The 115,049-nt window shown below is 46.3% G+C and carries 113 protein-coding genes and 2 tRNA genes (2 of these 115 only partly in view); 52 read left to right on the top strand and 63 right to left on the bottom strand.

Annotation, left to right across the window (positions count from 1 at the left end; translation table 11 throughout):
• Position 1: a 1-nt sliver of an O-antigen ligase family protein gene (locus LFX25_RS08875; RefSeq protein ID WP_238729922.1), read on the top strand. It extends 1,322 nt beyond the left edge of the window; only 1 of the gene's 1,323 nt is visible here; its start codon lies off the left edge, out of view; the stop codon is cut by the window's left edge — 1 of its three bases falls inside, at position 1.
• Here the strand turns inward: LFX25_RS08875 and LFX25_RS08870 are convergent.
• The 8 genes in view from LFX25_RS08870 to rpmB are tightly spaced (at most 60 nt apart) and all read right to left on the bottom strand, a layout consistent with a single transcriptional unit that may run on beyond the window.
• Positions 1-1,818, bottom strand: the 5' portion of a protein-coding gene (locus LFX25_RS08870) for a phospholipase D-like domain-containing protein (protein ID WP_238729921.1). The gene continues 3 nt to the left of window position 1, outside the view; the window shows 1,818 of its 1,821 coding nt (coding positions 1-1,818); the start codon lies at positions 1,816-1,818; its stop codon lies off the left edge, out of view. The two genes, LFX25_RS08875 and LFX25_RS08870, sit on opposite strands and share 4 nt — an antisense overlap.
• A complete protein-coding gene (locus LFX25_RS08865; RefSeq protein WP_238729920.1) occupies positions 1,815-3,314 on the bottom strand; it encodes an LA_2168 family protein in 1,500 nt (499 codons plus the stop codon). The genes LFX25_RS08870 and LFX25_RS08865 overlap by 4 nt, the downstream gene beginning before the upstream one ends.
• Complete coding sequence (locus LFX25_RS08860) at positions 3,311-6,343, bottom strand: lamin tail domain-containing protein (protein WP_238729919.1); 3,033 nt, start codon at positions 6,341-6,343, stop codon at positions 3,311-3,313. Before LFX25_RS08860 ends, LFX25_RS08865 begins: the two co-directional genes overlap by 4 nt.
• 60 nt (positions 6,344-6,403) lie before the next feature.
• On the bottom strand, positions 6,404-8,233 hold the full coding sequence (gene uvrC / locus LFX25_RS08855; protein ID WP_238731559.1) for an excinuclease ABC subunit UvrC: 1,830 nt from the start codon (positions 8,231-8,233) through the stop codon (positions 6,404-6,406).
• Positions 8,234-8,274: 41 nt separating this feature from the next.
• The gene (locus LFX25_RS08850) at positions 8,275-8,736 is read right to left on the bottom strand and encodes a peptide chain release factor family protein (RefSeq protein WP_238729918.1); all 462 of its coding nucleotides are present in this window, start codon (positions 8,734-8,736) and stop codon (positions 8,275-8,277) included.
• Positions 8,737-8,743: 7 nt separating this feature from the next.
• Positions 8,744-9,166, bottom strand: a complete 423-nt coding sequence (locus LFX25_RS08845; protein ID WP_010574870.1) for an acyl-CoA thioesterase — start codon at positions 9,164-9,166, stop codon at positions 8,744-8,746.
• Between the two features lie 7 nt (positions 9,167-9,173).
• Positions 9,174-9,872 (bottom strand): endonuclease III, encoded by a 699-nt coding sequence (gene nth / locus LFX25_RS08840; protein WP_238729917.1) that lies wholly within the window; start codon positions 9,870-9,872, stop codon positions 9,174-9,176.
• Positions 9,820-10,104 (bottom strand): 50S ribosomal protein L28, encoded by a 285-nt coding sequence (gene rpmB, locus LFX25_RS08835; protein ID WP_238729916.1) that lies wholly within the window; start codon positions 10,102-10,104, stop codon positions 9,820-9,822. The genes nth and rpmB overlap by 53 nt, the downstream gene beginning before the upstream one ends.
• Before the next feature lie 143 nt (positions 10,105-10,247).
• Between rpmB and LFX25_RS08830 the strand changes: the two genes are divergently transcribed.
• Positions 10,248-11,291, top strand: coding sequence for a hypothetical protein (locus LFX25_RS08830; protein ID WP_238729915.1), 1,044 nt, complete (start codon positions 10,248-10,250; stop codon positions 11,289-11,291).
• Between the two features lie 252 nt (positions 11,292-11,543).
• On the opposite strand, the gene LFX25_RS08825 is transcribed toward LFX25_RS08830, so the two are convergent.
• Positions 11,544-12,659, bottom strand: a complete 1,116-nt coding sequence (locus LFX25_RS08825; RefSeq protein WP_238729914.1) for a pyridoxal phosphate-dependent aminotransferase — start codon at positions 12,657-12,659, stop codon at positions 11,544-11,546.
• The gene (locus tag LFX25_RS08820; RefSeq protein ID WP_118956642.1) at positions 12,659-13,024 is read right to left on the bottom strand and encodes a hypothetical protein; all 366 of its coding nucleotides are present in this window, start codon (positions 13,022-13,024) and stop codon (positions 12,659-12,661) included. Before LFX25_RS08820 ends, LFX25_RS08825 begins: the two co-directional genes overlap by 1 nt.
• A 97-nt stretch (positions 13,025-13,121) precedes the next feature.
• Between LFX25_RS08820 and LFX25_RS08815 the strand changes: the two genes are divergently transcribed.
• From LFX25_RS08815 to LFX25_RS08800, 4 genes are read left to right on the top strand one after another with little or no spacing between them, the layout of a single operon-like run.
• Positions 13,122-14,885 (top strand): phospho-sugar mutase, encoded by a 1,764-nt coding sequence (locus tag LFX25_RS08815; RefSeq protein WP_238729913.1) that lies wholly within the window; start codon positions 13,122-13,124, stop codon positions 14,883-14,885.
• Positions 14,882-16,102: an aspartate aminotransferase family protein gene (locus LFX25_RS08810; RefSeq protein WP_238729912.1), complete on the top strand. Its 1,221-nt coding sequence runs from the start codon at positions 14,882-14,884 to the stop codon at positions 16,100-16,102. The genes LFX25_RS08815 and LFX25_RS08810 overlap by 4 nt, the downstream gene beginning before the upstream one ends.
• An 18-nt stretch (positions 16,103-16,120) precedes the next feature.
• Complete coding sequence (gene leuB / locus LFX25_RS08805) at positions 16,121-17,197, top strand: 3-isopropylmalate dehydrogenase (RefSeq protein ID WP_238729911.1); 1,077 nt, start codon at positions 16,121-16,123, stop codon at positions 17,195-17,197.
• Between the two features lie 13 nt (positions 17,198-17,210).
• A complete protein-coding gene (locus LFX25_RS08800) occupies positions 17,211-17,618 on the top strand; it encodes a response regulator (RefSeq protein ID WP_238729910.1) in 408 nt (135 codons plus the stop codon).
• On the opposite strand, the gene LFX25_RS08795 is transcribed toward LFX25_RS08800, so the two are convergent.
• Positions 17,615-18,316 carry a polyphenol oxidase family protein gene (locus LFX25_RS08795; protein WP_238729909.1) on the bottom strand — a complete coding sequence of 234 codons (702 nt, stop codon included), beginning with the start codon at positions 18,314-18,316 and terminating at the stop codon, positions 17,615-17,617. The genes LFX25_RS08800 and LFX25_RS08795 overlap by 4 nt on opposite strands.
• A 93-nt stretch (positions 18,317-18,409) precedes the next feature.
• Here LFX25_RS08795 and LFX25_RS08790 point away from each other — a divergent pair, with 93 nt between their 5' ends.
• Positions 18,410-19,063, top strand: a complete 654-nt coding sequence (locus tag LFX25_RS08790; protein WP_238729908.1) for a phosphoribosylanthranilate isomerase — start codon at positions 18,410-18,412, stop codon at positions 19,061-19,063.
• Positions 19,060-21,606: a DNA mismatch repair protein MutS gene (gene mutS, locus LFX25_RS08785; RefSeq protein WP_238729907.1), complete on the top strand. Its 2,547-nt coding sequence runs from the start codon at positions 19,060-19,062 to the stop codon at positions 21,604-21,606. The genes LFX25_RS08790 and mutS overlap by 4 nt, the downstream gene beginning before the upstream one ends.
• Here the strand turns inward: mutS and serB are convergent.
• The 9 genes from serB to LFX25_RS08740 all read right to left on the bottom strand — a co-directional run bounded on the left by serB (position 21,589) and on the right by LFX25_RS08740 (position 30,080).
• Positions 21,589-22,470, bottom strand: a complete 882-nt coding sequence (gene serB, locus LFX25_RS08780; protein ID WP_238729906.1) for a phosphoserine phosphatase SerB — start codon at positions 22,468-22,470, stop codon at positions 21,589-21,591. The two genes, mutS and serB, sit on opposite strands and share 18 nt — an antisense overlap.
• Before the next feature lie 34 nt (positions 22,471-22,504).
• A complete protein-coding gene (locus LFX25_RS08775; RefSeq protein WP_238729905.1) occupies positions 22,505-23,248 on the bottom strand; it encodes a GDSL-type esterase/lipase family protein in 744 nt (247 codons plus the stop codon).
• A 7-nt stretch (positions 23,249-23,255) separates the two neighbouring features.
• Positions 23,256-23,432 (bottom strand): hypothetical protein, encoded by a 177-nt coding sequence (locus tag LFX25_RS08770; protein ID WP_000875511.1) that lies wholly within the window; start codon positions 23,430-23,432, stop codon positions 23,256-23,258.
• A gap of 380 nt (positions 23,433-23,812) precedes the next feature.
• Entirely contained in the window at positions 23,813-24,877 is a 1,065-nt protein-coding gene (gene bioB / locus LFX25_RS08765; RefSeq protein ID WP_135569867.1) for a biotin synthase BioB, read from the bottom strand.
• Between the two features lie 40 nt (positions 24,878-24,917).
• On the bottom strand, positions 24,918-26,219 hold the full coding sequence (gene bioA, locus LFX25_RS08760; RefSeq protein WP_238729904.1) for an adenosylmethionine--8-amino-7-oxononanoate transaminase: 1,302 nt from the start codon (positions 26,217-26,219) through the stop codon (positions 24,918-24,920).
• Complete coding sequence (gene bioD / locus LFX25_RS08755) at positions 26,216-26,881, bottom strand: dethiobiotin synthase (RefSeq protein ID WP_238729903.1); 666 nt, start codon at positions 26,879-26,881, stop codon at positions 26,216-26,218. Before bioD ends, bioA begins: the two co-directional genes overlap by 4 nt.
• Entirely contained in the window at positions 26,881-28,011 is a 1,131-nt protein-coding gene (locus tag LFX25_RS08750) for an aminotransferase class I/II-fold pyridoxal phosphate-dependent enzyme (RefSeq protein ID WP_238729902.1), read from the bottom strand. Before LFX25_RS08750 ends, bioD begins: the two co-directional genes overlap by 1 nt.
• An 18-nt stretch (positions 28,012-28,029) precedes the next feature.
• Complete coding sequence (locus LFX25_RS08745) at positions 28,030-29,010, bottom strand: malate dehydrogenase (protein ID WP_238729901.1); 981 nt, start codon at positions 29,008-29,010, stop codon at positions 28,030-28,032.
• Between the two features lie 26 nt (positions 29,011-29,036).
• Positions 29,037-30,080, bottom strand: a complete 1,044-nt coding sequence (locus LFX25_RS08740; protein WP_238729900.1) for a DsbA family protein — start codon at positions 30,078-30,080, stop codon at positions 29,037-29,039.
• Between the two features lie 283 nt (positions 30,081-30,363).
• Here LFX25_RS08740 and LFX25_RS08735 point away from each other — a divergent pair, with 283 nt between their 5' ends.
• On the top strand, positions 30,364-30,741 hold the full coding sequence (locus LFX25_RS08735; RefSeq protein ID WP_238729899.1) for a hypothetical protein: 378 nt from the start codon (positions 30,364-30,366) through the stop codon (positions 30,739-30,741).
• Positions 30,742-30,760: 19 nt separating this feature from the next.
• Positions 30,761-31,402 carry a hypothetical protein gene (locus LFX25_RS08730; RefSeq protein ID WP_238729898.1) on the top strand — a complete coding sequence of 214 codons (642 nt, stop codon included), beginning with the start codon at positions 30,761-30,763 and terminating at the stop codon, positions 31,400-31,402.
• Between the two features lie 62 nt (positions 31,403-31,464).
• Here the strand turns inward: LFX25_RS08730 and thrB are convergent, their stop codons facing one another.
• Positions 31,465-32,430: a homoserine kinase gene (thrB, locus tag LFX25_RS08725; RefSeq protein WP_238729897.1), complete on the bottom strand. Its 966-nt coding sequence runs from the start codon at positions 32,428-32,430 to the stop codon at positions 31,465-31,467.
• Positions 32,431-32,636: 206 nt separating this feature from the next.
• On the opposite strand from thrB, the gene LFX25_RS08720 reads away from it, so the two are divergent.
• Positions 32,637-34,112: a sodium:solute symporter family transporter gene (locus tag LFX25_RS08720; RefSeq protein ID WP_238731558.1), complete on the top strand. Its 1,476-nt coding sequence runs from the start codon at positions 32,637-32,639 to the stop codon at positions 34,110-34,112.
• On the opposite strand, the gene LFX25_RS08715 is transcribed toward LFX25_RS08720, so the two are convergent.
• The 5 genes from LFX25_RS08715 to LFX25_RS08695 form a co-directional block, all read right to left on the bottom strand.
• On the bottom strand, positions 34,069-34,899 hold the full coding sequence (locus tag LFX25_RS08715) for an alpha/beta fold hydrolase (protein ID WP_238729896.1): 831 nt from the start codon (positions 34,897-34,899) through the stop codon (positions 34,069-34,071). The genes LFX25_RS08720 and LFX25_RS08715 overlap by 44 nt on opposite strands.
• On the bottom strand, positions 34,887-35,834 hold the full coding sequence (locus LFX25_RS08710; RefSeq protein ID WP_238729895.1) for a hypothetical protein: 948 nt from the start codon (positions 35,832-35,834) through the stop codon (positions 34,887-34,889). Before LFX25_RS08710 ends, LFX25_RS08715 begins: the two co-directional genes overlap by 13 nt.
• A 3-nt stretch (positions 35,835-35,837) precedes the next feature.
• A complete protein-coding gene (locus LFX25_RS08705; protein WP_238729894.1) occupies positions 35,838-37,055 on the bottom strand; it encodes a pyridoxal phosphate-dependent aminotransferase in 1,218 nt (405 codons plus the stop codon).
• A 67-nt stretch (positions 37,056-37,122) separates the two neighbouring features.
• Complete coding sequence (locus LFX25_RS08700) at positions 37,123-38,832, bottom strand: DNA repair helicase XPB (protein ID WP_118956662.1); 1,710 nt, start codon at positions 38,830-38,832, stop codon at positions 37,123-37,125.
• A 152-nt stretch (positions 38,833-38,984) separates the two neighbouring features.
• On the bottom strand, positions 38,985-39,890 hold the full coding sequence (locus LFX25_RS08695; RefSeq protein WP_238729893.1) for an aldose 1-epimerase: 906 nt from the start codon (positions 39,888-39,890) through the stop codon (positions 38,985-38,987).
• A gap of 132 nt (positions 39,891-40,022) precedes the next feature.
• On the opposite strand from LFX25_RS08695, the gene sppA reads away from it, so the two are divergent.
• The 6 genes from sppA to LFX25_RS08665 are packed head-to-tail and all read left to right on the top strand — an operon-like array spanning position 40,023 to position 45,727.
• On the top strand, positions 40,023-41,012 hold the full coding sequence (gene sppA, locus LFX25_RS08690; RefSeq protein WP_238729892.1) for a signal peptide peptidase SppA: 990 nt from the start codon (positions 40,023-40,025) through the stop codon (positions 41,010-41,012).
• Positions 41,013-41,051: 39 nt separating this feature from the next.
• Positions 41,052-42,476, top strand: coding sequence for an MBOAT family O-acyltransferase (locus LFX25_RS08685; RefSeq protein ID WP_238729891.1), 1,425 nt, complete (start codon positions 41,052-41,054; stop codon positions 42,474-42,476).
• Between the two features lie 47 nt (positions 42,477-42,523).
• The gene (locus LFX25_RS08680; protein ID WP_238729890.1) at positions 42,524-43,156 is read left to right on the top strand and encodes a hypothetical protein; all 633 of its coding nucleotides are present in this window, start codon (positions 42,524-42,526) and stop codon (positions 43,154-43,156) included.
• On the top strand, positions 43,153-44,133 hold the full coding sequence (locus LFX25_RS08675; protein ID WP_238729889.1) for a PP2C family protein-serine/threonine phosphatase: 981 nt from the start codon (positions 43,153-43,155) through the stop codon (positions 44,131-44,133). Before LFX25_RS08680 ends, LFX25_RS08675 begins: the two co-directional genes overlap by 4 nt.
• Before the next feature lies 1 nt (position 44,134).
• Complete coding sequence (locus LFX25_RS08670; protein ID WP_238729888.1) at positions 44,135-44,428, top strand: hypothetical protein; 294 nt, start codon at positions 44,135-44,137, stop codon at positions 44,426-44,428.
• A 3-nt stretch (positions 44,429-44,431) separates the two neighbouring features.
• Positions 44,432-45,727: a hypothetical protein gene (locus LFX25_RS08665; protein WP_238729887.1), complete on the top strand. Its 1,296-nt coding sequence runs from the start codon at positions 44,432-44,434 to the stop codon at positions 45,725-45,727.
• On the opposite strand, the gene glpK is transcribed toward LFX25_RS08665, so the two are convergent.
• Both glpK and LFX25_RS08655 read right to left on the bottom strand, forming a co-directional pair.
• Complete coding sequence (gene glpK / locus LFX25_RS08660; RefSeq protein ID WP_238729886.1) at positions 45,721-47,211, bottom strand: glycerol kinase GlpK; 1,491 nt, start codon at positions 47,209-47,211, stop codon at positions 45,721-45,723. The genes LFX25_RS08665 and glpK overlap by 7 nt on opposite strands.
• 67 nt (positions 47,212-47,278) lie before the next feature.
• A complete protein-coding gene (locus tag LFX25_RS08655; protein WP_238729885.1) occupies positions 47,279-48,235 on the bottom strand; it encodes an MBL fold metallo-hydrolase in 957 nt (318 codons plus the stop codon).
• A gap of 200 nt (positions 48,236-48,435) precedes the next feature.
• Here LFX25_RS08655 and LFX25_RS08650 point away from each other — a divergent pair, with 200 nt between their 5' ends.
• From LFX25_RS08650 to LFX25_RS08610, 9 genes are all read left to right on the top strand, one after another.
• Complete coding sequence (locus tag LFX25_RS08650; protein ID WP_010574904.1) at positions 48,436-48,750, top strand: STAS domain-containing protein; 315 nt, start codon at positions 48,436-48,438, stop codon at positions 48,748-48,750.
• Positions 48,751-48,758: 8 nt separating this feature from the next.
• Positions 48,759-49,565, top strand: coding sequence for a hydroxyacylglutathione hydrolase (locus LFX25_RS08645; RefSeq protein WP_240009044.1), 807 nt, complete (start codon positions 48,759-48,761; stop codon positions 49,563-49,565).
• Between the two features lie 66 nt (positions 49,566-49,631).
• Positions 49,632-51,008, top strand: coding sequence for a dihydrolipoyl dehydrogenase (locus LFX25_RS08640; protein ID WP_238729884.1), 1,377 nt, complete (start codon positions 49,632-49,634; stop codon positions 51,006-51,008).
• 24 nt (positions 51,009-51,032) lie between these two features.
• On the top strand, positions 51,033-51,950 hold the full coding sequence (locus LFX25_RS08635) for an ABC transporter ATP-binding protein (protein WP_238729883.1): 918 nt from the start codon (positions 51,033-51,035) through the stop codon (positions 51,948-51,950).
• The gene (locus tag LFX25_RS08630) at positions 51,947-52,720 is read left to right on the top strand and encodes an ABC transporter permease (RefSeq protein WP_238729882.1); all 774 of its coding nucleotides are present in this window, start codon (positions 51,947-51,949) and stop codon (positions 52,718-52,720) included. The genes LFX25_RS08635 and LFX25_RS08630 overlap by 4 nt, the downstream gene beginning before the upstream one ends.
• 13 nt (positions 52,721-52,733) lie before the next feature.
• Positions 52,734-53,003 carry a BolA family protein gene (locus tag LFX25_RS08625; RefSeq protein WP_238729881.1) on the top strand — a complete coding sequence of 90 codons (270 nt, stop codon included), beginning with the start codon at positions 52,734-52,736 and terminating at the stop codon, positions 53,001-53,003.
• A 93-nt stretch (positions 53,004-53,096) separates the two neighbouring features.
• The gene (locus LFX25_RS08620; RefSeq protein WP_002178416.1) at positions 53,097-53,324 is read left to right on the top strand and encodes a BolA/IbaG family iron-sulfur metabolism protein; all 228 of its coding nucleotides are present in this window, start codon (positions 53,097-53,099) and stop codon (positions 53,322-53,324) included.
• Positions 53,321-53,641, top strand: a complete 321-nt coding sequence (grxD, locus tag LFX25_RS08615) for a Grx4 family monothiol glutaredoxin (protein WP_118956676.1) — start codon at positions 53,321-53,323, stop codon at positions 53,639-53,641. Before LFX25_RS08620 ends, grxD begins: the two co-directional genes overlap by 4 nt.
• Positions 53,641-53,883 carry a glutathione S-transferase N-terminal domain-containing protein gene (locus LFX25_RS08610; RefSeq protein WP_238731556.1) on the top strand — a complete coding sequence of 81 codons (243 nt, stop codon included), beginning with the start codon at positions 53,641-53,643 and terminating at the stop codon, positions 53,881-53,883. Before grxD ends, LFX25_RS08610 begins: the two co-directional genes overlap by 1 nt.
• Here the strand turns inward: LFX25_RS08610 and gshAB are convergent.
• From gshAB to LFX25_RS08575, 7 genes are read right to left on the bottom strand one after another with little or no spacing between them, the layout of a single operon-like run.
• The gene (gene gshAB, locus LFX25_RS08605; RefSeq protein ID WP_238729880.1) at positions 53,880-54,911 is read right to left on the bottom strand and encodes a bifunctional glutamate--cysteine ligase GshA/glutathione synthetase GshB; all 1,032 of its coding nucleotides are present in this window, start codon (positions 54,909-54,911) and stop codon (positions 53,880-53,882) included. The genes LFX25_RS08610 and gshAB overlap by 4 nt on opposite strands.
• A complete protein-coding gene (gene gshA, locus LFX25_RS08600) occupies positions 54,899-56,461 on the bottom strand; it encodes a glutamate--cysteine ligase (RefSeq protein ID WP_238729879.1) in 1,563 nt (520 codons plus the stop codon). Before gshA ends, gshAB begins: the two co-directional genes overlap by 13 nt.
• Positions 56,458-58,191, bottom strand: coding sequence for a gamma-glutamyltransferase (gene ggt / locus LFX25_RS08595; protein WP_238729878.1), 1,734 nt, complete (start codon positions 58,189-58,191; stop codon positions 56,458-56,460). The genes gshA and ggt overlap by 4 nt, the downstream gene beginning before the upstream one ends.
• Positions 58,192-58,217: 26 nt before the next feature.
• On the bottom strand, positions 58,218-60,455 hold the full coding sequence (gene clpA, locus LFX25_RS08590) for an ATP-dependent Clp protease ATP-binding subunit ClpA (protein WP_238729877.1): 2,238 nt from the start codon (positions 60,453-60,455) through the stop codon (positions 58,218-58,220).
• Positions 60,452-60,787 carry an ATP-dependent Clp protease adapter ClpS gene (gene clpS / locus LFX25_RS08585; protein ID WP_238729876.1) on the bottom strand — a complete coding sequence of 112 codons (336 nt, stop codon included), beginning with the start codon at positions 60,785-60,787 and terminating at the stop codon, positions 60,452-60,454. Before clpS ends, clpA begins: the two co-directional genes overlap by 4 nt.
• On the bottom strand, positions 60,784-62,019 hold the full coding sequence (locus LFX25_RS08580; protein ID WP_238729875.1) for a GNAT family N-acetyltransferase: 1,236 nt from the start codon (positions 62,017-62,019) through the stop codon (positions 60,784-60,786). The genes clpS and LFX25_RS08580 overlap by 4 nt, the downstream gene beginning before the upstream one ends.
• Positions 62,020-62,053: 34 nt before the next feature.
• On the bottom strand, positions 62,054-62,611 hold the full coding sequence (locus LFX25_RS08575) for an RNA polymerase sigma factor (RefSeq protein WP_238729874.1): 558 nt from the start codon (positions 62,609-62,611) through the stop codon (positions 62,054-62,056).
• 164 nt (positions 62,612-62,775) lie between these two features.
• Between LFX25_RS08575 and LFX25_RS08570 the strand changes: the two genes are divergently transcribed.
• Positions 62,776-63,408, top strand: coding sequence for an NrsF family protein (locus LFX25_RS08570; RefSeq protein WP_238729873.1), 633 nt, complete (start codon positions 62,776-62,778; stop codon positions 63,406-63,408).
• A 390-nt stretch (positions 63,409-63,798) separates the two neighbouring features.
• Here the strand turns inward: LFX25_RS08570 and LFX25_RS08565 are convergent, their stop codons facing one another.
• From LFX25_RS08565 to LFX25_RS08525, 9 genes are all read right to left on the bottom strand, one after another.
• Positions 63,799-65,712: an AAA domain-containing protein gene (locus LFX25_RS08565; RefSeq protein WP_238729872.1), complete on the bottom strand. Its 1,914-nt coding sequence runs from the start codon at positions 65,710-65,712 to the stop codon at positions 63,799-63,801.
• Positions 65,709-66,710 carry a PLP-dependent cysteine synthase family protein gene (locus LFX25_RS08560; protein WP_238729871.1) on the bottom strand — a complete coding sequence of 334 codons (1,002 nt, stop codon included), beginning with the start codon at positions 66,708-66,710 and terminating at the stop codon, positions 65,709-65,711. Before LFX25_RS08560 ends, LFX25_RS08565 begins: the two co-directional genes overlap by 4 nt.
• Positions 66,711-66,725: 15 nt before the next feature.
• Positions 66,726-67,346 (bottom strand): 3-isopropylmalate dehydratase small subunit, encoded by a 621-nt coding sequence (gene leuD, locus LFX25_RS08555; RefSeq protein ID WP_238729870.1) that lies wholly within the window; start codon positions 67,344-67,346, stop codon positions 66,726-66,728.
• 22 nt (positions 67,347-67,368) lie between these two features.
• A complete protein-coding gene (leuC, locus tag LFX25_RS08550) occupies positions 67,369-68,766 on the bottom strand; it encodes a 3-isopropylmalate dehydratase large subunit (RefSeq protein ID WP_238729869.1) in 1,398 nt (465 codons plus the stop codon).
• Between the two features lie 170 nt (positions 68,767-68,936).
• Positions 68,937-70,385, bottom strand: a complete 1,449-nt coding sequence (locus tag LFX25_RS08545; RefSeq protein WP_238731555.1) for an FHA domain-containing protein — start codon at positions 70,383-70,385, stop codon at positions 68,937-68,939.
• A 25-nt stretch (positions 70,386-70,410) separates the two neighbouring features.
• Complete coding sequence (locus tag LFX25_RS08540) at positions 70,411-71,178, bottom strand: ATP-binding cassette domain-containing protein (RefSeq protein ID WP_238729868.1); 768 nt, start codon at positions 71,176-71,178, stop codon at positions 70,411-70,413.
• Between the two features lie 9 nt (positions 71,179-71,187).
• The gene (gmhA, locus tag LFX25_RS08535) at positions 71,188-71,775 is read right to left on the bottom strand and encodes a D-sedoheptulose 7-phosphate isomerase (protein WP_238729867.1); all 588 of its coding nucleotides are present in this window, start codon (positions 71,773-71,775) and stop codon (positions 71,188-71,190) included.
• Positions 71,776-72,552 carry an LBBP_01157 family protein gene (locus LFX25_RS08530; protein WP_238729866.1) on the bottom strand — a complete coding sequence of 259 codons (777 nt, stop codon included), beginning with the start codon at positions 72,550-72,552 and terminating at the stop codon, positions 71,776-71,778. It lies immediately after the preceding gene.
• Positions 72,542-73,411, bottom strand: a complete 870-nt coding sequence (locus tag LFX25_RS08525; protein WP_238729865.1) for a glycosyltransferase family 2 protein — start codon at positions 73,409-73,411, stop codon at positions 72,542-72,544. The genes LFX25_RS08530 and LFX25_RS08525 overlap by 11 nt, the downstream gene beginning before the upstream one ends.
• A 109-nt stretch (positions 73,412-73,520) precedes the next feature.
• Here LFX25_RS08525 and LFX25_RS08520 point away from each other — a divergent pair, with 109 nt between their 5' ends.
• On the top strand, positions 73,521-75,746 hold the full coding sequence (locus tag LFX25_RS08520; RefSeq protein ID WP_238729864.1) for an O-antigen ligase family protein: 2,226 nt from the start codon (positions 73,521-73,523) through the stop codon (positions 75,744-75,746).
• Between the two features lie 16 nt (positions 75,747-75,762).
• Here the strand turns inward: LFX25_RS08520 and LFX25_RS08515 are convergent.
• Both LFX25_RS08515 and LFX25_RS08510 read right to left on the bottom strand, forming a co-directional pair.
• Positions 75,763-75,848, bottom strand: a tRNA-Leu gene (locus tag LFX25_RS08515).
• Between the two features lie 15 nt (positions 75,849-75,863).
• A tRNA-Cys gene (locus LFX25_RS08510) sits at positions 75,864-75,934 on the bottom strand.
• 51 nt (positions 75,935-75,985) lie between these two features.
• Between LFX25_RS08510 and LFX25_RS08505 the strand changes: the two genes are divergently transcribed.
• The 4 genes from LFX25_RS08505 to LFX25_RS08490 all read left to right on the top strand — a co-directional run bounded on the left by LFX25_RS08505 (position 75,986) and on the right by LFX25_RS08490 (position 79,187).
• Positions 75,986-76,432, top strand: coding sequence for a DUF4505 family protein (locus LFX25_RS08505; RefSeq protein WP_238729863.1), 447 nt, complete (start codon positions 75,986-75,988; stop codon positions 76,430-76,432).
• Between the two features lie 616 nt (positions 76,433-77,048).
• Positions 77,049-77,513 (top strand): hypothetical protein, encoded by a 465-nt coding sequence (locus LFX25_RS08500; RefSeq protein WP_238729862.1) that lies wholly within the window; start codon positions 77,049-77,051, stop codon positions 77,511-77,513.
• Complete coding sequence (locus tag LFX25_RS08495; RefSeq protein ID WP_118956697.1) at positions 77,510-77,914, top strand: pyridoxamine 5'-phosphate oxidase family protein; 405 nt, start codon at positions 77,510-77,512, stop codon at positions 77,912-77,914. Before LFX25_RS08500 ends, LFX25_RS08495 begins: the two co-directional genes overlap by 4 nt.
• A 1-nt stretch (position 77,915) precedes the next feature.
• Complete coding sequence (locus tag LFX25_RS08490) at positions 77,916-79,187, top strand: adenylate/guanylate cyclase domain-containing protein (RefSeq protein ID WP_238729861.1); 1,272 nt, start codon at positions 77,916-77,918, stop codon at positions 79,185-79,187.
• A 5-nt stretch (positions 79,188-79,192) separates the two neighbouring features.
• Here LFX25_RS08490 and guaA read toward each other — a convergent pair whose 3' ends face one another.
• Entirely contained in the window at positions 79,193-81,010 is a 1,818-nt protein-coding gene (gene guaA / locus LFX25_RS08485) for a glutamine-hydrolyzing GMP synthase (RefSeq protein WP_238729860.1), read from the bottom strand.
• Here guaA and queF point away from each other — a divergent pair.
• Positions 80,999-81,508: a preQ(1) synthase gene (queF, locus tag LFX25_RS08480; RefSeq protein ID WP_238731554.1), complete on the top strand. Its 510-nt coding sequence runs from the start codon at positions 80,999-81,001 to the stop codon at positions 81,506-81,508. The two genes, guaA and queF, sit on opposite strands and share 12 nt — an antisense overlap.
• An 18-nt stretch (positions 81,509-81,526) precedes the next feature.
• Positions 81,527-81,793: a SemiSWEET transporter gene (locus LFX25_RS08475; RefSeq protein WP_238729859.1), complete on the top strand. Its 267-nt coding sequence runs from the start codon at positions 81,527-81,529 to the stop codon at positions 81,791-81,793.
• Positions 81,794-82,066: 273 nt separating this feature from the next.
• Here the strand turns inward: LFX25_RS08475 and lsa33 are convergent, their stop codons facing one another.
• Complete coding sequence (lsa33, locus tag LFX25_RS08470; protein ID WP_238731553.1) at positions 82,067-82,996, bottom strand: surface adhesin Lsa33; 930 nt, start codon at positions 82,994-82,996, stop codon at positions 82,067-82,069.
• Between the two features lie 244 nt (positions 82,997-83,240).
• On the opposite strand from lsa33, the gene LFX25_RS08465 reads away from it, so the two are divergent.
• Positions 83,241-83,462, top strand: a complete 222-nt coding sequence (locus LFX25_RS08465; RefSeq protein ID WP_004460119.1) for a ferredoxin — start codon at positions 83,241-83,243, stop codon at positions 83,460-83,462.
• A gap of 93 nt (positions 83,463-83,555) precedes the next feature.
• Here LFX25_RS08465 and fliM read toward each other — a convergent pair whose 3' ends face one another.
• The 6 genes from fliM to LFX25_RS08435 are packed head-to-tail and all read right to left on the bottom strand — an operon-like array spanning position 83,556 to position 88,984.
• On the bottom strand, positions 83,556-84,581 hold the full coding sequence (gene fliM, locus LFX25_RS08460; protein ID WP_010574938.1) for a flagellar motor switch protein FliM: 1,026 nt from the start codon (positions 84,579-84,581) through the stop codon (positions 83,556-83,558).
• Complete coding sequence (locus LFX25_RS08455; RefSeq protein ID WP_238729858.1) at positions 84,578-85,558, bottom strand: hypothetical protein; 981 nt, start codon at positions 85,556-85,558, stop codon at positions 84,578-84,580. The genes fliM and LFX25_RS08455 overlap by 4 nt, the downstream gene beginning before the upstream one ends.
• Positions 85,559-85,610: 52 nt before the next feature.
• Complete coding sequence (locus LFX25_RS08450) at positions 85,611-86,240, bottom strand: hypothetical protein (protein WP_238729857.1); 630 nt, start codon at positions 86,238-86,240, stop codon at positions 85,611-85,613.
• A complete protein-coding gene (locus LFX25_RS08445; RefSeq protein WP_238729856.1) occupies positions 86,237-87,112 on the bottom strand; it encodes a peptidylprolyl isomerase in 876 nt (291 codons plus the stop codon). The genes LFX25_RS08450 and LFX25_RS08445 overlap by 4 nt, the downstream gene beginning before the upstream one ends.
• A complete protein-coding gene (gene argH / locus LFX25_RS08440; RefSeq protein ID WP_238729855.1) occupies positions 87,109-88,521 on the bottom strand; it encodes an argininosuccinate lyase in 1,413 nt (470 codons plus the stop codon). Before argH ends, LFX25_RS08445 begins: the two co-directional genes overlap by 4 nt.
• A gap of 22 nt (positions 88,522-88,543) precedes the next feature.
• A complete protein-coding gene (locus LFX25_RS08435; RefSeq protein ID WP_238729854.1) occupies positions 88,544-88,984 on the bottom strand; it encodes a heme-binding domain-containing protein in 441 nt (146 codons plus the stop codon).
• Between the two features lie 110 nt (positions 88,985-89,094).
• Here LFX25_RS08435 and LFX25_RS08430 point away from each other — a divergent pair, with 110 nt between their 5' ends.
• Genes LFX25_RS08430 through LFX25_RS08420 form a run of 3 tightly spaced genes read left to right on the top strand, consistent with a single transcriptional unit; the run spans position 89,095 to position 91,476 of the window.
• On the top strand, positions 89,095-89,559 hold the full coding sequence (locus LFX25_RS08430; protein WP_238729853.1) for an NfeD family protein: 465 nt from the start codon (positions 89,095-89,097) through the stop codon (positions 89,557-89,559).
• A 35-nt stretch (positions 89,560-89,594) separates the two neighbouring features.
• Entirely contained in the window at positions 89,595-90,542 is a 948-nt protein-coding gene (locus tag LFX25_RS08425) for an SPFH domain-containing protein (protein ID WP_238729852.1), read from the top strand.
• 1 nt (position 90,543) lies between these two features.
• A complete protein-coding gene (locus tag LFX25_RS08420; RefSeq protein WP_238729851.1) occupies positions 90,544-91,476 on the top strand; it encodes an SPFH domain-containing protein in 933 nt (310 codons plus the stop codon).
• Between the two features lie 179 nt (positions 91,477-91,655).
• Here the strand turns inward: LFX25_RS08420 and fliN are convergent, their stop codons facing one another.
• Positions 91,656-92,174, bottom strand: a complete 519-nt coding sequence (fliN, locus tag LFX25_RS08415; RefSeq protein ID WP_238729850.1) for a flagellar motor switch protein FliN — start codon at positions 92,172-92,174, stop codon at positions 91,656-91,658.
• A gap of 96 nt (positions 92,175-92,270) precedes the next feature.
• On the opposite strand from fliN, the gene LFX25_RS08410 reads away from it, so the two are divergent.
• From LFX25_RS08410 to LFX25_RS08395, 4 genes are all read left to right on the top strand, one after another.
• On the top strand, positions 92,271-93,569 hold the full coding sequence (locus LFX25_RS08410) for an AAA family ATPase (RefSeq protein ID WP_238729849.1): 1,299 nt from the start codon (positions 92,271-92,273) through the stop codon (positions 93,567-93,569).
• Positions 93,570-93,717: 148 nt separating this feature from the next.
• Positions 93,718-94,545 carry a flagellar-coiling protein FcpB gene (gene fcpB, locus LFX25_RS08405; protein ID WP_238729848.1) on the top strand — a complete coding sequence of 276 codons (828 nt, stop codon included), beginning with the start codon at positions 93,718-93,720 and terminating at the stop codon, positions 94,543-94,545.
• 60 nt (positions 94,546-94,605) lie between these two features.
• On the top strand, positions 94,606-95,040 hold the full coding sequence (locus LFX25_RS08400; protein WP_238729847.1) for a hypothetical protein: 435 nt from the start codon (positions 94,606-94,608) through the stop codon (positions 95,038-95,040).
• A 15-nt stretch (positions 95,041-95,055) separates the two neighbouring features.
• Positions 95,056-95,838, top strand: coding sequence for a 16S rRNA (uracil(1498)-N(3))-methyltransferase (locus LFX25_RS08395; RefSeq protein WP_238729846.1), 783 nt, complete (start codon positions 95,056-95,058; stop codon positions 95,836-95,838).
• Here the strand turns inward: LFX25_RS08395 and impL63 are convergent.
• Positions 95,827-97,470, bottom strand: a complete 1,644-nt coding sequence (gene impL63 / locus LFX25_RS08390) for a cytoplasmic membrane protein ImpL63 (RefSeq protein WP_238729845.1) — start codon at positions 97,468-97,470, stop codon at positions 95,827-95,829. The genes LFX25_RS08395 and impL63 overlap by 12 nt on opposite strands.
• A gap of 291 nt (positions 97,471-97,761) precedes the next feature.
• On the opposite strand from impL63, the gene LFX25_RS08385 reads away from it, so the two are divergent.
• From LFX25_RS08385 to metW, 3 genes are all read left to right on the top strand, one after another.
• A complete protein-coding gene (locus tag LFX25_RS08385) occupies positions 97,762-99,066 on the top strand; it encodes an O-acetylhomoserine aminocarboxypropyltransferase/cysteine synthase family protein (protein WP_238729844.1) in 1,305 nt (434 codons plus the stop codon).
• 113 nt (positions 99,067-99,179) lie between these two features.
• Positions 99,180-100,280, top strand: a complete 1,101-nt coding sequence (metX, locus tag LFX25_RS08380; RefSeq protein ID WP_238731552.1) for a homoserine O-acetyltransferase MetX — start codon at positions 99,180-99,182, stop codon at positions 100,278-100,280.
• An 18-nt stretch (positions 100,281-100,298) separates the two neighbouring features.
• The gene (metW, locus tag LFX25_RS08375) at positions 100,299-100,916 is read left to right on the top strand and encodes a methionine biosynthesis protein MetW (protein WP_118965710.1); all 618 of its coding nucleotides are present in this window, start codon (positions 100,299-100,301) and stop codon (positions 100,914-100,916) included.
• A 115-nt stretch (positions 100,917-101,031) separates the two neighbouring features.
• Here the strand turns inward: metW and LFX25_RS08370 are convergent, their stop codons facing one another.
• The gene (locus LFX25_RS08370; RefSeq protein WP_238729843.1) at positions 101,032-102,087 is read right to left on the bottom strand and encodes a D-alanine--D-alanine ligase; all 1,056 of its coding nucleotides are present in this window, start codon (positions 102,085-102,087) and stop codon (positions 101,032-101,034) included.
• On the opposite strand from LFX25_RS08370, the gene LFX25_RS08365 reads away from it, so the two are divergent.
• The 5 genes from LFX25_RS08365 to LFX25_RS08345 all read left to right on the top strand — a co-directional run bounded on the left by LFX25_RS08365 (position 102,043) and on the right by LFX25_RS08345 (position 106,839).
• On the top strand, positions 102,043-103,527 hold the full coding sequence (locus LFX25_RS08365) for a hypothetical protein (RefSeq protein ID WP_238729842.1): 1,485 nt from the start codon (positions 102,043-102,045) through the stop codon (positions 103,525-103,527). The genes LFX25_RS08370 and LFX25_RS08365 overlap by 45 nt on opposite strands.
• Positions 103,524-104,303, top strand: coding sequence for an MlaE family ABC transporter permease (locus LFX25_RS08360; RefSeq protein ID WP_238729841.1), 780 nt, complete (start codon positions 103,524-103,526; stop codon positions 104,301-104,303). The genes LFX25_RS08365 and LFX25_RS08360 overlap by 4 nt, the downstream gene beginning before the upstream one ends.
• Positions 104,304-104,308: 5 nt before the next feature.
• Positions 104,309-105,073 carry an ABC transporter ATP-binding protein gene (locus LFX25_RS08355; RefSeq protein WP_238729840.1) on the top strand — a complete coding sequence of 255 codons (765 nt, stop codon included), beginning with the start codon at positions 104,309-104,311 and terminating at the stop codon, positions 105,071-105,073.
• A 31-nt stretch (positions 105,074-105,104) separates the two neighbouring features.
• Positions 105,105-105,854, top strand: a complete 750-nt coding sequence (mce, locus tag LFX25_RS08350) for a mammalian cell entry protein Mce (protein WP_238729839.1) — start codon at positions 105,105-105,107, stop codon at positions 105,852-105,854.
• Between the two features lie 97 nt (positions 105,855-105,951).
• Positions 105,952-106,839, top strand: coding sequence for an NAD(P)-dependent oxidoreductase (locus LFX25_RS08345; protein WP_255717771.1), 888 nt, complete (start codon positions 105,952-105,954; stop codon positions 106,837-106,839).
• Here LFX25_RS08345 and LFX25_RS08340 read toward each other — a convergent pair.
• From LFX25_RS08340 to LFX25_RS08315, 6 genes are all read right to left on the bottom strand, one after another.
• On the bottom strand, positions 106,799-107,353 hold the full coding sequence (locus LFX25_RS08340) for a GDYXXLXY domain-containing protein (RefSeq protein WP_238729838.1): 555 nt from the start codon (positions 107,351-107,353) through the stop codon (positions 106,799-106,801). The genes LFX25_RS08345 and LFX25_RS08340 overlap by 41 nt on opposite strands.
• Positions 107,350-108,534 (bottom strand): DUF2157 domain-containing protein, encoded by a 1,185-nt coding sequence (locus tag LFX25_RS08335; protein ID WP_238729837.1) that lies wholly within the window; start codon positions 108,532-108,534, stop codon positions 107,350-107,352. Before LFX25_RS08335 ends, LFX25_RS08340 begins: the two co-directional genes overlap by 4 nt.
• 68 nt (positions 108,535-108,602) lie before the next feature.
• A complete protein-coding gene (locus tag LFX25_RS08330) occupies positions 108,603-109,451 on the bottom strand; it encodes a M48 family metalloprotease (RefSeq protein ID WP_238729836.1) in 849 nt (282 codons plus the stop codon).
• Positions 109,452-109,704: 253 nt separating this feature from the next.
• Positions 109,705-110,556: a DUF2797 domain-containing protein gene (locus LFX25_RS08325; protein WP_238729835.1), complete on the bottom strand. Its 852-nt coding sequence runs from the start codon at positions 110,554-110,556 to the stop codon at positions 109,705-109,707.
• Complete coding sequence (locus LFX25_RS08320) at positions 110,553-111,287, bottom strand: LIC_11883 family protein (protein WP_238729834.1); 735 nt, start codon at positions 111,285-111,287, stop codon at positions 110,553-110,555. The genes LFX25_RS08325 and LFX25_RS08320 overlap by 4 nt, the downstream gene beginning before the upstream one ends.
• Positions 111,256-112,518 carry an exo-beta-N-acetylmuramidase NamZ family protein gene (locus LFX25_RS08315; protein ID WP_238729833.1) on the bottom strand — a complete coding sequence of 421 codons (1,263 nt, stop codon included), beginning with the start codon at positions 112,516-112,518 and terminating at the stop codon, positions 111,256-111,258. The genes LFX25_RS08320 and LFX25_RS08315 overlap by 32 nt, the downstream gene beginning before the upstream one ends.
• Positions 112,519-112,583: 65 nt before the next feature.
• On the opposite strand from LFX25_RS08315, the gene LFX25_RS08310 reads away from it, so the two are divergent.
• Together LFX25_RS08310 and LFX25_RS08305 are read left to right on the top strand one after the other, a co-directional pair.
• Positions 112,584-113,822, top strand: a complete 1,239-nt coding sequence (locus tag LFX25_RS08310; protein ID WP_238729832.1) for a lipoprotein LipL46 — start codon at positions 112,584-112,586, stop codon at positions 113,820-113,822.
• 636 nt (positions 113,823-114,458) lie between these two features.
• Positions 114,459-115,010, top strand: coding sequence for a c-type cytochrome (locus LFX25_RS08305; protein WP_238729831.1), 552 nt, complete (start codon positions 114,459-114,461; stop codon positions 115,008-115,010).
• The last annotated feature ends 39 nt before the right edge of the window (positions 115,011-115,049 follow it).

Genomic DNA, 115,049 nt, shown 5'->3' with positions numbered 1-115,049 from the left:
ATAACGATAGCAATACGTTCCCCAATTCCTTCGATTTTCCATCGCATCCGCTTCGAATGAAAAACGAAGATTCGGTTTTAAAACGCTTTCTCGATACGAAAGCATTTCCGGAATCAATTCGGAATATTCCATTCCTTTTTTAGAATATTCATGAAAGCAAAAACCGAGAAAGGCGTTGTCGTATTCCAAAAACAACATTCCTTCGGCTTGATGCGGGATCGCCGAAAAGATATTTCCCGCCGCCGTCCAAGAAATTTCAACGGGACCGTTTCCTCTTTGATACAATAAAACCGCTCGGAGATTCGGGAACTTCCCGCTTCGCAACGGTTCATCGGGTAAAAACAAATTTCCAGTTACAGTTGAGAAATACTTCGGCACAAACAAAAACGTCGGTTTCGATTCGAAACGAGAGAGAGAATCCTCCTTTTCCGTCGTTAAAAGCGTGTTTCCTTTTTTAGTACGCAAGGAGGAATTTTTCCGAAAGTTTCTCGTTTTCACGGGATGATTCGTTCTTTTTCCGGTAAATCCGCTGGAAGCTGCGGAAAAATCCGAAACAACTTTGCATGTTTCTCCGGGATCATAAGAATATTCTAAAATCATTCTAAAGAATCCCGCGCCCGATTCAAAAAAGACAGATTCCTCGGAGAAAGTATTCGATCGACAAAGGGTTTGTTCGAATCCGACCGGAATTGCGTTCTCTGGAAATCCGAACGAAAACGAATCCGATCCGGCATCGGACGTGGATGCCAATGAACTCGGCGCATTCAAAAAATCGAATGTAACCGTGGGTTGAAATCGAATTGCGCTCGCCGCAACGCGGTCCCATTCCCGAGAATACGCTTCCACCAAAGACGCATCGGTCGTTCGAAAAAGGATTTCCCGATTGCTATCTCTGGCGCTGACCGAAAAATTATAGGAACCCGAAAGGAGAATTTTACCGTCGATCAACATCGTCTTGTGATGCAAAAGTCCGCCCTTCCCGAACGAATCGCCGGAAATCGTTTCCTCGTTTCCGTCTCCGAAAATTTTCGAATCCGTGCGATCGAACGCGTTTGCCAGAAATTTTCCTTCCTCATCCACGGGAGAATCGTAAACTCCTTGGACGGAGACACCTCTTCGATTTGCATACGCGAGACGGGACGTCAAAACGGAATCAAAATGATCAAAGATCAGATATCGAACCGATTCTTTCGATGAATCGACGTCCCGTAAGATCAGATTTTGAATCAATCTTCCTTTTTCGGGCGAAATATAAAATTGAAACGGAGGGATTTCAAGAACGTCGATTCCCGGATCTTCTTCCAGAAAGGAGTAAAAGGATTCCCGCTCCGTTTCAAAAAGATCAAAACTCACATATCCGTTCAGATCGTTTTCCAATCCATACCAGGTAAAATTTCCGGAACCCAAAAAGACAGTCTTCCGATCGACGATGAGTATTTTAGAATGTTGTAAACCGGACCGCTCCCATCTTCGGAACAACCCCAATCGAACCAACTCCTGCGGATAATCCTTATCCGGATCCGCGACGATGGAAATGGTGATTCCTCTTTTTGCGGCTCTTTGGAGCGCGGCCAGAATCTCCGGATCGTCGAACGAGTAAATCCAGAGATCGATCGAAACCTCTGCGGTTTCGATTCGTTTTAAAATCGAGTCTCGAACGTTTCTCTTTTGAGACAAAGGAGTATATCTTCCCGGAAAGGAAAAGAAACTTTGAATCTTGCGAGGTAGGCTCCAATCCATCCAAAACAATTTTGAATCAGCGTCATTGGCGCAGGAAAAAACCAGAAGCAAGGACCACGAAACAAACGACCGTCTCATAGAATGACTCCCGAACTGACCTGAAAGAAGATTTCTTTTTTTGCGGAATCGGGATCGCTCCAGGAGCCGCCCAAGGATAGATTCAAAAAACTGAATACAAACCGCCAATTCTCCGAAGGAAAATAAAACATCGTTTGAATCAAAGCCTCGCGTAAATACTTCTTCTGAAAAGAATCCCGAGAGATCGTAAGAGCCCCCGAATTTCCTTTGTCTTCGGACAGGAAAAAATAGGATGCTGCATAGAATCGAAATCGAATGCAGGATTCCTGATATTCCAATCGAACTCCTGTCCAGGCCGACTGACGTTTTCCGCTTTGAATCGTGAATTGTTTTTCCAAACCCCGTTCAGTAATCCACGCGGACGGATAAAAATCCAAACTTTGAACGGTGGTAAACACGGCGGAAGGCGAAGAACCCATTCCGATAAAACCGAGTTCCAAAATTTCTCCGTTCTCCTGTCGTTTGTCCCGATCGGGAAGAAACCCGAAAATTTCGAACTTCCAAGGCTTCCATTCTCCTCCCAAGGACGCAAAGAAAGCTTCTCCCGTAATCGGAATCGCAGCCGCATTTCGAATCCGATTCCAGCCGGTCTTATCCTGACCCCGCGCCAAAACACCGGAAAGGAACCATCGAAACCAAACATATTGACCTTTCCATTCGATCGCGGTATGAGTTAAATAATCGCGGTCGCCGGAAGAAACGTTTCGATTCTCCGCATCCAAATCGTTCGCAAACCTTCCCCAGTTTTGAAGATTGAGATATTGATACGCCAAACCGATTTCCCCAAAGGGAACATCGATTTGATACCCGACCCCGCCTCTATAACGATTTCTGAATCCACCGGAATGCGAACCGGCGTTTGAAGAAGAACCGTTTGTTGTGCTTTTTCCTTGCAGAGCGCCGGATGAATTTTCATTTGTATTTGTTTCGGCATTCCGATCGACGCCGAACTTCGATCCTTTCGTATCGAAAATCGAATCCTTCCATCCGTCCTTTTCCAACAATCGATAGCCGGAATAAAAATCGAAACCGTCGAAACGAAGTCTGCCTCGCTCTTGAAAATCGGCTCGAACCGTAACCCCATCCGTTCCGTCCGACCAATCGCCGAACGCGGACGATTGTTTCCTATCCTCTTGAACCCTTCCCAGCAACAGAGAAACATTCTGACGTTTTAAAGAACCATAAAGATTCTTCCCCGCGAAGAAGTTCAGTTTTGATTCGCTAGAAACCGTTAAATCCGCCTGAATTTTCCAGCCGATCCGTTCCGATTCCATCCGACGATCCGCACCCGCATGAAACAAAGAAGAATTCATTCGGATTTCTTGATATTCTTTCCGCGCTCCGGCCTTGCCATCGTTCCCGAATTCGATTTCCGCTTTTTGACTCGCCCCCAATCCCCAGCCCATCCAGCCTAAAGAGGTCCATCCGGAAGTTTGATCGGCCGCGAATAAAGGAAAACACATTAGAAGGAACGAATATACGAAACTACGTATCATAAGGATTCCTTCTTTTTGATTTCGTAATCGGATGCGGAATCCCCGGTCCGTCCGGTCTTCAAAAGAATCAAATCGTTCGCATTCGCATCGATGGAAAACGGAAGCGGAGAAAATTGATTTCCGTAACTGTGAATGTGAACCGATTTTCCGGAAACGTCTTGGAAAAGATCCAATCCTTCGTTTTTGCCGATTCCGTTTCCGATCGTAGTCGTTTTATCGATCGTAAAAATCTTTCGGAAGGTTTCGGAGTGAAACGGGACCGACTCGTTCTTAAAATTCGGAGAAAGAACGTATCCGCATTCTCCCGGATGCAAAAACCGATCGCCGAAACTCCAACCCGTTGTGTTCGGGTTAAACTCATTCCAACCAGCGGGAAGAGTCGATCCGAATCGAAACGAATATTCTACCAGACGATCGGAAGCGGAACTGTCCCGAATTTCCAAACTACGGATGTCGACCGATTCAGCTCCCTGATTGCAGATCGAAAACCACTCGTTGGAGGAAACGGTCGGATTCGGATAGACCGTAGAAATTAAAACACCTGAAGAACCGGGAATCAAAATCAGACTCTCCGCACCCGCCGAAACCAAGTAATTTAGAGTTTCATAATTTACCGCAAAGGAGCCCAATCCGTTTTCCCGAAGATCTCTCCAAAACCGCAGAAACTCCGAAGCTGCAACACGAGCTCCCGCGCTCGGTTGAATCGTTATCCAATCGAATTCTCCCGAAATAAGCCCGGCGACTCCTGGATTCCAACTGATCCAAGGATTTAAAATGGAATTATCAGTTGCGAAATCTTCTCTTTGGAAAAAAGGAAACGTTCGATTCTCCAAACCCGGACTTGCCTCCGTTCCGGAACAGCCGGCTTTTCTCGAACTCAGAACGGTAAGAGCGCTATTCTTCCAAACTTCTTTCCCGGAAATTGTTCGAAAAAGGGATGCGGATCGTCTCAATTTCTGCGAAGAAGAATGAATCCCCATTTTTCCCAGCGAGTCCCATTCGATCCAATCACTGGAAACAGTCGCATCCAAGGAAAGAAGCCGCACACGACCGGTGTTTGCTAAATTCAACTCGGGCACGATCCAAACGGAAACATCGGGAAAACAAACGAGTCGACCGATGGAAAAAACATTCTTACCCGGAACCAACTCTACTAAGAAGCGATAATTCTTGGTTCCGGATTCAACTTCCAACACCTTGGAAACGTTCGTATCCGAATCGACCTCGATAAAACGATCCGCACTTACGGAAGTCGTGCCGTCATACGAACCCATCCAGGAAATTTCCGAAACAACCGCCTGATTCGGTGGAGTCATATCGAGCGGATCCGTTTTGATTCCGGGATTCATGAAATGAGAATTTTGAATTTGCGAATTCAGAGTTTGTGAGTTCGTTTTCGGATGAGGAATCCATATACCGTTTCGGTACAAAAGAGAAACGATCGTTCCGTCCGTTCGTTTCAAGACCGGAGTTTGGAAAGAAGTTTCGGAAAGAATCCGATTCGTTCGATTCTTTCGGTCCTTCAACAGCAGTTCAAACCCGAATTCAAACTCTTTCAAAACCGAAGAGGAAAGAAGAACTTCCCCTTTCATAAAATCCCGATTTCCTATCGTAAGAATTTCTCCGGGTTTTATAGAACGTGAATCGATCCAAATCGGAATTTCTCTTCCGTCCGATTCGACCGAAAGACCGTTCGGATTGCAAATTCGATTACCTGAATATTCTAAATCCAGAAACTTCTGGTTGGAATCGACCGTTCCACCCGTAAAAACCCCGGTCCAATTCGCTTCTTCGATTTGAAACGAAGCCGCATCGCAAAACGGAATTTCGTTTCCCGCAACTTCCGGTTCGTTGAATGATCCCGGATTTTCAAAACCCGGACTCATGCAATATCGTTCCCATTGATTCGATTGGAAAAAATTTTCACAAAGGGAATAGAAGTTTCGTTTAGAAGAATAATACCTACCGCCTTCTAAAAAGGTTCGTTCGGGATTTTCGAAAACATCGGATAAATTCCCGCTTTGTAGACTCCAATTTCCTTTCTTCTTGAGGTCGCTCCAAGGAAAGGAAACAAGTTCCAATCCGGGAAGATTACTTCCGGTTTCCGTGAACAACAGCGTTTCGTTCGGCATCAAAAACGAAGAACCGGAAAGAATCGGATTTTTCTTAGAACTCGTTTCGATCGTGAGATCGCTAAAACAAATCGGTTCGTTTTCCAAATTCGCAAATTCCAAAAACCTTCCCAGAGAGGATTCGGTTCCTCCGAAAACCTCGCTCAAAACCGGAAGTTTCTCTTTGCATCGAAGAACCATTTCCCGGTTGGAGCTTGCAATTTCCGAAAGGAATTCGGAAAGAATCGATGTGTTCCCGGGAATTTCGATCACCAACGTATTTGCAGAATCCGTAAAGTTCTCGGCAGAAAAGAGAATTCTGATTTTTTCCTGACCGGCCCAAACGCTGAAACCAGAAATTAGATTCGGAGTATGCGGTCTCGCGATCGAATTTTCCGAAAAGACGCTCACCCAGTTCGATTTCGGAAATTTACGTTTTTTTAATTCCCGATCGATCCATTGAAAACCGGAAAGAATCATCCAGTCTTCCGTGATTTCCTCCAGAAGATCCTGGTTGAGACGAACGCTGACTTTCGCCTGCCCCTTCTCCGAGAAATCGAAAACCGTCTGTTCCGTCCTGGAATCGAAATGAGTATTCCAGAATTTCAGAATATTTTGAAATTCTAATTCTATGTTTCCTTGCGGATCGGGAAAACAGACGCTGACTCCGTACACGGAGACGGTTCCGCTGAACAAGCAGACAATCCCCGGAACCTTTTGGATTCGAACGGACGGATGCCTCCATTGTTTGGAAATCTCCCGCGGAATCTCGCTGGAAATCGTGTTTTCGGGTTCGTAGAAAAGTTTCCATTCTCCGGGACGAAGAATCGGGACGATCCAGGCGTCCTTTCCCTTTCCGTGACAAAACTCGAAGACGGCAAAACAAAGAATCGATACGAATACGGATTTGAATTTCATGTTCCCTCCGCTCGGTACGGTTTCCGGGAACGTTTCTTCCGTGCTGAGTCGGGAGGATTTTTATTCTTTTTTTTGGAGTTGTTTTAGAATTTTTTCGGCGAGATTTTCGCCGATTCCGGGCACCGCGAGAAGTTCTTCTTTGGTCGCGTCCTCGATTTTTTTCTCACCCGAAAAATGCTGAAGAAGCAGCTTGCTTCGTTTGAATCCGATATCCGGAACGTCTTGAATGAGCGCTCGCATCGTTTCCTTGTTTCTCCGGGATCGGTGATGTGTGACTCCGAAACGGTGCGCTTCGTCCCGAAGATGGCGCAAGAGTTTCATACCGGGAGAATTCATATCGAAGATAAAGGGTTCGTTGTCGCCCGGGAAATAAATTTCCTCCCGTTTTTTGGCGAGACCGACCATCGGAATTCCTTCCGCACCGGCTTCGACAGCTGCTTCACAGGCCTTGGTCAACTGGGTGGGACCTCCGTCGATCACCATTAAATCCGGAAACACTCCTTCTTCGTTGATGATTCTTTGTAAGCGCCTGGAAATCACCTCGTGGATCATCCCGGGATCGTTGATCCCTTCGTAGCCGCGCATATTATACTTTCTGTATCCTTGTTTGAAGGGTTTTCCTTCCACAAACATAACTCCGCTCGCAACCGGCTGAGAACCTTGGAAGTGACTGATGTCATAACATTCGATGATATGAGGCGGACGTTCGAGGGAAAACATCTCTTGGATTTCCTTTAAGGCCGCGCTTTGATCCCTATAATGAGTCGCGAGCATTCTTTCCGTGAGACTGAGTTCCGCGTTTTTCTCGGCGATCTTTAAGAGAGATCGTTTGTCTCCGCTGCGGGGAGATTTGAGCTTGGGTCTAAATCCGGTTTTTTCCTGAAGAACATCGATGACAGCCGAAACTTCTTCTTTGATATCCGTAGGAATAAAAATCGAAGGCGGAACCAAAGCCGCGTTCAAATAATAATCGCGGAAGAACGCACCGATGATTTCGGAATCTTCCGCATCCTGCACACCCTGGATCGGAAACGACTTTTTGGTTTCAAGTCTTCCTCCGCGCACCTCTAAAAGAATTACCTGTCCTTCATCCTGCTTTCTCGCAAAACCGATCACGTCCTCGTCTCCGCCTTCCGTGCTGACGACGGTTTGTTTTTCCCGGAAGTTATTGATCCTTTGTAGCATGTCGCGATAACGAGCGGCCTTTTCGAAATCCATCCGATCGGAAGCCGCGGACATCTTGACGCTCAGATCTCCCGCGAGGGATTCCTTTTTTCCCTCCAAGAATTGAATCACTTGGTCAATTACGACTTTATAATCTTCTACCGGAATCGTTCCTTGACAAGGCCCGAGACAACGGCCCATATCGAAGTTCAAACACGGTCTTCTGGGTTTGGGTAAAGGAAGAATCTGTCTCGTTTTACGGACCGGAAAAATTCTCAAGATGATGTCTAACGTTTCCCGAGTGGATCGTACATCCGAATAAGGACCGAAATAACGATCCCCGTTGTCCTTGAGCTTTCTCGTGATATAAACCATCGGATACGGTTCGGAGAGGGAAACGCAGATATACGGATACTTTTTGTCGTCTTTGAGACGGACGTTAAAACGAGGATTGTGTTTTTTGATGAGAGTCGCTTCTAAGATCAGCGCTTCCTTTTCGGTCCCGGTTGCGATCCAATCCAAGTCGAAGATTTCCCTTTGCAGAGCGCGGGTTTTGATATCGGGATGTTTTTCTTTGAGATAATTGCGGATGCGTTTGTCTAGATTTTTCGCTTTGCCTACGTATAAAACCTCGCCTTTTCGGGATTTCCACAAATAACAACCCGGAGAAGCGCCGAGGTTTTTGATTTTTTCCAGAATGAGCGTATGATTGAGAATTTCAGGCATAAACACTAGTTAGACGAAATCTCCGATTCAAAACGTTTGTTTCAGCTTTCGACTTCTCTTTCATCCGAAATATCCGAATCGTCCCGTTCTTCTTCAAAACTTTCTTCCGGTTCCAAAAGAATGGAAGAAGAATTTTGACTCTTTCTGGAATACTTTTTCTTCTTTCGTTTTGCATCCTTCTGTTTGTTTCGAATCGTTTTTTTGCGTTCGTCGCTTAGAGCACCCTCTTTCTTTCGATTCTCTTCTTGAACTTTTTCGCAAAGAATGGCGCGGGCCTTATACCGGTTGAGTCCCTGCGTTCGATACAAGGAACATTTGACCTCGATCCCGGAAGGTTTGTGTCTGAGATGAACGGCAGTCGAAACCTTATTTACGTTCTGACCGCCCTTGCCTCCGCTTCTTGTAAAACTTTCCTCAAGATCGGTTTCCCTGATCTGAAGAACTTCCATCAGTTCCAGCAATTTGGATTCTTTTTCCACCGAAACGGGAAAACGAGAAGCCATGACGAAACTACTTTAGATCCTGAAGTTCGAAATGATCGCGGAAATACGGAAACGGTCTTCCGTTTTCGTCCAGACAAACATACGTGATCTTGCAATCGATGATTTCTTTGAGTTCCTTTCGGCTCTGACTTTTTCCGATGGATGTGTTGCGGATCGTGATCGAACTATTTCCGATTTTGTCGATCTTGGAAAAAATCTGGATGATATCCCCGAGGAGTCCCGGACTTTTAAATACGACATCCGCCATGCTCACGGTGACGATATTGGAATAGCGGATCTTTTCCATCACATACATCGCGCATCCTTCGTCGATCCACGCGAGCATCTGACCTCCGAAAAGAAATCCGTGCTGATTGAGATCCCTCGACATCACGATATGTTGCGTCGCGAGTTCCATTCCTTCCAATTTTTGATCGATAAATACTTCCATATTATTTCTAAGCTCCGTTTACGACTGAGGACGAGGGACAATCTTTTTTTAAGATACAATCTTCGCAGAATCTTCGATGAGCCTTACAGCTTTTTCTACCCAAAAAGATGAGATATAAGGAAATATCCCTCCAATACTTTTCGGGAAGAAGAGCCATCAGATCCTTCTCCACTTGAACCGGATCGGTCTTCGTTGTCAGACCCAACACTTTCGAAATCCGATTTACGTGCGTATCGACTACGATTCCTTCCACACGACCGTGCACTTCCGACAAAACTACGTTTGCCGTTTTTCGTCCAAACCCCGGAAGCGTAATCAGCTCCGCGATCGTATTCGGAATTTTACCGTCGAAGTCGTTTAACAATTTCTTGGCGAAACCTTGAATCGACTTCGCTTTATTGCGGTAAAAACCCGTGGAAAAGATCAACGTTTCGATCTCTTTCAGATCGGCGTTTGCAAAGGATTCTAAACTGGGAAAGGCTTTAAAAAGAGCTGGGGTGACTTGATTGACTCGTTCGTCCGTGCATTGTGCACTGAGAATCACGGCAATCGCGAGTTCGTAGTCTTTTTGAAAATGAAGAGGAGTTGCGACCTCCCCGAATTCTTTTCTAAGAAGAGAAAAGATTCGGGAAAACCACTTTAGAAACGCAGGATCAGGCTTTTTTTGGAGCCGACTTTTCGATTCCCGCGTATTTTTTTGGAGCAAGAACGCCCAAGGATCCGCCGTTATCTTTGATGGCGGCCTTAATTCCTTTTTTTCTCAGAGTACGAAGAGCTCTGGTGGAAAGACGAACCGTAACCCAACGATTTTCATCTTCCAAAAAGATTCTTTTTTTGATAAGATTCACCTTCCAGGTTCTTCTTGTCTTAATGTGGGAATGGGAAACGTTGTTTCCTGCTACAGTGCCCTTCCCGGTTACTTCACATCTTCTGGCCATAGTAAGGACAGGATCAATCGACGCCTTTCCCTGTCAACCTTTCCGCCGAATTTCTGGCGTTTAGGACGGATTTTGGAAGACTTTTTTCTTTTTTCAGTGGAGAATCTTCCCGGAGGCAAAAAAATAACCCTCAAACTTCGCCGATGTTTAGAACCTTTTTTACAAACCTTCAGCTTCGCTTGGATCGAATTTGGAAGGTAAACATTCTTCCGTTCTTTCAAAGCAAACGAATCCGAATCGAAAGACGACTACAGCCGATTCTTCACGAAGAATTCACCAAAGAACAGATCGTGGATCCAAGACAGGTCCAACATCTTCTCTACGAAACCAATCTTCCTTTGGAAAACGGAGTTCCTCCCCGGTTTGCGGACCTGATGGAAGTGGAGACGAGCGCGTTTGCCGGTGGAAAACAAAAGGTTCGGATGAAACAAAAACTTCATTCGAGTTTTCCGGAACAAACCAAGTATAGAATTTGGAAGCTCTTGCACAAATCCCTGCTTTCCCTTCACGAAAAACCCTGGAAGAAATTTTTTGCCAAAGCGGAATCCGAATTTTCCGAGGTTCAGAATTCTCCCGATCTCATGAGCGCGGCTTCGCCGAAACCGTATCATTTATTTTTGCATTCGCTCGTTCTCTGGGAAGAATTCTATCCTTGGGAAGAATGGAAATCTTCTTTGCCGGTTTCTTGGATTCCGTTCGGAACTTCGAAGAGGATCAAACTGCGCTTTGTAGCCGCACGCGTTTCCTCGTTTTCCAAACAGGAATTCTATGACGAATCCTATTCTCCCGAACTTGCGTTTTGCGATCTCTACGCACTCGGTTATTTGCGGGAATCGTCTGACAAGAGTGTGGATTTGGCAAATCCGGAATCGTATTACTTAGGAACATTCTTTCCTTCTAAATTAGAAAGGAAGAATCTTCCTCTTTGGTTGAAGGAACGCAATCTGTTTCCTCAGGAATTTCAGTGGAGAAGTTCAGCCAAAGAACAAATTTTCAAAATCTTGAATCAAGAAATCCGTTTTAAAATCGAAAGCGAAACCCAAGAATCCTATGATTCCGAGTTCTTGCAAGTCGGCGGAAAAAAGTTTCATTTGAAGAGCGACATTTTACAGGCCCGTTTTTTCCAACGAGCGATCTTAACCGTCCATCCAATGGTGTTTGCCAATCGTTGGTTGAAAGGGTTTTAGGAGTTTGCCTCGTTTTTTCAATTTTTAGACGAGTAAGATTTTTTAGATTTTTTAGATTTTTCAGATCCTTTCCTTGATCGATAATTCCGATCTCTATCTTTCGATCGGTTTTGCCGAATTCGGCTACTCTCTCTGCCCCCGCAGAAACGTTTCAATTCCGACAAGCTTTTTTCGAAAATCCTGTCGGAACATTCAAAAATCCGCATGGACTAATGAATTCTTTTTTATCAATGTTCCGACAAGATTTCGATTTCAGAGTTGTAAATTCTTCCAGCGCTCGATTCCGGCAAGAAATCGATCGTTCGTCTCCCCAAAACCGATCCGAATCCAACCTTCGCATTCAAAATCCCGTCCCGGCAAAACAAAAACTCCGCACTGGGAAATCAGCGCATCCGCGTACTTCGACGAATCGATTCCTTTCTTTAGCTTCACGAAGGAAACCACTCCGCCTCCGGGAGGCACAAAGGATTCCAATCCGGGGAGACCGCGCCAAACGCTTTCGAAATTTTGAATATTCCGCAAAATGGATGTTTTAATCGGAGCGATCAATCGTTCCCGATTCTTCAAAATTTGAAGCGTTAAAAATTCGGAAATCGGAGAAACCGTATGCGTTAGATAATCCTTAAACGATCTCGCTTTTTCGATCAATTCGACCGGCCCGGTCATCCAACCGATTCGAAGTCCCATCACACCGAAACACTTCGTGATCGAACCTGTACTTACCGTTCTTTCGTTCAAACCCGCGCCCGTCCAAGAAAGATCGTTTTGAAAATCCAAAAACCGATAGTGTTCGTCGAACAAAACCCAGCCTTTGTGTTCGGACGCGAATTCCCGAAGTCGTTCGATTTCAGCCGCACGTAAAGAGAAACCGGACGGATTGTGGGGATGATTGAAGATGACGAGATTCTTCCCCCTTGCAAACAATTCCCAAACGCAAAATTCAGGCAAAGAAGAATCGGAATTTTGATCCATCGTTTCCAAAAGGGAAACCGGTTCCAAAACCGCTCCGATCATCTTAGGGATTTCGTATAACGCTTGAAAGGCGGGATCGAGATACGAAACGACCGAGCCCTTTTTGCAAAGAAGATGAAAGAGAATGTAAAGCGCTTCTCCGGTTCCGGTAGTGATCAAAATCTGATCCGCGCGCAAACCGGGATATAACTTCGCGATCTCTTCTCGAAGAGTAAGATCGCCTCGGTTGGGAGCGTCTTCCAATGAAATCGAATTCAAAACTTCCGGAGAAAGTTCGAGTGCGGAAAGAAGTTCTCCGAAGGTTCGATTGCGGACCCCGCTTTCTCCCAAATTGCAGGGCGCGGTTTTTCTATATTTCTCGAGTCGTTCTTCGATCCAGAATTCTCCGGGTTGCATCAAGAAACAAGGGTAAGAATAGCTCCGCTTAAAAGAAACAGAATTGCAAGAAATCCGAAAGAAATCTGAATCCAAAAATGAATTCGTAAACTACGAAGCCCGATCCGTAAAAAATCCAAATCCTCTCCCTTCGTATCCGTAATCCGTTTGAAAGAAATCGCCGCGCTGTAACTCCAAAGCCCGGCCAATAAAAAAAGAATTCCAGGCACGAGAAACAAAACGAGTTTCCCCGTTTCGTTCGATACGAACGCGGAAAAGAAGGACACACCCGAAAGACAGAAAAAAGAGAAAGAGGCAAGTTTTAAAACGCGGCTCAAACCGATGAATTCTCTGTTTTCGTCCTGATTGAATTCGTAAGATTCCATACTTTTAGAATCGGCTAAAATTAGGGTTGAACCTCAGGGAAAGGCGATTTTTATGAATTTAATCCTCTTAAAAAAATATCGGAAATCTGCAAGTACTATGAATCATCCCGAATCCCTCATTCATTCCTGGACACAAGATCCCTTCCCGAGCGGAGTTCGAAACGAAGCGACCCGCGCTCTGGAAAAGTTCTCCAACGGAGAATCCGGTCCCGACGTAGAAGCCTTTTCCGTTCCTCTCGAATTCGGAACGGGAGGCATGCGCGGAAGACTCGGAAACGGAATCGGAAGAATGAACGAATTCACCGTGGGCCGGGCGGCTCTCGGTTTTGTAGGTTATCTTTCTAAAAAAACGAAGAAGGCTTCGATCGTAATCGCGTACGATTCGAGAAGAAGATCCAAAGAATTTGCGGAAGTCACCGCTGGCATCGCAGCTTCTCTCGGAGTGAAGGTCATTCTTTTTAACGAGGTGACTCCGACCCCGCTTCTTTCGTATGCGATCCGTTATTACAAGGCCACGGGCGGAGTCGTAATTACGGCTTCCCACAATCCGCCGGATTACAACGGGTTCAAAGCCTATCTCGCGGACGGAGGACAACTCGTACCGCCGGATGATAAAAAGATCATTTCTAAAATCGAATCGATCCACGATTGGAATTCGATTTCGATTCTTTCTCCGAAAGATCCTTTATATAAGAAGATGGTCAAACCTGCCGGCAAGGATTGTTTCGCTTCTTACAAAAAGGAACTTTCGAAAGCGGGAATCCTTTCCTCTTCGCTAAAACCGAAAGACCGTGCATCGCTGAAGGTCGTCTATTCCCCGTTACACGGAACCGGCGGAAAAGCGATGAAGGAACTTTTAAACGGATTCGGATACAAAAACGTCTTCTTGGTCCCCGAACAAAAAGATCCGAACGGAGAATTCCCCACCGTAAAATATCCGAACCCCGAAGAACCGGAGGCCATGGAACTTTCCAAGAAGTTCGCGATCGTAAAAGGAGCGCACGCGTTCATCGCAACCGACCCGGATGCGGACCGACTCGGAATCGGAGTGAAAAACTCCCAAGGAGAATACGTCTTATTAAACGGAAATCAAATCGGCTCGATCATGGCCGCGTATCTTTGCGAAGCGTACTCCGCAGGCAAAAAAAAGAAAAAAGCCGTATTGATCAAAACCATAGTAACGACGGATCTTCAAGAAAACATCGCAAAGAAAAACAAGGTAAAATACAAAAACGTATTAACCGGATTTAAGTTCATCGCGCAGGTGATGGCAAAGATCGACAAAAGCAAAACCGATTTCTTTTTGTTCGGCGGGGAAGAATCTTTCGGATATCTCCCCGTTTCTTTCGTGAGAGATAAGGATTCGTTATCGTCCGCGTTGCTGTTACTCGAAATTCTTACAGAAAAGAAAGACCTTCTGCAATACATGGACGAGATCTATCTAAAATACGGTCTCTTTCAGGAAAGTCTCAAATCTCTCACACTCGAAGGAAGCGCCGGAAAAGAAAAGATCCGCAAATCCTTGGAATCTCTTCGAACCGTGGATCTTTTAGGAAAACAAATCCATCAGAGAAAGATCGTGGGCGTTTTGGATTACAAAACTCGGACTGCAAAAGGAAGCGCTTCCAAATCCGCATTCGCGGGTTGTCCTTCTTCCGATGTGATTCAAGTCGTTTTGGAAGGAAACGCAAAACTTACGATTCGACCTTCCGGAACCGAACCGAAGATCAAGATCTATTCTTCCTTTCAAAGCCTGAAGGCTCCGAAAAACCAAGGAGAGATTCAGACTCTCACGGCTGATCTGCTCGGGGAGATCAAAGCCTCCGAAGAAATATTTTTAAAATTGGCGGGACTCTCATGAACGAAACGGACATTCACAAGGAACTCTTTGAACACACCAAAGAATTAGCGGATCATTATCTGCTAGGCACATACGCTCGTTACAACGTCGCGTTCCGTTACGGGGTCAACGAACTTCTATTCGATTTCGATAATAAACAATACATCGACTTTCACTGCGGGGTCGCCGTCACCAATCTCGGTCACGCGGACCCGGATATCATCGAAGTGGTTCGTTCCCAAGCGGACAAACTCTTTCACACTTCGAATCTATTCTACTCCGAAGAAGCGGCCAAACTCGCGGAGCTTCTGATTCTCAATTCGTTTCCCGGAAAAGTGTTTTTGACCAACTCAGGAACCGAAGCGATCGAAGCGGCATTCAAACTCGCAAGAAAATACGCGACTTCCAAAAGTATCGTGGACCCTATCATTCTTTCTTTGGAAAAAAGTTTCCACGGAAGATCCGTTTCCGGGATGAGCTTAACCGGTCAGGACAAAATCAGAAAGGGTTACGGGGAACTTCTCAAAGGAATCGAGTTCATTGAACCGAACAACGACGAGGCTCTCGTCGCGGCTTTTGAAAGATATCAGGGAAGAATCGTAGCCTTGATCGAGGAACCGATCTTAGGGGAAAGCGGAATCATTCCCCTTTCCAACAGCTTCTTAACCCTTTCCCGCGAATTGACCGCAGAAAACGACGCCCTTTTGATCTTCGACGAAATCCAAACCGGAATAGGAAGAACGGGCACGTTATTCGCCTTTGAAACGATGGGATTTTCACCGGATGCGATGACTCTTGCAAAAGGACTCGGATCGGGCTTTCCGATCGGAGCGTTGATCGTGGGAGAAAAATACCAAGACCTGTTCACACAAGGTTCTCACGGTTCTACCTTCGGAGGAAATCACCTCGCCGCGGCGATCGCGTATGAAACCATCCGCATCATCCAAACCAGAGAAATCCTGAACAACGTAAATCTTTGCTCGGATATTGCGTTTACAAGATTGAACGAGATGAAAGAACGTTATCCTGTCATTTCCGAAGTGAGAGGAAAGGGGCTTCATATCGGGGTCGTGTTGAAAGTTCCGTCCAGGCCGATCGCGGAGGCTTGTCTCTCGGCTGGGCTCGTGGTGAACGCAACGGCGGATAACGTGATTCGGATTATGCCTCCTCTTACGATCTCCACCGATTTTTTAAATCAGGGATTGGACATCTTCGAATCCGTACTCAAACAAAACTAAAAAGGATCCAAAAAAAGAATGAAGAACGTAGCTGTACTTTCCGGTGACGGAATCGGACCGGAAGTAATGGAGGTAGCCCTCTCCGTTTTGAAAAAGGCTCTCGGTGCGAAGGTCTCCGAGTTTAATTTTAAGGAAGGAAACGTGGGCGGAATCGCCATCGATAAAACCGGTCATCCACTTCCTCCCGAAACGCTCAAACTCTGCGAAGAATCCTCTGCGATTTTATTCGGAAGCGTCGGCGGGCCGAAATGGGAAAGTCTTCCGCCGGAAAAACAACCGGAACGAGGAGCGCTTCTCCCTCTCCGAAAACACTTCGACTTATTTGCAAACTTAAGACCGGCGATCATTTATCCCGAATTGAAGAACGCTTCTCCGGTTCGAACGGACATCATCGGAGACGGTTTGGACATTTTGATCTTGAGAGAATTGACCGGCGGAATCTACTTCGGCCAACCGAAAGGAAGAGAAGGCTCGGGTCAGGAAGAATTCGCATACGACACGATGAAGTATTCCAGAAGAGAGATCGAACGAATCGCTCGAGTCGCCTTCCAAGCGGCCCGCAAAAGAAATAATAAAGTGACAAGCATCGACAAAGCAAACGTCTTGACGACCTCCGTTTTTTGGAAAGAAGTTGTAATCGATTTGCATAAGAAAGAATTTTCCGACGTCCAATTGAATCATCTTTACGTGGACAACGCGGCGATGCAGCTGATCGTAAACCCGAAACAATTCGACGTGGTTCTTTGCGAAAACATGTTCGGAGACATCCTTTCCGACGAGGCTTCCATCATCACGGGTTCGATCGGTATGTTGCCTTCGGCTTCGCTTTCGGAATCCGGCTTCGGTTTATACGAACCGTCCGGCGGTTCGGCACCGGACATCGCAGGCAAAGGAGTGGCGAATCCGATCGCACAGGTGCTCAGCGCCGCATTGATGTTGCGCTATTCTTTTTCCATGGAAGAAGAAGCGGCAAAGATCGAAAGCGCCGTTCGCAAAACGATCGCAACCGGAAAAAGAACCAGAGACATCGCCGAAGCGGGATCGACCGTAGTCGGAACCAAGGAAATCGGTCAAGTCATCGAATCCTTTCTCTAAAAAGAGGTAAATAATGAAAGCAGGTGTAGCTCCCAACGGAAGACCGTATCAAGTTTTGATCGCCGAGAACTCCAGATTTCAAGCCAAGCAATTGGCGCAAATTTTGGAATCGGAAGGTTATCAAGTGATCGGATTCGCGGAAAACGGAAAGGAACTCGTACAGCTCTACGATCAACACAGACTCGTGGATCTGATCACTCTCGACTTGAACCTTCCCGTGATGGACGGTTATGCGACCTTCTTTGAAATCAAGGACAAGGGAGTTCTACCGAGAATCATCATCGTATCCGAGGAAAATACTCCCGCAGTACTGAAGAACCTGATCGACGAAGGTGCGATGGATTACATTCCGAAACCGGTCAAACGCGAGAAGGTTTTGGAAAAGGTCAACGCAGCGATGAAAAAGATTCCGAAAGTCTAACCTTCCTTCCAAATCAGATTCAGATTTCTTCCCGCATCCGCTTGACGGTGACTGAAGAAGTCTGAATCCTTCTCCATCGTACAGATCCGTTCGGATTGTAACACGACGGAAATCCCGTTCTTCTCCAGACGAAATTTCAAAAACGATTCGAGATCCAGCAGAAACTTCCCCTGCTTCGTTTCCCGCAAACAGTTCGGAAATTCATCCCGAAACAACGAAGCTACGTCTTCACCGACTTCGTAACGAAGACCGCTCGCACAGGGTCCGAGATAACCGAAAAGCGTTCCGTTCGTAAGGATCGATTTGTCGAACGTAAGCCGCAAAGTTTTCTCCGTAATTCCGGCTAACGTTCCTTTCCAACCGGAGTGAATCGCGGCAAACTTAGAACTCTGTTCGGACCAAAAAAAAATGGGCATACAATCCGCTGTTTTGATGCAGAGAAGTTTACCCGAAGCCTCGCCGATCCACGCGTCTCCTTTCTCAAAGGAAGAAGCGTCCGACCGGTCCGCGTCGAACACCGTATCACCGTGAACCTGATCCAGAATAAAAACGTTCGATTCGGAAACTCCGGTAAGTTTGGCGATTTCCCGCTTTTGGGTTTGTATGTCTAACGATCCGCTCGGAAGATCCTTTTTGCCCGCGATCAGAATCTTAATTTTTCTCCCTTCGGCGATCGGGAAAGAATGAAAGATGGCCATTGAATCCGATTCTGCGTCGCCCGCGGAAACTGACCAGTGTTAAAGTACGTGATCTTACAAAACCCCTCGGGAAGACTGGAAAAACTTCCGCCCATGAATCGCCGTTCAAACGAAACAACAAAAGTCAAGATCTGCGGAATCCGCGATTTGGAAATCGCACGCATCTGCAGGGAAGAAGGAGCCGATTACATCGGACTGAATTTCGTATCTTCGAGTCCCAGGAAAATCGATCTCGCGGGCGCACACAGGATCGTGGATCTCTATCGTTCGCAGAAGAATTCTCCGAAAATCGTACTCTTGTTCTATAAGAATTCTCATGAAGAAATGGAAACCGTGATTTCCGCGCTCGATCACGATTACATTCAATGGGTTTGGGACGATGCAACCGTAACGCCGAACGTTCGGGAAACACTCTTCCGCAAAAGACAGATTTGTTCGTATCGGGTTTCCGCACCGATCACGAACGAGAATCTACGGTCCGTCGTTCCGGGGGAACTTCTGATTTTGGATAGTTACTCCAAAGGAGCGGGAGGCGGAACAGGAGAAAGATTCAATTGGGAATACGTTCAAGGAATCGAACGAAACTATCTTTTGGCCGGCGGCCTTACTCCGTCTAACGTCGCTCAGGCGGTTCGATCGGTTCGTCCCTTCGGAGTGGACGTCGCCAGCGGAGTGGAATCTTCTCCCGGAACCAAGGACGCGCAAAAAGTAATTCAATTTATCAGGAACGCAAAATCGGCCTTATGAGTTTGGAAACCACAGGAACTTCTGCAGAATATTGGAGCGATCTCGCGGACGCGCTGAACACTCCGATGATGAAACAATTTCTCGCGATCAAAAAGGATTTTCCCGATACGATTCTTTTCTTTCGTATGGGCGATTTTTACGAAATGTTTCTGGAAGATGCGAAAGTCGCCTCTTCGATTTTGGACATCGCTCTTACCAAGCGGCAAAACGCCGTTCCTATGTGCGGGATTCCTTATCATTCCAAGGACAATTACATCTCTCGTCTGTTAAACGCGGGAAAAAAGATCGCAATCTGCGAACAATCCAAACCAGACGAACCCGGTTCCAAACTCATGACACGGGATGTAGTGCGGATCATCACTCCGGGAACGGTCATCGAAGAGAATCTTCTTTCCGGATTTCAGAACAACTATCTCGCTGTTTTACATCTCAAAAAAAGTCTGATCTACTTCGCGATGGCCGATTTTTCCACGGGAGAAGTTTTTTATTCCTCCGCTTCGATCACCGGAATCGAACGACTTGTCGCGGAGCTTGAAAAGTTCAGACCATCGGAAATCTGCGTCCCGAAATCGGAACATTCCTTCTTTCAAGAATTGGAATATTTCAAAAATCGAGAATTCACTCTTCTCAAAGATCAGGAAACCGTTTCGGAAAAAGATCCGTTCCAAATTCTTTCCGTATATCTCAACGAATATATCCGCGAAACCTACCGGGACAATAAACTCGTTCTTCGAGAGCCTCGCATTTTAAGTTCCGGAAAGTTTCTCGAAATGGATCGGGAAACGATTCTCAACCTCGAGCTTGTGGAAAACGAAAAGGAAAAGAATCACACCCTTTATTCTATATTCAATTTTTGCAATACTGCGAAAGGAAAACGTCTCCTCAAACAGAGAATTCTTTTTCCCGAATGCGATCCGTTGATCCTCTACTCCCGCTGGGAAAAACAGGATATTCTCTTAAAATCGATTCTCGCGCCGTTTGTGAGCGCTTTGCGGGACGTAGGAGATCTGGAAAGAATTCTTACGCGTTTTCGAGGAAACCACGCGTATCCTCGGGATTTTCGCTCGATCCTAAACTCGATCGCGACGGGAATGAAATTGAAAGCGGAATTGGAAACTCTCTCCTATCCGTTTCTCATTCCTTCGAAAGAACTCCAAACCCTTTCCGATTTCATTGCGGAACGTCTTCATGCGGGCGACGACTTGCCTGTGATTCTCGGAAACGGCCCGTTCCTGAAAACCGGATTCTCCGCTAAGCTGGACAAGGCAAGAGAAGCCGGATTCAAAGGAAAGGATTGGATTTTGGATCTGGAAGCCGAAGAGAAAAAAAGAACCGGCTTAAACACATTAAAGATTCGTTATAATAAGATCGTCGGGTATTTTATAGAAATCTCCCGCGTTCAAGCGGAACAAGCTCCGAAAGATTATCTCAAAAAACAGACTCTCGTTGGCAGCGAACGTTTTACCACTCCAAAGCTGGAAGAAATAGAACGGACGATCCTCGAAGCGGACGAAATCATCCAAGAAATCGAACGGACCGAATTCAACCGAATGGTGGAAGAGGTTTTGCAGTATTCTTCCGCGCTTCTTTCCTTTTCGGAAGAGATCGGAGATCTGGATTTTCAGATTTCGGTTCTGACGGCAAAAGACAAATTCGGATGGATTCGTCCTCAGCTTTCCGACGACCGTTCCCTTGATCTCGGAGATTCCAGACATCCCGTTGTGGAAGCGACTCTTCCTCCCGGTCAGGAATTCATTCCGAACTCAGTATATCTCGACACCCAAGACAAGGCGATCGCAGTTCTCACGGGGCCGAACATGGCCGGTAAATCCACGTTTATGCGTCAGATCGCCCTAAATCAGATTCTATTTCAGATGGGCGCCTTTGTTCCGGCTAAATCCGCGAGACTTCCGATCGTGGACAAACTATTCACTCGAATCGGAGCGGGAGACAACCTCACCGCGGGAGAATCCACATTCTTCGTCGAGATGAAGGAAACCGCAAACATCCTCAATCATTTCACGGAGGATTCTTTGATTTTGTTCGACGAGGTCGGGAGAGGAACTTCGACCTACGACGGAATGAGCATCGCTTGGTCCATCTTAGAATATCTTTCCTCTTTGCCCGTGCGGCCGAAGACGATCTTTGCCACGCACTATCACGAACTCACCGAACTCTCTCGTCTGGGGGGAATTTTCAATCTGTATCTCGAGACCCTCGAAAAGGAAGACAAGGTTCTTTTTTTAAGAAAGGTAAAGATCGGTAAGGCGAAAAAATCCTTCGGGATCTACGTCGCAAAAATCGCGGGGGTTCCCGACCCGATCGTAAAACGTGCGGCGGAACTTCTAACCGACTTGGAATCCAAAAAGAAAGAGATCAAAATTCAGGAAGCGCAGCCTTCTCTCTTTGCGGAACCGGAGCAAAAGAACGCTCCGTCGGAAACCGAAACGTCGATTCTCAAATTGAAATTGGAAGAGATGACCCCGATCGAAGCCTTAAAGACTTTGGAAGACTTTCAAAAGAAGTTACGAAAACAAAAGTAGTAAAACGTCCATCGGCGCAAAATCCACCCAATTGACGATGAGCTTTTTCAAACCGTCCTTCGCGTGAAAGCCGATTCCGATACCCGCCTCGTTCAACATCAGCGCGTCGTTGGCGCCGTCTCCGACGGCGACGACTTGTTTGTGTGTAATCCCTTCCCGATCGCGAATCGTTTTTAGATATTCGAGCTTTTTGTTTTTATCCACGATGTCGCCCGTAACCGTTCCGGTCAGATGTCCGTCTTCCCGTGTGAGAACGTTTGCGTAAATTTCGTCGATTCCGAACTCCTTTTGAAAGAGTTCGAGAATATCGGTAAACCCTCCGGAGAAAACGGCGGTTCTGCACTTTTTCTCTTTGAGACCTTGGAGAAGTTTTTCAACGCCCACGTTCGGCTCGAGTTGGCGATACAGATCGCTAAAAATCGAAGAGGACAAACCTTTCAGGTGTGTGCATCTTTTTTTGAGCGCTTCGTGAAAGTCCAGGTTTCCTTCCATCGCTTCCCTGGTAACGGAAGCGACTTCTTCGTATACGCCCGCAAACCTTGCAAGTTCGTCGATCACTTCCTGACGGATCAACGTGGAATCCATATCGAACGCGAAAAAACTTTTCTCTTTCGGATTCAAGAGAGAATCGATCTGTAGCAGATCGGAATTTTTCTTTGCAAATAGCGCACGTAAGGCGATCAGTTCGGATGCTTCCAGCTTTCTTCCGACGTTCCATTCGATGCAGCTCCACTCACCTTGTGCGCGGATCGGAGCCGAAGAAAGCGAAAAGGTTTCCTCCGGTTTAAGGGATACGAATCCCCCGATTCCCAACAGGAGTTCCTTTCGAATTTCGTACGGATTTTGAGTCAGAATCAGAAGCACTGGAGAACCTGTTTTAGAGTGATTTATGAAACGATTAAAGATACGGCTGAAGGATCGGTTTTAATTTTTGAACCCAGATTTTATATGCATTTTCGTTCAAATGAATCTTGTCCTGTTCCAGCCAGAATTCCTGACGCAACGCCGGTCGATCCTTTTCCCGAAACCATTGCCAATTGTCCAAAAAGACTACATTTTTATAAGACTGAATGATGGAAACCCAAGACAAATTGATTACGGGAGAAATGCTATTTAAACTTTGTGTGCGAACCGGTGGAATTCCCAAAACGACAATTTTCGTATTCGGGAGGTCCTCGGTAAGCTTATCGAGAATTCTTACCAAATTGGATTCGATCCCATCCAAACATTTTCCCTGAATGAGATCGTTCCCTCCGATCTCAAGTACGATGGCCTTTGGGTTTAAAACGATTACGTCCTCTTCCAATCTTTCCAGAAGAAGTTCGGTCATGTCTCCGCCGATCCCGCGATTGACGGCGCCCGGAAATTCTCGGGTTAAAATTTCGTTGGGAAAAAGTTGAATCAATGAGTTTCCCACAAAGACTACGTTTGCGGTTTTGATTCTTTGGTTATCCTCGCGGTAAATGTTCCGCATCGTGGACCAAAGAGATCTGTATTGAGCGAATTTTTCGGAGGATCGGTAACCGACTCCAGCCCAACATTCAAAGTTAGAGCTGGAATAATCTGTGTATGATTTTTTAAAAAGAACGGAACAGGAAGAAAGAAAAAGAAGCAAGGAAAGAGCGGAGAAGTACCTTACCAAGGATCTATTACTGCTCCTGCGGTTCTTTCATGTGAAAACGTTTGTGCCAATCGGCGATCTGCGCTTGTAGATAATCCTCCGAATCGCAAATCCGGAACTCGATCGGGTTATTGGAGGCGGTATCAATGAGCTTCGCTTCGATATAACCGTTCTTCAGCTTATTGATTTCTATTTTATATTTCATCCATTAAACTCCAGTAATGTCAGATTTTTAGATTAACCCAGGCTTTCAACCGATTCTAAAAAAAACGAACTACTCTTTTTCACCTTAAAAAAGAATACTTCTTAGCTCCGACATTTCCATATAATTTTTCAAATTTTTTCTTCGGAGTTTTCAACTTCGATGCACATAACGTGTGTCTTGTTTTCAAAACCGAATTTTCCCGTTTCACCTAAGCACTGTTCTAAACGCCGTTTGCCTCCGTAAAATTCCTCGAAATACCGAACGAATCGGGAAACGCCGTGTAACAATTCTACATTGTCTTCAGACTCAATTTACTGAAAAAAAGTTGCTGGGAAAGCTTAAAAAATACCAAAATCCCGTTTTTTTGACGGTGAAAACCATCAGTCTTTTTTGAATTTGTACAGCTCGGGAAAGTTTTTCTCCGCATAGAGAGATTCGGTTTCCGAGTCCTCCGGTAAAATTCCTCCGTCCGCAAGTTCCGGTACAAAACCGGCGTCTCGAATCATAGAAATCGTTTCCGTCATTTCGGAGCCCTTCACGTTCAGATAACCCGCGGAGAACAAAGAGTTTGCGGCAAAAAGAGCTGTCGCAGAAAGACTTCTCAAGTGGCCTTCTCTTCCCGCAGCAATTCGGATCTCGGAGTCCGGATTCACCAATCGGAACAAAGAAAGAATTCTCACACAAAGTTCCGGAGTCAAAACGCTCGGATTTTTGATCGCATGTCCTTTGACGGGTATGAAAAAATTTACGGGAATAGAAATCACTCGAAAGGACTTGAGTTCAAACGCAACATCCACGATGTCGCGGAGAGTTTCTCCCATTCCTACGATGACCCCGCTGCACATTCCGATTCCGGCTTTGGAAACGGAACCTAAGGTTTCCGCTCTCTGTGCGTATGTATGCGTATCGCAAATTTCAGGATAATGATTTTCGGAAGTGTTCAGATTGTGATTGTAACGATCGAGCCCCGCCGCTTTCAGAAGCTGGGCCTTGTCTTCGTCCAAAAGGCCCGCGGAAAGACAAACCTTCATCCCGAGTTCGTCAGTGATTTTGCGGATCGTATTCGCAAGTCTTTCGGTGGTCGGGCGATTCGGTCCGGTTCCGGAAGTAACCATACAAAAACGATACGCTCCGTTTTCCTTGGCTTTGACCGCGTCCTCGTAGATTTCTTCCTCGGACTTCATCGGATATTCCTGAACTCCGGAGTTTGCATTCTTTCTTTGCGCGCAGTAGCCGCAATCTTCGGGACAATAGCCGTTTTTGATATTATCTAAGATATGAATTCGAACTTTGTTTCCGAAATAGCGATTTCTTTCCTGAAACGCTCTGTCTAAAACGGACGTCAAAGGAACGGAACCGTTTAGAATTTCGAACCCTTCTTCCTTTGTAATGACGCTCGGAACTTCGGAGAATATTTTTTCTGCTGTTTTGAGTGTTGCGGACATTCTTCAGACAGGTTCAAGGGAAGGAGTTTTCTTGAAAAGTCTATTTCCCGAGGGAAATTTCAGAGAGTGTTTCCCGAATCGCCGTGAATACTTTTTCCAGGGAAGAATCCGAAATGATATACGGAGGCGTAAGATAGATCACGTTCCCTAAGGGGCGAAGCACGACACCCTTCTCCAAAAACTTTTTCTTTAGAATTTTGTTTCCCGGATACGTGTAGCCGCTCTCGTTTCCCACCTCGAGTTCGAGAACTCCGACCGCACCCAACACGCGGCAATCCCGAATCGCGTTCGGAAATTCTTCCGCGATTTTTTTCAGTCCGATCTTCATCTTTGTTTCGAGGTTTCGAACCTGATCGATTCGATTCTCCTCTTGAAAGAGTTTTACGGAGGCAAGGGCCGCCGCACAAGCAATCGGATTTCCGGTCATGGTATGTCCGTGATAAAATCCCTTAGCCGGATCGGGAGTCACGAATGCGGAATGAATTCTTTCGGTCGTCAACGTCACGGCAACGGCGGCCGTTCCCGCGCTGAGACCCTTTGCCATCGCGACCAAATCCGGTTGTATATTCGCTTTTTGATATGCGAAAAGCGCGCCGGTTCTTCCGAAACCGGTAAACACCTCGTCGACCAACAACAAGGCTCCGAATCGTTTCGCGATGCGTTCGAGTTTTTGGAGAACTTCTTCCTTGTAAAAGATCATTCCGCCGGAACCGAAGATCAATGGTTCGAGCACGATACCTGCGATCGAATTCTGGTTTTCTTCCAAATACGATTCGACCGCGTTCACGCATTCCGCCGCGCAGGAATCGGGTTTTTTACCGACCGGGCAAAAGCTGCAATTCGGAGTCGGAAATTCTTTTGTGGGAAACAAAAGTCCGGCAAAGACCCGATTGAACACTGAATCCCCGCCCACGCTCATCGTTCCAATCGTATCTCCGTGGTAGGATGTATCAAACTTTATGAATGTCTTTCTCTGCGTTTCTCCGATGTTCCGGAAATACTGATACGCGAGTTTGATCATGATCTCCACCGCGGTCGAACCGTTGTCCGAATACAACACTCGTTGAAAAAGCCCGTCCGTGATTCGTAAAAGTTCGGTCGCGAGATTCTCGGCCGGTTCGTGCGTAAAACCCGCGAGTAGAACATGATCGAGCAGGTCCATCTGATCTTTAAGCGCCTGCAAAATCTTAGGATGATTGTGTCCGTGGATGCTCACCCACCAGGAAGAGATCGCGTCAATGTAAGAATTCCCCTTCTCGTCATACAGAAATTCTTCTCTTGCCCTTGCGATCTTTAAGGGAGAATCGGGTTCGAATTGAAGCGTGAATGGATACCAGATCATACGATGATTTTCTGAATCAGTTCGTCCGGATCGAACGCGGTCAAACATTCCTTTTGAAACCGTTCTCGGCTGATTCGTTCTTTCGATCGCAGAAAAAAGGTTCCAAGCGACGGAACGCCGCTCCATTCCGTAATCGTTCGGATATTGTCTTCGGTCGTTTTATCCGGAACTCCGAGAAAGTAAATCCCTTTCAGATCGATCTTTCGAGTTTGAATCGCTTCCAAGGTAAGAAGCGTATGATTGATCGTTCCCAAAGAAACGGACGCCGCCAAGATCAACGGGATTTCGGATTGCCGGATGAGTTCTATCGTAAGAATTTTTCGAGTCAGAGGAACCAACAGACCGCCCGCGGCCTCGACCACGATTCGTTGATCCCGAATGCTGTAGAGATGTCTGGAAAGTTCGTCCGTATCGATTTCGATTCCTTCCAATTCGGATGCGTAATGAGGCGATCCAGCAAACGCAAAGGAATAATAATTCTGTAAAAAGAAACTTTCATGAAGTCCGCTCAGATTCATTACGGTGACACGATCGCTGTCGTCTCCGGTTTGTACGGGTTTGAAATACTTGAGTCCCAAGGACCGGCCGTATTTCCCGAGAATGAGAGAACTGAGCAAGGTTTTCCCCACATCGGTTCCCGTTGCTCCGATAAAAATCGCCATCAAAACTCCGGCAAAAGAGAAATCAATTTCTCTAATGTAGCATCGGTCGTATCCGAATGAATGCTGATCCGAAGACGAGGTACGTCCACAGTAGGAGGTCGAATCGCTTTTACGTGAAGTCCGTTCTTTCTACAACCCTCCGCAGCGTTCAAAACGGATTCTTCCGAAGGAAAAAGAACCGGAACGATCTGCGATCGGGAAGAAGTCTTCGGATACTGTTTCACGTTCAGAAGTTCTCTAAATCGTGCGGCTTTTTCCAAAAGACTTGTTCGTTCCGATTCCATCGATTGTACGAGAGCGACGGAAGTCGGAACCGCATGCGCGATCGCAGGCATAGGCGCCGTAGAATAGATGAACGTTCGCATCTTGTTGATCAGAAACTCTTTTCCGATTCGGGAGGTTCCGATCCAGGCGCCTTCGAGTCCTAAGGATTTACCGGCCGTAAACGTGATAAAATCGGCTTCTTGAATTTTATCTTTTCCTAATATTTGAGCAACCCGCCCTTCTCCCTTTTTTCCAAACACGCCGATCCCGTGTGCGTCGTCCAAAACCAAAGTGGCTTCGTATCGATTCTTCAAATATACGAGATCTTCGATCGGAGCCAAATCTCCGTCCATACTGAATACGGTTTCGCTTACGATGATTTTTTCTTTTCGTTTGGATTTCCGGAGAAGTTCTTCCAGATGATTCAGGTTTAGGTGTTTATAATACGTTTTTTCGGCGCCGGACAAACGGACTCCGTCCAGGATCGAAGCGTGATTGAGACGGTCCGTAAAAATTTCAGTCTTTGCGTTTGCGATACAGGAAAGAAGTCCTAAATTGGCCGCGTATCCATTGGCGACCCACAGAGAGGTTTCGGTTCCGATCCAATCCGAACACGCTTCTTCCGCCGCTTCGAACGAATCCCTGTGTCCGCTGACCAAACGAGAAGCCCCCGATCCGGCTCCGTACAAGTCCAGACCTTCTTTGATGCTTTGAATCAGTTTCGGATGTTTGGTAAGAGCAAGATAATCGTTGGAGGATAAATCCACCCCGGAAGGAACTTCCAGGGTCCGAAAGAGGAAATCCCTTTTCAGGGATTCCAAAACGGAAGAGGCTTTTTGAATGAACGTCGATGAATCCAGGTTCAAAAAACCTCTCTTTGAAATTTAGAGCATTTCCTTCACTTCGTTTCTTTCGGAAACGAGTTCGTCGTGAGTGATCTTGAACTTCTCTTTTGCAAAGTCGTTCAAAGGAAGACCTTGGATGATCTCCACTTTTTTTCCATCGGACTTCAAAGGAAATCCGAAGATCAATCCTTTTTCAGCGCCGTAAGAACCGTCGGAAACGATCGCCGCAGAGAAAGCGTCTCCTGGAGCGGTCGGAGTGATGATTCCGCGAACCGTGTCTACGACTCCGTTCGCAGCGCTCGCCGCAGAAGATGCTCCTCTTGCTTTGATGATCTCCGCTCCTCTTTGCTGAACGTTCTTGATAAAATCTCCCTTGAGCCATTCGTGATCGGAGATCACGTCGGTCACAGGTTTACCCGAAATCTTTGCGTTATAAAAATCAGGATATTGAGTGGAAGAATGGTTTCCCCAGATTCCAAGATGAGTCACTTCTTTCACGGGAACTCCCGCTTTGGAAGCAAGCTGAGATTTCGCTCTGTTCTCATCCAGTTTTGTCATCGCGAACCAACGATCCTGTGGAACACCTTTTGCATTGTTCATCGCAATCAAGCAGTTGGTGTTACAAGGGTTTCCTACGACGAGAACTCTTACGTCGGAAGCGGCGTTCTTTTCGATCGCCTTTCCTTGGTTGACGAAAATTCCACCGTTGATTTTGAGAAGATCCCCTCTTTCCATTCCCGCTTTTCTAGGAACCGAGCCGACTAACAACGCCCAGTTGATGTCCTTGAATGCTGTATCCAAATCGGAAGAGACGGTCACTTTTTGAAGCAGAGGAAACGCACAGTCCTCTAATTCCATAATTACACCCTTTGCCGCGGGAAGCGCAGCTTCCAATTCAAGCATCTGGATTTCCACTGCCGTGTCCGCGCCGAACATTTGTCCGGAAGCGATTCTAAAAAGAAGGGAATATCCGATTTGTCCCGCAGCGCCTGTAACAGCGACCTTCACTGTCTTACTCATATTTGGCTGACTCCTAATTTCTGATTTTAATTTTTAAGTTCCTGATCGATCACTTTGGTAAAGGCTTCTATCGGTTGAGCGCCTTCCACCATAATACCGTTGATAAAGAAAGCGGGAGTTCCGCTAACTCCGTATTTTTCCCCTTCCGCCATATCTTCTTCCACTTCTTTACGAACCTTTGCGTCGTTCACGCATTGACTGAAAGCCTTCATATCCAAACCCGTTCCTCTCGCAAGATCCAGAACGCGTTCCTTCGGAAGATTTCCTGAATTGTTAAAAAGAACGTTGAAGAATTCCCAATACTTTCCTTGAGGACTCGCGCAGTTTGCGGCGATATGTGCGAACATCGCGTTCGGATGAAAGGAAAGAGGATAATCGCGGAACACCCAGCGGATCTGATCCTTATACTTCGCTCTCAGCTGAACGTTTACGTCCTGACTTCTTTTGCAAAAAGGACATTCGAAATCCGAAAACTCTACGATCGTAACCTTCGCTTTTTCCGGACCGATGGACGGATTGTTTCCGGTAAGAATCTCGTCTCGGAGAGGAGGTAGTTCCTTCACCTTTACGGAAATATTGTATTCGTTGCGGAGTTGTCCGAAGAGCGAATTTCTAAGTTCTTCTTTCTTTTGAGAGACGAGATGATTTTCGATTTCGGTCTTTACTTGATCGAAGGACTTTCCTTTCAGAGCGGGAGAATTCTTATACTGATCGTAGATTGCGCGCATTTCCGCGAGGCTCGGAGCCGGAACGGAAGGCTCCAGCAATTCCTTTTCGGAAACGTTACGCTCCTTTGCAGCCAATGAAACCACCTTCTTGCTCGCAAACTCGGAAAGAACCCGGTACAAACGATCGTTCGTCTCTGCGTAGAACTTACGGGCGATTCTAGGATTCTCTTTTTCAACGTCTTTGATCGTATAATTCTTACCTTTGATTTCGGCTATCCCATCCGGAGAAAAATAGGAAATCAAAGGGAGAATCGTAAACGCGATGTAGATTAAAAATGCGGCGGAAAGTATGAGCAAAGGTCTGGATTCCTTCGCTTTAAGCTTATCGATTATGTCTTGCATGGAAAAGATTCTCCCAGTGGTTCAAAAAACGGCGATGCAGTTTCCCTACTTGCCAGCTTAGAAACGTCGGGCGGGCTGGCAAACGATAAATTCGGGCCTTTGCTTGGCATTCACTCCCGAAATCCGATTGAAGTAAACGGAAGAATTAGATCGAAAACCGCGGCACTTTTGGAAAAAAATCCGAAAAAAAACTAAAGTGAATCCTCTATTACCGATAGTTTTAATAGAGAAGCTTCGGATTTCCGACAGGGGTCCGAGCTGGAGAACAAGGAGGTTCGGGTTTATGAATGTGACCGGATTAACGATTCAACCATTTTCGTTTTCCTGGCCCCAGCCTGACGAACGATCGAGAACGCAACCCGTAGGAAAGCGTTCTGCCGAGTTAGAGAGCGAGACGTTGCGGTCAGAGCCGGTAACGATCGAAAAACGGATTCCGGAAAAGGATGTCGTCGGTTCGGAGTCGATCCAACAAAAACGATCCGGAACCCAAAAGAGCGAAGTCGATCCGGAAGAGCTTGTCATGAAACCTTCCCCGGTTTCTTTGGAAGAAAGAATGAATCAAGTCATCAGTCCGGAACAGATGAAGAACCTTCTTTCCATGATGGTGCGCTCCAGAATGAGCGAAAACGCGACCGACCACAAAATCGATGTAAGGCGATAGAGAAGAAGCGGTTTTGTTTTTGACTCTCGCACTCATTTATACGGTCGGTTTAGATATTATACTGATCTTTGCCGGTCTGGGCGCCTTTGCCGGACTGGCCTTCCTTTTTTTTCAGGAAGTGATTTATCCCGCCATAAAAAAAGGAAGCGCCGGAGCGGGAACTCCTCCCGAAGAGGGCGATCGTTTCGTTTTGGTCGTTTCCGAAAGTCAAAGAAACGTCCGATTCAGCGTAGGACAAACCTCGGGAGAGATCCGCACCTATTGCAACGCGATCTCCGACAATCATCTCGTATTCAACATCAAAAAAGCGAAGGACTCGGAAGACTACGAAATCCAGATCCTCAAAAATTCTCCCGTACTCTTCAAACCTCCCGCAATGCCGACCTTTTCCAAAATGGAATCCACAGAAAAACTGGATAGTTACGAAATCATCGGTAAAAGCGCCGACTTTCGAATTTCGGATAAGGTAACGAAAGAAAGGATGACTCAGTATTTCGAGATTCGTCTTTCCTCCGAGTTTTTTATCAACAACTTCGGCAAGGAAAGAATGAGATTCATCTTTACGATCGCGAAAATTCATCCCGGTCTCAACCGAAGAACCCCGATCAAAAAAGGACTTTACGCTTTCGGAAAAGAGGAAAGGGAAGAAGCGGAGGAGTAAAACGAAATCGCGCGGAAGCTTCCGTCGCAGCAAACGATTTCGATTTTTACAAAATTCAAATATTAGGAAATTTTAATTTCTTTGACCGACTCGGAAACCCCGTCCTCTTCCACCTTTAAGGAAAGAATCTGACAATTAAAATGGGTCTTTGCGGTAAACTCCGCCAGTTTTTCGCGCAGAATCTTTTCGACGCGCACAGCCTTGCTTCTTTCCGAAAACAAAAGAACTGAAGGACCGCTGCCCGAAAGAGAATAACCGATGAGATTCTTTTCCGCTTCCTTTAAAAACGGATTGAGCGCAAATTCGGAATGCATTCGATACGGTGTGTGAACCCGATCCTCCAGCGCAAGCTTCAAAAGATTGACCTTCCCCGAATCCAAAAACTCCATCCAGGTCGCGATCCGGCTCATATTGAAGATCACGTCTTCCGTCGAATACGAACTCGGTAAAGTTTTGCGGGATTGATGCGTGGAAGTTTCGAGATCGGGGACGATTAGAAAACAACGGACCTTTTTAGGAAATTTCTTTTTGACGTATTCCAGTCGTTCCCCGTTGAAATACGCGAATACGAAACCGCCTAAATACGCAGGAATCGTATTGTCCGGATGTCCTTCGATTTGCCCGAGATGAAACAGAAATTCGTTTTCTTTCGGAAGAGAAATCTTCGGAAAGAAATGTTTGTGTGCGAATCGCGCGGCGCAGACTCCGGCGACAGCGGCGCTCGCGCTCGAACCCAAACCGCCTTTCATCGGAAGATTCAGATCCATATGTAAAGAATACGGAACGGGTTCTTGTCCCGGAAGAAATTTTCGAAAGTAGGATTGATACGAAGAAAGAACCATGTCTTCGTCCGGAGCGAACGGCAAAACATCCATTCCCTTGACGGAAGTTTTGAATTCTTTCTCCGCGCGAAATTGAAACTGAAATCGGTTGTAGATTCGAAACGCGAGACCGAATAGATCGAAACCCGGACCCAAATTGGCCGAGGTTCCGGGAACTCGAATGGAATATTGTCGAATCGAAGTCATATCGCGGATCGATGCGTCTTACGGAGACGATCGTAAAAATTACGACCAGAATTTCTCTCCAAATCAAATCGTCATTTGATTTTCGATTTCCGGAATTCGATTTTCAAAATTCGAGTTCCGAACTCCGATTTCCTTTGTTTTGTGTCGCTAAATTCTGCATTTGAAAAAGAGTTTTCTCGTTCGTGTTCCGGCCCATTCTGTCGGATATGCACTTTTCCATTTTAGATCTGATCGTTCTTTTATCGTACGTCGTCTTGGTTCTTTTTTCGGGATGGTTCACTTCCAGAAAGAAGGATAAGGATTCTTCTTCTTACTTTCTTGCGGGAAGAGAACTGTCCTGGATTCCACTCAGTTTTTCGATCGTCGCAACCGAAACTTCCACGCTTACCTTTTTGAATATTCCTGGTTTGAGTTACTCCGGCAATCTCACCTTTCTCGGACTCGGATTGGGTTTCGTTTTGGGGAGAATCCTCGTCGCACAATGGTTTATCCCGATGTATTATCAATCCGGCTTTATCTCGGTGTACGAATGGGTGGGAATCCGTTACGGAAAAGTTTCCCAGAAAACGGTTACCTTCTTGTTCAAGCTCACGCGAATCTTAGGAGACGGAGTAAGAATGTACGCGTCCGCGATTCCGGTCGCGATTCTTTTGGAAGTATTTTTAAAACAATATTCCTCGATAGAAGCGGAAACTCTGCACGTAGAAATTTTAAGTCTTCTTTTGATTTCGGCGATTACGATTCTTTATACGGTTCAAGGCGGATTTCGTTCGGTGGTTTGGGTGGATTCGTTGCAATTTCTGATTTATGTTGCCGGAGGAATCTTCGCGCTTTTTTATCTGAGTTCCCTTTTAATCGACAGAGGATTCGACGTTGTAAGTCTCGCAACCCGGGCAAACGAAGCAAACAAGCTGCGGATTTTCGAATGGAGTGAATTCTCCTCTCCGTATTTTTTACCTACCGCGATCGTTGGCGGAATTCTTTTGACGTTGGGAACGCACGGAGTCGATCAGATGTTCGTACAACGAGTTCTTGCGTGCCGTTCCGAATCGGATGCGAAGAAAGCGATGATTTCATCGGGTATTTTCGTTTTTTTCCAATTCGTATTATTTTTGAGCATCGGGATTCTATTATATTTTTATTATGAAGGTTCGAACCTTCCCAAGGATAAAGTCTTTTCCAAGTTCATTCTCGAAGAAGTGCCTTCCCCGATCACCGGTTTTTTACTTGCGGCGATCTTGGCTTCCGCAATGTCCACACTTTCCAGCTCGATCAACTCGCTTTCGTTGACAACCAAGGTGGATCTCGGATTTGAAAAATTCGGTTCGGGCACGTTGAGTCTGTTCTGGGGAATGGTTCTTTTGTTGAGTTCGTTGCTCCCTCTCTTTTTAACGACCGGCAAAACGGGACTTGTGGAGTTGGGACTTTCGATCGCATCCTACACGGTCGGTCCGATCATAGCGGTCTTTCTCAGCGGAAGAATATCAACTTTTTCGTATATGCAGAATTTAAAGGATAAAAACGCGTCCTTTGCGATCGGACTGACTCCCGTAATCACCTTAGCCTTCGGAAAATCGACGGGTTTCGGATTCACTCTTTTGGTTCCTTTCGGAATCGGAACCTGCCTTTTGATCGGACTTATTCTATTGCAAATTCAGAATCCTCGGACTTCTCCAAAATAGATTCCACGATTCTTCGGAACTCGGCCGCTTTGGTGTAGTGCATGTAATGGTCTCCGTTCGGGATTTCGTAAAACTTCGAATTCGGAAAGAATGAACGAGCCGTAAGACGATCCTCTTTACGAAAAAAATCCGAAATTCCGCCGGTGATAAAGTAGGTTTGTTGCCGGTAGGGTCGATTCGCATAACGCGCGAAAAAATCCTGTAAGAGACGGGGCGACCCGGCGATTCCTTCCACGTTGAGTTTCCAACGATAACCGCCCTCTTCCCTGCGTTCCAGATTCATTTCCAAAAAATTCCGAACGAACGCATCCGGAAGAATTTTCGTCAAGGCCGCGTCGATTTCCTGTCTGGAATTGAATCCGGAAACGTCGGTCCGCAAACAGGCCATTTCGCTTTCATAGTGAAACGGATAATCCTTCGGCGCGATGTCCTCGATCAATAAGATGGATGGAATATTCGGATTCTTTAATGCAAATCCCATTGAAACCAGCCCGCCCATGGAATGCCCTAGAATCGCCGGATTTTCGATTCCGTTCTTCACGATCCAGACCTCCAAATCCTCCACCATCGAAGCGAGGGAATGTTCGGGAGAATGAGGAGAATCCCCGTGGTTTCGAAGATCCATCAAATACACGTCGGAATAACGACTTAGAAAATCGCCGACGCTCAGCCAGTTTTTGGAAGAACCGAAGAGTCCGTGTAAAACGAGGATCGGTCCGCAAACCGGAGAAAGAAATCTCTCGTTTCGAAATTCTATCTTGCGTGAATGGAGATCTACTGTAGACATTCTTTTTGGATGATCTTTAGATATTGATGATACTTTTTGCCGTAACGATACGGAAGGGATTGCAGATCTTTGCGAAAGGATTCGTAGATTTCCTTTCGGGTATCCGGCTTTTCGTTTCCGCATTGTATCGTTTCCGGGTCCTTGGTCAAGGATTCGAACCGTTTGGAAATCTGGCTCGCAAACACGGTCGCATAGTTTCCGTTCGGATTGAGTTGCAGATAACGGATTCTTCGTTTTCTTTCATCGCCGATAAAACAGAAAACATCCCGTTTGCAGTTTAATTCCGGAGTATGTTTCACACCCAAAAACGCGGCAAAATCTCCCGGACCTTTGTCCCTGAATTCTTCACCGATCTTCCAAAAAACTTCCGGGTTGATTTTGGCGGGTTTTCCTCTTTCACCGGGAATGATTTCACCGGGAACTTTGGAAAGATAATCCTGGAGTTTGGATTCTTTTCGTTTGCTTTCGCCTTCTTGCAGAATTTCTAAGATTCGCACCAAAACGACCGCTCTTCTGATTTTTAAATAAAGATATTCGTCTCCGTGATAGATTCCGTTTTCTTCCAGAGAACTTAAATACTGATAAACCGATTCGAGTTCGGTCAGTCCCGTATGAGTCGAATACAACATTCGATCGATGGAACGAAGGATGATTTTGTAAGCTCCTCTTTCTTCCATATCGAAGAGGAATTGAGTTTCGGCCCAACCGCTTAAGCCAGTGGCGTCGGAAACAAAACGAAACCCTCGGTCGTGTTTCCCGTTATGCTTTTCGTTTTTACTTTGTACGATTTCCCCGAAACCGAACCTGCGTAAAATTTCGGACTTCTTATCGGGGAAGAGATAGAGAGGAGAATTCGGTTTTAAAACCAGCCAATCCCCTCCCTGGACTTGGGTAAACGCAGTGAAGACAAATAGGATCAGAACGATCCGTTTCATCGATTACTTGCTCAAGTCCCCGATCATTTGTGCGATTCGTTCTACTCCGCGCTGGATATCCTTTTCTCCCATCGCATAGGAAAGCCTAAGAGCCTGATCTTCTCCGAAAGCGATTCCGGGAACCGCGGCTACTTTATACTTTTCTAATAGAACGTTGCAGAAAATCTTACTCAAAGAAGTTTCAGAAGTTTCTTTTTTGAGCTTTTCGAAACCGGGCGTTTTGTAAACGTCCGTCAAATACGGAAACACGTAGAATGCGCCTTGCGGGTTGTTGCACTTCACGCCGGGAATCGCGTTCAATTGAGCGACGATGAGATTCCTTCTTACTTCGAAAGCCTTTCTCATTTCTTCCACACAAGCCTGATCTCCCCCGATCGCAGCCTGAGCGGCCGCTTGGGAAATCGAAGACGGATTGGAAGTGGACTGACTCTGGATCGTTTCCATGTTTTTAACGATGCTCAAATCCCCCGCTCCGTATCCGATTCTCCAGCCGGTCATCGCGTAGGTTTTGGAAACCCCGTTGATGACAAAGGTCAGTTTTTTGAGTTCGGGAGAAACCATCGCTAGATTGGAAAAGGAAAATCCGTCATAAACGATCTTCTCGTAGATATCGTCGCTCATCACTTGGATTCCGGCGGCGAGAACGACTTCTGCAAGCGCTTCCAAATCCTTTTTGGAATATCCCGCTCCCGTCGGATTCGAGGGAGAATTCAGGATCAGACATTTTGTCTTAGGAGTGATCGCCTTCTTCAATTGCTCGGGAGTGATTTGAAAATTACTTTCGGGAGCGGTCGTAACGATCACGGGAACACCTTCCGCGAGGCGAACGATGTCCGCATAACTCACCCAATACGGAGCGGGAATGATGACCTCGTCTCCCGCGTTGAGGGTCGCAAGAAAGTAGTTGTAGATGACCTGCTTTCCTCCTGTTCCGATGATCACTTGATTCTTATCGTAATCGAGTCCGTTGTCCCGTTTGAATTTCGTGACGATCGCCTCTTTGAGTTCCACCGTTCCGGAAACAGCCGTGTAACGCGTCATTCCCTTATCGATCGCCTGTTTTGCGGCATCTCTAATATGGGACGGGGTTTCGAAATCGGGTTCGCCGGCTCCGAAACTTACAATGTCTTCTCCCTTTTTTTTCAACTCGTTCGCCTTTGCGGTGATTACGAGTGTTGGAGAAGGCTCGATGACGTTCAGCCTCTTTGCGCTGAGATCCATGCTGTTCCTCTTTGAATGTTTTTAACTTCTAATATTCGGTCGTCTCTTTGAACCATTCCGAAGAACGTTAGACGTTGTTCAGCTGCAGCTGAGCCAATTCTTCCTGAGCTTCGCGGAATTGATCCAAAGTATAAATTTCGTATTCGTATCCCTGTTCGGTAAGAAACAACTGGCGGTTCTGTCCGAATCGCTCCTCGTTGGTATCTCTCGAAATGAGAGAATAGAATACGGCCGTGTTATCGTGTCCTTTCGGTCTGAGGATTCGTCCCAATCTTTGAGCTTCTTCCTGTCTGGAACCGAACGTTCCCGAAACCTGGATCGCGATGTTCGCGTCGGGAAGGTCGATCGAAAAGTTCGCAACCTTACTCACGACGAGAGATTTGATCTTTCCGGAACGGAACGCATCGTATAGAGTCTGTCTTTCCGGAAGCGGGGTTTTACCGGTAATCAGAGGAATATTAAACTTCTTTGATATTTCTTCCAACTGATTGATGTATTGTCCGATCACAAGCAGATGCGACTCGGAGTGTTTTTTCATGATGAGATCGATCGCCTTCATCTTTTCCGGATTTTCGGAGGCAAGTCTGAACTTTTCACGGTCGTCCGCAATGGAATACTTCAAACGCAGATCGTCTTCCATATTGACTCGGATTTCCTTACACTTCGCTTCCGCGATCCAAGACTTGCTTTCCAGTTCCTTCCAAGGAACGTCGTATTTTTTCGGTCCGATCAGCGAGAACACATCCTCTTCCAAACCGTCCTCGCGCACGAGCGTTGCGGTTAGGCCGAGTCTTCTTTTTGCCTGAAGTTCGGAAGTCATACGGAAAACCGGAGCGGGAAGCAAGTGAACCTCATCGTAAACGATCAAACCCCAGTTGTTCGCGCTGAAAAGATGGAAGTGGGTAAAATCCCCTCCCTTCTTCTTTCTATGTGTAAGAATGTTATAAGTCGCGATCGTGATCGGACGGATCTCTTTGACTTCGCCGGAATATTCGCCGATATCCTCGGGAGGAATGTCGGTTTTATCGAGAATTTCATTTCTCCATTGGCGGATGGAAAGAGTGTTCGTAACGAGAATCAAAGTTTCCGCGCCTACAATCTGCATTACGCCGATCCCTACGATGGTTTTCCCCGCACCGCAAGGAAGAACCACTACGCCGGAACCGCCTTCGTTACCGCCGCCCGCGTGAAATACTTCCACACAAGCCCGTTGGTAATCGCGCATTCCGAACTTTTTACCGCTGATGCTCTCCGGTCTTAGATTAAAACCGTATTTGTTTCCTTCGTCGTAGCCCGCGAGATCTTCCACGGGGAAACCGATTTTAATCAAGGCTTGTTTGATATGACCGCGGTATTCTTTTTTGATATAAATCTTATCGGGGAATGTAGTTTCGATGAACGGTTGAACCGCTCTGTGATTTCCGATTTCCTGAAGAAATCCTTTTTCATTCGAGATGATTGCGAGTTCTCCGGATTCTTCCTTAACGAGTTTTACTTTTCCGTAACGACTGATCTGTTCGCGGATTTCGTTTACGATGTTCTTGGGAACGGAGTATCGGGAGAATTTTTCCAGACATTCCACGATTTCGTCCGCGGTCATCTTGATCGACGCGGCGTTCCAAAGGGAAAGCGGGGAAATTCTATACGTATGAAGGTATTCCGGACTTTTTTCTAATTCGGCAAATTTGGAAACGATGCTCTGACAGGCTTCAAACTCGGGGTTATCGACCTCCAAAAGCATAGTTTTATCACTCTGAACGATTAAGGGTTTGCTCATTTGTGTCTGGTTTCCTGTTTGTTTAGACTGAAAATCGACCCCTTTCTGTCAAGAAGAATGCAAATGATGGGCTCTTTTCGTTCAACGGGACAAAATACGAAGAACGAAGCATGCGAAAAAGCGATCGATTTCGCGAAAGTTCTAAGAAAGAATCACAACCCGGAAAGCAGAATTTGAAAACTTCCGCTCTTTTCTTCCGCCGGTCGGAGAGTCGTCAAAGAAAAACCGTTTCGAACCGCGTTCCCCGGCGCGCTCATCGGTTCGATCGCGATTCTATTTTCTGAGAAGTTCGTATAAATTTGAAAATACGAAAGCCGTATCTCGTCTTCCTGGAACGCGTTCGCTTGAACGCATACTTGGTACGAATCTTCAGGAACCTGAAGCGTCACCCATGCGTCTTTTCCGTAAAACAAAGAATCCAACGCGGGAACCTTCTCCAATGAGAATCGATCCGTTTCAAAACCGTAGATGGGATAGACCGGAGTCAGATCTTCTTGTAAAGGAATCTGTTTCACAAGGTTAGACCGAAGAATACAAGGCAGTTGCGAAGAATTCATTCGAAAATACGGATGATACCCGTAGCAGAATCGAAACGGATCCTCGGTTCGATTTTTAAAACTCGTTCGAAGCGTAAGAACTTCTTTTCCGAAAATGGATTCGAGAGAATATTCTTCGTGTATCAAAATCTTTGCTAAATCGAAATCGCGAACGGAATCGTCGGGAATCAACTCGAACCGAATCCTTCGTTCGGATCGTTCGACGACCTTTCGTTCCCAAGCGTATGCGAGTCCGTGAGAAGGATAACCGTTTGCGTCTTTGCTCCCGATTTCGGCGAGAGAAATCCAATCTTCTCCCAGTCGAATCGAATCGCCCGTATGCCGATTGACCCAGGGAAACATCAGATACGAACCGGAACGAAAGAAATGGTCCTTCTTCTCATAACCGGAAATGATTTCGAACTCTTTGTCTTGATCCGGGTGTTTCCAAGTCCAGGAAAGAATTTGATTTCCCGATTCGGTGAACTTCAACCGGGAACGTTTGCTGAAAATTTCCTTCACGCGCGCAAGCCTGGCGAAAACGGTTCAGATTTCCAGCGAATTTAGATCCGTTTTTAAAACGTTTAGGTCTTAGGAAAGGAATTGAAAGCCTGCTTTCTTAGAGGAAACTGACGATTCCAGAGGAGAATTTCTTTGAAACACTCGATTCTAACTTGGACAACCTCCGTATTCCTCGGTTTGGTTCTTACAAACTGCTATATTCCGGTCAACGCAAACTTAGGCGGACCGGGAAAGTCCGCCGAACTCAGAGAGAAACTTCTTTCCGGTAGACAGGAAGACAAGATTCTCATCGTGCCGATCGACGGCGTGATCAGCGACGAAGGCGAAAAGACCTTCTTCGGCGGACAAGAAGATTCGATCTTGGCGGGAGTCAAAAAACAACTCGAACTCGCGGAACTTGATCCTGAAATCAAAGCGGTCATCTTAAAGATCAATTCACCCGGAGGCTCCGTTACGGCGAGCGACATTCTCTACAGAGAAATTCTTCAGTTCAAAACCAAAAAGAAAATCCCCGTAGTCGCGCTCTTTATGGATACGGCGGCAAGCGGAGCGTATTATATTTCCATGGCTGCCGATCTCGTGATCGCACACCCGACTTCCGTAACCGGTTCGATCGGAGTCATTCTTTCGGGAATCAACGTAAAGGAAGGTTTGGATAAACTCGGAATCAAGGATCAATCGATCCGTTCCGGCGGAAACAAAACGATCGGTTCTCCTTTGGAAGACCTTTCTCCCGAACAAAGAAAACTTCTTCAGTCGATCGTGGACGATCTTTACGAAAAGTTTTTCGAAGTCGTGAAAAACGGAAGACCCGGAAAAAACGCGTCGGAACTCCGTAAGATCGCGGACGGAAGAATTTTCACCGCGTCCCAAGCGCTGCATCACGGACTGATCGACAAGATCGGTTATTTCGACAACGCAGTTCAAGAGACGATGTCGCTTCCGAATTACAAAAAAACTCCGGGAAACACGAATCCTAGAATCATCTATTATTCTCAAAGCACGGATAAGAGAACGAACTTTTATCAGGTTCAATCTCCCGAGTTAAGACCGGATTCGCCGATCTCTAAAATTTTAGGAACGGGAAGACAGGTTCGTTTTCTATATCTCTGGTCCTATTAAGGTTTATTAGAAATTTAGAATCCACTTTCCGGTATATAGATGTTATTCAATTCGTTACCTTTTCTCTTTTTATTTTTAGTCACGTATCTGATCTATTGGAACGTAAACGGACCTTCTAAAAAAAAGGTCCTTCTCGTTTCTTCGATCGTATTCTACGGTTATTCTCATATCGCCTTTTTGGTTCACTTCCTTCTCGTCATCGGAGTCAATTACTACTTCTCCCTTAAACTCTGGGAAAAAAAGGAAAAGGGAGAATCCACAAACTCCCTTCTGAAATGGGTAATCGTTTTGAACGCGGTCAATCTCGCATTCTTCAAATATTACTATTTCGTAATGGATTCCCTGAGTTCGATCACGGGTATGGAACTCTGGCAAAAATTAGGGACTTCCGTCGAGATCCTGCTTCCGCTTGCGATCAGTTTTTATACGTTTCAATTGATCGCTCTCCAAGTGGACATCCATCGGGGATTGATTCCGCAAAGGATCGCCGGAAACGACTACTTCCTTTTTATTCTCTTTTTCCCCCAATTGATCGCCGGACCGATCATGAGATCCACGGACTTTTTGCCGAAACTCGATCATCCTGAAATCGACAAAAACAGAATGATCCAAGGGATCTTTTTGCTGATCTTCGGTTTGTTTAAAAAATCGGTTCTCGCGGATTCGATCGCCGGAATCATAACTCCCTTATACGGAGAACCCGGTCAATACCACGCCGCTTCGATTTACATCGCGATGTTCGGATTCGCATGTCAGGTTTATTGCGACTTTTCCGGTTATACCGACATCGCTCGCGGTTCCGCATTCTTACTCGGCTACGATATTCCGGAAAACTTCCGAGGGCCGTTCTTGTCCTTTTCTTTCCGCGAGTTCTGGGGGCGGTGGCACGTAACGTTGTCCACTTGGCTTCGAGATTATATTTACATCCCGCTCGGAGGGAGCAGAAAGGGAGAATTCAGATCTCAGTGGAACATGTTTCTTACGATGTGTTTGGGCGGTCTCTGGCACGGAGCGAACATCGCCTTCGTTCTATGGGGAGCCTATCTCGGTTTGATCCTCGCCTTGGAACGATTTTTAGAACCGAGACCGACACCGGGAGCGACTAACGTTTCCCCGTCGAAAACAACTCGAATCGTGCGGACTTTTATCACCGTAAACTTATTCGCGTTTTCCGGTTTGTTCTTTCGAGGAGGTTCCGCAGGAAAGAACGCGGTTCCATTTATGCTCGATCTATTGAGCGGCTATAAGAATATCTTTACCGGCAAAATACTTCCTCGTTGGGAAGAACTTCTGCTCTTCATTCTCCTGACCTTGGGTTTGAACGTGTTTCAATACTTTCCGCAAGCCTTGGAAAAAGTCGAAAAACGTTGGATGGTTCTCATTCCGGTTCTCAGCGTCATTCTGCTCTTGCTTTTGGGAGTATTCGGAGACGGCGGCGGAGAATTTATTTACTTTCAGTTTTAGAACTCTCCGATAGGAAAAGAAGGCGTTTCGCGTCAAAGGAGGATTGCATGAACCGTTACCGATTCTCCTTACGCGTGTTCCGATTCCTTTCCTTTGTTTTTCTTTTTACGCTTTCCTGCGGCGCTCCTGGATGGATCCGACAACTTCCTCCCGATTCATCCGATTCGATTCCCACTACCGGTTCCGCAAAAATTCCGGGAGGAATGTATGTTCGCAATCGGCCGGAACGGTCTCACCGCAATACTCTCTTTTACAAAAATACGGTTCAGGAAAGAATTTTCCTAAATCCGGAGGACCGTAGTTTTGAGAAGTCGATGCGCCGCGAAGTCAAGGACGTAAACGAATACACGACGCATATCGTAAGCGGAAAAGGAAGTTATTCCGTTTCGGGTAACTGGGTCTTATTGGAAACGACGGAAAAAGGGGAAACCTTCTTTCAAGGAAACGGAGAAGCGTTCGAGATCGAATATCTTCCGTTTAACCATAAATTGTTGTATCACTATGATTCTTCCACGAAAACTCTCGTCCCATTATTGTATGAATCGGGATATACCGAAAAGAATTACGGACTCTTGGACGGGATCAGCAAACCGTATTTAGAGGATCGTTATTTTCAGATCGCAAGACGGAATTTCCTGAAAAAAGAATATCAGTTTCACGCATACTTTCACAAACCATGAAGTTATCCGAATATATCAAAAGTTACTTTCAAAGAGTCGGATGGCTTCTACCGAGCGCGAATCTGCTTTGTATAGGTGCGGCCGTCGCGTTCATCCAGAACTCCCCTTTTTCTCTCAAAGAGAAAATCCTGCTCTACTTCGCGGCGATCGGAGTTCTTTATTTAGTAAATTACGTTTCTTTCATATTCTTTCTGACAAAGAAGATTCTTCCGGGCGAGGAAGTCCGCGGAAGAATCATGAAGCGGTACCGCAAAGGCGACGATCGAATGCAGAGTTATCTGTTTCCTCTTCCGGTCGACGACGGAAACTACGAGATCTACGGCCGAACCCTCACCTACAATCCGATCGGCGGTGACTTCTATAATTTTTTGACCGATTCTCGGGGAAATTATTGGATCGGGATCGGGGATTCCGTCGGTCACGGTTATCTCGCAGGACTATTCAGCATGATGATCTTTCAAAAAATGTCCCTCTTCGTTCGAAGCGATTCGACTCCGCACGAAACCATAGAAAGAATCAACGAAGACCTTCTCAAACGAACGCAGCAAAACCCGACGATCAATCAGAGTTTATACGCGACCTTTCTGCTCATCAAGGCGGATCAACAAGGAAACGTGCAGCATTCCGGTCTGCACCCGAGCTTTGTCGTTTACAGCAAATCCACCGGGAGCAATCGAATTGTCGAAACCGACGGAAAATTTATTTCTACGACCATGAATTCCAGCTTGAAAAACGTTCCGGAAACGAGCGGCTTCCGATTGGAATCGGGAGACATCGTATTTTGCTTTACAGACGGGCTCTACGAACAGAAAAATAACGGGAACCATTATTTCGGAGAAGGTCTATTTCGTTTTTTGGAGGATGTTCCGAAAAACGATCTGCGTAAAATCGCCGACAGTCTGTTCGCCGAAATTCTAAAACATACCGGGGGAAGAATTCAGGACGACATGACCATCCTCATGATTCGTAAAAAGTGATATGCTGGAACTTACAGAATTGGAAAAGAAAATCCTGAACCTGATTCCTCTGGACGATCGAGACGTGCGCAAATTGGGAAGAATTCTCCACGACGCCACCCTTGTTACCGGAATGACGGAAGACGAGATCATAGAATTCATTCCCTTCGGCCTCGAAGAGGAAATTCATATTCTAAAATCCGAATATAATTTTGCAGTGTTTAAAAAAGCTCTCGTGTCCAAACTCACAAAACGGGACCATTCTTCTCCCGCACTTTCGACCCCGATTCCGGATACGATCAGCCCTTCGTATTAGGCGATGCCCTTAGAAGAAGGAACGAATTATTTTTTTATCCAAGCCAACCCGGACGCGGTCGTCCGATTCAAATCGAGAGCGGAACCGTTTTACGATTTTAACAAGAAGGAAATCGAGGAGCTTCCCTTCTTATTCGCATCCCCCGCTCTTGTTCCACGATTTTTATACTTTTTAGAATGGAACCGTGTTTCTCATTCCGCAAAGTCCATCGATTCCCGCGCCTATTTGAGTTTTGAAAACGGAAAGATTCATTCCCAGAGCGAACGTTTTTCGAGCGAGTCTTTTGAAATCGTAAACGAACAACTTTTTCCGATTCGGCAGAATCCCTATCTTCCGGTGGGTTCGGCGCCGTTTCGAATTTCCCGAGCGGAATCGGAGATGACAACGATCGGAACGAAACGAACGGGAAATTTTTCCCTGTTCGGCCAGAAAAGAAACAAAATGATTTCGACGCGTTATTTGTCTTTGAAGGACATCGTCAACCCGGAACTGACCGAAACCGAAATCGAAAAAAAGATCGAATTCCTCTATTTCGACGCAAAACAAAAAAACTATTTATTCCGTCTCGTTCAAATTCTCTTTGCGGGGACTCCCGCGGAAGAACAAACCATCGTCTCGAATCTTTTCACACACGAACCGGAGTTCGCCGTTTTTCTCAGGGACCAGATCTTTCAAATCGAGATAATCCCTCTCATCCACGGACCTTTCCTAAATCGGATTCTAACGACGATGGACGAGCGGATCATTCGATTTTCGATTCCGAAACTTTCCCCTCCGGTCAGATCGATGATCGAAAGAAACATCTCGAAGAACAAAATGAAATCCATATTGGATTCTCCTCCTAAAAAACCGGAAACGGGAGAATCTTTGGAAGAAACGATCGAAAAGGAAATTTTTCGGAACTTTTCCAGAAAGATTTATTATGAAAGCGGAATATTCACGATTTATCAAGAATCTTTGGAAGATTCCAAGCTCGATCCGAGTAGTCGAACCGAAACGAAATTTCAAAGCGTCCCACATTCTTTAAAATTCAACTTTCAGATTTCGGGAATTCCCGCATTGGAACTTTACGCGGTTACGGAGAAATCGATCCTATTCCAGGTTGGACAATGGATGGAAATCGTTCGTATGGACACCTTGATTTCGAGAAGGGAAAGGGACGAACAATTCTTTTTGAAACTTCCTCCCGGAAGAATTCTCGAAATCCCTTTCTTTCCGGAATTCCGAATCCTATGCGGAGCCGGAATCACTTCGGAAAGAAAGACATTCGAATTTTGTTTATTAAGTTTCGATTATTGATTGGTTCGGATTCTACGAACGGAATCCTTCCAAATTTGGATTTCCTTTTCCCTCTGCGACGCTTTCATCTGCGGAGAGAATTCCTTGCTCGTCTTGAGTTTTTTCTTGAGATCAGAAACCGAAGGAAAGAAACCGCGTTCCAATCCCGCGAGAAAGGCCGCCCCCAAAACGGTAGTATCCACGTTTGCGGGACGAATCACACGTTTTCCTAATATATCCGCCTGGTATTGCATGAGCCAGGAGTTTCCGGTAGCTCCCCCGTCCACCTTCAAAACTTTCAATTTGGAGCCCGTATCGTTTTCCATCGCTTCCACGAGTTCGTAGGATTGGAGCGCAATCGATTTCAAAGCGGCTCTTGTGATCTGTTCGGCGGTCGTATCCCGCGTCAAACCGAGAATCGCACCTCGCGCATTCATATCCCAATACGGAGCGCCTAACCCGGCAAAGGCGGGAACAAAAACGACCTCGTCCTCTTTCCGAACGGAAGCGGCGAGTTTTTCGGAAACCTTGGATTCTTTAAAGAATTTAAGATTGTCCCGTAGGAACTGAACGACGGCGCCTCCGATAAAGACCGATCCTTCCAGACAATAAACGGTCTTTCCTTCCGGGCCGCATCCGAGAGTCGTAAGCAGGTTGTTTTTGGAGATTTGAAAATTATTCCCCGTGTTGAACAAAAGAAAACATCCGGTTCCGTACGTGTTCTTCGCTTCTCCCGGTTCCGTACAAAGCTGACCGAACAAAGCACCTTGTTGATCTCCCACGAGGGAAGAGATCGGGATTCCATCGGGAAGTCCTTTGACCTTTTCGGTTCTTCCGAACAAGGAACTGGAATTGTGAGCTTCGGGAAGAATGGAATCCGGAATTCCCAGAATCTGAGTAAGATCTTTGTCCCATTCCTTCTTTTCGATATTGTAGATCAGAGTACGGCTTGCGTTCGTATGATCGGTCTTATGCGACTTACCGTTGGTCAAACGATAGAGAAGGTATGTGTCGATGGTTCCGAAAAGTATTTTTCCTTTTTCCGCTCTCGCCTTAACGCCTTTTACGTTTTCCAAAATCCAATGGATTTTGGTTCCGCTGAAATACGCATCCAAAACAAGACCGGTCTTTTTGCGGAAAGTCGGCTCGAATCCTTTCGACTTGAGATCCATACAAGTCTCGGAAGTTCTTCTGCATTGCCATACGATCGCGTTGTAAACGGGTTTGCCCGTGTCCTTGTCGAACAACACGGTGGTTTCTCTTTGATTGGTGATTCCGATCGCGACGGCTTTGGATGGACTGAGCTTTCCGTTGCGGATCGCTTTCACGATGAGCTTTTCGGTCTTTGCCCAAATTTCCTCCGGATCGTGTTCCACCCAGCCTGGCTTCGGATAATATTGTTTGAATTCGGAGTAAGCGCTGGAAATCACGTTCCCGGATTTGTTGAAACAAAAGATTCGAATCCCGGTGGTTCCCGCGTCGATCCCGATGATATACTCACTCATGAAAGATTCTCCCGAAAGTTTTATGATGAACCATAAAACGGTTTTAGTATATTCAAAAAATGGAACGTTAGACTTCCAGCTCCAACCCCTCGTAGGCCATGATGATCTCGAGTTGATTGTCCGGATCGAACATCTCTTTGTATTTCAAGGCTCGTAAAAACACGGCGTCCAGTTTTTCGTCGTCGTAGGAAGGATCGTGATGAAACATGACGAGCTTCTTCACGTTGGCGCGGAGCGCGATGTCCGTAGCCATCGAAGCGGAACTGTGTCCCCAGTCGATCTTTTGAAGTGACTCCTCGAACGTGTACTGCGTATCGAACACCAAAACATCCGCGCCTCGAAAGTAGTTCAGATAATCCTGGATGTTTTCCATTTCGTCCAGGTTGAACTCGGCATCGGAAGCGAAGATAAGGGACTTACCTTCTTCCTCGAAACGATACGAAAAACTTCCTCCTGGATGCCGGACCGATTTGGAAATCGCGGATATGGATTCGGTTACGGGGAACGCTTTCCCTTCGGGAATGAATTTGAAATTCTTCGTAGCCCGAAATCCGTCGTAGGGAACCGGAAAGTGCGTGAAGCTATGCTGATATTTCAGTCTTTCCTCTAGGTTGTCCACCGAACTCAAAAATTCGAATACGTTACCCGGAGAATACAGTGGAACAAAGAAAGGAATCCCTTGGATATGGTCCCAATGTGTGTGCGTAAAGATCCACTTGGCCTTTCCTTTTCCTTCTAAAAATCCTTCATGAAGAATGGAGTTTCCCAGTTCTCTGAGTCCGGTCCCGCCGTCCACGATGACGAGATTGTCCTTCTTGTCCCTGATTTCGATACAAGTGGTATTACCGCCGTACGTGCTCCAGTTGGAAAGGGAAAGAGAATCAAGAAAGGTATCGATCGCGTCCGGACTCTGAATATCGGCGGGAGTCGCGAGGCTCAGAATTTTTTGCACCTTATTGCGGATGGATTCTCCGCGAACGGAGGAGGAAATCGAACCGCGAACGCCCCAAAATTTTATGCGCATAATTTAAAAAAACAGTTCCGAAAAGCAGAGTATTTTTCAGGAAAATGTTGTCTAAAATTATCAATTCCATCAGGATTTCCAGCTAATTCTTTTTTATTCGTGAAAAATTTCGTATGCGCGAAGAAGATTAGGAAAAAAATTTTGTTTACCGAGTACACCGATCGAATAGGATTCATAACAGGTTCCGAGCAATAAAAAACGTGGAAAACTTTAACACAGAAATCCTCACTGAGGGAACTACTTGCACCATCCGCATTCAAGGGAGCATCAGCCTCAAAAACGCATTCGCTCTCAAGGAACTCATTATCAAAAAACACGGGGAAGGTTTCACCGATATCGTCCTGGATTTTTCGGGAGACGCGTATTTGGATTCCTCCGGAATCGGAGCGATTTTTAACTCCCAAAAATACGTTACCGAGCGAAACGGTTCTCTCAAACTCAAAAACATCAGCCGGGACGTGATGACGATTTTAAAAATCGCCAATCTCGACAAACACCTCGACATTATCCGTTAGGCGATTTTTTGGATATCTTCCGGATTTACACGCACAGTTCACTTCGAAACTTTACCTACATTCTTCGAAACCCGGAAACCTCCGAGACCCTTTCCATCGATCCGTATGACTCCGCTCAGATCATAGACTTTCTCGAATCGAAGGATTGGAAACTCGATCGGATCCTCAACACCCACGAACACGCGGATCATACCTCGGGAAACGACGGGCTGGTCAAAAAATACGGATGTCCCGTTCATTCTCATCCGGGAGGAATCGGTAAAATTCCGCACGCGACTCATCCACTGAAAAAGGGAGATCGGCTTCTTGTTTCTTCACACGAATACTTGGAAGTTTTGGACACACCCGGTCATACGTTTTGCCACGTATGTTTGTTGCTTGTGGAAAATCAAAAACCGAAAGCGGTCTTTACCGGTGATACTTTGTTCAATGCGGGTGTAGGAAATTGTTTTCGCGGAGGAAATCCCGAGGTTTTGGCAAAAACCTTATTCGAACAATTCTATCGGATGGAAGAATCGATTCTCTTATATCCGGGTCACGATTATATGGAAACCAATCTGAAGTTCACTCTTTCCCTGGACCCTTCCAACGGGGACGCGATTTCCACTCTGAAAGAATGTTCCCGCCTCCAAAAGGACGTTGAGTTTTTAACGACCGATCTCGGCAAAGAAAGGAGAATCAACACCTTTCTACAGTGCGATCACCCTTCTCCCTTGCTAGTGGAAAACGTGTCGCGTAAACTTCCCGGACAAACCGTCCCCCAAGATCCGATTTCCCTTTTCGTTTCCTTGCGTTCTCTTCGAGATCATTGGTAACCCGTCAAGAAATTGTTTGCCGGAAATTCCACGGCTCAGAATCTGTAACCAAGGCGGTTCTTTTTTGTGAAAGAATATGACATCATCGTGATCGGAACGGGCGGAGGAACCAAACTCGTAACCCCTCCTTCTAAGATCGGTTACAAGGTGGCCGTGATCGAAAAGGAAAGTCCGGGCGGAACTTGTTTGAACCGGGGATGTATTCCTTCCAAGATGCTCATCTATCCCGCCGAAATTCTTTCTTTGACTAAAAATTCGGAGAAGTTTCAGATCACGTTTCCGGGCAAACCGCAAGTGGATTTTAAAACTCTCGTGGAACGGATTTCTAAAACCGTCGACGACGAATCGGCTTCCATTCTTCCCGCGTATGAAAAGAATCCGAACATCACGTACATTCAAGGAACCGCAACGTTTCTTTCCGATAAGGTCGTGACCGTAAACGGAGAACAACTTACTGCGGAGAGAATTTTTATCGCTTCCGGTGCCAGACCGATCATTCCGAATATTCCCGGTTTGGAAGGAACTCCGTATATGACAAGCCGCGAAGCGCTTCGCAGAACCGACCTTCCGAAATCCATGATCGTGATCGGAGGTGGCTTTATCGCGTTGGAGCTGGGTTTCGCGTATTCCGCATTCGGAAGCGACGTCACATTTCTCGTCCGCAATCGAATGCTGGGAAACGAAGACGGTGACGTAGTCGACGAATTCGAACGCGTCTTTTCGAAAGAACAGAGAGTTCTTCTCCACAGCAACGTTCAAAAAGTGGAATATAATAAAAATATGTTCCACCTGGAAGTTCTTGCACACGGAAAACCGATTCAACTCGCGGCGGAAGCCCTTCTGGTTGCGACCGGAATCCGTCCGAACACAGACCTTCTGGATTTGGGGAATACGAACATTCAAACCGACGCAAACGGCTATATTCAAGTAAACGAATATTTGGAAACGACCGCGACCGGAGTTTATGCGCTCGGAGACATCACAGGAAAACACTTTTACAGACATTCGGTGAACTTCGAGGGAGAATTTCTATTTAGAACCTTGTATCAGGAAAAGAAACGGTCCCCGATCGAGTTTCCCCCCGTTCCTCACGCGGTCTTTACGCATCCTCAGGTCGCAAAAGTCGGCAAAACCGAAGAGCAGCTCAAAAAAGAAGGAATCGATTTTATCGCCGCGAAAAATCCGTACAGTTCGAGCGCGACCGGGATGGCGCGGCTTTCCGACAGCGGCTTTATCAAAATCCTTGTGGAGAAAAAAACGAGAAAGGTTCTCGGAGCGCACGCGATCGGAGACGAGGCTTCGAACGTAATTCATCTTTTTATTCTTTTGATGACGATGGGCGGCACACTCGACGATCTTTTGAAAATGATCTACATACATCCCGCGTTACCCGAAATCGCGCGGAACGCGGCAAGAAAAGCGAACGAACTTTTACAAACATAAAAACGGTGGGAACATTCAAACTTTATGAAATTTGCCCTGCAAATTGAGAACTTAGTCAAAACCTATACGGGCGGAGTACAAGCCCTCAAAGGAATCAGTCTAAACGTGGAGAACGGGGATTTTTTCGCACTTCTCGGTCCGAACGGTGCGGGAAAGTCGACGACGATCGGAATTCTCAGCTCGCTTGTGAACAAAACCTCCGGCAGCGTCAAAATCCTGGACGCGGACATCGATACGGATCTTGCTAAAGCGAAATCGTATATCGGAATCGTTCCGCAGGAATTCAACTTCAACATCTTTGAAAAGGTGGAACAGATCGTAATGAACCAGGGCGGTTATTACGGAATGGACCGCAAACTCGCCGCGGAACGCGCCGGGGAATATTTACAACAGCTCGGACTCTACGAAAAAAGAAACGAAGCAGCCGGTCGTCTTTCCGGCGGTATGAAACGAAGGCTGATGATCGCAAGAGCGCTCATTCACAATCCGAAGATTCTGATCTTGGATGAACCTACCGCAGGCGTCGATATAGAACTCCGGAGATCTCTCTGGGAATTTCTGCAAAAGCTGAACGCTTCGGGAATCACCGTCATTCTCACGACTCACTATTTGGAAGAAGCGGAGAGTCTGTGCAGAAACATCGCGATCATCGACCAGGGAAAAATCGTGGAGAACACTTCGATGAAGGATCTTCTGCAAAAACTCGATCATGAAACGTTTATCCTGGATTTTACGGGTCATCTAAATTCTCACAAACCGGTTCCCGGAGTGGAACTCAAACAGATCGACGACACGACTCTAGAAGCTTCGATCTACGGAGACGCTTCGTTAAACGATTTGTTCCAGCTTCTCGAACGGAACAGAATCAAGATCAGCAGCATGAGAAACAAGTCGAACCGATTGGAAGAACTCTTTCTCAAACTTGTGGAGAAAAAAGGATGAACTTCTTAGAAAAATACAACGCGTTCAAAACGATCGTAAACAAGGAAACCGTCCGAATCCTCCGCATTTGGGTCCAGACGCTGATTCCTCCCGGAATCACGATCACTCTTTACTTTATCATCTTCGGAAAGTTGGTCGGCTCGCAGATCGGAAACATAGGCGATCATACCTACATTCAATTCATCGTTCCGGGACTTGTGATGATGTCCGTAATCATCAATTCGTATAACAACGTCGTATCTTCGTTTTTCGGGGCGAAGTTTCAGAGAAACATCGAGGAACTTTTGGTTTCTCCGACTCCGCCTTCTCTCATCGTTTTGGGTTATACGATTGGTGGCGTGATCCGCGGTATTTTGGTGGGAATTCTAGTGATCGCGATTTCTCTTTTTTTTACCGAGCTGGAAGTCTTTCACTTTCCGATGTTGATTGCAACCGTGGTTTTGAGTTCCCTTCTTTTTTCCCTGGGCGGATTTTTAAACGCGTTGTATGCGAAGAAGTTCGACGACGTTACGATCATTCCTACGTTTATTCTTACTCCGCTGACGTATCTTGGCGGGGTTTTCTATTCGATCCAGATGCTTCCTCCGTTCTGGCAAAACGTTTCCAAACTCAATCCGATTTTGTATATGGTAAACGCATTCCGATACGGCTTTTTAGGAATCAGCGATATCGAACCTTGGTTCGCGCTTTCGATGATAACGGTCGCTACGCTTGCCCTTTATCTTCTTTCCGTGTATCTTTTGAAAAAAGGAATCGGGATCAGAAACTGATCCGCACGTTACGATGAAAGTCTCCGAAGAAATCGAATCCGCGCTCATCGCCGCCTTCCATCCGATCCGCTTGGAAGTGGAGGATTTTAGCGCGGAACACTCGGGTCACGCCGGAAATCCCGAAAATAAACCGGAAGGAACACACATTCGGATTTTTTTGATCACGAGCGAGTTCGCACAGAAAACCAAAGTGGAACAACATAGAATGGTCTATTCGATTTTAAAACCCTGGATCGATCGCGGGTTGCACGCAATTACTCTGGAAACAAGCGATCACGACTAAATTTCGGATTGTAACAAAAAAGGGATTCAAAATTCTAAAACCAGGATTGGATCGGAACGACAAAGGTTTTGATTCGAGTCTAAAGAAAGAACGATGACAATCGATGAAATCAAAAATAAGATAGAATCCGGTCTTCCCGATTCCAAGGTCACGATCTTGGATCCGTATCGGGACGGAGTACATATCAAGGCAGTTGTGATTTACAAAGGATTCGAAGGTAAATCCATTTTGGAGCAGCATAGAATGGTCTATGAAACTCTTAAAGAAGAACTAAAGCAGGAAGTGCACGCGCTTGCACTGGAAACGAGGATACAAGAATGAACGAAGAAGTAAAACAAAAGATAGAAGGTCTTGTGGGAGCGAACAAAGTCTTTCTGTTTATGAAAGGAACCCCCGAAGCCCCGATGTGCGGATTTTCCGCCGGTGTGTCTAACGTATTAAAAAGTCTGGGGATTCAATTCGGATCGTTCAACGTTCTTTCCGACGAAACCATGCGTCAAGGAATCAAGGACTACGCGAACTGGCCCACAATTCCCCAGCTCTACATCAACGGAGAATTCATCGGCGGGCACGACATCGTAGTCGAAATGGCAAAAACGGGCGATCTTCAGAAGAAAGTGGGTATTGTGAGCGCATGATGAAGCTCTACCACTTTCAATCTTGTCCTTACTGCGCTTATGTGAGAGGCGAATTCCAGAAGATGGGTCTCGTCGCGGGCAAGGACTATGAACTCGTGGAAGCGAGCCGGGGAACCCCCGGCCGCGAGGAAGTGATTCGTCTCGGCGGTTTAAGTCAGGTTCCTTTTCTTGTGGACGGGGACCACAGAATGTACGAATCGAGAGATATCGTGAAATACGTTCAGCTCAAAAAGGCTTCTTAAAAACCGAGAAGATCCAAAATCTTATTTCCCACGTCCCTGTTTTTACCTTCATACGGATAATTGTGAATGTATAAAACGGGGTTGAAGTTCAACTCAAGAATCCGATACTCCCCTTTTGTTTCTAAATCCTTTAAGATAATATCCACACCGCAGATCTTAGCTCCCACGGAAGCGGCGGCTTTCACGGCAAGATCCTTGTAATAAGGATGAGCGAGATCGCTTACGTCGATGGAATCTCCGCCCGTGCTGATGTTCGAATTTTTTCTTAAAAATACTTTTTGATCCTTAGAAGGAATACTTTCCTTCATAAAGCCGAATTGTTGCAGTACATCCAGTTCCGTCTCGCCTAACTGAATTTTTTCAAGAGGTGTAACGTGCCCCACTCCTCTGCGTTTGTCCTCGTTCTTAATCGAGACGAGTTGTTCGATCGTATGTTTTCCGTCCCCGATCACGTTAGCCGGAATCCGATTGCAAACCGCGACCGTTTCGTTTCCGACCACAAGAAAACGATATTCGTTTCCTTCCGCAAATTCTTCCACGATGATCGATTCGGAATGATTGAATGCGATTTTAATCGCCTTCTTCACGTCCTCTTCGGAGGCGCGAGGAGCCAGTATGGTGATTCCGATTCCGAAATTGGTAGTTACCGGTTTGACCACCATTTTACGGTTCGAATTCTTCCGCCAAAAGACAAGAGCGGAATCGGCTTCCGCAAAACTATCACCCGCGGGAACTTCCAAACCGGATTCTAATAGTACGATTTTTGAAATCGTTTTGTTTTCCATCACGAGAAAAGACATGTAGGAGTCCAAAGCGGTTTTGGAAGCTTCCTTCACGTATTGAACAAGACCGTTCGAATCTTTGAGCCGTAAAAAATGATTTTTACGATCGAGGACTTCCACTTCCAAACCGCGATTCAAAGCGTCCCGAATCACGATCTGCGTGGAAATTTCCAGATCGGAAAATCCTTCCAACGTATAAATCTCCGGGGAAAGAAATTCACCCGACTTTAATTTCAATGATTGCATAGTTTAACGGTCGGATAATGGGTTTGGGATTCTTCCCTTTCCAACTGTTCCTTTTCTTGGAAAGAACGAACCGCCTCTTTTTCCATTTTCGTCAAGGTTCCCGGAGAATATTCCAAATAGGACAAAGCCCTTCTGTTTTCTCTCGCAAGCTCCATCCCCTTATCTCTGAATTCGATATCGCGCTTTAGAATTTCTGCAAGTAGTTTTCCCGAAGGTGTCTTGTCCGGATTTTTCCATTTTTTGATTTGAAAGTCGATCGAATCCTGATACGTGCTTTTCCCCGTATGAAGATCCAAAATCTTCGCGTAATGCCGGAGGGATTCCGAATACTCGGCGCCGATAGTCTGGAAATTTTTTCTTTTTCCGTCGACCACAACTTGGAGATTCGGGTTTCTTCCTTCCCAAATCACCGAATTCAAATTCTCCTTAAGAATCGCGTTTTCTTCGGTCGAAATCGAAGGAGACGGACTCAAAAGAGAATCCAAAAGAATGAGTTGCGTAAAGGCGAGATTCAAACGGCAAACTCCCACGGGAGAATACGGATCGATATCCAAAGAACGGATTTCGATGTATTCGATTCCCCGATCGAGCAAAGCGTCTAACGGACGTTCGTCGCCTTTCGGAACCTGCTTCGGTCGAACCGGTGAATAAAACTCGTTTTCAATCTGAAGATAATTCGGATTGAGCTGCGCGTCCTTGTTTTCGGAAAACGGAACGTAACCAGGATACGGAGTATGCACCGCGTAACACATACGATCCACGTATTCGCTCAAAGAATTATAATGAATTCCTAATGTGTCCTGAATCTTGCTCGTATAACCGATCTCGCTCATCCGAAGGGACGTCGCATACGGAGAATACATCGTAAAATTCTTATGTTTTTCGAACTTCAAATCTCCGGGGTTCGGCAAAAAAGTGGAATCGAACACGGCGGACGATCCGGTCAAATACGTTAAATAGTGAACCCTTCTCATGAAGTTTCGGATCACGTGCAGATACAGGGAAGAAATTTCTTCCTTTGTGAAGTTCGAGACTTCTTTTCCCAAGAACTGTCTCAAAAAAACGTTCGAGAACGAGAAGTTATAATGCACACCGGAGATCGTCTGCATTCTTCTTCCGTAGCGCAGACCGAGTCCGTGACGATAGATGGTCTTCCATCTTCCGGAAGCCGAGGTTCCGTATTGGCCCAAAGGAATCTCGTTTTCGTCTTCGGGCAAAACGGGGGGCATGCTGAAAGGCCAGATGAGTTCGTTGTCGAGTTTGCGGATCGTATATATATGCAAATCTTGTAATTCTCTAATGTTCGCTTCGATCTTAGGGCGAGGATGCGTCGCGTATTCGAGCTGCGGTTCCGCGAAATCGGTCTTGATATAATGATTGGTAAGACTGGAACCGAGATGTGCCGGATGAGGCGTTCTCGCGAGAGTCCCGTCGGGATTGACCCGCATACTTTCCTTTTCCAAACCGTGTTTCGCTTTGACCGCATGTCTTAAAAGAATTTCAAGCGAAACTTCTTCGATCTGCGACTGTGTCAGCTCTTTTGTTTTCAAAGTCCGCCTGTGGCTCCTTCTCCACGTGGATCGGAAGCTCCGTAGAGCGTTCCGTTCTCCCTTTTGACAGAGAATAGCTTCGCAAAGTTCGGAGCGATTCGGATGTCGTGTTTTCTTGCGGAAAGACCGTCGAATACGTTTCTTTCGTTCACGGATTTTTCAATAAAGACCGCATCGGGAAAGAATTGATGATGCACTCTTCCGCGTGCGACGGATTCGTATAAGGTCAAATGAAAGTCGAGGTTATAAACGAGAGACTGTAAAACCGCGTTTACGATATAAGAACCTCCCGGCGCGCCCGTTGCGAGAAAAGGTTCTTTTCCTCGAAACACGATCGTAGGAGACATACTGCTGAGAGGAGTTTTTTTAGGCAGAATGGAATTCGCCTCCGCACCGATCAGTCCGTAAACGTTCGGTTCCCCCGGAGCGCGACTGAAGTCGTCCATCGTATCGTTGAGAACGATCCCCGTTCCGGGAATCACGACCGATGCGCCGAATCGAAAGTTAATCGATTGTGTGGTCGATACGGAATTCCCGTCCTTATCCATCACGGAGATATGCGTTGTTTGTGGAGATTCGACTCCGAAGTTGAGCGTCTTTAAAAAGGAGGAGCTGCTCGAAGCTCGTTGTTGATCGAAATCGGCGATCTTCTCTTCCGCGTATTTTTTGGAAAGAAGCCGATCCAAAGGAATTTTCGTAAACGCAGGATCCCCTCCGAGAATCGCACGATCCGCGTAACCTCTTCGCATCACCTCCGTCATAAAATGATAATAAGAAACGGGGTCCTTCTCATACATTTCTTGGAGAGGTTTCGTTTCCACCATCGACAGCATCGTCAAAAGATGAACTCCCGAGGAAGGCGGGGGCATCGTATAAATCGTATAACCGCGGTATTTCGTTTGCAGCGTTTTCTTTTCAAGAACTTGAAAGCCGGCCAAATCCTGAGAAGTAAGCAAACCTCCGTTCTTTTTCATCGCGGTCGTAAGTGCGTTCGCAATCTTACCGCGGTAGAATTCGTTTTCTCCAGATTCGGCGATCATCTTTAAGGAACCGGCTAAGTCTTTTTGAACGAGAAGATTTCCTACCTCGGGAACCTTACCTCCGGGAAGAAAAATCCCTTTCATTTCTTCGTCCATATCTTTCGAGGACTTTTGAATCGCGGAATTCAGATCGGGATACACGCGAAACCCTTCTTGTGCAAGACGAATCGCCGGTGCAACCACCGTTTTCAGGGGAAGTTTTCCAAACCGTTTATGAATACGAACCAAACCGGCCACGTTACCCGGAACACCAACGGCACGAAACCCGAGTAGGGAATCCTCTTTCGGTTTTCTTTTATACATATTCCTGGAAGCCGCGTTAGGAGCTCTTTCTCGAAAATCGAACGCGATCGGCTCCCTGAATTCCTTTAAGTAAAGAACCAGAAAACCTCCCCCTCCGAGTCCGGTCGAGTGCGGTCTCGTCACGGAAATCGCAAAAGAAGTTGCGACGACCACATCCACGACGTTTCCGCCTAACTTGCCCACTTCGATCCCCGCTTGGGTCGCTTCGGGAGAATCGGTCGCGATCATAAGATTCTTACTTTCGCTGAAATAGTCGGTGTGTTTTTTTTGATGCGAAGGAGTTACGAGTAAATCCGTGGAAATACTTTTTCCTTCGATGGTAAGAGGAACCTCTTTGCAGGAAAAGAGGAAAAGTATCAGAACGATACGGATAGTTATTTGTTTCATCGGACCCTAATTCGATCGGTTGTTGTTTAGGATTTTTTACCGGTGGAGAATTCCATTTCAATTCCATCCTTACCGGCGATCAGTTTCGCCTTTCCGCCCGACTTGAGCGCTCCGAAAAGAATCTCTTCGGAAATCCGTTTGGAGATATGCGTATCGAGCCATCTCTGAACGGGTCTTGCGCCAAACTCCGGAGTATAAGCTTGGTCGGCGATGTAGACGAGTACGTCTTCCTGAAACTCCAATTCGATTTGTTTAGAATTCAGACGTTCCTGCAAAAGGGCAAGCTGTTTTGCAACTACTTTGGTTACATTTTCCTGATTCAAAGCGGAGAATTCTATGACCGCGGTCAGACGGTTTCTGAACTCGGGAGAAAATTGTTTCTCGATCGCCTTCATACTTCTATCTTCCAAAACGTCGTTTCCAAAACCGACCGGATTCGTGGAACGTTCCCGCGCGCCCGTGTTCGTCGTCATCACAAGAATCACCTGACGGAAATCTGATTTTCTTCCGTTGTTATCCGTGAGAGTCGCGTGATCCATGATCTGCAGAAGAATGTTGTAGATATCCTCGTGCGCCTTTTCGATCTCGTCGAGAAGAAGCACACAATGCGGATTTCTATAAATCGCATCGGTCAATTGTCCTCCTTGTTCGAAACCGACGTAACCCGGAGGAGAACCGATCAAACGCGATACGGTGTGTTTTTCCATATACTCGCTCATATCAAAACGAACGAGTTCCACGCCGAGGATCTCCGCAAGCTTTCGAGTCAGCTCCGTTTTACCGACGCCCGTTGGTCCCGCGAACAGAAATGAACCGACAGGTTTTCCCGGTTCCGCAAGTCCGCTTCGAGACAATCGAATCGATTGAACCAATTGATCGATCGCTGCGTCTTGCCCGTAAATTTTCGCCTTTAATTCTTCGTCGAGGTTTTTGAGTTTCTCGCGGTCGTCCGCTTTGACGGTAACCGAAGGAACCTTTGCGATTTTAGAAACGAGATCCTCGATTTCGCGGACCGTTACCGTTTTCTTACCGCCTTCTCGGAGTCGAACGCGCGCACCCGCTTCGTCCAAAAGATCGATTGCCTTATCGGGAAGTTTACGATCCAGAATGTAACGGGCCGATAACTCGGCCGCTTGTTCCACCGCGGAAGCGGAATACTTTACCTTATGAAAACTTTCGTATTTTTCTAAAAGCCCTTTGAGAATTTCCACCGTCTCCGAAATGGACGGTTCGCCGACTTCTACCTTTTGGAATCTTCTGGAAAGCGCATGATCTTTTTCGAATATAGTTTTGAACTCTTTATAGGTAGTCGTTCCGATGCAACGGAGTTCTCCGCTGGAAAGAGCCGGTTTGAGCAGGTTGGACGCGTCCAGCGAACCGCCCGAAACGGCGCCCGCTCCGATAATCGTATGAATCTCGTCGATGAAGAGAACATGATCTTCCTGAGCCGTAATCTGCGTGACGACGTTTTTCAGACGTTCCTCGAATTCTCCCCGAAACTTGGTTCCCGCAAGAAGAAGTCCCATATCGAGCGAATATACTTTCAAGTTCTTCAACGGTTCCGGAACCTTTCCGTCCACTACTCTTTGTGCAAGTCCTTCCACAATGGAAGTTTTTCCGACCCCGGCCTCGCCCACAAAGATCGGATTGTTTTTTCTTCTTCTGCATAGAATGTGAATGGTACGATCGAGTTCGTCTTCTCGTCCCACCATAGGATCGAGTTTTCCTTCCCGTGCTTTTGCGGTCAGATCCACACAGAACGCTTGGAGCGGATCGGAGATCTTTTCACCGTCCTCGCCGATCATTTCCTTTTCCCTGTTTTTGGAATCCTTCCGTATTCCGTGAGAGATATAACGTACGATGTCGAGTCGGGTAATATCCTGGGTTCCTAAAAAATATACAGCGTTGGATTGATCTTCGCGGAACAAGGCGGCGAGAACGTCGCCCGCATCCATCTTTTTGTTTCTTGTGGATTGAACGTGAAACTCGGCGAGCTGTAAAACGTGTTGCACACCGATCGTATAAATCGGGTCCACGTCGCCGGAAGATTCGGGGAAGGCTTCCAGTTCGCTTTCCAGATAACCGATCAAATCCTTTCGAAGACGCTCGAGGTCGGCTCCACAGGCTTCCAAAACTTCCTTGCCGACCGAATCGAACGTCAATGCGAGAAGGATATGTTCGAGCGTAATAAATTCATTTCTTCTTTTTTTGGCTTCTTCCCAAGCCTTTTTTAAAGTGCGTTCCATTTCTTCCGTGAGAATCATGATTCCTCCTCTCCTTCCTCCACTTCCATCGTACAGTGGAGCGGATATCCGTGTTGTTCCGCGATTTGTTGAACTTGTATGACTTTGGTTCTTGCCACGTCGTGCGAGTAAACGCCGCATAACGCTTTTCCCGTGATATGAGCTTTCAGCATGATCTGCTGACTTTCCGCCCGGCTTCTGTGAAAGACCACTTGCAGGATCCATACGACGAACTCCATAGGAGTAAAATCGTCGTTGAGTATGATGACTCTGTATTTGGAAGGTTTTTTTAGTTTGACCTTTTCTTTGGTGAGGGTTTGTTCCTCTGTGTCGAATCGAAATATATCGCTCATGGTTCGAAATTCTCCCGAACGGATGCGCGTTCGGACGGATCGGCCGATGCGTCGTTCAAAAGAGACACATTCGTTTGAACTTCTTTTAAGGGAGAATGTTCGTTGGTTTCGTGGATCATTTCCTGCATGTGCAGTGTTTCTTCTTTTAAGAAACGTTCAATCGCATTTCGGGCCCGAGGATGAAAAATCCGATGCGAACTATAGGTCGGAACCGCCGGAAATCCGCGCAGAAATTTATGTTCTCCCTGAGCTCCCGCTTCGAAGACCCGGATCTTTTCCCGGATCGCATAGTCTATCAATCGATAAAAACAACATTCGAAATGAAGATGGGAATAATATTCGGTGCAGCCCCAATATCTGCCGTAGAGAAAATCTCCTTTACGAAGATTGAATGTTCCCGCTACTGCCTTCCCTTCTTTGAAAGCTAAAACCAGAACGATCCGATCCAAAAACGTTTCGAATGCGGAATCGAAAAATTTTCGGTTTAAATAAGCCGAACCCCATTTCCGCGAATGAGTGTCGGAATAAAAACTCCAGATCGCGTCGATGTCCGATCTTTGGATTTGGTTTCCTTCCAGTACTCGAATTTCGAGTCCGTAACTTTTTACGATCTCTCTTTCCCGTTTGATCTGCATTCTCTTTTTAGATTTCATCGCCGTGAGATAATCCTCGAAACTCGAGTAATCCCCGTTGATCCAATGATACTGGTGAGAAAGTCTTGTTGCAAACCCGTATTCGGCGAGCGCTTCGGATTCTTCCTTTTCCAGAAATAAAAAATTGATTCCGGAAAGTCCTTCTTCTTCTCCGAATCGAAGTAAGGCGGGGATCAGATGCGCGCAGACTTCCTTTAAGCCGAGACCTTCTTCATGAAGAATTCTTTTTCCGGTCGCGGGTGTGAACGGAACCGCTACCAGACCTTTCGGATAATACTTGAGTCCGGATTGTGCGAAGAATTGCGCCCACTGAAAATCGAAGATGTATTCTCCGTAGGAATCGTATTTGAGGAAGAATGGGATCGCCGCGGAAAATCGCCCTTCTTTCCAAAGGACGCAGTATTTCGGTACCCAGGCCGTGGTTGATCCGATGCAGCCGGAAACTTCGAGGGATCGTAAAAAATCGTATTCTAAAAAAGGACTTTTTGGATCGGAAATCGCGTTCCATTCTTCCTTGGAAATCGAAACGATGGAATCGATGAATTCGACTCGGATATCGGTCTGTGACGGGGAAGACATGCTATTTCCTTGGACTCTTTGAAGAACGACTTTGTCAAAGATCGAGTGAAAAATGCTTTCGAATCTTTTGAACCGCTCTGTGCGTGATGACCTTGATGTTCGATTCGGAAAGTCCGGTCCGTTCCGAAACTTCGCGAACGCTCATCCCATCCAGTTTCAAATGAGTGAGAATCTGCTTTTGCCTTTCGTCGAGTATGTTCAACCATTCCCTCAAAATTTCGCGGGCCTTTTCCGGTTCTTCTTCCTCCACCGGTTCGGGAGAAGCGAAAAATTCTAGGTTGTCCGTGGTGAACGTCCGGTCTCCGACTTTTTTCTTTCTGAGAAAATCGATGGTTTTGTAACGTGCGATGGCGAAAACCCAAGGAGCCGGATGACGGTCCTCCCGGTAAGAATCGCGGGCTTTGTGAAGTCCGATTAAAATTTCCTGAACCAGATCTTCCCGATCTTCGGCGTTGCCGATTCTGGGTATGAGATAGGACCGGAGAATTCCCGTTACGAGCCGTAAGAATTTTTCATAGGAACTCTGATCTCCTTCCCTTGCCTTGCGGATGAGAACGGAACATTCTTCCCAGATTTCTTTTTTAGCTGACATGTAACTAACTGCTTGGAACCTTCGAATAGTAAAACAAACGGTCCTTCGATTTGGAATGCGTTGACTACGAGCTGAAATCGATTCCTTCCAGTTTGCACGGGGAAGAATTTATTGTCCAACCATTCTTGAAAATTGGAAAATTTCCGAAGATAGTACGCAAAGAAATGACTCGCAAAGAAGAAACAACCGAATCCTTGATTCAAAGAATGGCGGCGGAAACTCCAGCACGACGAAGCGCGTGGAATTGGTTCGCGATTTTAGGTCCGATCCTCGCGGTTACACTCGTTTTATATCTTCTTTCTCTGCATCCGGTTACGAGTCGTTTCGTTCACATTCCTTCCTTGTTTCCTGATTTTTTATGGATCGCTCTCATCGCGTCGTATTCATTTTGGATCTTATCCCAACTTCGTTTTCCGGAAGAATCCTTTTCCAAGTCGGCGCGCATTCCTATTCTTCTCGCGTTTTTGTGGATCGTATATTCGGTCGGATTATTCGCCTGGGACGTATTTGCAAATCATGAAATTCATTCGCATGTCGGGCGTTGCTGGTCGATTCTTTTTCTTTCCAGCATTCTTCTGGCGGGGAGCGGAATTTACGTTTTGAAAGGCGGTAAACCGGGAAATCCCGTCCTGGCTGCGGCGATTCTTTCGGTGTTTAGCTTGGCGCTTGCGAACTTTTGTTTGAAGTTTGTTTGTTCGGATCAATCCTCGTTTCACATTCTGTTTTCGCACGTTACTACGAGCGTCGGATTGTTCTTTTTCGGCTTTTTCGTATTTAAGAAGATTCTAAAGTGGTAGTCGAGTTCCGACAAAGTCTACCGTGAAAGGGCGCGGCCCCACCCAAATTGGGTGGTGGAGGCGGGTTCGTGGGAAGACCTCGGCAAATTTTTCTCTATCAGAAAATTCTACTTTTGTAAAGTGAAATCCGGCTTCTCTGTCGGAACCTTTGATATTTAAACACGGCAATTTCGCTCTCTACGGGTAATGATCTTTGCTACGCAAAGAGCCTACGATTACGGCTCCGCCATCTACGGCAATTTCGCTCTCTACGGGTAATGATCTTTGCTACGCAAAGAGCCTACGATTACGGCTCCGCCATCTACGGCAATTTCGCTCTCTACGGGTAATGATCTTTGCTACGCAAAGAGCCTACGATTACGGCTCCGCCATCTACGGCAATTTCGCTCTCTACGGGTCGCGAAATTCCCATGCCGTTCGGAACACTTCCTTTGCTTCCGCAAATTGAATCAACTTTGATAAAAACGGATCTTCCGACAAAGTAGAACTATCTCCGATGCACAAAAGCAGATCGCGTGCGCGAGTCATCCCGACGTTGATCCTTCTGGATTCTTTTAAAAAACCCGAGCGGCCTTCCGCGTTGGAACGAACAAACCCGAGAAGAATACAACGATTCTCCCGTCCTTGAAACGAATCGATCGTGGATACGCTAATCTTGGTAAAACCGGCTTCTTTCAATTTTTCGGATATCAATCGAACCTGCGCTCGATAGGGAGAAAGAATCGTAATCTCCTCCTCGGACCAGTCGTTTTCCTTGAGCGACTCACACAGGCGAACCTGAAGATCCGCTTCGAATGGATTGGTAAGACTGTCGTCTACCGCAATTTCCTCGCTGTCTGTTCCGGCCGTGTCGATCCACTGAAACGCATTCAAAAAAGGGAATGTTTCCGGAAACGTGGAACCTCGTTCCTCTTCCGGACGACCCGATCGCAAATTATTTCCGTAAAATTCCCGAGAAGGAAACGCGGCGATTTCGTCCTTCATTCGATATTGCGTGTCGAGCAAAAATACGCGGCCGGAAGTTTCCAATCGTTCCGCAGCCTTTTCAAACAGCGTCAGTTCGAGAGAATTCTTTTCCGAAAACAAGGTCGGGGGAAGCTGCTTATGATCTCCCGCCAAAATCACACGATCCGATTTCAGGATCGGAATCCACGCCGCGGGTTCGAGCGCCTGCGAAGATTCGTCTAACATGCAAAAGTCGAAGTTTCTTCCTTCGAGCACCGTTTTTGCGGACGCGACCGGCGTGGAAACGATCACGGAATGAGAGGAAATCAAACTGTCCACCAATCCTTTTTCCATGGATCGAATCGTTTTCTTGAGTTCTTTTACTTCCGCAAACAGATTCTTCCGTTCTTCCCTTTCCTTTTCACCGAAGTTGCGTTTGAACTTTTTCGCCTGTTTGGAAATTTCAATGACATCCTTTCTGTATTCGCTTAACAATTTTCCGTCGGGATGATGAAATAGTTTGTAGTCGAGGGTCGTATGTAGAGCGGCTTCGCTGATTCGGGCGGGATGCCCGAGACGTAGAACGGGAATTCCCCGCTCCGTAATCGATTCCACCAATAGATCGCAAGCGGAATGAGTCGGCGCGGAAACAAGAACCGTCTTTTCTTCCGCTACGATTTGACTTACAATTTCGGTTAACGTTGTCGTTTTTCCGGTACCCGGAGGACCGTGGATGATCGTCACGTCTTCGGTAAGAACCGCGTGGAGCGCGGCGTTTTTTTGGGATTCGTTCAAAGTTCCTGTCATTCTTCCCAAAACGCGGGAACGATCCCCGTCTCGAAGTGCGATCGGATCGGGCTTTCCATATCCGAGCAGTAACTCTCGATTTACGTACAAACGCGTTCCCTTGGTCGCTGCGGATAGGACGTCTAACGCAGAAAACATTTCCTTATAAGAGGTTTCGTCGGGCAAAAGATCCAAAAAGCACTTTCCTTCTTCCACCCATTCGGGAACCTCGTCGATCGCGATCCGGATCCTTTCTTTATGCAAAGAAACTAATATTGCTCGAGCTCGATCCTCGTTCTTTCCGATTTGAACGGGCGCACCGGACTGAAACTTGGCGGGATATTCTTCCTGATCGGGAAAACGAAAGGTCAGAATCCAACTTCCTTCCCTTCCGAGAGATTGTTCTTCGTAGACAAGAGGATATAACGTGATCCCGAGTTGAACTCGATCCTGCAAGGCACGCGAAAGCCAGTCTTTGGAAAAGAGGGAATCCTCTTCTTTTTTCTCCCGCTCCAACTCGGTTCGAACGAACTCCAACTCCGCAAGGGAATCGGAGAATTTCTGTTCTTTCAAAACCGGTCCGGAGAAAGGACTACGATGCGGTAGACCTGAGATTTTTGGTCGTCTCTTGTAGGAAGCCCTTCCGCAAACCGGATCGCGCTCGCAAGAGTCGTTCCCGTGGTTTGTCCCGCGAAGATTCCTTCTTTTTGATAGAGATCGGATTGATATAAAAGCGCTTGTTCCCGATCCACCCCGACATATTCGTCTACGATTTTCGGATCAAAGGACTCGGGTAAATGAATTCCGGATTCGTGTTGCACCATCTTACGAATAAATCTGGATTTTTGGCTGACACCCATGATGACACGAACGGAGGACTTCTTGGATTTTAAAAATCTTCCGACACCGGATATCGATCCGCCGGAACCGCCGCCCGCAACAAACGCGTCCACGTTTCCGCTGAGATCTCTCCAGATTTCGGGCCCCGTAAAAAGGAAATGTGCGTTTGTGTTCGCCATATCCTTGTATTCGTTTAGAATGACGGTGTTCTTTTCTTTCTCTTTGAGTTCTTTTGCTTTTTTTAAAAGAGCGTCGTCCCAGTTCCCCTTCGCTTCGGGAACGATGTCCACGTGCGCGCCGAAGGTTTGTAAGTCCTTGATCTTTTGCGGATCGGTATCGCTCGCCACGAGACAACGAAACTTATACTGACGAATCGTGCAGATCCACGCGAGACTGATCGCGGTCGTGTTGTATCCCGGTTGGATCACTTGTCCTCCGGGTTTTAATTCTCCCCTTCGTTCTGAGGAAAGAAGCATGGACAATGCGGTTCTGTCTTTTACGGAGCCGGTAGGATTGCAGAATTCAGCTTTGAGATAGAACTCCACGTTGGGGATATGAGAACCGATCTGATTCAATCGGATGAGCGGAGTGTTTCCGATCATCTGTAGAATCGTTTCTTTTACGGGTTTCGCTACGCTGAGCTCCCGTCCAAAAGATTTCTGAATGTTGTTCAGCGCGCCTAGGAAACTATTTCCAAACTCGTCTATCGAACGGGATATTTCATCAAACATAGGTTTTCGGCAGAATTATATAGCGTACAACCAAGGTTCAACTTCTTTCTGTTTTTTTTCAAACTCCCCGATCTTACTTTCCTGTTTCAGGGTCAGACCGATATCGTCGAGTCCGTTGTAAAGACAGTATTTCCGGAAAGAATCCACCTCGAAAGAGTATACTTTTCCGGTCGGTCCGGTGACGGTTTGTTTGTCCAGATCGATTTGGATTTTTGCGCCAACGTTAGACGAAACTGCCTGAAAAAGTTCCTCCACTTCCTCCGACTTGAGAATCACCGGAAGCATTCCGTTCTTAAAGCAGTTGTTGAAAAAGATATCCGCATAGGAAGGAGCGATGATCGAACGAAACCCGTAGTCTTCCAGCGCCCAAGGTGCATGCTCTCTGGAAGAACCGCATCCGAAGTTGTCTCTGGTGACGAGAACGGAAGCGCCCTTGTATCGTTCCTGATTCAGGGAGAATTCGGGATTCGGTTTTGTTCCCGCGTCGTCCAAATATCTCCAGTCGTGAAAGAGATGAACTCCGAATCCGGTGCGTTCGATCTTTCTTAAGAATTGTTTCGGAATGATCTGATCCGTGTCGACGTTCGGTCTATCGAGTAAAGCCGCGACGCCGTTCAATACAGTAAAAGGTTTCATAATATTCTTATATTCCTATCGATTATTTCCAGTTTCGGATGTCTACGAATCGGCCTTCGATCGCCGCGGCCGCCGCCATTTCCGGTCCTACGAGATGCGTTCTTCCGCCTTTTCCTTGACGACCTTCGAAGTTTCGGTTCGAAGTGGAAGCGCAACGGTCGCCCGGTTCGAGAACGTCGTCGTTCATCGCGAGACACATGGAACAACCCGGATTTCTCCATTCAAAACCGGCCGCTGTAAAGATCTTATCTAAACCTTCCTGTTCCGCTTGGCGTTTGACTCTTCCCGAACCGGGAACCACGATCGCTTGCACCTTGGAAGAAACTTGTTTTCCTTTGATCGTCGCCGCCGCGGCTCTTAAGTCTTCGATTCTGGAATTGGTGCAGGAACCGATGAATACTTTATTGATCGTAATGTCTTCGATCTTTTCACCGGGAGTTAAACCCATGTATTTGAGCGCGGATTCGATTCCGATCTTGTCGATCGGATCGGTCGCGTCGCTCGGGCTCGGAACGGTTCCTTTGACGGAAACGACTTGGCTCGGAGAAGTTCCCCAGGTCACCATCGGTGCGATTTCATCCGCGTGAAGAATTACGGTCGTGTCGAACTTGGCGCCTTCGTCGGTCACGTAGTGTTTCCACTTCTTCACCGCGAGATCCCATTCCGCTCCCTTCGGTGCGAAGTCTTTTCCTTTGATATAATTGAACGTGATTTCATCCGGAGCGATCAGTCCCGCTCTTGCACCGGCCTCGATCGACATGTTGCAGATCGTCATTCTCGCTTCCATGCTGAGGGCTTGGATCGCGGAACCCCGATACTCGATCACGTAACCGGTCGCACCGGCTGTCCCGATCTTACCGATGATCGCGAGAATAATGTCCTTCGCGGTGACCTTATCGGAAAGTTTTCCGTCTACGCGGATCTCCATCGTTTTCGCTCTTTTTTGAACGAGGGTTTGGGTCGCGAGAACGTGTTCCACTTCGCTGGTTCCGATCCCAAACGCGAGCGCGCCGAACGCGCCGTGTGTGGACGTATGAGAATCTCCGCAGACGATCGTCATCCCCGGATGAGTCAAACCCATCTCGGGAGCGATCACGTGAATGATTCCTTGATCCGGATTTTGAAAGTCGTAAAGACGGATTCCGTTTTCGTCGCAGTTCTTTTTTAAGGTCTGCATCTGAATCGCGGAAATCGGATCGGCGAGGCTGAGATCCCGAGTGCGAGTGGATACGTTATGATCCATAGTGGCAAAAGTCGCCTCGGGACGGCGGACTTTTCTGCCCGCGAGTTTGAGTCCTTCGAAAGCCTGGGGGCTTGTAACTTCGTGAATGAGATGACGATCGATATAAATTAAATACGATCCCGCATCCAGTTCTCCAACCAGATGGTCTTCCCAGATTTTTTCGAACATTGTCTTCATTGGATTCTAATTCTCCCCGAAAGAAATTCTTTCGGACTTTGTGGATTGGATTTTTTTCTCGCAATTGAGAAAGGACATCCGCCTGAATTTCCATCGTTGGGAAATCGGGTCTTTTCGTCTACCCGGATCTATTTTAAGCGAAGTAGAATGGATTTGGAAGATCGAAACTTTTAACGAGCTCGAAAAACGTAGACCGTTTTGCCGAGGCTGATCTCGTCGAAATCATACAACACGCGCGGACGGAGAATTTTCTTTCCGTTTAAATATGTTCCGCCGTCGGAAATCAGATCATACAATACGAAACGGTTTTTGATCTTGCGGATTCTAGCGTGCAGTTTACTGACCCCCGGATCGGCGACCTGGACGTCTGAAAATTCCCCGTTGCCGAGAGTGGTTTCGGCCTTACAGATCGGAACCTGTTTTCCGGGGAATCTTCCTTCTTTTTGAATCAGAGTCGCAAGATCGTAGGCTTCCGCCGCGTCGAACTCGGTTTCGCTCACGGGCAAGGAACGGGAAACGTAAACCCCTTCCGGATTCGCATACGGGGAAGAATGAAACTGATCCCCATACATTCTTTGATAGACTTCCCGTTCTTCACCGCGCGCGTGAAAGCGGCGTTCCGCTTCTCCGCCGCTTGGGTCGGAAGGCTCGTCCGCGTCTCTTTCCTTCCGGAACAAAAGCAAAAGACCGATCAAAGTAAGAATGAGCAGAAATCCGATCGTAGGAAGAAAAACCCCGGGACTTAAAAAGACGAATCGAAGTTGTTTCGCAACTCCGGGTTTGTATGTGTACGTGAATTTCCCGCCCTTGGAAGATTCCCAATCTCCCCGAATAAAATCCCCTTCTCCTTTCCAAAAATCGTTTTGAAAGGGAGAATCGTACTGAATCTCGGCGGGATGTTTGTGAAAGTATTCGAGATCCGTTAAAAACTTAGAAAGAAAGTCCTGAGATTCCACATCGTAGAATTCTCCGCCGTAAATCCGAACGAGTTCGAAGTTGGAAAAATTGCGTCTACCGATCACTTGCAAGGGAAGACCGGATGTGGACAAACCTTGTCTGAGTCCGGGAGGAAGTTTGTACTCGTTGTCGGAAACAAGAAGCGAAAGATAGGATTCCCTCGTTAAAATCGCATTCACTTTTTGGAATACGAGATCCAAATTGGTTCCGGTGTTTCGATTGCTAAGAGAACCCGGGACGCGGGCTTTTGCAAGAGCCGCTTGACGATCCAAGTCCTTTTCTACTACGAGCAGATCGTCCGAAAAAAAGATAAAACTGAAATGGTCCTCCTCTCCGGAAGCCTGCACGACCTTTTGTAAAAAGCGCGTGTTGAAGTTGTTTTCTTCCAAAGAAGTTCCGGATTGAATTAGAAAAACGGAATGTACGGGGAGACTTCCTTCTTTACGAAAAACCTTCGGCCGGAGAACGGTGCGGGTTTCCGATCCTCTGGATTCACGGATCAGAAAATTCTCCCGTTCCAAAGGAAACTGCTTTTTGTCTCGGATCGAAAGTCGAATCGACGGAAAGGAAGAAGTGTCCGCTTCTTCCATGATAAACGGAGATTTCTGCGCCCAGAGCGGCGTGAAAAATAAAATCAGTGTTAGGAGAACCGCATAACCCATCGTTCGCACTCGACTATCTTATAGATCAGGCCCCTTGTTCAAACAGTTTTTTTCCGTAAGCGGAACGGAGTTTCCATTCTCCGGTTTGCGGTCTTGTCAGAACTTCGGCCCATTCTCCCTGATAGAGGATACTTATAGTATCGGCTATGGCGCGGACGATGGAGATTTCGTGCGTGATAAAAATGACGGAAAGTCCCCTTTCCTTTCTAAATTTTAGAAGAAGTTTGAGGACTTCCACCTCGCTGATCGAGTCGAGGGCGGCCGTAGGTTCGTCGGCGACGACAATTCTAGCGCCGGAATAAACCGCCAAAAGAATCAGAATTCTCTGTCTTTCCCCTCCGGAAAGATGGCCGGGCAGCGATACAAAGGCTTTTTCCGGATCGTGAATCTGGATCGAATCGAGGAGAGGTAAAATTTCCTTCTTGTGAGCGACCGAAGGATTGGTCAGCGAAAACGCTTCGATCATCTGCAAACCGGTTTTTCGATACGGATGAAAACCCCAGATCGGGTTCTGAGGAACCAAAGCGATTTTTTTTCCACGGAGAACCTGCCATTCTCTTTCAGTGAGATACCGTGCGTCCTGACCTAACAACGAAAAACGATCGGACCTTTGAAAGAGTTCCTTGTCCGTCATTCCCAATAGGCAGGACGCGAACGTGGACTTACCGCTTCCGGATTCGCCCACGATACAATGAACCTCTCCCTCTTTTAAAGTGAAATCGATTCCTTTGAGAATATGATGACCGGGTGTCGAAACCTTCAGATTGGAAATTTCAATTACGGGAGAAATCACGAATCGGCGTCATTCCATTTTAAACAGATTGTATTCCACGATGCTGCAAAGGATATGTCCGATTAAAATATGGGATTCCTGGATTCTCGCGGTCACGTTGCTCGGAACGATTACGTCCAGATCCGAAAGGTTCCTCATCTTTCCGCCGTCTCCGCCTAACAACGATATGGTTTTCAAACCTCTGGTTTTCGCCTTTTCCAGCGCGAGCAAAACGTTTTTGGAATTTCCGCTCGTGGAAAGTCCGATGAGGAGATCCCCCTTTTTTCCGAAGGCTTCGATCTGTCTCGCGAATACGTCTTCGTATCCGTAGTCGTTCGAACAAGCGGTCAACACCGCCGAATCCGCGGAAAGGGAAAGAGCCGGCAAAGCCTTTCTTTCGTTTCCGGATTTGTATCGAACCACGAGCTCCGCCGCGATATGGGACGCGTCGCAGGAGGAACCTCCGTTTCCGCACAGAAAGACGGTGTTTCCTGTTTGTAAAACCTTGGAAACGATTTCTCCCGCCTTGGTTATATCGTCCAAGATCGTATCGATACATTTCTGTTTGGTGGCTACGGAATCCCGGATTTGTCCGAGAGCGATTTCCTTAATATCCATCTAGTTGCTTCCTCTTTTTTTACGGATCTGTTCGAGCACTTGAAAAAATTCCCTCTTTGCCTTTTCGAAATCCTGTAAGGAAAGATTTTCCGTATACGGAGAATTCTCCTTTTGATTTCCGCTCACATTCAAAAAATAAAGTTCGTCCGAGACGATGCTCTTGAGCCGCTTTGTAGAATTAGACTGAAAGAATTGTTCGAACTCAGGTCCCATATACACAAGAAGTACGGCGACAATACTCGGTTTCAGACGAATAAAAATCTGCTGTTTCCAAAACGATTCCCAGTTGTAAAAGTCCTTCCACGTTTCTTGGGAAGAAGCGGATTCTCCGTATAAAACTTTCAGGTCTTCGTCGATTCCTTCTGGTTGAAATCGGGAAAATACGCTTTTTAAGTCGGAATGTTCATAGGAAAGAATTCGGTTCAACTCCGCTTCGGGAATCACAACGACTCCTGAAATCTTCTCCCCTTGCAAGCTCAAAAAATTTCCGGTCGAAACGACGAGGGAATATTCCCTTCCGGATTTTTCCTTTCCTTCGAGACGGAAAAGTTTCGGACCGTTCTTTAGAAGTTTATAATATTTCGTTTCGTGAACGAGACCGCCCGTTTTCTTTCGGGTGACGAAGAAACGATCCGCCTTTTCCCGCAGTTCCGCGAGTTCGCGTTTGTAACCGTAACTTTCCCGAACCGGAAGCGTTTCTTCTTCGCCGGAACCTTTCTTCCGTTTTTTTCTTCGAAAAAAGGAAAGGAGTTTTGCGAAAAACGACTTAATTACCATAACTCGATTTTACGTTGGAAGGTCGTTCCGTGATTCCTTTCTGAAGCTCGTATTGTTTCGCGTCCTTTAAGAACGTGGAATATGCCGAGGAAACCGCGATGACCCAACCGGGAAACCCGTCCAAAAATCCGAACTTAAAAAAATACGTTTCCACGAACTTGGAAAACGGTTTGTAGATCGTTCGAAGAACGGAAAACTTCTTTCCCTTTCTTTGTCTCGTGTAGGCTACGATCGAGGAGAACTGATTGATCGTGTTCACTTGATGGGCGAGATCCGTAAAACTGTAGTGAATGATGTCGCCGTGAATCCTGCTTCCGTTTCCTTCGATGCTGATATAGTCGTGAGGATTTTCCCCGACCCAAACGGCCTGACCTTTGCGGAAGATGCGATATCGATATTGAGGATACCAACCGCCGTAACGGATAAATCTTCCCATGTGAAAGGTCAAACGGGAAACCTGCAAACCGCCGAGATCTCCGTCGTCCGGTTTTTGTTTGAAAGTAAGAATCGAATTCTTCAGTTCCGGTGAAACCCGTTCGTCCGCATCCAAAGAAAGAATCCAATCGTATTTGCAAAGAGCGATCGCGTCGTTCTTCTGTTCGATGTGACCTTTGAATTTTTGTTTATAAAACCGGACGGAAGGAAAAGACTTCGAAATCTTTTCGGTGGCGTCCGTGCTGATCGAATCTAAGACGACGATCTCATCGGCTATGTCGATGCAGGAACGGATACAATCTCCGATGTTGCGTTCTTCGTTGTAAGTGATGATGGCGACCGAAAGTTTTTTTCCCATCAGAGCGGAAGGGGCTTCCGTTTTTTTTTGTGCTTTCTTTTTCTTTGCTGGAATTGATTTTCCCATCTGTTCGATTGATTCCCGGAACCGGTTCTTTTTTCTAATGGTAGAATGAATTCTTTCTCTGTCATTGGTTTTTTTAAGGGAAAATGAAACGATCTTCGGGGGCATTCAATTGAAAGAACGAATCACAAACGTACTCCAAACTCTGTCCTTGGTTTCTCTCGGATTATTTCTTTTGAGCTTTCCTCAATCAGTCAGCGTCTCTCAGATTTTCGGAGGACTTACGATCGCATCCGCCTATCCCTTGTTCTTTCTCGACTCTGAATCCTGTACAACCTGGAAACGAATTCGAATTCCGTTTTTGCTTTTTTTCGGAATTTATCTTTGCCTTTTTGTCTCTTCCCTTTGGCACGCGGATCGCTTCTCCCCTTTCTTTCAAAAGTTTTTAAAACAATCCGAGTTCGGAGATTTTTGGATGCTTCTTTTGTTTCCCGCTTCGTTTCTGGTGGCTTCTAAAGAAAAGAACCAAATCGTTTTGAAACGATTTCTCTTCGCGTCCGCTTCGATCGCGATTCTGTTGGGCTGCATCAGTTTATTTTCCGAAGTACGAATCGGGAAATTCGTCGCCAACGGATTTCGCTACGCGCCCGGCGATCGCCTTCAACATTTTTCGGGGAACGTCGGTCCGATCAAACTCTATCTTCCCCTCGGAATGATGAACACGCACCTTACGTTCGGCGGTCTTTTGGGAATCTTCCTACCCGGACTTTTCGTGGATTGGTTTCAGTGCGTAAAAAGGAAACGGGATTTAACGCTGTTTTTCAAAACCCTTTTGGTATTTGCAGGATTTGGAATCTTATTTTTCAACCAGAGCCGATCGGTTTGGCTCGGAGTTTTTGTGACGTTGTTCCTTCTTCTGGTAAAAGGAACCTTTGGGATCCGAAAAAATCTCCCGAATTTTTCCGTAAGCAAAAGAATTGCGACCGGACTGGTTTTACTAGGCATTTTGATTTCGGCGGGATATTTATTCCGAACCAATTGGCTGATCCAAAGATCGATTTCTCAAATATTCGAAGTTCATAATACGGAAAATCAGCGATATTACATCTATAAAAACACGATTCCATTGATTCGAGAACATTGGTTTGCGGGAGTCGGCGGAGGCAATTACAAGGATTCCCATTGGAAAGAATCCGCAAAGATGATTCAAGCGAACGAACAACTTTGGTATGAACTGTATATCACTCCGAGAGGACACGCGCACAACGATCTTCTTCATTTTTTTACCACCGGCGGAATTTTCGCGGTCCTATTGTTTCTTCTGTTTTGGGGAAGAATGTTCTCGAACTTCTTTCGTTCCGATTACTCTTCCATACAAGGAATTCCGATTTTGGCGATCGGAATTTTAAGCCTGTTTCCGGCCGGATTCTTTCAGTGTTATCTTTTGGACGACGAGGTGGTTCTTCCCTTTTTCGCGTTTTGCGGAATCTTTTTGGGAGGACGGCTCGCGATAGTCCATCCGAAGAATTCCAGCTCCGTTTCGAATCGAGTGTCGACGCTTTCCGATCCGCGGGAAACGAAGGGATCGATTTTCGGCACGGAGGAAACATCCCCGCCGATTCTAAGCGTATCTCCATCGTTCGGAAGTGTTGATCTTTTCTCCTGGATCTACAAAAACCGACTTTTTCTAGTTCAGATTCTCGCATCGATCGGCGTTCCGATTCTTCTCTATTGGTTGTTTTGGATTCCTCGTTTGTATTTGGAACCGCTGGAAGTTTATAACCGAAGAGTTCGTTCTTCCGAACCCGCGCTGATTAAAGAAGTACAAAAGAATATTCTAAAATTCGAATCTTTCAGAAATGCGCCCGAATCGATCTTAAATCGGGATTCGAGCGGCGCCGACGACACTTCGCCTTCCCACCCGGACGATTCGGCTTTCGGTTCAGGACGATTTGTCTTTGTTCCCTCGGGGCTCGGTATAGAGCAGGCTTCTCTTCCGTTCCAGGTGGAAGGTTGTCTAACGCACCGATATCCGAATCCGCCTCTTCCTCGCAGAACACCGTTTAGCTTTACGATTTTTCTTCCGGAAACTCCGAAGAATTCTCCCAAAACCGCGGAGATCACGATCGTATCTCGGGATTCTTTCGATCAAGACCGGCTCTACTGGGCGCACGGAGAAGCGGATCTGTTTACGATCCATGTCGCATTAAAAAGCGGAGAAAATCCGATCCTGGTAGGCGGAGGACTTCTCGAGACGACTCCCCGGGAATTTCCGAACGAAGTTTTTTTCCGCGATTATAGAATCCGCTTTTCCGGTTTTGAAACGGGAAAACCGATCGAATTTCCGAAACTGTATTTTGGGAAGATTTGCGATACGGTGCTTCCGTTGCCGCAATAGAGGAAGAAAAAACCGTTGGTACCTGGAGCGAGACTCGAACTCGCACGCGATTGCTCGCACAGGATTTTAAGTCCTGGGTGTCTACCATTCCACCATCCAGGCAGATACAAAACAGTGAGGCGTCGCCCGGATTCGAACCGGGGATCAAGCTTTTGCAGAGCCATGCCTTACCACTTGGCCACGACGCCGTTATAGGGTATGATTTTAAGGGAAAGATCAGTGTCAATAGAAAAGTCCATATGAGGCAAAGAAGAACCTATTTTTATCGGATCGACGGACGAGGAAGACTCTTCCACGATTTTTCAGAACTCAAGGATCCCGCGTTTCTGGATTTTTTTATAGAAAGAATCCGAAAGAACGACACGGGAGAACATTCCGAGTATCCGTTCCTTTCCGTTTGCAACGGAGAATGGAATTTCATACAACCTGCGACGACGATTTTCGTATTTCGAAAATTGGAAAACGGAAATCTCTACTATTCCCCGAGTCATTTCGTTTCGTTTCAACCGGAGAATCTCAAGGTCTTTCACGAGTCGCTCGCTCATCCCGCCCCTCTCGACGAATGGGGTTCTTTTTCTTCCGAACTTCTTCTCGAATTTTCCAAACGAATTTTACAGCGAGAGAATCAACTTTTCCTGGAATACGAAGGAAAAAACTTTTTGATCTCAAAAGAGGATTCTCACTGAATCGTAACGGGAAATTCATTTTCAGCACAAAGTCAAAACAATCAAACTAAGCCCAGACGATTTCAGCAATTACGGATTGTATAACATCGTCGAAGCGGGTTTTGATTAGAATTTCAAAATCAAAGCAGATTTTAGCCGTTCTTACATTTCAAAATCTAAGTAGATCGCGCAATTCTTGCATAAAGAAACGCTCTTCTTCAGTTCACTCCATTAGGATTTTCTTTCAATTTCGATTTATTTCCGAATACAAAGGCCCCGCCGATTGAACAAACAAAAGAATGCTTCTCTCTTTAAAGCGAAGCAAAAGAACGGATCAGTCCCTTCCTCTTTCAACGCCAAACAAGAGGTCTCAGCGTAACACAACAAACATCGGGGAGCAAAGAATATGTTCCACAGAAAGATTATAAAACTCCAAACTATAACCCAAGGATCAAATTTAAAATTCGAATTTAATCCTGAGCGGATTCCTAAAAATAGAAATTCAATCTAAAATAGTAATTTATAATTATTGAATATAAATTTCAGAATCACGGGATTTCAATCTTCAATTCTGCTTGCAGATTTTCATTTGCCAAGAATTGTGAATCACCTTTTCATCGGAGGAAATTATTAAAGAATGTTATCTCAAGAAGATATGGGCGATCTCATCGGCCCCTTATCCATCAGCGTAGCGACGCGAGATGGAGAACGAAGACCGCATTTCGCAAGAGGATTCGGAATTCGACTCGAAGAAAATCAGAAACAAATGACCGTTCTGATTCCGAACGTCGTCGTATCACAATGTCTGAAAGACATAGAGGACAACGGACAAATCGCCGTTACGGTCGCACACATGTCTTCCTTTCAAACCAGACAATTCAAAGGAAACGTAATCCGTAAAAGCGAATGCGCGGACTCCGATTACGAACTCATGACCGCCGTTCGAAACGCCGGCTCGGAAACCAGTGCGATGTTCTTCGGACCAAAGGCGGGGGAAGGCTGGGGAAAATACATTCTTAAACCCGCAACCGCAATCACATTCGAATTGTCGGAACTTTTCGACCAATCGCCCGGAGCCAAAGCGGGGGAAAAACTGAAATGATACCGGAAACACTACAACCCTGTCTTCAAGGAATCGTTCCTAGCATCATGGTAACTTCTTCCAAGGAAGGGATTCCGAACGCAACCATCGTAAGCCAAGTCTATCAGGTGGATTCTTCTCATGTGGCGATCTCGAATCAATTTTTCGGGAAAACGCATATCAATTCCGTGGAAAACCGTTACGCAATGTTGCAGGTTTTGAATCCCGAAACCCTCGAACCATGGATTTTAGAGATCTACTATCAAAGAACCGAAACCGAAGGCGATTTGTTCGACGCGATGGAAATGCAGTTGGAAGCGATCGCATCCATGTCGGGGATGAGCGAAGTGTTCAAGTTGAAGGCGGCCGATATATTCGAGGTACGCTCCGCGAGAATTCTTTCGGAAGCGAAGGAAGCATAACGTGCCGAACGAACAGGAAATCGAAGACTTCAAAAAGCAGTTTGTCGAGAACCAAAAAGGAATCGAAGAACTCAACCAGAAGCTGAACCGGAAAACCAGAGAAGTGGAGATCATTCAATCGATCTCCTCCGAAATCCTCAACACTCTGGATTTGGATCTAATTTTTGAACGAATCATGAAAGTCATGGACGAGGTTTTCGGGTTCAAACACGCAATGATTCTGATGGTCGAAGAAAATTCCGAAATTCTCAAGGTGGTAGCAAGCCGCGGTTACGAAGAAGGCGGAATCGGGGCTACCGTAGAATTCGGCAAAGGTGTGATCGGAGTCGTCGCAAAAAAAAGAAAGATCATGCGAATGGTCGGAATCAGCACGCAGATGCGCTATGCGGGTCAGGTCGGACAATCTTTGGGAATGGAAGAAAAGAAAATCGAACTTCCCGGATTAAAGGACGCAAAGAGTCAGATCGCGATTCCGCTTCTCGTAAAGGAAAAGTTGCTCGGCGTCTTTGCAGTGGAAAGCGCGGAAATCAACGCGTTCAAACTTTTGGACGAAATGATTTTGAGCATCGTAGGAAATCAGATCGCGGTCGCGATCGAAAACGCCGCGGCCTATCATACGCAGCAGCAATTATCCGAAGCTTACAGTCGTTTCGTTCCGAAAGAACTCCTTTCTCTTTTGAGCAAACGATCGATTCTGGAAACGCAGCTTGCCGATCAAACCGAAGGTCTTATGACTGTTATGTTCTCGGACATTCGTGGTTTTACGACTCTTTCGGAAACGATGACGCCGAATGAAAACTTTCGATTTATCAACGATTACTTGGGAATGATCGCGCCCGTCATCAAAGAACACCACGGGTTTATCGATAAGTTTATCGGAGACGCGATCATGGCGATCTTTCCTTCGCGAGCCGAGGACGCAGTGGAAGCTTCTCTCGCTATGATGCGCGCCTTACGTCGATTCAACGAACTTCGAAAGGAAAAGAATCAGGATCCGATCGATATCGGAATCGGTATTCATACGGGACATCTGATGCTCGGAATCATCGGGCACGAAAACCGCATGGAAGGAACTGTGATCGGAGACAGCGTGAACTTGGCTTCCAGAGTAGAAGGTTTAACGAAAGAATTCAAATGTTCGATCATCGCGAGCGAAGTCACGATCGCATCGCTCAAAGACAAGGACCGATTTCAACATGAATTTTTGGACGAGGTCAAGGTAAAAGGAAAGTCGCAGGCCGTAAAAGTATATAAGATCGAAAGTCCCGCTTAACGGCTTTATTCCCACTCGATGGTTCCGGGAGGTTTGTTCGTGAGATCAAAGAACACGTAACGTATCCCCGGAATTTTATGGACTTCCGTTTTGATTTCCTGCAATAAAGAACGCTCCATCCGAAAAAAATTCGCCGTCATCGCTTCCTGCGATTCCACCGGACGAAGAACGATGCTCTTTTCGTCTTCCGTTTCACCGATCGGCAATAGAACGACGGGCATCTGCCAAATTTTATCGTAAAGCCCCGCTTTTCGAATCACCGTTTCGACCGCATGATCCGCTTCTCGCAGAAGATCCGAACATTTTTTGTCCAACTGCATTCCCGTAAATCGAAAGTTCAACTTCTTTACTTCCGGTTCAAAGGGAAGAAGAACGACACGATTGATAAAGTAGAATTGGTTCGAAAGATGCGTTGCGACCCGGTCGAGGGTTTTCCAATCGGTTCCGACATCGTTTAACACCGCGCAGTTGGCATACGATCTTCGATCGCCTTTGACTCCCACGCTCGCTACCGGAAGAATTTTCCCTTCGAGTCCATTCTGGGTCGCGAGGTACGAATCGATCGCCTTTTGATCTTCGGGCTTTCCTTGTTTCTCCACGGCGAGCATACGAACCACAAGACCCGGTCCCGGAAACGGATGACGTCCCACCCACTCCGGCTCCAAACCGAGAATCACTCCGAGATCGCGAACTTCGTCTTTGTAAAGATCGCGGATCGGTTCGATCACCTTCCCTTCTTCGATCAATTTTTGAATCGCTTCGACTCGGTTGTGATGCGTCTTGATGGTATGAGAATGTTTGGTCCCGCCGGATTCGATCGTATCGGGATAGATCGTTCCTTGTCCTAAGAGCCAATCTCCGTGTTCCAAATCGAGATCTTTCACGGCGCGATCCCGCGCTTCCAGAAATAAATTCCCAACGATTTTTCTTTTCTCTTCCGGATCGGATTTACCTTTCAGACTTTCGTAAAAAAGATTCGATTCGTCTCTCACCGTTAGGTGAATGTTCTGCGCGGTGAGCTTCTCCTGAAGGGGAAGAACTTCTCCCTTTCTCATGAAGCCAGTATCGATTAAAAATCCGAGAACGCGTTCAGCGCCGAGCGCCTTGCATAAAAGAAGATAGGAAACGGTGGAATCGACTCCGCCCGAAACGAGCATGAAGATTTTCTGCTCCGGTTTTACGGTCGCTCGAATCTCTTTGATTTTTTCCTTTAAGAATTGATCGAGTCCCCAGGTGCGGGAAGCTCCGCAGATCTGAACGAAGTTGTCCAAAAGGATCGAACCCTTTTCACTATGACTGACTTCCGCGTGAAACTGAATTCCGAAAATTCGCTTGGAAGAATTCTCCACAACCGCATAACCGCAATCTTTCGAAGAGGCGATTCTCGTAAAGCCGGAAGGAAGTTTTACCACCTCGTCTGCGTGGTTCATCCAAACCTGTTCTCCTCCGACAAAATTCTTCAAAAGAGAAAGGGAATTGCCGTTGGAAACGTGCAGTTCGAGAGAAGCAGGTCCGTATTCTCCCGTGCCGGAACGTTCGACCACGCCGCCCAAAAGTTTCATGATGAGTTGATGACCGTAACAAATTCCGAGAACGGGAATTCCGAGTTCGAAAATTTCAGTCGAGATGGTGGGAGAGTCCGGTTCGTAAACGCTTTCGGGTCCGCCCGATAAAATGATGCCTGCGTATTTTTTATAATGGGAAAGCGGTTCTTCGTTGGAGAGAATTTCCGTATAGGCTCCGAGTCTTCGGATTCTGGACGCAATCAGATGGGCATACTGCCCACCGAAATCTACTACGGCAATTTTCTTCTGGATTTCCATTCCACCCCTCTTTGGGACTTTGATACGGACTCGGATTTGGGAAAAAGAATTTTCGCTGTGGAGAGATCGAAAAGTCTGGTCATCAAGGAACTATTCATGGAAACGAATCATCCAGAAACCTACGACGGAAGACAGGACCATATTCCTGCTCTGAAAACTCCCGAAATCGAATCTTTCACCAATGTTTACGAGGGAAAGGATTATACAATCGATTTTACGGTTCCAGAATTTACCGCCGTTTGTCCAAAGACAGGGCTTCCGGATTTCGGAGTGATTTACGTTTCCTACATTCCGACCAAACGTTGTATCGAACTAAAATCCTTCAAAGAATACATTCTCAGTTATCGCAACGTGGGAATCTTTCATGAATTTCTCGTGAATAAGATTTTAGAAGATCTGATCCAAGCGGTCCAGCCGAAATACTTGAAAGTGATCGGAGATTACAACGCGCGCGGCGGAATTAAAACCGTCGTGACGCGGGAATATTCAAAGACCTAAACGGATTTTTAAACCGACATGGACTCCATTACGTTTTTAGGTTATATCGCTTCGCTCTTGACTACGGTTTCTTTCTTACCGCAGCTCATTCGAATCGTGATGGGCGGAAGCACGAAGGACATTTCCAGAAACATGTATATCGTCTTCGTGACCGGTGTGGTTCTCTGGTTTATCTACGGCTGCCTCAAACAGGATTTTCCTATCATCTTAGCGAACGTGTTCACGTTCATCTTCACTTCGATTATTCTTTATTTTAAACTAAGAAACGACGCAAAGGGAGAGTGAGGTTTTGTCGGAGTTCCGACAATTTTTCCGTGAAATTTTTGCGCCCCACCCAGTTTTTGGGTGGAGGGGAGAGGTGGCGGGAAGAAATTTCAGACGAATTTTCCTATATCAGAAAATCATTCTATTTGCAAGTATCTTTTTGGACGTGGCTTCGTCGGAACTCCGACAAATTTCTCTCTTCGATCCCAAACATTCTACCTAAAACAAAAAACCCCGACTTCGCTTAACAAAAACGAAACCGAGGTTCCTTGAAAAAGTGAAACTCGAACTTTCTTATTGAGGTTTAACCTGGTCTTTGAGGGATTTTCTGGAATTTTCCAAAGCTTCCTTATCCTTGTCGATCCCGGACTTGATGTTCTTTCTTTCTTCGTCCGCGGCGTTTTTAATCGCTTCTTTTTCCGCTTTGCCCGACTCTTTCACCTCGTCGATCATTCTACGATTTTCTTCTTTCGTAGCGTTGATGAGTTCTTGATTTCTTTGTTTTTGTTCCTCCAAACCTTGGAGAATTCTTTCTTTATTCTCCTTAAAGTCCTTCAGAATCTCTTCGATTCTTTGTCTTTGTTCTTCGGTCACGGATTGAACGGTCGCAGCGTCTTCTTGAAGTTCCTTCAACTCGTCTTCGGAAAGTTTTTCTTCTTTCTGAGTTTTACCGTCGGATACGATCTTTTCGCCCGCGTCCGCGGTATTGGTTTGATCCGGATTGTCGTTATCGACGACTTCTACCGCCCCATCGGAAACGAGCGTCTCGGTTTTGTTTCCTTCCACTTCCACCTGGAAATCGGTTCCGCGAACGGCCGCGGTGGAAGTCGGAGTGGAAACCTTAAATCCGGAGGACTTGTTCAGCTTCGTACCAACCTTGGAAAAAATCTTTCCTTTGTTTAAGCTGATATCCGAATAGATCTCCGCGTTTTTCGAATCCACATAAATCTTGTTCAACGTCAGACTCGTATTTTCTTTGATACGGATGATAACTCCGTCCATCAATTGAACGTCCGCGTAGGAATCCTTTCCCGTTTCGATTTTATCTTCCGGAAGAATGAACTCCGAAAGTCCTACTTTCTTTTCCTTTCCTGCTTTATCCGAAAGTTTAACGGTTCCTTTGATAAAGGTAAAAACTCCGCCCTGCAAATCATCCTTTTTGGATTTTCCACAGTCAATAGCGAATAAGACGATCAATGCAAGGCATAAACCTTTTTGAATCATTTCGGGTTCTCCCATTTACAAATTCTATTCCGGGCAAAGTAGCATGAAATTTATTTCAAGTCCACAGTTTTCCCTGTTTTCCATAATCTAGTATCCCGAATTCTACCGAAACGGACTCAAACGACGCTTTTCCTAAAGGAAGAACCTAAGAAAAGGACTTGCCGTCTAAGTAGTGATTAGAAAATTGATCTTGGAACCTGTTTTTTAAGCGACCGGGAGAACCAACCCAGGAGAATCGAGGCCTATGGCGACTAAAATTGCGTATGTAGACAAGGACAACTGCACTTCCTGCAATCAATGTGCGGACAATCTTCCGAAATACTTTCAAATGGATGACAATGATACTTCGGAAACTCATATCGGAGGAGAAATGGTAAACCAAGCTCCGATCCCGGAAGAAGACTGGAAAATCGTTCAGAAAGAAATGGACGAATGCCCGGGCGAATGTATCCAGTGGAAAAAATAATTTCCAAATCCTAACCTGGTCGAGCGGCTTCCCGCAAGAAGCCTTCTTCGAATTTTAAAAGGCGGCGTTAAACCGCTTTTTTTATGCGTTCTCTTAATATTCCTGCTCGGAACGGGTGGAACCCAAGAGTTCGTCGGGAATATCCTCGACTCGATCTCCGATCTGAATCGCAAGTCTGCTTCCCACTCTTCCCGGAAGACATTTGAACTTCTTTCTTTCTCCGACCTTTACGATCATCTCGGATCTCGTGGACGTGTTCTCGAGTTTTACCACGTCGCCTACGGAAAGATTCATGAAGTCGTTGATGGAAACGTCCACCGAACCGACTTCTGCGATCAACGGAATCGCAACCTGATCGAGACGCTCTTGGATCACGGCGCGGTTCTCGTCGAGTTCCCCTTTTCGAATGGAAGAATACCAATACTGCGCCGACAACTTATTGATGATCGGTTCGATCGTGATGTAAGGAATACAAAGGTTCGTCATCCCTTCCACTTCCCCGATCTTGGTTTCGAGTGTGATCAAAACCACCATGTCGTTGGGAGGAACGACCTGAGCGAACTGAGGATTCGTTTCAATGTTCCCCAGCCTCGGTCTTAAGTCGATTACCGTGGACCAGGATTCCCGCATGTTCCCGAGGATTCTCACGATGATCCCTTCCATTACGCTCATCTCGATCTCTGAAAGTTCTCTGGAAATCTTTGCCTGTTCTCCCTTACCACCGAACAGACGATCGATGATCGTAAACGAAATCGAAGGATCGATTTCCAAAATCGCGGAACCGCGGAGAGGGTCCATGTTGATTACGGCAAGTGTAGTCGGGTTCGGAATCGAACGGATGAATTCTTCGTACGTCAACTGATCCACCGAAGCGACGTGAACGGATACGAGGGCTCGAAGCTGCGCCGATAAACCAGTAGTAGCCAAACGCGCAAAAGTTTCGTGCATCATCTGCAGAGTACGAATCTGGTCTTTTGAAAATTTATCCGGACGTTTGAAGTCGTAGATCTTTACTTTTTTCTGTTCGGAAACGGAAGCGTAATCCGATTCGTTGACTTCTCCGGAACTGATGGCGCTGAGTAGCGCGTCAATTTCATCCTGGGATAAAATCTCTGTCATTTCTTCACCTTCGCTACTAAGTTAGACACTTTCCAAAAGCCTCCTTGTTCGTCGGGAACTCTTCGGAGAGTGTATGTATATTCGTATTTAGAACGCAGTCGATTCAGTCTTCTTTCCACAAAAACGGTCACCTTTGCCAAACTCGGAGTTACGGTTTCGGTATTTAAAATTCGATACGAATGGAGAAGCCCCGCTCTGGACTCGGTCAAATATCGTTTGAAATTCTCCAGTAAAAAATCGCGTTCCGATTCTTCCGCGCGATTGTATTCTTCCGAATATTGATCATACGCTTGCACGTATTCCGGAAAATAGATCCACTTAAAGTGATGTGTCCAATTCTTTTTCTTTTCCGAACCGAGAAACAAATGAATCACCTCTTCCGGCTCGAGCCCATCCACGGTCGGATCTTTTTCCGGAATCGAGGAAAGAACGGGTTCGCTGTGTTTTTCCTCGTAAAAGAAATAAGGCTGATTGCGGGAACGGATAAAGAGCGCGGGCATTTCCTGAACGTTCGGATGAAAATAGGCCGTTACGAAATACTTTTTTCCCGGGTTCAGATCAAAGCGGGAATTCAGATCGATTTCTTTCGAGAAAACTTCGTCCTTATGGAGAATGATTTCTTTGATTTCTTTTCCTTCCAGAGATTCGATCGTGTTTCTTCGTTTTAAAACCGGATCGATCCGCCGTTCTTCGTCTCTTTCCGGGATTTGATTTCCGTCCTCGTCACGAACCACGATTCGATAGGATTCAAGATCGCGACCGGAAGGAAAAATGCGGACGACTTCGTTTCCCGTATTCGTAATGGACATCTTTACGGGAATCCGATCGTTTTCCCGATAGTGGATCTTTTTCAAATCCAAGGTGATGATTCCTTGTTGTTTGAGATAATTTTCAGATACGGAACCGCGTGCATCCCGTTTAGGAAACGCAACGAGAACCAGAGGCGTGAGTACGATTGCGAAAAGAATCCGGATCATTCTGGTTTATTTTCGGCAATTTCTCCCAAAAGCCGCGAAAAAATACGGTTTTTTACCCCGGAGATTTGGCGTCTTCTATGAGCATTTCCGCAATTCGGATCAATCGTTTGAGGATCGGTTCCACTTTTTCATAGTCGTCGTAACAGGAAATAAGCTTTTCCATGGGAGGTTGAATCAGAGAGATCGCCTTCGAGGAAAGAATCAACGAGGAAAGGTTGTCTTCGTTTAACAAATTGAAGGATTCGAGCTCCGTCAGAAACCGATTGATCTCCTTGATGAGCGCTTCGTCCCCGATATCGTTCTTTTCGAAAAAAGATTCAATTTTTAGAATATAATCCGTCAGAATCTGTTTGATCTTGGCTTCGTCGTCGGTCGGTCTTCGTTTTGCAGTGAGGGAATTGATCGTTCCGTATTTCGACATCGCCGTTTCGTAAAAGGAATGCACTTCCTGACGTTTGGAATGGATGATCCGAAAAAGTTTCAGAATTCCCACCAAACGATCCGGAAGATTCTTCCCTGCGCTCGTTTCCAAGACGGCGGTTCTCGAATCCTGATCGTGTGCAGGAAGCAAAGACAAGCGGTCCAGGATGCGGCTCGTGCTGGAACCGGCGGAATAACTCGCCAGTTCCTGAACCACGGCGAGATACAATCCCGCCTGAGCTTTGTTCGGCGCGGCGCTCATTGTGCCGTGGTCGCCGCCGCTCTTTTATCTACGATGAGAACTTTTTTGATCGTCGTTTTGGAATTTCCGGCCTTTACGATCCGATCCACTACGTCCGCTCCGGAAACCAATTGTCCGAACACCGTATGAAGTCCGTCCAAATGAGGAGTATCGACTTGGTTGATGAAAAATTGGGATCCGTTCGTGTTCGGTCCGGCATTCGCCATCGCGAGAGAACCTTTGATCGCTCTGTGAGACTTTAAGGTTTCATTGTATTTATATCCGGTTCTAAAAAGAATTTCGAGAACGGACAACTTCTTTGCGTCTTCGAACGCTTTTTCGATCAGTTCCCGTTTTGACTCGGCTTCTTCCCTGTTTTTAATTTGAAGTTCGTTGGCGACTGCTCTTTGCAATTGATACTGATAATACGGAGCTTGTCCGGCTTGGATCTTGTCGAGACCGAGTGACTTTCCGTTGATCTCGTCGTCGAACCGGTATCCCGGTCCTCCGGTTCCGTCGCCGTTCGGACAACCGCCTTGGATCATAAAGTTCTCTATGACTCGGTGAAACGTAAGTCCGTCGTAAAAAGGTTTCTTCACCTTTTGTCCGTTTCTTGCTAAGAATTCTTTTTCACCTTGTGCCAGATCGATAAAGTTCTGAACGGTTTTCGGCGCGTCCTGATCAAAAAGCTCCACGGCCATGTTTCCCTGAGTCGTTAAGAAGATCGCATACACGGCGGGTTTTTCCGGTAAAGGAATCACCGCAGCATCCGGCTTGGGAACTACGACCGAAGAAGGAGTATAAACTTCCGGTTGGTAACGGTTTTGTGCAAACGGATTTCGGTTACACGCAAAAAAGGAAAGAAGGATAACGGTTCCGGTGATGATTCTCATACAAACAATGTTTCGGCTTCCCGTAAAGATTCCAGCGCAATTTTTAACTGCTCTTCTTGTCTTTGTTTGGAAGTTCCTCCATAAGATATTTTTTTATCGGTGGAAAGAGAAAGAGAGACGGCGTCCTCGTATTCCTTTCCCGCAAAATGTTCGGAAATCGAAATTCGATCCGATTCCGGTATATCGAACAAGGTCTTTTTTCGTTCCACACATAAACCGACGAGCGTCCCCACAAGCTCGTGGGCGGTTCGAAACGGAATTTTCTTTTGGTCCACGAGAAAATCCGCGAGATCGGTGGCGGTAGCAAATCCGTTTTTTAAAGAAGATTCCGCCCTTTCCGGAACCCAAACCCAACCCTCGATCATTTCCCGAATTCCTTCCAAGCTGATCCCGACGGTTTCGATCGAATCAAAGAGAGCCAACTTGTCTTCCTGCAGATCTCGATTGTAAGTGGAAGGCAATCCCTTAAGCATCACGAGAAGATGATTCAGATTTCCGATGACCCTTCCCGCTTTTCCGCGGATGAGTTCGGCTATATCGGGATTCTTCTTTTGAGGCATAATGGAAGAACCGGTCGTCAACGAATCGGGCAAACGCAAAATTCCGAACTCTTGCGAAGAATACAAAATGATATCTTCGCAGATCCGGGACGCGTGGATCATCCACTGCGAACAAGCGAATAGAAATTGCAGGATATGATCCCGGCTGGAAACCCCGTCCATAGAGTTGTGGGAAATTTTAGAAAGCCCCAATTCTTTTCGTAAGAATTCCCGATCGGTCGGGTAATTCACGCCGGCCATCGCTCCGCTTCCCAAGGCCAATTCTTCCGAAGCCTTGAGCGCAAACCGAAAAAATTCCTGATCTCTCTCCAAGGCCCAAAACCAGGAAAGAAGATATTGAGAAGCACGGATCGGTTGCGCGACCTGCAAATGCGTATAACCCGGTAGGATTACGTCCACGCTTTGTTTGGCTTTTTCATACAAAGAACGTCGGAGCGATACGATGGATTTTAAAATTTCTTTTCCTTGATGAAGGATATAAAGCCGTACGTCCTGAGTTACTTGATCGTTTCTCGATCTGGCCGTATGCAATTTTTTTCCGGTCTCGCCGATGAGTTCGGTCAATCGGGATTCGATGTGCATGTGAACGTCTTCGAGCTCGCTTTTGAATTCGAGCTTTCCTTCTTCGAGTTCGGTTTTGATTTGGTCGAGGGAAGTTTCTATCTTGGACAATTCTTCTGCGTTTAAGATGCCGATTTGTTTCAGCATTCTTGCGTGCGCGATGCTGCCTTGAATGTCTTCCTTATAAAGTTTATGATCGAAGGATACGGATTCTCCGATCCGTTCCATGATCGAAGAAGCCTTTTCCTGAAATCTTCCGCCCCAGAGTTTTTTGTCTTTCCCAGTCATAACGTCTTTGCCAGATTATTTTTCATTCTTCTTTCTGATACTCTTCTTCCAGGTCTTGAATCCAGTTTTTCAAAACGTCCAATTCTTCCGGGGAGATTTTTGCGGATGGATGAAAAAGCACGTAATCCGCCGGAGGCATTTCTCCTTCTTCGAGGGTTTCCAAAATCGAATCGCCTCTCGTGGATTTTTCCTTTTTCGTCAAAGTCTTCCACTGCGAAAAATTAAGTTCCGCTTTTCCTTCTTCCACATGATGATAGAGATACGCATTGACCGGAAAAATTTTGGAATACCAAGGCCAGACCGTCAGATCGGAGTGACAGTCGTAACAGGATTTCCTCAATATTTTTTTGACTTCATCGGAGGTTTCGATCTCCTCTCGATTGTCTCCACCGGGAGGGTTTAAAGGTAGGAATTGCAGGAGGAAGAGCGCTAAAACGAATCCGAGAAGAAGTTTCTTTTTCATGCCTTTCTCTGGATAGTTCCGTCCGTTTCCCTTTTTTTTAAAATAGAAAAAACGGATTGAACTCTGAAAAAAATTTACGAATCTGTTCCACTCGGGAGAATGCGTCTTTCATGCCTGATTTTCTTTCCAACCTTCCCGTAACGCTCTGGATCGGCGGCGGCGTTCTTTTGATTCTCGCCGAATTTTTTATACCCGGAACCTTCGTCGCCTTTTTGGGAACCGCCGGTATTCTCACGGGAATCGTCGTTTATTTTTTCGATATTTCCCTCGGGTGGCAACTCGGGTTGTGGGCCTCGCTTTCCACTCTTCTCATCTACGCGGGAAGCGAGACCATTCGAAAAATCTTTCCGGCTCAAACAGAACACTCGGTTCCGGAAAATGATCAGATCGGAAGATTGGTTCCGGTCGTCAAAGACGTTCTTGTGGAACGTAAGGGAGGAAGAGTTCTCTTTCAAGGAGTCGAGTGGGACGCCGTTTCCAAAAAGAGTCGGATTCCCAAAGGAAGCAAAGCGAGAATTTTAAGCCGAGACAATCTCACCTTTCTCGTGGAACCCTTGGAACTTCCGGAAGACTGAATTCATTCTGAAATAAAAAATAAAAAGGAGATACTATGTCCGCAGGGTTTATATTCACGCTATTCTTCATAGCGCTGATCTATCTGATTCGAAAAACGTTCATCATCGTTCCTCAACAATTTTGTTACGTCGTGGAACGCGTGGGAGTTTTTAAAGGAGCCTTGGAAGCGGGTTTTCATTTTCTCTGGCCCGTCATCGAAGTCGTCAAGTACAGACAAAGTCTCAAAGAAAGCGCGATCGACATTCCTCCGCAGATGTGTATCACAAAGGATAACGTTTCCATCGCGGTGGACGGAATTCTTTATCTGAAAGTAGTCGATCCGTATAAGGCTTCGTATGCCATCGAAAATTATATGCTCGCGACGCAACAACTCGCGCAGACGACTCTTCGTTCCGAAATCGGAAAACTCATTCTCGATCAGACGTTCGCGGAACGGGACGATATCAATTCCCACGTTGTGCGCGCTTTGGACGAAGCGACCGATCCTTGGGGAATCAAGGTGACAAGATACGAAATCAAGAACATCTCCCCTCCGAAAGAAATTCTCCATGAAATGGAAGAGCAAGTAAAAGCGGAGCGCGTCAAACGCGCTGAGATCACGATCTCGGAAGGAGAAAAACTTTCCCGGATCAATCGCTCCGTAGGTGAAAAAGAAGAAGCCATCAACGTTTCCGAAGGGGAAAAAATGAAAAAGATCAACGAGGCCGAAGGAAAGGCTTTGGAGATCGAGCTGATCGCAGAGGCGAAAGCCAAAGGAATCCGTATGATCGCGGAATCGATTTCTCGCGAAGGGGGCGGAGAAGCGGTCAATTTACAAATCACGGAAGATTATCTCACGGGCCTCGGTGAAATTCTAAGCGTTTCCAAAACTACGATCCTTCCGACCGAACTCGCAAACATCGCGGGAGTGTTCGAAGGTCTTTCCAAAGTTACCGGAAAACTTCCGGAAATCAAAGCTCCGAAAGAAAAGGAAGGTCAATAAGATGGAAACGTTTCAAACCACGTTCGTAATGATATTCTGGACCTTGTTCGGAATCTACTTCGCATACAAACTCTACCGCTCGATTCGAATCGTTTCAGCGCAGGATTGTATCGTCGTCGAAAAGTTCGGTAAATACAGTAGAACTCTGCATGCGGGCCTTCATCTTCTTTGGCCTTTTATCGAAAAGGACGCCTACTACCACACTCTCAAGGAACAAGCGACCGACGTTCCTCCGCAGACTTGTATCACCAAGGATAACGTGAAAGTGGACATGGACGGAATTCTTTATTTGAAAGTGTTGGATCCGCACAAAGCGAGTTACGGAATCAACGACTATCAATTCGCCGCTTCCCAGCTCGCGCAAACCACGATGCGTGCCATCATCGGAACCATGGACTTGGACGTTACGTTCGAAACACGGGACGCGATCAACAGCAAGATCTTAGAAGTGCTCGATCAAGCTACCGAGCCTTGGGGAATCAAGGTGAATCGTTACGAGATCGTAAACATCACTCCACCGAAATCGATCTTAGAAGCGATGGAAAAAGAGAAAAAAGCGCAGATCACGAAGAAGGCGCAAATCTCCTTATCCGAAGGGGATCGCGACGCGAGAATCAACCGTTCTCTCGGTTTTAAGGAAGAAGCGATCAACAAGTCCGAAGGGGAAAAACAAAAACGGATCAACGAGGCTGAAGGGGTCGCTAAGGAAGTGGAAGCGATCGCAACCGCTACCGCAAAAGGGATCGAACTTTTGGCTCAGTCCATCAATGCAAAAGGCGGAAAAGACGCGGTCAAACTCAGAATCGGCCAGAAGTTCATTAAGGAATTTGAAAAGATTTCCGGCAAGAAAACGGAAATCGTTCTTCCGTTGAATCTGACGAATTTCCGTTCCATCCTGAAATCCGTTTTAGGGAACGTGGATCAGAAAAATTAAGATTCGATTTTGTCGAAGCACGGAGATTTTGTCGTATGACGAATCTCCGTGTGGGAACTCATACAAAAACGGAGAAGGAGAAGAAGTCACGGAATTTTCCAAATTTGTGGGAACTCATACGAATTTCTGATTACGACGAATTCGTTCGATATTCGATTGGATGTGGGAACTCATACAAATCAAAGTCTTCTGCTTTGTTCCACGATCTCCGTAATTTGAATCCCGTAAAAGTCGTCCATCGCGACGAGCTTACCTCTTCCGACCAAGCGGCCGTTGGCAAGAATATCTAAATCTTCGCCGACATTCTTATCCAATTCTACGACAACACCCTCGTTCAGACCGTTTACGTCCTTGATAAACATATTGGTTCTTCCCAACTCCACCGTAAGAGCCAGGTTTACGTCCATCAGTAAGTTTAAGTTCGTGGATTGAGACGGCGAAGCTTGACGAGAAGCCGGTCTTGGCGCGGAAGGTGCAGGGGTCGAAGAAGGTCCAAGCGCCGCGGAAATATCCGCAAAGGAAGGCGCATCCGATCCGCCCCCTCCGCCTCCGGGAGCATCGCCTCCTCCACCCAACAGAGAATCCAATTCTCCACTGAGATTAAAATCGGATCCGCTTCCGGCTCCAGGTGCGGCGTCACCGCCTCCGCCCGTCAAAAGGGCGTCTATATCTTCCTGTGAGAGTGACCCTTCTCCCATTTTTCCTTCTCCTTTACGAATCCGATAGTAAAGAAATCGACAGAATCCTAGATTCCTACAACAGTATTTTCAGTTTCAAACGAGGTATTATACACTTTGAGTTCCCCCTCATCCTCCGAATCGGCTTCCGACAACACGATTCCTTCCGAAGTCGATTTTACGAAAACCAAGAGCTTTTTACACGAAGAACTGAGCGTGCTTGGATTCTCCAACGCCGATCTTCCCGTTGTAACCTCCGAAAAAAAAGATCTTAAGATAGAATTCGGTGTTTCCTCCGTTTCCAAAACGGCCCTCTTTGATTGTCTTCAAATTCTGAAGAATCATATCGAGAACCTGCGAATTCATACGTTCGAGCCGGGATACTACTGCATCCAAGCCCTCCATGAAAATCTCTTCGAAACCAAAAATCTTTTGGATACGATCCGCTTTCGATTCTATTCCGGAAGAACCAAAAATCGAGTCGAAATCACCAAAAAGGGAGATTTTACAAGAGAAGAATTGTTCGCGACCCTCGAACTCTTTAAATTCTTAAAATCGGAAAAAGGGGCCGAAACCGCAAAACCGGAAGAACTCTTGGCGTCTCTGGGCGTAGAAGTCTTTCATCCCTTGGACGCGGAGAAGAACGGAAAATCAGTTACCTTCGATCAAGTCGCAGGATACGACGGGGTAAAACAACAGATTCTGGAATCCATCATTCTTCCTTTAAAAAACCCCGACATGCTCGCGGAACTCTCCAAACTCACGCGCAAGTTTCCGAGCGACACAAGGCCGCGAGCCGTTCTTTTTGAAGGAGATCCGGGTGTCGGAAAAACGACGATGGCCCGCGTGGTTTCCTGTATGACGGGACTTCCTTTGATCTATGTTCCGGTGGAATCCATCATGAGTAAATACTATGGAGAAAGCGCGCAGAACATGGCCTACGTCTTCGATGCGGCCGCGCTCTTTCCCGCCTGTTTGATCTTTCTGGACGAGATCGATTCGCTCGCAGGAAGCAGAGAAGAAGGAATGTTCGAAGCCACTCGTAAGATTCTTTCCGTTCTGTTACGAAAGATCGATGGTTTCAGTAGCCAGAGAAATTCCGTTACCATCGGAGCTACGAACCGAAAGCAGGATTTGGATCACGCTCTTCTCTCCCGATTCGATCGAACCATCTACTTCCCGTTACCCGATCTTTCCGAACGTGCTAAGGTTCTGGAGACATATGCCGTCCATCTTTCCGAAACCGAGCGAACCAAAATCTCGGAAGGTTTAAACGGACATTCGGGAAGAACGATTCGGGATTTCTGCGATTTGGTGGAGCGCAAATGGGCCTCCTATCTCATTGAAAAAGGATTGAAACCGGTCCCACCACCGTATGAACTGTATCTGGAAAATAGCTCCACCCGATCGAAATAATATCGGATTTTTGAATAAAAAGTGGTGCATTCATTCAATCTGGAGTCTATTATTCCCGATAATACACATAGGATTTTACGACCAGCGTATGATTTATATACGTCTGATAAGTAAAATTCAAATATCCGCTTACTAAGGACAAGGGGAAATGAAACTTCAAAAGCTATTTTTAGTAGTTCTCGTCGCAATTTCTACTGCGGTATTTTCTCAGCAAAATTCCAACGCAGACCAGAAATCACAATCAGACGCTCAGTTAGGCCAGTCCATTCTGGAAACAGAGAGAAAACTCGATGAAAAGATCTTCGAATTGAACCAAAGACTGACACGTCATACGGTTCTTATGAAGATGAAAGTGAGAGTTCTCCCGTTCAGAACCGTTCTGTTTAAAGGAAAGGCGAACAACGACGAATGTGCTCCCGCACTCAATCAGGAAGATCCGGCAAACAACTGCATCCGTGTTGAAGTTTACGACTTTATCCGCGATGAAGAAAGAGGATTGAACAAAACCGTTCAAGGATCTCTCGCAAAATACATGGAGATCTACTTCGAAGGTCAAAACAGCAATGATCCTGAGCCTAGATCCGAACCTCCAAGAAATATCAACAAACTGAAATCCAAAATCTATAAGAATAATATGGTTCTGGAAGACAAGATCATCTCCGAAGTGATGGACAGAGGACCGAACACTCAACCGTCTCACAACGATAAGGTGGAAGTTTTCTTTCAAAAAGACAACTATCCGGAGTACGGTCGTCCGGAAACCCCCGCTGAAAAAGGCGTCGGGAAATACATCCTCGCGGGCGTTGAGAACACAAAAACTCACCCGATCCGCAACTCGTTCAAAAAGGAATTCTATATCAAACATCTGGACCAGTTTGATAGACTCTTTACCAAAATTTTCGATTACAACGATCAGTTAGGAAACGAAAATTACAAAGAGAACGTAGACGCTCTGAAGGAATCTCTCCGCTACTAAAAAGTGCGATACATTCTCCCTTGTCCCCGATGCCAGACGGAACTCAGGATTCCCATTGATTTGGGAAAACTGACCGTCCGGTGTCCGCGGTGCTATGAATCTTTTTTATTCGATCCGGACAACGCCGGAAAACACGGCGACGGCTACTTTGAAAAGGATTCCAAAGAAGACAATCCCTATCGTAAAAGTTCTCTCGAAACCTTTTGGAATCGTTTCCGTCAAAACACATCCGACTTCGGGCGCCGGTTTCGTACCGCAAGCGCGCAGACCTTCGGACAAACGCCCGGAAAACGGTTTGCAAGAAATCTTTTACTCATACTCTTAGCGATCGGAATCGTTCGAACCTGTTTCTTTTCTCCGTTCTCCGATCTGCAAAATCAGAATCCGTTTCCGGATCAGACTACCCCTCAAGAATCGCAGCCGCAAGAAATCATACCGGACGAACCTTCCACCACTCCTCCGCAGCAAGAAACCAAACCGAAATTTGAAATCTAAGCGCGTCCTCTTCCCTTGAATCTTTTAATCTGCAAAGAAGAATGGAGAATCGGAAACTCGAACCGTTTTTCCATCAACGATCCGCAACGCACCGAACATATATTCAAAATTCTGAATAAACGATCGGGAGACCGTCTGAAAACGGGACTCTTAGACAAAAGCCTGGGTTTACTTAAGATCGAAGAAATCGGACCCAAGGCATTGACCGGAACGTACAAACCGATTCTGATTCCGAAACCTCGTTTTCCGGAAGTGCATCTTTTAATCGCGGTCAACCGTCCCCCGACGGTTCGGAAGATTCTCCAGTTGGCCGGAACCTGGGGTGTGGCGACAATCCGCTTCTTTCTGAGTAAAAACGCCAGAAAAGAATATCGAACCTCCCCGATTTGGAATCGAAACGAAATCGAATCGGAACTTGTGGAAGGGATGGAACAAGGAAAAAATATCTTTCTGCCGAAGGTTCGCTGGGATTTCGAAAAACGAGCGGACGCTGTTTTAGAAGAAACTCTTTCCGCGGAAAGCGGTTTCGGACTTCGTTGGATTTTAGATCGAAAAGGAGATTCTCCGTCGAGAATCATTCGCGAAAAAAAATCGCATGCAGAATTTCGAATGGATTCTCCCTTGAAAATTTTGGCGGCTATCGGCCCGGAAAGCGGTTTTATCAAAAGTGAAATCGATTTTTGGAAAGAAAAAGGATTTCAAACCCTTCACCTTTCCAGCCGTGTTTTGCGGACCGAAACCGCCGTCGCGTTTCTTTTGGCCCGACTGGAAGAATCGGAACTCTTTTTAGAACGTTAAGTTGCTCGAAAAAAGAACCTTCTGTTCGTCCTGCGCTTCGTATTGACTCGATGTCGTATTGTAAACCCACTTGCGGACGTTCTGCAAACGAACCGCTGCAAATCCGAGATTGATCGCGAGTTCCAAGGCGCCTTGAGAACGATCGTCGAGTTTAAAGGCTTCCTTGTTTTCGTCGAAACCCTTCTTCATATAATATCCGTTTAACAGAACCAAGGTGCCCAATGGAATATAAACCCCGACGAACACCCGAGAGTTGTTCGGTCCGGAATAATTTTCGTAATTGGATTCGACGGCGATTCTGTAAAAGCTGAACAACACGGTCGTAAAGTATCCTTTTACCTTGGCGGCATCGGGATCGGCTAACTTTGCCGCTTCGAGTTTCGTCTGCGGGATATTGCTCTGCAGATTGCTTTGATAGCGTTCCAATTCGTAGAAACTGTCGAAATACATCGGAATATAATTGGCGGTCATATTTCTGTATTCCGGTTTTACCTGAAGATAGATGTCCTTGCCGCCCAAACGAAGAATTGCTCCGTAATGCGTTCCTTTCGCTCCGTCGATCTGTTTGATCTTATTCACGTCGTAATACGGAGTGAGTTCGATGTATTTGGCGCTTAACAATTTGTATTCGAAGTCGAAACCGGTGATCGTCAACTTCTCCGTGGATTTTACGAGAGGATTGTTGTTGTCGTCCACTCTTAGTTTTCCGGTCGTATCGAACTTCAATTCCAAAGGGGCCTTGTTGTCGAATGCGGTCGTGTATCCGATCGCAAAACGATTGCTAAAGTTATCCTGATTGAAAAGTTCTTTGAGGTTCTGCGGCTTTTCCGGTTTTTTATCCGCGGGTATCATCTCCTCTTTTTTCTCTTTCGTCTTTTGATCTTCGATCAAAGCGCGATAAGATTCTTTCTCTTCCGCTCCTACTTCTTCGTAGACCTTTTTTCTTCCCGCCTCGTCCGCTACGTTTCCCTGTCCCACGGTCAACATGGTTAAGAATTTCGCGCGGCCCGTGATGATATCAAAGAGTTTGAATCCTACGGCGAAAGGACGGATATAAACGCGGGCGGAACTGACTTCTCTCGTGTAAATGGAGTTCGCAAATACCTGCACCCCTCCGTAATCGCTGTTGATGTCGGCCTGAAGACCCACGTTGTACACATCCAGTCGTTGGTTGTTGACGTACCGGTTTACGATCGTTCCGTGTCCGATATAACCGTCGAACATCTTTCCCAAATACGCGGAATACGTGACTTCTCCGGGTGTGTATTTTCCGTATTGTCCGAACCAGATATTGTTGATCAATCGAAGATAATCGCTCTTTTCGTTGTAATCGAAGGAACGCAACTTTCCGATTTTGGAATTCTCCTGTTTCGGATCGACGTCATACATCAAAAAGTTCAAAGGAACGGTCAAAGACGCTCCGAAATCCCCCCCGAAGTTGAAGTTCACCGTCGGTGCGACATAGAGATAGTAGTCGTTCTGGTATTTGTTGATCCCGAGATCATACGTAAACGGATCTGCGGGATGCATGTATTGTCTGCCGGGAGGCATCCAGAGTTGAGCCTGAATTCCTGTCTGAATGGCAAAGAAAAGAAATAGGAAAGAAAATAGATATTTCGAGCGTTTGGTCATGTCGGATGGATCACCGAAGATTCTTAAAAATCCCGTTCATTCTCCTTCATCTTTAGCATACTCAATTATCGGTAGAAACGAGCCTTGAATCGCTCCTCCTACGAATCTAAAATCGGAAAATATGCGATTTACGGGCATTAGGGGGAGAATAAGATCAGAAAACTCTAGAATTGCAATGGAAATTTTTTTACAAATCGATCCACAGAAACAGAAGTTAAATCTGTTATAACGGAATTTTGTTTGACATTCTAAACCAATTTCTAAGAATTCGAGAAAAGGAGAACTAGCCGAATGCCAAGAAATTATAAACCCGAAACGATCGCGCTCCACGGAGGACAATCCCCCGACCCAACCACAACTTCCAGAGCCGTGCCGATTTACCAGACCACGTCCTACGTTTTTAAAGATACGGACCATGCAGCTCGTCTTTTCGGCCTGCAGGAATTCGGAAATATCTATACGAGACTGATGAATCCGACCACCGACGTCCTCGAACAAAGAGTCGCCGCTTTGGAAGGCGGAGTTGCCGCGCTTGCTACCGCGTCCGGTCAAGCGGCTGAAACGCTGGCGCTTTTGAACATCGTGGAAACGGGACAAGAAATCGTCGCTTCCGCTTCCTTGTACGGGGGAACCTATAACCTTCTTCATTATACTTTTCCAAAACTGGGAATTAAGGTTCACTTTGTGGATCCTTCGAATCCCGAAAATTTCCGTAAGGCCGTGAACGATAAGACCAGAGCCTTTTACGCGGAAACCGTGGGGAATCCTAAATTAGATACGTTGGATCTCGCCGCGATCGCCAAGGTTGCGCACGAATCCGGCGTTCCTTTTGTCGTGGATAACACCCTCCCTTCTCCGTATTTGGTCAATCCGATCGAACACGGTGCGGATATCGTAGTTCATTCCCTGACTAAATTCTTAGGCGGTCACGGAACTTCCATCGGCGGGATCATCATCGATTCCGGTAAATTCAACTGGGGGAACGGGAAATTTAAAAATTTTACCGAACCCGATCCGAGTTATCACGGACTGAAATACTGGGATGTTTTCGGTAAGTTCGAACCGTTCGGCGGAGCGAACATCGCATTTATCATCAAAGCGAGATTGCAAGGTTTGCGCGATACCGGAGCAGCACTTTCTCCGTTCAACGCATGGCAAATCCTGCAAGGCGTGGAAACTCTTCCGCTCCGTATCCGCAAACATTCCGAGAACGCTCTCGCAGTCGCGGAATACCTGAGTAAACATCCGAAAGTATCCTGGGTCAACTACCCCGGTTTGAAAACGGACAAGAATTTCGCATTAGCAAAGAAGTATCATAAGAATGATCTTTACGGTGCGATCCTCGGGTTCGGAGTCAAAGGAGGAGTTGCGGAAGCGAAGAAGTTCATCGACGGTCTCGAGTTATTCTCCCTTCTCGCAAACGTGGGCGATGCGAAGTCCTTGGCGATTCACCCGGCTTCGACTACGCACCAACAGTTGACTCCGGAAGAACAACTTTCCGCGGGTGTAACTCCGGACTTCATCCGTCTTTCGGTCGGTTTGGAAAACATCGAAGATATTCTCTTCGATCTGGAAGAAGCTCTGAAGAAAGTTTGATCCCGAAGGCGATCTGACTTTTTTGGAAATCGGACGCCACTTTTCTTTTCCCTTCTCGTCCAAGAAAGTAACTGAAAAGTTACCCGGTGGAAAGGAAAGTGGCAAGCAACTCTATGAATGAATCCGGATCGATCGGAATTGTTGAAACCAAATACGCCGAGTTCAAAGAACTTCCTTTGGACAACGGTTCCGTTTTATCTCCGGTCGTAATCGCGTACGAAACCTACGGCACTCTTTCCCCTTCCAAAGACAACGCGATCCTGATCTGCCATGCTCTTTCGGGAGATGCGCACGCCGCGGGCTTTCATACCGAAGCGGAGAAAAAACCGGGTTGGTGGGACGACTACATCGGTCCCGGTAAATCCTTCGATACCAATCAATACTTTATCATCTGCTCTAACGTCATCGGAGGCTGTAAAGGTTCCTCCGGTCCTCTTTCGATTCATCCGGAAACAGGAACCCCGTACGGCTCCCGTTTTCCGTTCGTTTCCATCCAAGACATGGTGCGCGCGCAAAAACGCCTGGTGGAATCTCTCGGTATTGAAAAACTTTTTTGTGTGGCCGGGGGTTCGATGGGCGGAATGCAGGCTCTCGAATGGAGCATCGCCTATCCGGACGCGCTTTCGAACTGTATCGTGATGGCTTCCACCGCGGAACATTCGGCGATGCAGATCGCGTTCAACGAAGTCGGAAGACAGGCGATTCTTTCGGATCCGAATTGGAACAACGGCCTTTACGACGAAAATTCTCCGCGGAAAGGTTTGGCCCTCGCAAGAATGGTCGGTCATATCACGTATCTTTCCGACGACAAAATGAGAGAGAAATTCGGCAGAAACCCTCCGCGTGGAAACATCTTAACGACCGACTTTGCCGTGGGAAGTTATCTCATCTATCAAGGGGAAAGCTTCGTGGATCGCTTTGACGCGAATTCTTATATCTACGTAACCAAGGCGCTCGATCATTACAGTTTAGGCAAAGGCAAGGAATTGACCGCGGCCCTTTCCCCCGCGACGTGCCGATTTTTGATCGTATCTTATAGTTCGGATTGGTTGTATCCTCCGGCTCAATCGAGGGAGATCGTAAAGTCCTTGGAAGCGGCCGACAAACGAGTGTTTTATCTGGAACTTCAATCCGGAGAAGGTCACGATTCCTTTTTACTGAAGAATCCGAAACAAATGGAAATCCTCAAAGGATTTTTGGAAAACCCGAATTAGAGAAATACGATCCACGTTATGACCCCTTTGGAAAAAAAGACATCCATCGATCTGGCTTTGAAAGAAAGACCGGACTTCGCCTATATTCTCAATCTAATTCCGTCCGGTTCGAGGGTTTTGGACTTGGGTTGCGGGAACGGAACGTTATTGTATCTTTTAAAGGAAAAGGGAATCCGAGGCCAAGGAATCGAAAAGGACGAGGACTGCATCGTGGAATGTATCCAGCGAGGAGTTTATGTTCATCACGGCGACATCGACGAGGGTCTGGAACACCATCAGGACAAACGGTTCGATTACGTCATTCTCAACCAAACGATCCAGGAAACGAGAAACCCGGGAGAAATCTTAAAAGAATCCCTCCGCATCGGAAAAAAAGTCATCGTTGCGTTTCCGAACTTCGGTCATTGGAACGTTCGTTGGACGATTTTGACCACGGGCAAAACTCCCGTAACCGACCTTCTTCCCTATCGCTGGTTCAATACGCCGAACCTGCATTTCCTTTCGGTCCTCGATTTTATCGAGTTCTGCGAAATTCAAAAGTTCAAGATCGAGGACAAGGCGTATTTCAGAGATCTTTCCCGCGTCCGCTTTCGTCCGAATTTCTTTTCCAAGCTTGCGCTTTTTGTAATATCATAAATTTATAAAATATTACAAACTACAAAACGCACATTCCGGAACACGAGCGACTCAAATTAGAAGACGTCGTTTCTAAAGCTCGGCCCCTAAAATAGGCGCCGTCCAAAAACGCGACTCAATGAAGCGAACTTTTGAGTCCGATCTCGATCAGATCGGCAAAAACTTCTTCCATGGAAATTCCGGCGGCCTTTGCTTGCTGGGGAATCAAACTCGTTTCCGTCATGCCGGGCAACGTGTTCGTTTCGAGAATATGAGGTTCGCCGTTTACGATGATAAAGTCGGTCCGGGAATAACCTCGGCATCCGAGAGATTCGTGGGCGGCAATCGCAAGTTCTTGAACCTTCTTCATTTGTTCGTCCGGAATTCGGGCGGGCGTGATCTCGTGAGAACCGCCTTGTTTGTATTTGGATTCGAAATCGAAAAATTCTCCGCCGGGAACGATTTCGGTTGCGGGTAACGCTATCCGTGAAAACGATCCGTTTCTATATCTTTCCAAAACTCCGCAGGAAACTTCCACTCCCGCGAGAAAGGATTGACTCATCACCTTGGAGTCGGTTTGAAACATCTGTTCGAGTTCTTGAGCAAGCTGTTCTTTGTTCGTAATTTTATGCGTGGAAACGCTGGACCCGCCTTCCACCGGTTTTAGAAATTGCGGAAAACCCAAGGTTTCCAATTTGGAAATCGCGGCGTCAGGAGAAATCGTATATTCCAATTTGCCGATCTCAAAAAACGGAGCGACCTTCTGACCGGTTTGCAGGAAAATCCGATTCGCGCGGGTTTTATCCATCGCAATCGCGGAAGCGGTCACGCCCGAACCGGTATAAGGAATTCCGAGAACTCCCAGAAATCCCTGGATCGTTCCGTCCTCTCCCTTTCCTCCGTGAAGACCGAGAAAAACGATGTCCGCGTCGAGATGAGAAAGCGAATCGGTTTTGGAAACACCGTTCCTTTTTTGAAACTCCTCCAAAAAAGAATCGGGAGAATTCACTGACTCGAACGGGAGATTCATCCGATATTCTAAAGGAACCACCCAGCCTCCGTCCTTGGTCAAGAGAATGGGTTTGACCGAATGCCCCATCGCATGCAAAGTCTTACAAATAAAACAACCGGTTCGAATCGAGATACTGTGTTCCGTAGAACTGCCACCAAAAAAGACTGCGATCTTAGCCAAAAGAAATTCTCCCCAAAGAATGGATTCCGCCGAAACTTCCTAAAGAAGTTGAGAATCTTTTGCATCGTAATTCTTCTCATCTCCTCTGAAAACATCTTTTCGGAATACCCTTCCAAACCGGTGGGTGAATTCAAATCCCAGTATGATCAATTCTGGTTTCTCTATCAAAAAGAAATCAGAGCCGGAGAATCGGAAGTCATCTTCCGTCCCTTCTACTCGAGTTACCGGGAAGAAAAATCCGCATATCGATTTCAAACCGTTCTCTATCCGATTTATTACAGCGAGGAAACGAACTATTGGAAGGTATGGACCTTTCTCTTTTTCTTTACGGGAACTTCCACCTTACACGAAGACGTAGGAGAGGATTCGGACGTCCTGACTCCTCTCTTTTTCTGGGGTTGGGGGGATACGGCACGTGAGAAGTATTTCGGCTTTTTTCCGTTTGCCGGAAAACTGAGAAACAAGATCGGATATTCGGAAGTGAGTTTCGTTCTATTTCCGCTCTACTCGAATTGGAAATACAAGGACTACGAGGCGACCTCCGTTTTATGGCCGATCTTTTTGACGGCTTCCTCGGAAACCAGGGAAGAATTCCGATTCTTTCCGTTTTATTCTCGAAAAGTCCATCGAGGAAAATACGAACGTTATTCGGTCTTGTGGCCTTTCTTTCAATGGGGAAGCACGTTTCTCGACAAACGGGAACCCGTTCATTACAAGATCTTCTTTCCTTTGTTCGGGTTCAAGGATTCCGAAGCCGGAAACATGAAGTCGAGAGGATTTTTGATCCTTCCTTTGCTTGGATCGTTTATCGGTTACGGTTACGATCGCCGAACGGGAGAAAAGGATTTCAACGCCCTCTTCTTCCTATTCCAATACGGAAGCAATCAGGACGAAGACTACAGAAAACTGATCTTCTTTCCGTTTTACGGATACTACAGATTCGCGTCGAAACAAACCACGTTCGTAACTCCGTTTTACTTTCACCTGCAGACGGACACGTACCATATCAAATCCGATGACACTTTTTTGATTCCGTTTTACTTTCATTCCAAACGGAAATACGTTCAGTGGGATCGGGACGAAAGTTACTTAAAACTCTGGCCCGTTTTCAAGTATCAAAAGGATCGGGAAGGAAACATGGTTTGGAACGTGCTTTCTTTGTTTCCGATCAAGTCCGAAATCGTGGACCGAGTCTGGGATCCTCTCTGGTCGATCTTCGAATACCAGAAACTTTCCAACGGAGAAAAAAGGGTATCCGTATTGATGCGGGCTTACACGCAGAGATGGACGGAAACCGAGTTTCACGCGAGCATTCCTTTCGTTCTGGAACTTTCGCTGACTCCCGAAAAAACTTCCTGGAAATTCCTTTACGGTCTTATCGGTTATGAAAGAATCGAAACGAACCGGAATCTTCAGCTCCTCTGGTTTATCAAAATATGAGTGAACGTATCAAAGAAAGCCTTACCGAATTTTTTTACGCGAGCGGTTTTACAATCCTTCTGGTATATGAGAGTGTTCTAAATCTTCCTTACAGTTTTTTTAAACGGAAAGAAATTCTGGATCAGATGTATATCACCGGCGTAGGAAGCATCTCCGTAGTTTCCATCGTAGCCGTTTTCACCGGAATGATCATGTCGTTGAACACCGGACTCGGACTCAAGGATTTCGGCGCCGAAGGACAGATCGGACTTTTGATGACGATCACTCTTACCCGAGAGATGTCCCCGTTTATGACTGCTTTGATTCTCGCGGCGTCGATCGGTTCTGCGATGGCGGCCGAAATCGGAACGATGAAGGTTTCGGAAGAAGTGGACGCGCTCGAAGTCATGTCCATCGATCCAGTGCGTTATCTGATCTTTCCGAGGATTTTCGGTTTTTCGATCATGGTACCGGTGTTATGCGTCTATTCTACCATCCTTGGGATTTTAGGCGGAGCGATCGTCGGGTATTTCCAGCTGGGAATCGATTACTTTACCTATTTTCGAGACGTGTTCGATCGAATCGCTTCCATTCCCGGTCTGAAGGATCTGTATGTGGGAATTTTTAAGGGGTTCGTGTTCGGGATCATCGTTTCCGCGATTTCCTGTTCGCACGGTCTTAGAACCTCGGGCGGAGCGATCGGCGTAGGTCGCGCCACGAGAGAATCGGTGGTCACTTCGTTCTTAATGGTGATCTTTACCGGTTATATGATCACCGCCTTATTTTATAGAGAATGACGATCATGGAAACGTTTGCAATCGAACTCAAAAACGTCCATAAGGCTTTCGGCAAAAGAAAGATTCTCACCGGAGTCGACCTTCATGTAAAAAAGGGAGAGACTCTCGTCATTCTCGGTCCTTCGGGAACCGGAAAGTCGGTCACGCTCAAACACATCACCGGTCTTCTCGAGCCGGATGCTGGAGATTGTTTCATCTTCGGAGAAAGCATTTCCCGAGTCGGATCCAAAACAAAGGAAAAACTACGTGCGAGAATGGGCGTTCTCTTTCAATCGGGAGCTCTCATCAACTGGCTGACCGTTTTCGATAACGTTGCGCTTCCCTTACGCGAACACAAACTCGCATCCGAAGAGAAAATTCAGGAAATCGTAATGCAGAAATTAAAACTGGTGGATATGGTCATAGCCAAGGATAACTTCCCGAACGATATTTCCGGCGGTATGAAAAAAAGAGCGGGAATCGCAAGAGCGATCACTACCAATCCGGAAATCATTCTCTATGACGAACCCACTTCCGGTCTGGACCCGGTGATGTCCAACGTCATCAACGAACTCGTTCTGAAGATTCAAAAGGAAACGGGCGCTGCCCAAGTCGTGGTCACGCATGATATGTCGAGCGCGTATAAGATCGCGGATCGAATCAGTTTTATCTATAAGGGAAAGATCGTATTTACCGGAACCCCGGAAGAAATCCAAAATTCGGACAACGAGTTGATCCAGCAATTCATTCACGGAAAGACAACCGGTCCGATGATCCTGGAAACCAAATAGGATCGAACCGATCACATAAGGAGAATTGAATATGAGTTCGTTGCGTTATCTTCTCGTGGGAGTTATTTTTACCGCAGCCATCGCGGTGGTCGGATATTTTACGATCGTAACCGAAGGAGGTCCCGTAAAAAAACGCGGTGAATTCATGAAGGTCACGTTTCGAAACGCGGAAGGAATCAAGGTTGGAAACAAGGTCACCGTTCAAGGTGTTCCGTTCGGCTACGTTTCCTCGATTCGGCTGATTCAGATCGACGAAAACGGAGCCGAGGTCCAAGAAGGAGAAACAGGAATCGGAACCAGAGTCGAAATCACGATGCTTCTTCGTGAAAGGATTCTCCTTTACGACAACTACGACATCATCATTAAAAATGAAAGCCTTTTGACCGGACGCGTGATTTCCATCGATCCGGGAACGACCGATCCGGAATCGGAACGTTTGAAAAAGAGATCCACACCCGTAACGATGATCGATTACAAAGCTGCAGGCGCTTTGAAAGGTAGGGTTTTGCAAGATCCTCTCGTGAGTTTATCGGAGTTGATCTCCGAAAACCGAGGGGATATCCGTAAAACATTCTCGAACATCGCGGACATCACGACCAAAATCAACACGGGAGACGGAAGTTTAGGAAGGCTCATCAACAACGACGACGTTCATAAGAACGTAAACACGGTTTTGACGGACGCACAGATCGTTCTCCGCGAACTTCGGGAAGGTCTCGAGGATACAAGGGAACAAACTCCGGTTACGAGCTTTATCCGGGCTGCGCTCAGCGCATTCTAATCGCAATCGGACTTTTCAAAACCGTGCGGTTTGATTTTTTCGATCGGCGATTATTTATCGAATTTAAAAACGACGCAAAGTATTTTAGTATATTATAATGAAAGAATACACAATATCCATCATCGGAACGGGAATTATGGGACGAGGTATGGCAATCAACCTCGCCAAGGAAAATCAAAAACTCCGCCTCTATTCCAGAAATCTTTCCAAACTCTACGATCTAAAATCGGAAAACGTTCTTCTTTTTGATTCTCCTTCGGAAGCCGCCAAAGGCGCCGATCTTGTGATCCTTTGTCTGACGGAAGACGAGGTGGTAATCCGGGAAACGATCTCGTCCGGACTTCTCGATGTAAAACCCAAGATCATCCTCGATTGCGGAACCACTTCTCTTCCCCTCACACTCAAACTCGCGGAAGAATGTTCCCGACGCGGAATTCGATTTTACGATTCTCCCATGACCGGTTCCAAAAACGCGGCGAGAGACGGACAGATTCTTTTTATGGTGGGAGCCAATCGGGAAGAAGTCGCCGATATTCAATTCTTCTTTGATATTTGCGGAAAGAATACGGTTTATTGCGGTTCGGTAGGGAGCGGACAAAAAGCGAAACTCGCACTGAACATGATCCAAGCGGGCATTTTTCAGGTATATATGGAAGGATTCGAACTCGCCAAAAACTCGGGAGTGGAACCGGATATCTTAAAGGACATCCTTCTGCAATCCGCCGCAAAATCGGGGATCGCAGAATTTAAATTTCCGTTCGTATTTTCCGGAAACTACGAAACTCATTTCTCTTTAAAGAATATGAGAAAAGACGTCCATCACGCGATGGAACTGGCCGAACAAACCGATACGAACCTTTCTCTTTGTAAGAATCTTCCTGAGATCTACGAATCTGGAATGAAAGCCGGTTTCGGAGAAAACGACTTCTGCAGTCTCAACGAAGTTACAGCGAAGATCCGTCCGCCCAAATCAGAGAATCGGTAATCGCCTTTCCGTCTCCATCGACCTTCAAACGAATGTGAACGCTTTCGTCCCGAAGGCGTTTTTCGTAATCGAGAGCCTTGGTTTCATTCACGTAAAAACGTTCGTTGCCGATCGTAAATCTTCCGTATCTGCATTCGCCGCGGAGATACAGCTTGCAGATCTTTTTATCCTGAAGAGTTTCGGGATTACAGCCTTCCACAAAGGTTCCGTCCCCTTCTTCGATCTTTCCGGGATGCGAATAACAAACACAATGTGTTCCACCGTCCTTGCTCGACTTTGCCTTGGAACGAAGCGATTCTCCACCGTCGGCCGCCTGACAGAGAGAATACGATTGGTATTCGATGTTGTAACGCAGATAATGTCCGGATAACAGATCGCGCGGATCATATCCGCTTACGGGAAGAATCAGTTCCTTTCCCGACTTCTTTACGAATTCCAAATATACGATTTCGGATGCAAAGAATGCCACCGGAGTCGCCAACGCAAGGATCAAAAGAATTTTGAACGTTCTCATTCCTGTTCTCCCAAGAAAGTTCTCACTCTTCCTTTCAATTTTAAATATCCGATCGTAAATCCGATGATCAAGAGCCCGGAAAGAATCAAACCGAATCCCGTATAAGTCAAACTTCCGAATAGGTCGAAGTAGAAATACAGGAATCGAATTCCGATAATCGCAACGGAGAGATCGAAAATCCGTTTGTGCGCGCGAAACCCGGAAGCGATTCCCAGCCAAAATACGATAAAAAGAAAAGCAGGAATCATGGAAACGATCCGATTCCAAACGCTTGCGGAAACGGATTCTCCATGAGAATAGAGAAGATAAATCGGCAGATATAAAAGAAAGAAAATAATCAGACTGAAGCCGAAAGACTTCTTCTGCGATTTCGTGAACGCATCCGTATTCAAAATTAAGAATATACCCGGAACGATCGTGAACAAACGAAGCAGAACTTGCGTCCAAGGATATTGTCGGACCGCATCCATCCAATGAGCGGGATTTTCTTCGGGAGTTCCGTAGAACGTATAATCATAGGTTCCTCGGAAACCGAAATAAGAACTTCCGATCACTAAAAATAAAACCGCCCATAAAAAGAAGGAAGCCTTTCTGGATTCCAAGGAGAATCGTTCGGAAGCGGTCCAGATCGTAAAGAATCCGACCGTGGAAAAATAAAAATACTGATTCCAGCGATTCATTTCCCAGCCGGGTTGATCCAAAATCCATCCCGTAATGAAGATCTGAAATCCGACGGTCCAAAGATGAATCAACGTCTTTGAATCCGTCGCGATCAAAAAGAGAACGTTCAATACGCACCAAAGAGCCGCGGCTTCGTAGTATTCTCCGCCTCGATGATAAACCTGCGAAACGAGACCGATCATTCCCAGGATCAAGATCGAATTCAAAACGAGAAAGACCGTTAGGAGATTTCCGTTCTCCCGTTTCCAAAATGCAAGCCCCGCTATGAGGGACAAAACGCCGAGACCGGCTCCTAACTTCAGAATATCCGGAATTTCTTCCCAGTTCGCGGCGATGATGGCGATCACGCCGATTCCGATGACCACCACCCCTAAAATGATAAACGAATAGTAAAGATACGGTGTTTTACGGGTTTCTTCGAAATGTAAGATCGCGTCCGCTTGTTCGGAGCGAATCAATCCCGCTTCCACCCATCGTTTGAGTTTGTGTTCCAATCGCATAGATTGCAAAACTTTAGAAAAGTTGAATCCGATTACAAGTAGTTTTCTAAACGGAAATCGATTCTAAATCAATCCGCGTCGCCGAAGGCGCGCTTCATCGCGGCCTGATAACGTTCCGTATAAAGATTTTCGGAAGTCGCTTTCGGATTTCCGATACTTTCCAAACGCTTTTTGTTTTCGGCGATTCGTTCGTCGTTCAAGGGGTGTGTGGATAAGAATTTAATCATTCGTTTTTCCGCACCGCTTCCCCCTTCTTCCTTTTCCTTTTTTTCGATAAGAATGAAAAACGATTCGAGAGCGCCGGGGTAGTATTTCGTGGATTTCAAATATTCAAAACTCATTGCGTCTGCTTCCGCTTCGGCGGAACGGCTATTCGCCAAGGTGAGAATTTCTCCGCCTACTCTTGAGCCTAGGTTGATCAGATTGGCCGCGTCCGATCCGAGAAAAATCGTTAGACCGATATAGATGGTGAAATAAATTCCGAGGGAATTGATGATCTGTTTTACGGAGTGCCGTTTTTCCGCATGTGCGATTTCGTGCGCGAGAATGGCGGCTAACGTGGCCTCGTCCTGAATCAGTTTCAAAAGTCCGGTATAAACGAAGATATATCCGCCCGGAGTACAAACCGCATTGATCGTATCGTCGTCGTCCAAAATGGAAATCTTATACGGAAATTCCTTTTTGTATTGGATTTTGTCCGATTTGAGAATTCTATCCGCGACCGATTTTACGTATTTTTCCAGAGCGGCATTTTTGAGAATGTGCATTCCTTCCTTTCCGTCTTTTGCGTTTTCCAAAAAGGATTTTCCGATCTGAAGATCCAATTCGATCGGAACGACGGAATCAATGATCGCGCCGCATCCCCAAAAATAAACGACGACAAAAAGCGGAACCAGCTTTGGGAAAATCTTTTTCATAGGAAGACATTCTTTTCGAATCTTCGATCAAAATCAAAGCAGAATTTTCCCGACGGAAATCGGGGATTCTTGTATGAGTTCCCACACTTCGTCTACGGAATCAGCCGCGGTTTACGATCTTTTGCAGGAGTTCCCACAACTTTCTCAGTGAATGTGGAATGAGTCGCGTTTTATAAGAATTTGCTGGAGTTCCCACAATTTGTGTTCAAACCGTCCGTTATCCGCTACTAAAAAATCGTAGCAGTTCCTACATTCAGTCGACGCTCAAAACGGTTTCATAACCGCCGTACGCGCGGATATTGATCACACCGGATTGAAAGAGAAGATATTGTCCTTTGATTCCGGTAAGAACGTCTTCGATAATCGGATTTTTTTCCGGGGCCAAGGATTGAATCTTTTTCGGATAAGCCTGCACCGGATACCGAATCGTAGTCGGGGTTTCCTGCGGAGAAATTTTATAATCCAGATCCAAATCGAGTTCCTCGATTTTTTGCAGAAATTCCTTTTTGCGTTCCGCGAGATCGATCGGTTCCGGATCGCCCGCGACCATCTTTTGCCAGGTCGTTCTGTCCGATAAAACCTTGGAAAGTTCTTTCTCTATGATTCCCGCGTCTCTTCTTGAAGTCACTTCGACCAGAGGGATTCCCTGAACCGCGCCTTGATCCACCCATCGATTGGAAACAGGATTTTCCTTCGTGATTCCGACCTTGATCGCGGAGCTATTGGCGAGATACACGGTATGCGAAATAAAACAGTGGGCTTCTCCCCAATCGGGTTCCCTGCAGGTTCCGAGATGAAAGTGGCACGTATCCGGTCTTAAAATGCAGAGATCGTTTTCGGCCAACGTTTGAAAACAAGTGAAACAGTTTCCCTGATTGAAACTTTTTTTGGTGATTCTCCCGCAGGAAACGCAGCGGATCTTTCCGGTGAACTCGAGTTTCACCTTTTGTCCGATATAGTTTAGAAGTTTAGAATTTTCTTGAATATGCGCCACTTGTTTTTCGGAAGAATCGGAATCGTAAGTCGCGGTGACCCAGATATAAGAGACCGGATCGATTCCTTGATGATCCATCATCCGAAGGAAACCGGAAACGATCGGTTTCATGGAAATAGGATTTCTCTTCCGCCGAGCGGTCTTAAGATCGAATCCACTTTTACTTCCAAGATAGCGTTCAACTTGGAACCGGACCAATCGAAAATCAGAATTCTATCCTGAAATTCGTAGTGACTGAGCTGTCCGTTGTTTAGATAGAAAGCCCTCAGTGATTCTCCCGGATTTTCTTCGGAAACGATTTGAACCACATTTCTGCCCGAGATCGTGGTTCCTGAGTATAGTTGAATATTCTTATATTCCTTCGTATTTCTGTGCATTCCAAGCGACTGAGAAGGAATCGGCGGCAGAGTTGCGGAAGCAAGTTTATCGGAATTCGGAGATACAACCTCCGGAGAAGAAGTGACCTTGTCGGAAGATAAAGATGAAGAAGCCGCGGGATTTTTTCCGGACGTTTCGGAAGAAGAAGGGCTTTGTTGTTTCAAAAGTCCGCAGAAAAACGGTCCCGGCAATTCCGGTAAACTAAGAGTGCAGGAAGAATTCTCCCAAACTTGTTCCTGAGCGGTAGGGTATTCCCTCCGCAAACTCTGTGCCACTTTCGCGTATGTGTAATATTTCAATCTTCCGATCAATTCTCGGAGAGAATATTCCTTCCACTTCGCTTCTTCCGCGGATAAAAAGGAAACATTCAAAAATAAGAATAGAATTCCTCCGAGCGTAATTCGAGTCGAAGTCTCAAACACGGACGATTTTTTAGTAGAGGTAATACTTTTTAATCTTCTCATTGTATTCTTTCTCGGCAGAATTTAAGAATTCAGAATACTGATCGTAACTTTTTCCGCTGTCGACCGCTTTTCGAAAGGATTCCGTTCCCCACAGAAAATCGATGTTATGCGTTCCGTCCGGATACGATCTCCATTTGAACTCTTTGTATTGATTTTTCAGACCCGCGATCAACTTAAAAGCCATTTTCAACGGATCGTATTTTCGATTTACGACGGTTAGTCGAAGTCCGCGGCAGATTTCGTTTTTATACGGCCCGAAAACGGGTTTGAAAAATACGGTTTGGAAGTAATAATCTCCGCCGGAATTCTGATTCAATTCTTCCGCCAACTTTTCGGGTTCGCTCATCCAAGGCGCTCCGAAGTAAACAAAGGGCGCGGTCGTTCCGCGTCCGACGGAAACGTTGACTCCTTCCAATAAAACCAAACCGAGATAATTGATCGCGGAGTCGACGGTGGGAAGATTCGGAGAAGGAGTCGTCCAAGGAATTCCTTCCTTGTCCCAATCGAAGGAACGTTTCGCGTTTTTGGGTGCGATCACTTCCAATCGAACTTTTTTATCCAGATATTCCGCGTTGTAAAAGAGAGCGGATTCTCCCAGAGTCAAACCTCCGAAAAAGAGAGAGGGAAATTCTCCCGCGAAGTTGAGAAACCGTTTGTCGATCATCTCCCCTCTTCCCTTGAGATACAAAGCCGGGTTTACGTGATCGAGTACGATCAATCTCGTTCCGGCAGGATCGGGAATCCCGTCCATGATTCTTTTTAAAACCGTGAGATACGTGTAACATCTCATTCCCATATCCTGCACGTCGAAAAGAATCGCATCCGCTCCTTTCAAAATCGCAGGTAGTTCCGCATTCTTTACGCGGTAGATATGATAGATCGGAAGATTGAAAAATTCATCCACAGTTACGGGAGATTTACTGAAGTCCTCTTCCAGTCCGAGAAATCCGTGTTCTAGTCCGATCAGATGTTTGATCTTTACGTCGTGTTTTTTAAATTCACGGATAATCCGTTCGGGGCTTCTTCCTATACCGGATGGATTGGTGATGAGAATTACGTTTTTGCCTGAAAGTCCCGGAAGAACGTTGTTATAAAATTCGTTTTCCGAAGGAATCAGCTTCGCATCGGCGATATGTTTCCGAAAGCTTTTTTCAGCGCAGGCAACCGAAGGGAGGAACAGAAAAAAAATGACTAAAAGGAAGAATTTTTTCTTTATTTTTGTGTAGAGCATCCGAGAATTCCTATTTTGTTTACAAAAATCCCCCAAACCTATTCTTCAAGGAGAAAAACGACAAAATGAATCGTTTCCCTACCACCAGGCTTATCGCGGCCTTAGCAGTTATCTCTTTCGCAGTCAGCTGCGGTTCTTCCGGATCCACTCGTGGTAAGAAGAAAGAGTTCTATGAAAAAGAAGGTAACAAGGTTACCGTAATCGGCGAGGCTCCCATTTATAACGGAGACAAGCAGATCGCAAAACAAAGAGCTCTGAAAGACGCAAAGATCAACGCCGTTCGTAAAGTAATCGGCGAAGAAATCAGCAACAAGAGCAAGGCTTCCGATGGAGAAAGTTTAGGTTCCAGCCTTCTTTCTAAAACGGACGCATTCGTTAAGAGCTACGATATCATCGACGAGGCTGAAGGCAAAATCGATACTCAGCCGATGTTAAAACTCACAGTTCGCTGCGAAGTGGAAGAATCCAAAATCTCCACCGCGGTAGACAACCTTCTCGCGGACGTAGGAAATCCTAGAGTCGCGGTTTTGGTTCTCGGAAAAGTGGGAGGAGCTCCCGTAATTCCGGCGGGTCCGAATAATTTCGGAGAAGCGGAGATCATCAAAGCTCTGAAGAAAAGCGGAAACAAGATCATAGATCCCGCTCTTACCGCAAAGAAAGTCGGTAAGAATCAAGTGGACGCCGAGAAAGTGGAAGGTTCTCCTCTGATCAAGATTCTCGCGGAAGCTCTGCAAGCGGAAGTTCTGGTTCTTGCGACTGTGGAAACCGAAGATCAGCAACCCCTTGAATCCGTAAACGGAAAGGCTCTAGAAAGAACCATCTATAACACCGCGGCAACAGGAACTTACAAAGTGGTTCTTCTTTGGGGCGACGGTAAAATCGTAGACAGTGGAAACGCGGATGGACGCGGCGCGGACATCACTCAAAAAGTTTCCAGAGAAAAGGCGATCACCGAATGGGCGACTTCCGTTTCTAAAAAAGTGAACAATCAGTTAAAAGAAGAATGGTTTAACCTCACCGAAAACAATCCGATCGTTCTGAAGTTTACCGGTTTGAACGCGGACGAAGCGACTAAGTTCAAAGACGATCTGACCGAGTTTACGGCTGCGAAAGAAGTGAACGTAAGAACTTCCGATACGAACGGTTCCGAGTGGGAAGTAATCTATCCGGGTAAAGACGCTCTTTTCCAAGAAGAATTGGTTTACAAAAAAGATAGAGGATTCTCCTTCTTAGCGACCAAATCTTTGGAAGTAAAATCGGCTACTCGCGGAGTGGTTACCTTAGAATTCAAACCTTTGAAATAAGTTTTACACTTCCTTTCAAAATAAAAAAAATCCCCGGGTCGACTCGGGGATTTTTTTTGTACGGCTGAGTTCAACGCGATCTAAAATGCGACCCGTAGGGAGCATTTTGCGGAGCCCTGAGAGCGTTCCGTCGAGTTATAGAATGAAATTGGATTGATTCGATTCGCGGCCTACCCGCAAAAAAAATGTAGGAGCTCCCCTATAGTTGGATGCTTCTGAATTCATCTAGCGTCTATTCGATTTTTATGATAGAACCGAATCCGCCCGTAGTGATCCGTCACCGCGAAACTCAAGCGCCTCGCTCTCTATGACCACACCTCACTCCGTCCAAAATCAGGACGGGGCCGAGCACTTTTTAAGTAAAATCCTCGGAACAACGGACAAATTCTCCCCAAACGATCCTTCTCAAAAACAAATCTCCAATTCTCGGAATTGTTTTGATATACGATTTATAATTCGAATCAAAAAACACGATCCTCAATCTATAACAAAGAACATTCAAGAACCGGAATATTCTTTTTTTGGATCGCTTCTTTGTTTGAAATCAAAACCCTGCCTTACGATCCAGGAAGTCGTATCGCATAACGTATGTGCAATCGACAACCTCGATCATCTAGATTCACATTGGAGATTGTTATGAAAAAAATTTCATCCATCGTTCTAAGCTTCTTTGCGATTTTCGCTTTGTTCACGAATTGTTCCAAGAATGACAACTCGGCTTCAGCTCGTATCGAACGCGGAAAAAAAATCGTATTGGTGAGCGGATGCAGCGATTGCCATACGCCGAAAACGATGACCCCGCAAGGCCCCGTTCCCGACGATTCAAAATTCTTGGCCGGATATTTGGAAACAAACCGATTGCCTGATTACAAAAGTTTTCAAAACTCCCCGTGGCTTCTTTTTACGGGAGATCTCACGGCAGTCGTCGGGCCTTGGGGAGTCAGCTTTGCGAAAAACCTAACCCCCGATAAAGAAACCGGACTGGGAGGCTGGACCGAAGAAATGTTCGTTCAAACGGTTCGCACGCAAAAAAGAATGGGAGTCGGCAGACCGCTCCTTCCTCCGATGGCACCGATCTTTGCGGCCAACTTAAGTACTTTAAATGATGAAGAATTAAAGGATATCTTCGCGTATCTCAAATCCATCAAACCGGTTCGCAATCAGGTTCCGGAACCGATCCTGCATTAAAAAGAAACCGAACGGGCTGTAATACGCAGTCCGTTTCTT

It is taken from the genome of Leptospira sanjuanensis (genome assembly GCF_022267325.1).
GTDB lineage: Bacteria > Spirochaetota > Leptospiria > Leptospirales > Leptospiraceae > Leptospira > Leptospira sanjuanensis.
The sequence above is the reverse complement of the archived record's forward strand: the minus strand, read 5'-3'. Positions and strand labels throughout refer to the sequence as shown.

Bases quoted from the DNA above. Each gene is read 5' to 3' on its own strand.
- LFX25_RS08335 (WP_238729837.1), bottom strand. From the start codon at position 108,534: ATGCGATTGGAACACAAACTCAAACGATGGGTGGAAGCGGGATTGATT.
- LFX25_RS08770 (WP_000875511.1), bottom strand. From the start codon at position 23,432: ATGAAATATAAAATAGAAATCAATAAGCTGAAGAACGGTTATATCGAA.
- LFX25_RS08315 (WP_238729833.1), bottom strand. From the start codon at position 112,518: ATGCTCTACACAAAAATAAAGAAAAAATTCTTCCTTTTAGTCATTTTT.
- fliM (WP_010574938.1), bottom strand. From the start codon at position 84,581: ATGACAGAGATTTTATCCCAGGATGAAATTGACGCGCTACTCAGCGCC.
- LFX25_RS08320 (WP_238729834.1), bottom strand. From the start codon at position 111,287: ATGAGAAGATTAAAAAGTATTACCTCTACTAAAAAATCGTCCGTGTTT.
- LFX25_RS08530 (WP_238729866.1), bottom strand. From the start codon at position 72,552: ATGGTAATTAAGTCGTTTTTCGCAAAACTCCTTTCCTTTTTTCGAAGA.
- clpS (WP_238729876.1), bottom strand. From the start codon at position 60,787: ATGAGCGATATATTTCGATTCGACACAGAGGAACAAACCCTCACCAAA.
- thrB (WP_238729897.1), bottom strand. From the start codon at position 32,430: ATGACTTCGATTCGACAATATTCCATTCGAGTTCCCGGAACCTCGGCC.
- guaA (WP_238729860.1), bottom strand. From the start codon at position 81,010: ATGGAAATCCAGAAGAAAATTGCCGTAGTAGATTTCGGTGGGCAGTAT.
- gshAB (WP_238729880.1), bottom strand. From the start codon at position 54,911: ATGCAATCATTGAAATTAAAGTCGGGTGAATTTCTTTCCCCGGAGATT.
- ggt (WP_238729878.1), bottom strand. From the start codon at position 58,191: ATGAAACAAATAACTATCCGTATCGTTCTGATACTTTTCCTCTTTTCC.
- LFX25_RS08825 (WP_238729914.1), bottom strand. From the start codon at position 12,659: ATGCAACCCGGAGAATTCTGGATCGAAGAACGACTCGAGAAATATAGA.
- LFX25_RS08745 (WP_238729901.1), bottom strand. From the start codon at position 29,010: ATGAGTAAGACAGTGAAGGTCGCTGTTACAGGCGCTGCGGGACAAATC.
- LFX25_RS08800 (WP_238729910.1), top strand. From the start codon at position 17,211: ATGAAAGCAGGTGTAGCTCCCAACGGAAGACCGTATCAAGTTTTGATC.
- LFX25_RS08620 (WP_002178416.1), top strand. From the start codon at position 53,097: ATGACAATCGATGAAATCAAAAATAAGATAGAATCCGGTCTTCCCGAT.
- LFX25_RS08310 (WP_238729832.1), top strand. From the start codon at position 112,584: ATGAATCGTTTCCCTACCACCAGGCTTATCGCGGCCTTAGCAGTTATC.
- LFX25_RS08820 (WP_118956642.1), bottom strand. From the start codon at position 13,024: ATGGAATCTTACGAATTCAATCAGGACGAAAACAGAGAATTCATCGGT.
- rpmB (WP_238729916.1), bottom strand. From the start codon at position 10,104: ATGGCCAGAAGATGTGAAGTAACCGGGAAGGGCACTGTAGCAGGAAAC.
- LFX25_RS08435 (WP_238729854.1), bottom strand. From the start codon at position 88,984: ATGAAAAAGAAACTTCTTCTCGGATTCGTTTTAGCGCTCTTCCTCCTG.
- LFX25_RS08810 (WP_238729912.1), top strand. From the start codon at position 14,882: ATGAACGAAACGGACATTCACAAGGAACTCTTTGAACACACCAAAGAA.
- LFX25_RS08505 (WP_238729863.1), top strand. From the start codon at position 75,986: ATGAGGCAAAGAAGAACCTATTTTTATCGGATCGACGGACGAGGAAGA.
- mce (WP_238729839.1), top strand. From the start codon at position 105,105: ATGAGTTCGTTGCGTTATCTTCTCGTGGGAGTTATTTTTACCGCAGCC.
- LFX25_RS08545 (WP_238731555.1), bottom strand. From the start codon at position 70,385: ATGGGTTATGCGGTTCTCCTAACACTGATTTTATTTTTCACGCCGCTC.
- LFX25_RS08790 (WP_238729908.1), top strand. From the start codon at position 18,410: ATGAATCGCCGTTCAAACGAAACAACAAAAGTCAAGATCTGCGGAATC.
- LFX25_RS08495 (WP_118956697.1), top strand. From the start codon at position 77,510: ATGATACCGGAAACACTACAACCCTGTCTTCAAGGAATCGTTCCTAGC.
- LFX25_RS08525 (WP_238729865.1), bottom strand. From the start codon at position 73,411: ATGGGAAAATCAATTCCAGCAAAGAAAAAGAAAGCACAAAAAAAAACG.
- LFX25_RS08430 (WP_238729853.1), top strand. From the start codon at position 89,095: ATGCCTGATTTTCTTTCCAACCTTCCCGTAACGCTCTGGATCGGCGGC.
- LFX25_RS08475 (WP_238729859.1), top strand. From the start codon at position 81,527: ATGGACTCCATTACGTTTTTAGGTTATATCGCTTCGCTCTTGACTACG.
- LFX25_RS08705 (WP_238729894.1), bottom strand. From the start codon at position 37,055: ATGGATCTCAGCGCAAAGAGGCTGAACGTCATCGAGCCTTCTCCAACA.
- LFX25_RS08655 (WP_238729885.1), bottom strand. From the start codon at position 48,235: ATGCGCATAAAATTTTGGGGCGTTCGCGGTTCGATTTCCTCCTCCGTT.
- LFX25_RS08795 (WP_238729909.1), bottom strand. From the start codon at position 18,316: ATGGCCATCTTTCATTCTTTCCCGATCGCCGAAGGGAGAAAAATTAAG.
- grxD (WP_118956676.1), top strand. From the start codon at position 53,321: ATGAACGAAGAAGTAAAACAAAAGATAGAAGGTCTTGTGGGAGCGAAC.
- bioD (WP_238729903.1), bottom strand. From the start codon at position 26,881: ATGGCGATTTTTATCGGAGCAACGGGAACCGATGTGGGGAAAACCTTG.
- LFX25_RS08570 (WP_238729873.1), top strand. From the start codon at position 62,776: ATGACTCGCAAAGAAGAAACAACCGAATCCTTGATTCAAAGAATGGCG.
- LFX25_RS08575 (WP_238729874.1), bottom strand. From the start codon at position 62,611: ATGTCAGCTAAAAAAGAAATCTGGGAAGAATGTTCCGTTCTCATCCGC.
- LFX25_RS08680 (WP_238729890.1), top strand. From the start codon at position 42,524: ATGAACCGTTACCGATTCTCCTTACGCGTGTTCCGATTCCTTTCCTTT.
- LFX25_RS08385 (WP_238729844.1), top strand. From the start codon at position 97,762: ATGCCAAGAAATTATAAACCCGAAACGATCGCGCTCCACGGAGGACAA.
- LFX25_RS08740 (WP_238729900.1), bottom strand. From the start codon at position 30,080: ATGCAAGACATAATCGATAAGCTTAAAGCGAAGGAATCCAGACCTTTG.
- LFX25_RS08865 (WP_238729920.1), bottom strand. From the start codon at position 3,314: ATGATACGTAGTTTCGTATATTCGTTCCTTCTAATGTGTTTTCCTTTA.
- LFX25_RS08860 (WP_238729919.1), bottom strand. From the start codon at position 6,343: ATGAAATTCAAATCCGTATTCGTATCGATTCTTTGTTTTGCCGTCTTC.
- lsa33 (WP_238731553.1), bottom strand. From the start codon at position 82,996: ATGATTCAAAAAGGTTTATGCCTTGCATTGATCGTCTTATTCGCTATT.
- LFX25_RS08445 (WP_238729856.1), bottom strand. From the start codon at position 87,112: ATGAGAATCATCACCGGAACCGTTATCCTTCTTTCCTTTTTTGCGTGT.
- LFX25_RS08610 (WP_238731556.1), top strand. From the start codon at position 53,641: ATGAAGCTCTACCACTTTCAATCTTGTCCTTACTGCGCTTATGTGAGA.
- LFX25_RS08845 (WP_010574870.1), bottom strand. From the start codon at position 9,166: ATGGAAGTATTTATCGATCAAAAATTGGAAGGAATGGAACTCGCGACG.
- LFX25_RS08355 (WP_238729840.1), top strand. From the start codon at position 104,309: ATGGAAACGTTTGCAATCGAACTCAAAAACGTCCATAAGGCTTTCGGC.
- LFX25_RS08465 (WP_004460119.1), top strand. From the start codon at position 83,241: ATGGCGACTAAAATTGCGTATGTAGACAAGGACAACTGCACTTCCTGC.
- LFX25_RS08580 (WP_238729875.1), bottom strand. From the start codon at position 62,019: ATGTCTTCCCCGTCACAGACCGATATCCGAGTCGAATTCATCGATTCC.
- LFX25_RS08700 (WP_118956662.1), bottom strand. From the start codon at position 38,832: ATGAGCAAACCCTTAATCGTTCAGAGTGATAAAACTATGCTTTTGGAG.
- LFX25_RS08685 (WP_238729891.1), top strand. From the start codon at position 41,052: ATGTTATTCAATTCGTTACCTTTTCTCTTTTTATTTTTAGTCACGTAT.
- LFX25_RS08675 (WP_238729889.1), top strand. From the start codon at position 43,153: ATGAAGTTATCCGAATATATCAAAAGTTACTTTCAAAGAGTCGGATGG.
- LFX25_RS08625 (WP_238729881.1), top strand. From the start codon at position 52,734: ATGAAAGTCTCCGAAGAAATCGAATCCGCGCTCATCGCCGCCTTCCAT.
- LFX25_RS08425 (WP_238729852.1), top strand. From the start codon at position 89,595: ATGTCCGCAGGGTTTATATTCACGCTATTCTTCATAGCGCTGATCTAT.
- fliN (WP_238729850.1), bottom strand. From the start codon at position 92,174: ATGGGAGAAGGGTCACTCTCACAGGAAGATATAGACGCCCTTTTGACG.
- LFX25_RS08710 (WP_238729895.1), bottom strand. From the start codon at position 35,834: ATGAAACGGATCGTTCTGATCCTATTTGTCTTCACTGCGTTTACCCAA.
- impL63 (WP_238729845.1), bottom strand. From the start codon at position 97,470: ATGACCAAACGCTCGAAATATCTATTTTCTTTCCTATTTCTTTTCTTT.
- LFX25_RS08670 (WP_238729888.1), top strand. From the start codon at position 44,135: ATGCTGGAACTTACAGAATTGGAAAAGAAAATCCTGAACCTGATTCCT.
- leuC (WP_238729869.1), bottom strand. From the start codon at position 68,766: ATGAAGACAATGTTCGAAAAAATCTGGGAAGACCATCTGGTTGGAGAA.
- LFX25_RS08330 (WP_238729836.1), bottom strand. From the start codon at position 109,451: ATGAAAAAGATTTTCCCAAAGCTGGTTCCGCTTTTTGTCGTCGTTTAT.
- LFX25_RS08455 (WP_238729858.1), bottom strand. From the start codon at position 85,558: ATGATCCGGATTCTTTTCGCAATCGTACTCACGCCTCTGGTTCTCGTT.
- LFX25_RS08850 (WP_238729918.1), bottom strand. From the start codon at position 8,736: ATGGCTTCTCGTTTTCCCGTTTCGGTGGAAAAAGAATCCAAATTGCTG.
- LFX25_RS08500 (WP_238729862.1), top strand. From the start codon at position 77,049: ATGTTATCTCAAGAAGATATGGGCGATCTCATCGGCCCCTTATCCATC.
- LFX25_RS08720 (WP_238731558.1), top strand. From the start codon at position 32,637: ATGCACTTTTCCATTTTAGATCTGATCGTTCTTTTATCGTACGTCGTC.
- glpK (WP_238729886.1), bottom strand. From the start codon at position 47,211: ATGAGTGAGTATATCATCGGGATCGACGCGGGAACCACCGGGATTCGA.
- argH (WP_238729855.1), bottom strand. From the start codon at position 88,521: ATGACTGGGAAAGACAAAAAACTCTGGGGCGGAAGATTTCAGGAAAAG.
- LFX25_RS08560 (WP_238729871.1), bottom strand. From the start codon at position 66,710: ATGTTTGATGAAATATCCCGTTCGATAGACGAGTTTGGAAATAGTTTC.
- LFX25_RS08815 (WP_238729913.1), top strand. From the start codon at position 13,122: ATGAATCATCCCGAATCCCTCATTCATTCCTGGACACAAGATCCCTTC.
- uvrC (WP_238731559.1), bottom strand. From the start codon at position 8,233: ATGCCTGAAATTCTCAATCATACGCTCATTCTGGAAAAAATCAAAAAC.
- LFX25_RS08360 (WP_238729841.1), top strand. From the start codon at position 103,524: ATGAGTGAACGTATCAAAGAAAGCCTTACCGAATTTTTTTACGCGAGC.
- bioB (WP_135569867.1), bottom strand. From the start codon at position 24,877: ATGTCCGCAACACTCAAAACAGCAGAAAAAATATTCTCCGAAGTTCCG.
- metX (WP_238731552.1), top strand. From the start codon at position 99,180: ATGAATGAATCCGGATCGATCGGAATTGTTGAAACCAAATACGCCGAG.
- bioA (WP_238729904.1), bottom strand. From the start codon at position 26,219: ATGATCTGGTATCCATTCACGCTTCAATTCGAACCCGATTCTCCCTTA.
- LFX25_RS08305 (WP_238729831.1), top strand. From the start codon at position 114,459: ATGAAAAAAATTTCATCCATCGTTCTAAGCTTCTTTGCGATTTTCGCT.
- LFX25_RS08630 (WP_238729882.1), top strand. From the start codon at position 51,947: ATGAACTTCTTAGAAAAATACAACGCGTTCAAAACGATCGTAAACAAG.
- leuD (WP_238729870.1), bottom strand. From the start codon at position 67,346: ATGAAACCTTTTACTGTATTGAACGGCGTCGCGGCTTTACTCGATAGA.
- LFX25_RS08450 (WP_238729857.1), bottom strand. From the start codon at position 86,240: ATGAGCGCCGCGCCGAACAAAGCTCAGGCGGGATTGTATCTCGCCGTG.
- LFX25_RS08345 (WP_255717771.1), top strand. From the start codon at position 105,952: ATGAAAGAATACACAATATCCATCATCGGAACGGGAATTATGGGACGA.
- LFX25_RS08665 (WP_238729887.1), top strand. From the start codon at position 44,432: ATGCCCTTAGAAGAAGGAACGAATTATTTTTTTATCCAAGCCAACCCG.
- LFX25_RS08325 (WP_238729835.1), bottom strand. From the start codon at position 110,556: ATGAAACCGATCGTTTCCGGTTTCCTTCGGATGATGGATCATCAAGGA.
- leuB (WP_238729911.1), top strand. From the start codon at position 16,121: ATGAAGAACGTAGCTGTACTTTCCGGTGACGGAATCGGACCGGAAGTA.
- LFX25_RS08735 (WP_238729899.1), top strand. From the start codon at position 30,364: ATGAATGTGACCGGATTAACGATTCAACCATTTTCGTTTTCCTGGCCC.
- LFX25_RS08420 (WP_238729851.1), top strand. From the start codon at position 90,544: ATGGAAACGTTTCAAACCACGTTCGTAATGATATTCTGGACCTTGTTC.
- LFX25_RS08715 (WP_238729896.1), bottom strand. From the start codon at position 34,899: ATGTCTACAGTAGATCTCCATTCACGCAAGATAGAATTTCGAAACGAG.
- fcpB (WP_238729848.1), top strand. From the start codon at position 93,718: ATGAAACTTCAAAAGCTATTTTTAGTAGTTCTCGTCGCAATTTCTACT.
- clpA (WP_238729877.1), bottom strand. From the start codon at position 60,455: ATGATTCTCACGGAAGAAATGGAACGCACTTTAAAAAAGGCTTGGGAA.
- LFX25_RS08635 (WP_238729883.1), top strand. From the start codon at position 51,033: ATGAAATTTGCCCTGCAAATTGAGAACTTAGTCAAAACCTATACGGGC.
- LFX25_RS08830 (WP_238729915.1), top strand. From the start codon at position 10,248: ATGTTTAGAACCTTTTTTACAAACCTTCAGCTTCGCTTGGATCGAATT.
- mutS (WP_238729907.1), top strand. From the start codon at position 19,060: ATGAGTTTGGAAACCACAGGAACTTCTGCAGAATATTGGAGCGATCTC.
- LFX25_RS08340 (WP_238729838.1), bottom strand. From the start codon at position 107,353: ATGAGAACGTTCAAAATTCTTTTGATCCTTGCGTTGGCGACTCCGGTG.
- gmhA (WP_238729867.1), bottom strand. From the start codon at position 71,775: ATGGATATTAAGGAAATCGCTCTCGGACAAATCCGGGATTCCGTAGCC.
- metW (WP_118965710.1), top strand. From the start codon at position 100,299: ATGACCCCTTTGGAAAAAAAGACATCCATCGATCTGGCTTTGAAAGAA.